The 110,921-nt window shown below is 69.1% G+C and carries 107 protein-coding genes and 2 tRNA genes (2 of these 109 only partly in view); 50 read left to right on the top strand and 59 right to left on the bottom strand.

Annotated elements, in window-relative coordinates:
- The 3 genes in view from carB to carA are tightly spaced (each overlapping or abutting the next) and all read right to left on the bottom strand, a layout consistent with a single transcriptional unit that may run on beyond the window.
- Positions 1-1,742, bottom strand: the 5' portion of a protein-coding gene (gene carB, locus ABD693_RS10430) for a carbamoyl-phosphate synthase large subunit (protein WP_344696999.1). It extends 1,594 nt beyond the left edge of the window; the window shows 1,742 of its 3,336 coding nt (coding positions 1-1,742); the start codon lies at positions 1,740-1,742; its stop codon lies off the left edge, out of view.
- A complete protein-coding gene (locus ABD693_RS10425) occupies positions 1,743-2,120 on the bottom strand; it encodes a hypothetical protein (protein ID WP_344696998.1) in 378 nt (125 codons plus the stop codon).
- The gene (gene carA / locus ABD693_RS10420; RefSeq protein WP_344696997.1) at positions 2,117-3,280 is read right to left on the bottom strand and encodes a glutamine-hydrolyzing carbamoyl-phosphate synthase small subunit; all 1,164 of its coding nucleotides are present in this window, start codon (positions 3,278-3,280) and stop codon (positions 2,117-2,119) included. Before carA ends, ABD693_RS10425 begins: the two co-directional genes overlap by 4 nt.
- 110 nt (positions 3,281-3,390) lie before the next feature.
- Here carA and ABD693_RS10415 point away from each other — a divergent pair, with 110 nt between their 5' ends.
- From ABD693_RS10415 to rpoD, 4 genes are all read left to right on the top strand, one after another.
- Complete coding sequence (locus tag ABD693_RS10415; protein ID WP_344696996.1) at positions 3,391-3,849, top strand: GatB/YqeY domain-containing protein; 459 nt, start codon at positions 3,391-3,393, stop codon at positions 3,847-3,849.
- Between the two features lie 63 nt (positions 3,850-3,912).
- Complete coding sequence (locus ABD693_RS10410; protein ID WP_344696995.1) at positions 3,913-4,314, top strand: endonuclease domain-containing protein; 402 nt, start codon at positions 3,913-3,915, stop codon at positions 4,312-4,314.
- A gap of 6 nt (positions 4,315-4,320) precedes the next feature.
- Positions 4,321-6,192 (top strand): DNA primase, encoded by a 1,872-nt coding sequence (gene dnaG, locus ABD693_RS10405; RefSeq protein ID WP_344696994.1) that lies wholly within the window; start codon positions 4,321-4,323, stop codon positions 6,190-6,192.
- 12 nt (positions 6,193-6,204) lie between these two features.
- Complete coding sequence (rpoD, locus tag ABD693_RS10400) at positions 6,205-8,244, top strand: RNA polymerase sigma factor RpoD (RefSeq protein WP_344696993.1); 2,040 nt, start codon at positions 6,205-6,207, stop codon at positions 8,242-8,244.
- Positions 8,245-8,286: 42 nt separating this feature from the next.
- Here the strand turns inward: rpoD and ABD693_RS10395 are convergent, their stop codons facing one another.
- From ABD693_RS10395 to ABD693_RS10380, 4 genes are all read right to left on the bottom strand, one after another.
- Positions 8,287-8,718, bottom strand: a complete 432-nt coding sequence (locus ABD693_RS10395) for a BLUF domain-containing protein (protein ID WP_344696992.1) — start codon at positions 8,716-8,718, stop codon at positions 8,287-8,289.
- Positions 8,719-8,865: 147 nt separating this feature from the next.
- Complete coding sequence (locus ABD693_RS10390; protein WP_344696991.1) at positions 8,866-9,651, bottom strand: RES family NAD+ phosphorylase; 786 nt, start codon at positions 9,649-9,651, stop codon at positions 8,866-8,868.
- A 93-nt stretch (positions 9,652-9,744) separates the two neighbouring features.
- A complete protein-coding gene (locus ABD693_RS10385; RefSeq protein ID WP_344696990.1) occupies positions 9,745-10,158 on the bottom strand; it encodes an MbcA/ParS/Xre antitoxin family protein in 414 nt (137 codons plus the stop codon).
- A gap of 319 nt (positions 10,159-10,477) precedes the next feature.
- Positions 10,478-12,091, bottom strand: coding sequence for an alkaline phosphatase family protein (locus ABD693_RS10380; RefSeq protein WP_344696989.1), 1,614 nt, complete (start codon positions 12,089-12,091; stop codon positions 10,478-10,480).
- Positions 12,092-12,192: 101 nt separating this feature from the next.
- On the opposite strand from ABD693_RS10380, the gene ABD693_RS10375 reads away from it, so the two are divergent.
- Positions 12,193-12,993 (top strand): hypothetical protein, encoded by an 801-nt coding sequence (locus tag ABD693_RS10375; protein ID WP_344696988.1) that lies wholly within the window; start codon positions 12,193-12,195, stop codon positions 12,991-12,993.
- Here the strand turns inward: ABD693_RS10375 and gatB are convergent, their stop codons facing one another.
- From gatB to ABD693_RS10355, 4 genes are all read right to left on the bottom strand, one after another.
- Entirely contained in the window at positions 12,994-14,469 is a 1,476-nt protein-coding gene (gene gatB / locus ABD693_RS10370; RefSeq protein ID WP_344696987.1) for an Asp-tRNA(Asn)/Glu-tRNA(Gln) amidotransferase subunit GatB, read from the bottom strand.
- Positions 14,469-15,950 (bottom strand): Asp-tRNA(Asn)/Glu-tRNA(Gln) amidotransferase subunit GatA, encoded by a 1,482-nt coding sequence (gatA, locus tag ABD693_RS10365; RefSeq protein ID WP_344696986.1) that lies wholly within the window; start codon positions 15,948-15,950, stop codon positions 14,469-14,471. The genes gatB and gatA overlap by 1 nt, the downstream gene beginning before the upstream one ends.
- Positions 15,950-16,252, bottom strand: coding sequence for an Asp-tRNA(Asn)/Glu-tRNA(Gln) amidotransferase subunit GatC (gene gatC, locus ABD693_RS10360; RefSeq protein ID WP_344696985.1), 303 nt, complete (start codon positions 16,250-16,252; stop codon positions 15,950-15,952). The genes gatA and gatC overlap by 1 nt, the downstream gene beginning before the upstream one ends.
- Before the next feature lie 62 nt (positions 16,253-16,314).
- Positions 16,315-16,896, bottom strand: a complete 582-nt coding sequence (locus ABD693_RS10355; RefSeq protein WP_344696984.1) for a hypothetical protein — start codon at positions 16,894-16,896, stop codon at positions 16,315-16,317.
- A 98-nt stretch (positions 16,897-16,994) separates the two neighbouring features.
- Between ABD693_RS10355 and ABD693_RS10350 the strand changes: the two genes are divergently transcribed.
- Genes ABD693_RS10350 through ABD693_RS10335 form a run of 4 tightly spaced genes read left to right on the top strand, consistent with a single transcriptional unit; the run spans position 16,995 to position 20,054 of the window.
- The gene (locus ABD693_RS10350; protein WP_344696983.1) at positions 16,995-17,528 is read left to right on the top strand and encodes a DUF4334 domain-containing protein; all 534 of its coding nucleotides are present in this window, start codon (positions 16,995-16,997) and stop codon (positions 17,526-17,528) included.
- A 44-nt stretch (positions 17,529-17,572) separates the two neighbouring features.
- Positions 17,573-18,694, top strand: a complete 1,122-nt coding sequence (locus ABD693_RS10345) for a DUF3089 domain-containing protein (RefSeq protein WP_344696982.1) — start codon at positions 17,573-17,575, stop codon at positions 18,692-18,694.
- Positions 18,691-19,158 carry a Holliday junction resolvase RuvX gene (gene ruvX / locus ABD693_RS10340; RefSeq protein ID WP_344697616.1) on the top strand — a complete coding sequence of 156 codons (468 nt, stop codon included), beginning with the start codon at positions 18,691-18,693 and terminating at the stop codon, positions 19,156-19,158. The genes ABD693_RS10345 and ruvX overlap by 4 nt, the downstream gene beginning before the upstream one ends.
- Positions 19,159-19,175: 17 nt before the next feature.
- Positions 19,176-20,054: an aspartate carbamoyltransferase catalytic subunit gene (locus ABD693_RS10335; RefSeq protein WP_344696981.1), complete on the top strand. Its 879-nt coding sequence runs from the start codon at positions 19,176-19,178 to the stop codon at positions 20,052-20,054.
- Here ABD693_RS10335 and ABD693_RS10330 read toward each other — a convergent pair.
- From ABD693_RS10330 to ABD693_RS10320, 3 genes are read right to left on the bottom strand one after another with little or no spacing between them, the layout of a single operon-like run.
- Positions 20,051-21,385 (bottom strand): SPOR domain-containing protein, encoded by a 1,335-nt coding sequence (locus ABD693_RS10330; RefSeq protein WP_344696980.1) that lies wholly within the window; start codon positions 21,383-21,385, stop codon positions 20,051-20,053. The two genes, ABD693_RS10335 and ABD693_RS10330, sit on opposite strands and share 4 nt — an antisense overlap.
- A gap of 5 nt (positions 21,386-21,390) precedes the next feature.
- Positions 21,391-22,125, bottom strand: a complete 735-nt coding sequence (locus ABD693_RS10325; RefSeq protein WP_344696979.1) for a hypothetical protein — start codon at positions 22,123-22,125, stop codon at positions 21,391-21,393.
- Positions 22,126-22,139: 14 nt separating this feature from the next.
- Positions 22,140-22,859, bottom strand: coding sequence for an AAA family ATPase (locus ABD693_RS10320; protein WP_344696978.1), 720 nt, complete (start codon positions 22,857-22,859; stop codon positions 22,140-22,142).
- Between the two features lie 122 nt (positions 22,860-22,981).
- Here ABD693_RS10320 and ABD693_RS10315 point away from each other — a divergent pair, with 122 nt between their 5' ends.
- Positions 22,982-23,872: an SPOR domain-containing protein gene (locus tag ABD693_RS10315; RefSeq protein WP_344696977.1), complete on the top strand. Its 891-nt coding sequence runs from the start codon at positions 22,982-22,984 to the stop codon at positions 23,870-23,872.
- Here ABD693_RS10315 and serB read toward each other — a convergent pair.
- Positions 23,799-24,734: a phosphoserine phosphatase SerB gene (gene serB, locus ABD693_RS10310; RefSeq protein ID WP_344696976.1), complete on the bottom strand. Its 936-nt coding sequence runs from the start codon at positions 24,732-24,734 to the stop codon at positions 23,799-23,801. The two genes, ABD693_RS10315 and serB, sit on opposite strands and share 74 nt — an antisense overlap.
- Between serB and miaA the strand changes: the two genes are divergently transcribed.
- Positions 24,727-25,647, top strand: coding sequence for a tRNA (adenosine(37)-N6)-dimethylallyltransferase MiaA (miaA, locus tag ABD693_RS10305; RefSeq protein ID WP_344696975.1), 921 nt, complete (start codon positions 24,727-24,729; stop codon positions 25,645-25,647). The genes serB and miaA overlap by 8 nt on opposite strands.
- Complete coding sequence (gene ilvC / locus ABD693_RS10300) at positions 25,641-26,618, top strand: ketol-acid reductoisomerase (protein ID WP_344696974.1); 978 nt, start codon at positions 25,641-25,643, stop codon at positions 26,616-26,618. Before miaA ends, ilvC begins: the two co-directional genes overlap by 7 nt.
- Here ilvC and ABD693_RS10295 read toward each other — a convergent pair.
- The 14 genes from ABD693_RS10295 to ABD693_RS10230 all read right to left on the bottom strand — a co-directional run bounded on the left by ABD693_RS10295 (position 26,596) and on the right by ABD693_RS10230 (position 42,060).
- Complete coding sequence (locus ABD693_RS10295; protein WP_344696973.1) at positions 26,596-26,778, bottom strand: hypothetical protein; 183 nt, start codon at positions 26,776-26,778, stop codon at positions 26,596-26,598. The genes ilvC and ABD693_RS10295 overlap by 23 nt on opposite strands.
- 112 nt (positions 26,779-26,890) lie before the next feature.
- On the bottom strand, positions 26,891-27,454 hold the full coding sequence (locus ABD693_RS10290; RefSeq protein WP_344696972.1) for an outer membrane protein: 564 nt from the start codon (positions 27,452-27,454) through the stop codon (positions 26,891-26,893).
- A gap of 318 nt (positions 27,455-27,772) precedes the next feature.
- Positions 27,773-28,555, bottom strand: a complete 783-nt coding sequence (gene purC / locus ABD693_RS10285) for a phosphoribosylaminoimidazolesuccinocarboxamide synthase (RefSeq protein WP_344696971.1) — start codon at positions 28,553-28,555, stop codon at positions 27,773-27,775.
- A gap of 75 nt (positions 28,556-28,630) precedes the next feature.
- Positions 28,631-28,972, bottom strand: a complete 342-nt coding sequence (locus ABD693_RS10280) for a DUF4349 domain-containing protein (protein WP_486387608.1) — start codon at positions 28,970-28,972, stop codon at positions 28,631-28,633.
- Between the two features lie 40 nt (positions 28,973-29,012).
- Positions 29,013-29,795, bottom strand: coding sequence for a thioesterase family protein (locus ABD693_RS10275; RefSeq protein WP_344696969.1), 783 nt, complete (start codon positions 29,793-29,795; stop codon positions 29,013-29,015).
- Entirely contained in the window at positions 29,792-32,026 is a 2,235-nt protein-coding gene (gene parC, locus ABD693_RS10270) for a DNA topoisomerase IV subunit A (protein ID WP_344696968.1), read from the bottom strand. The genes ABD693_RS10275 and parC overlap by 4 nt, the downstream gene beginning before the upstream one ends.
- Positions 32,027-32,066: 40 nt before the next feature.
- A complete protein-coding gene (locus tag ABD693_RS10265; RefSeq protein WP_344696967.1) occupies positions 32,067-33,935 on the bottom strand; it encodes an asparagine synthase-related protein in 1,869 nt (622 codons plus the stop codon).
- A gap of 269 nt (positions 33,936-34,204) precedes the next feature.
- A complete protein-coding gene (gene thiD / locus ABD693_RS10260; RefSeq protein WP_344696966.1) occupies positions 34,205-35,386 on the bottom strand; it encodes a bifunctional hydroxymethylpyrimidine kinase/phosphomethylpyrimidine kinase in 1,182 nt (393 codons plus the stop codon).
- A gap of 28 nt (positions 35,387-35,414) precedes the next feature.
- A complete protein-coding gene (locus ABD693_RS10255) occupies positions 35,415-35,618 on the bottom strand; it encodes a DUF1272 domain-containing protein (RefSeq protein WP_344696965.1) in 204 nt (67 codons plus the stop codon).
- Positions 35,618-36,958: a phosphoglucosamine mutase gene (gene glmM / locus ABD693_RS10250; RefSeq protein WP_344696964.1), complete on the bottom strand. Its 1,341-nt coding sequence runs from the start codon at positions 36,956-36,958 to the stop codon at positions 35,618-35,620. Before glmM ends, ABD693_RS10255 begins: the two co-directional genes overlap by 1 nt.
- Positions 36,959-36,976: 18 nt before the next feature.
- On the bottom strand, positions 36,977-37,642 hold the full coding sequence (locus ABD693_RS10245) for an NnrU family protein (RefSeq protein WP_344696963.1): 666 nt from the start codon (positions 37,640-37,642) through the stop codon (positions 36,977-36,979).
- Complete coding sequence (locus ABD693_RS10240) at positions 37,639-39,021, bottom strand: amidohydrolase family protein (RefSeq protein WP_344696962.1); 1,383 nt, start codon at positions 39,019-39,021, stop codon at positions 37,639-37,641. The genes ABD693_RS10245 and ABD693_RS10240 overlap by 4 nt, the downstream gene beginning before the upstream one ends.
- Positions 39,018-40,412, bottom strand: coding sequence for an amidohydrolase (locus ABD693_RS10235; protein WP_344696961.1), 1,395 nt, complete (start codon positions 40,410-40,412; stop codon positions 39,018-39,020). Before ABD693_RS10235 ends, ABD693_RS10240 begins: the two co-directional genes overlap by 4 nt.
- A 4-nt stretch (positions 40,413-40,416) precedes the next feature.
- Positions 40,417-42,060 carry a peptide MFS transporter gene (locus tag ABD693_RS10230; RefSeq protein WP_344696960.1) on the bottom strand — a complete coding sequence of 548 codons (1,644 nt, stop codon included), beginning with the start codon at positions 42,058-42,060 and terminating at the stop codon, positions 40,417-40,419.
- A 121-nt stretch (positions 42,061-42,181) separates the two neighbouring features.
- Between ABD693_RS10230 and ABD693_RS10225 the strand changes: the two genes are divergently transcribed.
- Together ABD693_RS10225 and ABD693_RS10220 are read left to right on the top strand one after the other, a co-directional pair.
- Complete coding sequence (locus tag ABD693_RS10225; protein ID WP_344696959.1) at positions 42,182-42,763, top strand: nitroreductase family protein; 582 nt, start codon at positions 42,182-42,184, stop codon at positions 42,761-42,763.
- 47 nt (positions 42,764-42,810) lie between these two features.
- Positions 42,811-43,164, top strand: coding sequence for a GntR family transcriptional regulator (locus ABD693_RS10220; RefSeq protein WP_344696958.1), 354 nt, complete (start codon positions 42,811-42,813; stop codon positions 43,162-43,164).
- On the opposite strand, the gene ABD693_RS10215 is transcribed toward ABD693_RS10220, so the two are convergent.
- On the bottom strand, positions 43,161-44,837 hold the full coding sequence (locus ABD693_RS10215; RefSeq protein ID WP_344696957.1) for an acyl-CoA dehydrogenase family protein: 1,677 nt from the start codon (positions 44,835-44,837) through the stop codon (positions 43,161-43,163). The genes ABD693_RS10220 and ABD693_RS10215 overlap by 4 nt on opposite strands.
- 50 nt (positions 44,838-44,887) lie before the next feature.
- On the opposite strand from ABD693_RS10215, the gene ABD693_RS10210 reads away from it, so the two are divergent.
- A complete protein-coding gene (locus ABD693_RS10210) occupies positions 44,888-45,808 on the top strand; it encodes an L-threonylcarbamoyladenylate synthase (RefSeq protein ID WP_344696956.1) in 921 nt (306 codons plus the stop codon).
- A gap of 3 nt (positions 45,809-45,811) precedes the next feature.
- Here the strand turns inward: ABD693_RS10210 and ABD693_RS10205 are convergent, their stop codons facing one another.
- On the bottom strand, positions 45,812-47,497 hold the full coding sequence (locus ABD693_RS10205; protein WP_344696955.1) for a putative bifunctional diguanylate cyclase/phosphodiesterase: 1,686 nt from the start codon (positions 47,495-47,497) through the stop codon (positions 45,812-45,814).
- 198 nt (positions 47,498-47,695) lie between these two features.
- Here ABD693_RS10205 and ABD693_RS10200 point away from each other — a divergent pair, with 198 nt between their 5' ends.
- Positions 47,696-48,511: a class I SAM-dependent methyltransferase gene (locus tag ABD693_RS10200; RefSeq protein ID WP_344696954.1), complete on the top strand. Its 816-nt coding sequence runs from the start codon at positions 47,696-47,698 to the stop codon at positions 48,509-48,511.
- Here ABD693_RS10200 and ABD693_RS10195 read toward each other — a convergent pair.
- Complete coding sequence (locus tag ABD693_RS10195) at positions 48,498-50,186, bottom strand: bifunctional metallophosphatase/5'-nucleotidase (RefSeq protein ID WP_344696953.1); 1,689 nt, start codon at positions 50,184-50,186, stop codon at positions 48,498-48,500. The genes ABD693_RS10200 and ABD693_RS10195 overlap by 14 nt on opposite strands.
- On the bottom strand, positions 50,146-50,880 hold the full coding sequence (locus ABD693_RS10190) for a queuosine precursor transporter (RefSeq protein ID WP_344696952.1): 735 nt from the start codon (positions 50,878-50,880) through the stop codon (positions 50,146-50,148). The genes ABD693_RS10195 and ABD693_RS10190 overlap by 41 nt, the downstream gene beginning before the upstream one ends.
- A 96-nt stretch (positions 50,881-50,976) precedes the next feature.
- Here ABD693_RS10190 and ABD693_RS10185 point away from each other — a divergent pair, with 96 nt between their 5' ends.
- Complete coding sequence (locus tag ABD693_RS10185) at positions 50,977-51,420, top strand: cytidine deaminase (RefSeq protein WP_344696951.1); 444 nt, start codon at positions 50,977-50,979, stop codon at positions 51,418-51,420.
- Here the strand turns inward: ABD693_RS10185 and ABD693_RS10180 are convergent.
- Entirely contained in the window at positions 51,417-51,881 is a 465-nt protein-coding gene (locus ABD693_RS10180; RefSeq protein ID WP_344696950.1) for an arginine repressor, read from the bottom strand. The two genes, ABD693_RS10185 and ABD693_RS10180, sit on opposite strands and share 4 nt — an antisense overlap.
- Before the next feature lie 57 nt (positions 51,882-51,938).
- Here ABD693_RS10180 and argC point away from each other — a divergent pair, with 57 nt between their 5' ends.
- The 5 genes from argC to ABD693_RS10155 are packed head-to-tail and all read left to right on the top strand — an operon-like array spanning position 51,939 to position 57,090.
- Entirely contained in the window at positions 51,939-52,955 is a 1,017-nt protein-coding gene (argC, locus tag ABD693_RS10175) for an N-acetyl-gamma-glutamyl-phosphate reductase (RefSeq protein WP_344696949.1), read from the top strand.
- A complete protein-coding gene (argJ, locus tag ABD693_RS10170) occupies positions 52,952-54,115 on the top strand; it encodes a bifunctional glutamate N-acetyltransferase/amino-acid acetyltransferase ArgJ (RefSeq protein ID WP_344696948.1) in 1,164 nt (387 codons plus the stop codon). The genes argC and argJ overlap by 4 nt, the downstream gene beginning before the upstream one ends.
- Positions 54,112-55,005, top strand: a complete 894-nt coding sequence (argB, locus tag ABD693_RS10165) for an acetylglutamate kinase (RefSeq protein ID WP_344696947.1) — start codon at positions 54,112-54,114, stop codon at positions 55,003-55,005. The genes argJ and argB overlap by 4 nt, the downstream gene beginning before the upstream one ends.
- The gene (argF, locus tag ABD693_RS10160; RefSeq protein ID WP_344696946.1) at positions 55,002-55,862 is read left to right on the top strand and encodes an ornithine carbamoyltransferase; all 861 of its coding nucleotides are present in this window, start codon (positions 55,002-55,004) and stop codon (positions 55,860-55,862) included. The genes argB and argF overlap by 4 nt, the downstream gene beginning before the upstream one ends.
- Positions 55,863-55,869: 7 nt before the next feature.
- Positions 55,870-57,090 carry an argininosuccinate synthase gene (locus ABD693_RS10155; RefSeq protein WP_344696945.1) on the top strand — a complete coding sequence of 407 codons (1,221 nt, stop codon included), beginning with the start codon at positions 55,870-55,872 and terminating at the stop codon, positions 57,088-57,090.
- Between the two features lie 128 nt (positions 57,091-57,218).
- On the opposite strand, the gene argH is transcribed toward ABD693_RS10155, so the two are convergent.
- Together argH and ABD693_RS10145 are read right to left on the bottom strand one after the other, a co-directional pair.
- Complete coding sequence (gene argH / locus ABD693_RS10150) at positions 57,219-58,598, bottom strand: argininosuccinate lyase (RefSeq protein WP_344697615.1); 1,380 nt, start codon at positions 58,596-58,598, stop codon at positions 57,219-57,221.
- A 65-nt stretch (positions 58,599-58,663) separates the two neighbouring features.
- Positions 58,664-63,004 (bottom strand): PAS domain S-box protein, encoded by a 4,341-nt coding sequence (locus ABD693_RS10145; protein WP_344696944.1) that lies wholly within the window; start codon positions 63,002-63,004, stop codon positions 58,664-58,666.
- 158 nt (positions 63,005-63,162) lie between these two features.
- Between ABD693_RS10145 and ABD693_RS10140 the strand changes: the two genes are divergently transcribed.
- Entirely contained in the window at positions 63,163-64,116 is a 954-nt protein-coding gene (locus ABD693_RS10140) for an NAD(P)H-dependent flavin oxidoreductase (protein WP_344696943.1), read from the top strand.
- Here ABD693_RS10140 and ABD693_RS10135 read toward each other — a convergent pair.
- The 4 genes from ABD693_RS10135 to ABD693_RS10120 all read right to left on the bottom strand — a co-directional run bounded on the left by ABD693_RS10135 (position 64,113) and on the right by ABD693_RS10120 (position 66,485).
- On the bottom strand, positions 64,113-64,544 hold the full coding sequence (locus ABD693_RS10135) for an acyl-CoA thioesterase (RefSeq protein ID WP_344696942.1): 432 nt from the start codon (positions 64,542-64,544) through the stop codon (positions 64,113-64,115). The two genes, ABD693_RS10140 and ABD693_RS10135, sit on opposite strands and share 4 nt — an antisense overlap.
- Positions 64,541-65,680 carry an iron-containing alcohol dehydrogenase gene (locus tag ABD693_RS10130; RefSeq protein WP_344696941.1) on the bottom strand — a complete coding sequence of 380 codons (1,140 nt, stop codon included), beginning with the start codon at positions 65,678-65,680 and terminating at the stop codon, positions 64,541-64,543. Before ABD693_RS10130 ends, ABD693_RS10135 begins: the two co-directional genes overlap by 4 nt.
- An 18-nt stretch (positions 65,681-65,698) precedes the next feature.
- Positions 65,699-66,190 (bottom strand): DUF1465 family protein, encoded by a 492-nt coding sequence (locus tag ABD693_RS10125; protein WP_344696940.1) that lies wholly within the window; start codon positions 66,188-66,190, stop codon positions 65,699-65,701.
- Positions 66,191-66,287: 97 nt separating this feature from the next.
- A complete protein-coding gene (locus tag ABD693_RS10120) occupies positions 66,288-66,485 on the bottom strand; it encodes a YdcH family protein (RefSeq protein WP_344696939.1) in 198 nt (65 codons plus the stop codon).
- Positions 66,486-66,651: 166 nt separating this feature from the next.
- Between ABD693_RS10120 and ABD693_RS10115 the strand changes: the two genes are divergently transcribed.
- Positions 66,652-66,816 (top strand): DUF465 domain-containing protein, encoded by a 165-nt coding sequence (locus tag ABD693_RS10115; protein ID WP_344696938.1) that lies wholly within the window; start codon positions 66,652-66,654, stop codon positions 66,814-66,816.
- Positions 66,817-66,865: 49 nt separating this feature from the next.
- On the opposite strand, the gene dksA is transcribed toward ABD693_RS10115, so the two are convergent.
- The gene (gene dksA / locus ABD693_RS10110; RefSeq protein ID WP_344696937.1) at positions 66,866-67,327 is read right to left on the bottom strand and encodes an RNA polymerase-binding protein DksA; all 462 of its coding nucleotides are present in this window, start codon (positions 67,325-67,327) and stop codon (positions 66,866-66,868) included.
- A gap of 290 nt (positions 67,328-67,617) precedes the next feature.
- Here dksA and surE point away from each other — a divergent pair, with 290 nt between their 5' ends.
- Genes surE through ABD693_RS10095 form a run of 3 tightly spaced genes read left to right on the top strand, consistent with a single transcriptional unit; the run spans position 67,618 to position 70,381 of the window.
- Entirely contained in the window at positions 67,618-68,388 is a 771-nt protein-coding gene (surE, locus tag ABD693_RS10105; RefSeq protein ID WP_344696936.1) for a 5'/3'-nucleotidase SurE, read from the top strand.
- A complete protein-coding gene (locus tag ABD693_RS10100; RefSeq protein ID WP_344696935.1) occupies positions 68,385-68,720 on the top strand; it encodes a hypothetical protein in 336 nt (111 codons plus the stop codon). The genes surE and ABD693_RS10100 overlap by 4 nt, the downstream gene beginning before the upstream one ends.
- The gene (locus ABD693_RS10095) at positions 68,717-70,381 is read left to right on the top strand and encodes an ABC transporter ATP-binding protein (protein WP_344696934.1); all 1,665 of its coding nucleotides are present in this window, start codon (positions 68,717-68,719) and stop codon (positions 70,379-70,381) included. The genes ABD693_RS10100 and ABD693_RS10095 overlap by 4 nt, the downstream gene beginning before the upstream one ends.
- On the opposite strand, the gene asnB is transcribed toward ABD693_RS10095, so the two are convergent.
- Entirely contained in the window at positions 70,378-72,345 is a 1,968-nt protein-coding gene (asnB, locus tag ABD693_RS10090) for an asparagine synthase (glutamine-hydrolyzing) (protein ID WP_344696933.1), read from the bottom strand. The two genes, ABD693_RS10095 and asnB, sit on opposite strands and share 4 nt — an antisense overlap.
- Before the next feature lie 108 nt (positions 72,346-72,453).
- Here asnB and ABD693_RS10085 point away from each other — a divergent pair, with 108 nt between their 5' ends.
- The 6 genes from ABD693_RS10085 (at position 72,454) to ABD693_RS10060 (ending at position 78,256) form a co-directional block, all read left to right on the top strand.
- Positions 72,454-73,770 carry a UDP-glucose dehydrogenase family protein gene (locus ABD693_RS10085; protein ID WP_344696932.1) on the top strand — a complete coding sequence of 439 codons (1,317 nt, stop codon included), beginning with the start codon at positions 72,454-72,456 and terminating at the stop codon, positions 73,768-73,770.
- Positions 73,771-73,850: 80 nt separating this feature from the next.
- Positions 73,851-74,285 carry a sugar 3,4-ketoisomerase gene (locus tag ABD693_RS10080; RefSeq protein ID WP_344696931.1) on the top strand — a complete coding sequence of 145 codons (435 nt, stop codon included), beginning with the start codon at positions 73,851-73,853 and terminating at the stop codon, positions 74,283-74,285.
- Positions 74,282-75,388 (top strand): DegT/DnrJ/EryC1/StrS family aminotransferase, encoded by a 1,107-nt coding sequence (locus ABD693_RS10075; protein ID WP_344696930.1) that lies wholly within the window; start codon positions 74,282-74,284, stop codon positions 75,386-75,388. Before ABD693_RS10080 ends, ABD693_RS10075 begins: the two co-directional genes overlap by 4 nt.
- Complete coding sequence (locus tag ABD693_RS10070; RefSeq protein WP_344696929.1) at positions 75,385-75,855, top strand: N-acetyltransferase; 471 nt, start codon at positions 75,385-75,387, stop codon at positions 75,853-75,855. Before ABD693_RS10075 ends, ABD693_RS10070 begins: the two co-directional genes overlap by 4 nt.
- Before the next feature lie 14 nt (positions 75,856-75,869).
- Positions 75,870-77,318, top strand: coding sequence for an oligosaccharide flippase family protein (locus ABD693_RS10065; protein ID WP_344696928.1), 1,449 nt, complete (start codon positions 75,870-75,872; stop codon positions 77,316-77,318).
- Positions 77,315-78,256: a glycosyltransferase gene (locus ABD693_RS10060; RefSeq protein ID WP_344696927.1), complete on the top strand. Its 942-nt coding sequence runs from the start codon at positions 77,315-77,317 to the stop codon at positions 78,254-78,256. Before ABD693_RS10065 ends, ABD693_RS10060 begins: the two co-directional genes overlap by 4 nt.
- Here ABD693_RS10060 and ABD693_RS10055 read toward each other — a convergent pair.
- Positions 78,245-79,258 (bottom strand): acyltransferase family protein, encoded by a 1,014-nt coding sequence (locus tag ABD693_RS10055; RefSeq protein WP_344696926.1) that lies wholly within the window; start codon positions 79,256-79,258, stop codon positions 78,245-78,247. The two genes, ABD693_RS10060 and ABD693_RS10055, sit on opposite strands and share 12 nt — an antisense overlap.
- 184 nt (positions 79,259-79,442) lie before the next feature.
- On the opposite strand from ABD693_RS10055, the gene ABD693_RS10050 reads away from it, so the two are divergent.
- Together ABD693_RS10050 and ABD693_RS10045 are read left to right on the top strand one after the other, a co-directional pair.
- Positions 79,443-80,561 (top strand): glycosyltransferase, encoded by a 1,119-nt coding sequence (locus ABD693_RS10050; RefSeq protein WP_344696925.1) that lies wholly within the window; start codon positions 79,443-79,445, stop codon positions 80,559-80,561.
- Entirely contained in the window at positions 80,558-81,577 is a 1,020-nt protein-coding gene (locus tag ABD693_RS10045) for a glycosyltransferase family 2 protein (RefSeq protein ID WP_344696924.1), read from the top strand. The genes ABD693_RS10050 and ABD693_RS10045 overlap by 4 nt, the downstream gene beginning before the upstream one ends.
- A 2-nt stretch (positions 81,578-81,579) precedes the next feature.
- Here the strand turns inward: ABD693_RS10045 and ABD693_RS10040 are convergent, their stop codons facing one another.
- Positions 81,580-82,500, bottom strand: coding sequence for a UDP-glucuronic acid decarboxylase family protein (locus ABD693_RS10040; RefSeq protein ID WP_425567295.1), 921 nt, complete (start codon positions 82,498-82,500; stop codon positions 81,580-81,582).
- A 124-nt stretch (positions 82,501-82,624) separates the two neighbouring features.
- On the opposite strand from ABD693_RS10040, the gene ABD693_RS10035 reads away from it, so the two are divergent.
- Entirely contained in the window at positions 82,625-83,878 is a 1,254-nt protein-coding gene (locus tag ABD693_RS10035) for a glycosyltransferase (RefSeq protein ID WP_344696922.1), read from the top strand.
- Here the strand turns inward: ABD693_RS10035 and ABD693_RS10030 are convergent.
- The 5 genes from ABD693_RS10030 to rfbA are packed head-to-tail and all read right to left on the bottom strand — an operon-like array spanning position 83,821 to position 88,258.
- A complete protein-coding gene (locus ABD693_RS10030; RefSeq protein WP_344696921.1) occupies positions 83,821-84,897 on the bottom strand; it encodes a glycosyltransferase family 4 protein in 1,077 nt (358 codons plus the stop codon). The genes ABD693_RS10035 and ABD693_RS10030 overlap by 58 nt on opposite strands.
- The gene (gene rfbD / locus ABD693_RS10025; protein WP_344696920.1) at positions 84,897-85,787 is read right to left on the bottom strand and encodes a dTDP-4-dehydrorhamnose reductase; all 891 of its coding nucleotides are present in this window, start codon (positions 85,785-85,787) and stop codon (positions 84,897-84,899) included. Before rfbD ends, ABD693_RS10030 begins: the two co-directional genes overlap by 1 nt.
- The gene (rfbB, locus tag ABD693_RS10020) at positions 85,784-86,839 is read right to left on the bottom strand and encodes a dTDP-glucose 4,6-dehydratase (RefSeq protein WP_344696919.1); all 1,056 of its coding nucleotides are present in this window, start codon (positions 86,837-86,839) and stop codon (positions 85,784-85,786) included. Before rfbB ends, rfbD begins: the two co-directional genes overlap by 4 nt.
- Positions 86,836-87,387, bottom strand: a complete 552-nt coding sequence (gene rfbC / locus ABD693_RS10015) for a dTDP-4-dehydrorhamnose 3,5-epimerase (protein ID WP_344696918.1) — start codon at positions 87,385-87,387, stop codon at positions 86,836-86,838. The genes rfbB and rfbC overlap by 4 nt, the downstream gene beginning before the upstream one ends.
- A complete protein-coding gene (gene rfbA, locus ABD693_RS10010) occupies positions 87,380-88,258 on the bottom strand; it encodes a glucose-1-phosphate thymidylyltransferase RfbA (RefSeq protein WP_344696917.1) in 879 nt (292 codons plus the stop codon). The genes rfbC and rfbA overlap by 8 nt, the downstream gene beginning before the upstream one ends.
- 142 nt (positions 88,259-88,400) lie before the next feature.
- Here rfbA and ABD693_RS10005 point away from each other — a divergent pair, with 142 nt between their 5' ends.
- On the top strand, positions 88,401-89,450 hold the full coding sequence (locus ABD693_RS10005; protein ID WP_344696916.1) for an EpsG family protein: 1,050 nt from the start codon (positions 88,401-88,403) through the stop codon (positions 89,448-89,450).
- A gap of 7 nt (positions 89,451-89,457) precedes the next feature.
- Here the strand turns inward: ABD693_RS10005 and ABD693_RS10000 are convergent, their stop codons facing one another.
- Positions 89,458-90,375, bottom strand: a complete 918-nt coding sequence (locus ABD693_RS10000) for a threonine ammonia-lyase (protein ID WP_344696915.1) — start codon at positions 90,373-90,375, stop codon at positions 89,458-89,460.
- A 218-nt stretch (positions 90,376-90,593) separates the two neighbouring features.
- Here ABD693_RS10000 and ABD693_RS09995 point away from each other — a divergent pair, with 218 nt between their 5' ends.
- The 4 genes from ABD693_RS09995 to ABD693_RS09980 all read left to right on the top strand — a co-directional run bounded on the left by ABD693_RS09995 (position 90,594) and on the right by ABD693_RS09980 (position 94,014).
- Positions 90,594-91,847 carry a type III PLP-dependent enzyme gene (locus ABD693_RS09995; RefSeq protein WP_425567274.1) on the top strand — a complete coding sequence of 418 codons (1,254 nt, stop codon included), beginning with the start codon at positions 90,594-90,596 and terminating at the stop codon, positions 91,845-91,847.
- 165 nt (positions 91,848-92,012) lie between these two features.
- A complete protein-coding gene (locus tag ABD693_RS09990) occupies positions 92,013-93,074 on the top strand; it encodes a 1,9-bis(guanidino)-5-aza-nonane synthase (RefSeq protein WP_344696914.1) in 1,062 nt (353 codons plus the stop codon).
- A gap of 63 nt (positions 93,075-93,137) precedes the next feature.
- On the top strand, positions 93,138-93,566 hold the full coding sequence (locus ABD693_RS09985) for an MAPEG family protein (RefSeq protein ID WP_344696913.1): 429 nt from the start codon (positions 93,138-93,140) through the stop codon (positions 93,564-93,566).
- Positions 93,567-93,579: 13 nt separating this feature from the next.
- The gene (locus tag ABD693_RS09980; RefSeq protein WP_344696912.1) at positions 93,580-94,014 is read left to right on the top strand and encodes an MAPEG family protein; all 435 of its coding nucleotides are present in this window, start codon (positions 93,580-93,582) and stop codon (positions 94,012-94,014) included.
- Here ABD693_RS09980 and ABD693_RS09975 read toward each other — a convergent pair.
- The 6 genes from ABD693_RS09975 to ABD693_RS09950 form a co-directional block, all read right to left on the bottom strand.
- Positions 93,917-95,380 carry a hypothetical protein gene (locus tag ABD693_RS09975; RefSeq protein ID WP_344696911.1) on the bottom strand — a complete coding sequence of 488 codons (1,464 nt, stop codon included), beginning with the start codon at positions 95,378-95,380 and terminating at the stop codon, positions 93,917-93,919. The genes ABD693_RS09980 and ABD693_RS09975 overlap by 98 nt on opposite strands.
- A gap of 98 nt (positions 95,381-95,478) precedes the next feature.
- Positions 95,479-96,651, bottom strand: coding sequence for a class I SAM-dependent RNA methyltransferase (locus ABD693_RS09970; RefSeq protein WP_344696910.1), 1,173 nt, complete (start codon positions 96,649-96,651; stop codon positions 95,479-95,481).
- Entirely contained in the window at positions 96,648-97,997 is a 1,350-nt protein-coding gene (locus ABD693_RS09965; protein WP_344696909.1) for an NAD(P)H-hydrate dehydratase, read from the bottom strand. The genes ABD693_RS09970 and ABD693_RS09965 overlap by 4 nt, the downstream gene beginning before the upstream one ends.
- Positions 97,967-98,779, bottom strand: a complete 813-nt coding sequence (locus ABD693_RS09960) for a 4-(cytidine 5'-diphospho)-2-C-methyl-D-erythritol kinase (RefSeq protein ID WP_344696908.1) — start codon at positions 98,777-98,779, stop codon at positions 97,967-97,969. The genes ABD693_RS09965 and ABD693_RS09960 overlap by 31 nt, the downstream gene beginning before the upstream one ends.
- Positions 98,776-100,434: a tetratricopeptide repeat protein gene (locus tag ABD693_RS09955; protein ID WP_344696907.1), complete on the bottom strand. Its 1,659-nt coding sequence runs from the start codon at positions 100,432-100,434 to the stop codon at positions 98,776-98,778. The genes ABD693_RS09960 and ABD693_RS09955 overlap by 4 nt, the downstream gene beginning before the upstream one ends.
- Positions 100,409-102,061, bottom strand: a complete 1,653-nt coding sequence (locus ABD693_RS09950; protein ID WP_344696906.1) for an electron transfer flavoprotein-ubiquinone oxidoreductase — start codon at positions 102,059-102,061, stop codon at positions 100,409-100,411. Before ABD693_RS09950 ends, ABD693_RS09955 begins: the two co-directional genes overlap by 26 nt.
- A gap of 89 nt (positions 102,062-102,150) precedes the next feature.
- On the opposite strand from ABD693_RS09950, the gene ABD693_RS09945 reads away from it, so the two are divergent.
- Both ABD693_RS09945 and ABD693_RS09940 read left to right on the top strand, forming a co-directional pair.
- Positions 102,151-102,906 (top strand): uracil-DNA glycosylase family protein, encoded by a 756-nt coding sequence (locus ABD693_RS09945; protein ID WP_344696905.1) that lies wholly within the window; start codon positions 102,151-102,153, stop codon positions 102,904-102,906.
- The gene (locus ABD693_RS09940; protein ID WP_344696904.1) at positions 102,903-104,597 is read left to right on the top strand and encodes a lytic transglycosylase domain-containing protein; all 1,695 of its coding nucleotides are present in this window, start codon (positions 102,903-102,905) and stop codon (positions 104,595-104,597) included. The genes ABD693_RS09945 and ABD693_RS09940 overlap by 4 nt, the downstream gene beginning before the upstream one ends.
- Before the next feature lie 2 nt (positions 104,598-104,599).
- On the opposite strand, the gene ABD693_RS09935 is transcribed toward ABD693_RS09940, so the two are convergent.
- The gene (locus tag ABD693_RS09935; RefSeq protein ID WP_344696903.1) at positions 104,600-104,749 is read right to left on the bottom strand and encodes a hypothetical protein; all 150 of its coding nucleotides are present in this window, start codon (positions 104,747-104,749) and stop codon (positions 104,600-104,602) included.
- A gap of 99 nt (positions 104,750-104,848) precedes the next feature.
- Here ABD693_RS09935 and ABD693_RS09930 point away from each other — a divergent pair, with 99 nt between their 5' ends.
- The 4 genes from ABD693_RS09930 to ABD693_RS09915 are packed head-to-tail and all read left to right on the top strand — an operon-like array spanning position 104,849 to position 107,914.
- Positions 104,849-105,919 (top strand): PA0069 family radical SAM protein, encoded by a 1,071-nt coding sequence (locus tag ABD693_RS09930; protein WP_344696902.1) that lies wholly within the window; start codon positions 104,849-104,851, stop codon positions 105,917-105,919.
- A gap of 53 nt (positions 105,920-105,972) precedes the next feature.
- Positions 105,973-107,376 carry a M28 family peptidase gene (locus ABD693_RS09925; protein WP_344696901.1) on the top strand — a complete coding sequence of 468 codons (1,404 nt, stop codon included), beginning with the start codon at positions 105,973-105,975 and terminating at the stop codon, positions 107,374-107,376.
- Entirely contained in the window at positions 107,373-107,594 is a 222-nt protein-coding gene (locus ABD693_RS09920; protein WP_344696900.1) for a hypothetical protein, read from the top strand. The genes ABD693_RS09925 and ABD693_RS09920 overlap by 4 nt, the downstream gene beginning before the upstream one ends.
- Complete coding sequence (locus tag ABD693_RS09915) at positions 107,591-107,914, top strand: hypothetical protein (RefSeq protein WP_344696899.1); 324 nt, start codon at positions 107,591-107,593, stop codon at positions 107,912-107,914. Before ABD693_RS09920 ends, ABD693_RS09915 begins: the two co-directional genes overlap by 4 nt.
- Before the next feature lie 16 nt (positions 107,915-107,930).
- Here the strand turns inward: ABD693_RS09915 and ABD693_RS09910 are convergent.
- Positions 107,931-108,005, bottom strand: a tRNA-Ile gene (locus ABD693_RS09910).
- A 123-nt stretch (positions 108,006-108,128) separates the two neighbouring features.
- On the opposite strand from ABD693_RS09910, the gene ABD693_RS09905 reads away from it, so the two are divergent.
- Both ABD693_RS09905 and ABD693_RS09900 read left to right on the top strand, forming a co-directional pair.
- Complete coding sequence (locus ABD693_RS09905; RefSeq protein ID WP_344696898.1) at positions 108,129-108,683, top strand: PilZ domain-containing protein; 555 nt, start codon at positions 108,129-108,131, stop codon at positions 108,681-108,683.
- Between the two features lie 41 nt (positions 108,684-108,724).
- Positions 108,725-108,801: transfer RNA gene (locus tag ABD693_RS09900), tRNA-Pro, on the top strand.
- 4 nt (positions 108,802-108,805) lie between these two features.
- On the opposite strand, the gene ABD693_RS09895 is transcribed toward ABD693_RS09900, so the two are convergent.
- Positions 108,806-110,191 (bottom strand): histidine kinase dimerization/phospho-acceptor domain-containing protein, encoded by a 1,386-nt coding sequence (locus tag ABD693_RS09895; protein ID WP_344696897.1) that lies wholly within the window; start codon positions 110,189-110,191, stop codon positions 108,806-108,808.
- A gap of 222 nt (positions 110,192-110,413) precedes the next feature.
- Here ABD693_RS09895 and ABD693_RS09890 point away from each other — a divergent pair, with 222 nt between their 5' ends.
- Positions 110,414-110,921, top strand: the start of a protein-coding gene (locus tag ABD693_RS09890; protein ID WP_344696896.1) for a vWA domain-containing protein. 668 nt of this gene lie beyond the right edge of the window; 508 of the gene's 1,176 nt are visible here — the first part of the coding sequence; the start codon lies at positions 110,414-110,416; its stop codon lies off the right edge, out of view.

Here is a 110,921-nt window from a genome sequence, read left to right as displayed (position 1 = left end):
CCGAACAGGGGCGCCTCGTAGGTCGAATAGAGATAGGGCGTCGAGGCATCGAACTCGGCCGCGCAACTGTCGATCCGCTTGTAGACCGGGCGCACGCCGAGCTTCAGCCGGTGGCTGCGAACCTCGTCCTCGGTCACCCCGCCGGTCATCGCGCGCATCGCCTCGTGGACGATCCCACCACCGCGCGCCTGCATCTCGCTCATGCCGCGGTGCATGCCGGTCGAGCGCAGCGACAATTGCGCCAGCCGCGAGTCGGAGAAGCCCATCGCCTTCAGCCGCCGCATGCCGGCGGCGTCGTTGGGCAGGCCATAAGCGCGGACCTGGCCCTCGGCGCGGACGATCTCGGCCAGCCGCTCGAGGAACCAGGGATCGAAGCCGGCAATGGCATTGATCCGCTCGACGCTGAGCCCATGGCGCAGCGCCTCGGCCGCGACCAGCAGCCGGTCGGGGGTCGCCACCGCCAGCGCGGCCTCGATCTCCTCGGGCGCCGCATTCTCGAGGTGCCGCACGCGGTCCAGCCCGCACAGCCCGATCTCGAGACCGCGCAGCGCCTTCTGCAGGCTTTCGCCGAAGCTGCGGCCGATCGCCATCACCTCGCCGACCGACTTCATCGCGGTCGACAGCTCGACCTTCGATCCGGCGAACTTCTCGAAGGTGAAGCGCGGGATCTTGGTCACCACGTAATCGATCGTCGGCTCGAAGCTCGCCGGGGTCGCACCGCCGGTGATGTCGTTGGCGATCTCGTCCAATGTGTAGCCGACCGCGAGCTTGGCCGCGACCTTGGCGATCGGGAAGCCGGTCGCCTTCGACGCCAGCGCCGACGAACGCGACACGCGCGGATTCATCTCGATCACGACCATCCGCCCGGTCTTGGGATCGACTGCGAACTGGACGTTCGAACCGCCTGTTTCGACACCGATTTCGCGCAGCACGGCGATGCTCGCCGAGCGCATCCGCTGATATTCCTTGTCGGTCAGCGTCAGCGCCGGCGCGACGGTGATCGAGTCGCCCGTATGCACGCCCATCGGGTCGACATTCTCGATCGAGCAGATGATGATGGCGTTGTCGGCGCGGTCGCGCACGACTTCCATCTCATATTCCTTCCACCCGACCAGGCTCTCGTCGATCAGCACCTCGGTCGTCGGCGAGGCCTCGAGCCCCGACTTCACGATCTCGAGATATTCCTCGCGGTTGTAGGCGATGCCGCCGCCGGTGCCGCCCAGCGTAAAGCTCGGCCGGATCACCACCGGCAAGCCGATCGTGTCGAGCACGCCGAGCGCCTCCTCGACCGAGTGGATCACCGCGCTCTTGGGGCTTTCGAGCCCGATCGCGTCCATCGCGTCGCGGAATTGCTGCCGGTCCTCGGCCTTCTCGATCGCCGCCGCATTGGCCCCGATCAGCTCGACCCCCAGCCGGTCGAGCGTCCCGTCCTTGTAGAGCGACAGCGCGGTGTTGAGCGCGGTCTGCCCGCCCATCGTCGGCAGCAAAGCGTCAGGCTTCTCCGCCTCGATGATCCGCGCGACCACTTCGGGCGTGATCGGCTCGATATAGGTCGCGTCGGCGAGCTCGGGATCGGTCATGATCGTCGCCGGGTTCGAATTGACGACGATGACGCGGTAGCCCTCGGCCTTCAGCGCCTTGACCGCCTGGCTGCCCGAATAATCGAACTCCGCGGCCTGCCCGATGACGATGGGGCCGGCGCCGATGATGAGGATGGAGGAGATGTCGGTGCGGCGGGGCATTTAGGCTGTTCTCACTTCCAAAGGTTCTTCGGTGAGGATCGTTGCTTGGCATTTGGGGCAGCGGTTCGGGATCCGGTTCAACATGCCCACTGTGTCCGGCTCTCCAGTCCAGCTATCCCCATGTTCGATGGAGCCTGAACCGCGATACCTCCGAAGCAGATTGTAGTTGCATCGCCAGCAGCCAAGACCGGCCGCCGGGATGATGAACGGCGCCGCGACAATCATGCCCGCCACCATGATGGCCGGCCTCTGCAAGAAAAGAGCAGCGAGAAATGCCCCGACGAGCAGGACCTGCAAGGCGAGCATGAGTCTGCTGCCGAGGAAACGCGCGGCGTAACGGTAACGCCAATGGTCAGGCCCAGTGAGCTTGAAGCTCACCGCATCATCCCCACGAACCGCTGGAACAGATAGAAACTATCCTGCGGCCCCGGGCTCGCCTCGGGGTGATATTGCACGCTGAACGCCGGCCGGTCCTGAAGCTCGATCCCGCAATTGGACCCGTCGAACAGCGACACATGCGTCTCGCGCACGTTGTCGGGCATCCCCTCGCGCTCGACTGCGAAACCGTGGTTCATGGATGTGATCTCGACCGCGCCGTCGGCGAGGCGCTTGACCGGGTGGTTGGCCCCGCGATGGCCTTGGAACATCTTGCTCGTCCGGCCGCCGACCGCGAGCGCGAGGAGCTGGTGGCCGAGGCAGATACCGAACAGCGGCCGCTTCGTTTCAAGCATCTGGCGGATGACGGGGATCGCATACTCCCCCGTCGCCGCCGGATCGCCCGGCCCGTTCGACAGGAAGAAGCCGTCGGGCTCGTGCGCCATGACGTCTTCGAAGCTCGCGGTCGCCGGCAGGATCGTCACCCGCGCACCCGCCTCGACGAGATTGCGGAAGATGTTGCGCTTGGCGCCGTAATCGATCGCGACGACGTGGGGGCGGTCCGCTTCCGCGCCCTTGTCGGCATAGCCGAGCGCGATCTCCCACTTGCCGCCCGACCAGGTGCTGAGCTGCTCGCAACTCACGTCCTTCGCGAGGTCCATCCCCTCGAGCCCCGGCCATTCCGCCGCCATCTTCACCAGCGCCGGAATATCGAACTTGCCCTCGGCGTCATGCGCGATGACCACCGTCGGCGGCCCCTCGCGCCGAACCAGCTTCGTCAGCGCCCGCGTGTCGACGCCCGACAGCCCGATCCGCCCGTGCTTCGCCATCCAGGCCGGAAAGTCGACCGTCGCCCGGAAGTTGCTCGGTCCGGTCACCGCCTCGCGCACGATCGCGCCCACCGCATGGGGATCGTCGGCCTCGACGTCCTCGTCGTTGGCGCCGACGTTGCCGATGTGCGGGAAGGTGAAGCAGACCACCTGCCGCGCGAAGGAGGGATCGGTCATCACCTCCTGATAGCCGGTCATGGCGGTGTGGAAGCACAGCTCGGCGACCTCGGCCCCTTCAGCGCCGAACCCCCTGCCCCAGATCACGCGGCCGTCGGCAAAGACGAGGGCGCCGGTGGCTCCGGCGGGCGCAGCATCGGGCGCAGGATTGGCCATCGGGCGGAGGGCTCCTCTTCGGGTCGGGACAACGATGTCGCTAAGCCGCCGCCGCTAGGGAAAAGCGTCCCGCTGGTCAACCGGCGCGCGAGCATTTAACGAGCGCCCCCATGATCCGCGACACCATCAAGACCGCCCTCGTCACCGCCATGAAAAGCGGCGACAAGCAGAGCACCGCCACCATCCGCCTGATCCAGAGCGCGATCAAGAACAAGGACATCGAACTGCGCACCGCCGCGGCGACAACCGACGACGACGCGGTCGTCACCGAGGTCCTCCAGAAGATGATCAAGCAGCGCCGCGAATCGGTGACCATGTACCGCCAGGGCAACCGCGAGGAGCTCGCCGCCCAGGAGGAAAGCGAGATCGCCGTCATCGAACGCTTCCTCCCCGCGCAGCTGTCGGACGAGGAGGCGCAGGCCAAGGTCAGGGAAATCGTCGCCGAACTGGGCGCCACGAGCATGAAGGACATGGGCCGCGTCATGGCCGCGGTGAAGGAACGGCTCGGCACCAGCATCGAACCGGCGCGCGCGAGCGGGCTGGTGAAGGGGGCGTTGAGCGGGGCCTAGCGCACGCTCACGCCTTCACCCCTCCCGCTTGCGGGAGGGGCCGGGGGTGGGCATTCTGACATGATGGCTGAGCGCACCGAACGCCCCACTCGCCGCGCTCGATACCTCCGCAACAACGCGACGGATGCCGAACGTCTCTTGTGGCGTCATCTCAGTCGCAGGCAGCTCGGCGGCCACAAGTTTTCGAGGCAAATGCCGGTAGGACCTTTCATTACTGACTTCCTTTGCCGCGAGCGTGGACTTGTCATCGAGCTCGATGGCGGACAGCATGCGGAGAGCGTTTCCGATACCATGCGGACCGAATTTCTTCGTTCCGAAGGCCTCACAGTCATGCGCTTCTGGAACCATGACGTGCTCGGCAACATGGATGGGGTACTGTCCGTGATCCTCGCCAAGCTCGACGGCCTGCCCTCCTGGTCCCGTCGCGCCCACCCCCAGCCCCTCCCGCAAGCGGGAGGGGAGTGAGGAGCCATGCTGACCCCCGCCTTCCTCGACGAGCTCCGCGCCCGCACGACGCTCAGCAGCGTCATCGCGCCGCATGTGAAGCTCACCCGCGCCGGGCGCGAGTGGAAGGCGTGCTGCCCGTTCCACAACGAGAAGACGCCGAGCTTCACCGTCAACGACGAAAAGCATTTCTACCATTGCTTCGGGTGCGGGGCGCATGGCGACGCGATCCGCTTCCTGACCGAGAACCGCGGCCTGCCCTTCATGGACGCGGTCAAGGAACTCGCCCAGGCCGCGAGCCTCGAAGTGCCCGCCGCCGACCCGCGCTCGCAGGAACGCGCCAAGCGCCAGGCAACGCTCCACGACGTCATGGCCGATGCCGCCGCCTGGTTCACCGAGCAGTTCGAGGGCCTCGATGGCGCCGAGGCCCGCGCCTACTGCCAGAAACGCGGAATCGGCGCGGGCGCGGTGAAGCGCTTCGGGATCGGCTTCGCCCCCGACCGCCGCAACGGCCTCAGGAAGGCGCTGGAACGCCATGGCGACGACAAGCTGGTCGAATGCGGCCTCCTGATCCGCGTCGAGGACGAGCCGAAGAAGGAGCCTTACGACCGCTTCCGGGGCCGCCTCATGATCCCGATCCGCGACCAGCGCGGGCGCGTGATCGGTTTCGGCGGGCGGATCCTTGGGACCGGCGAGCCCAAATATCTCAACTCCCCCGAGACCGTGCTCTTCGACAAGGGCTCCTCGCTCTATCACATCGACCGCGCCTCGCCCGCGTCGCGCCAGGCCCGCCGACTGATCGTGGTCGAGGGTTATATGGACGTGATCGGCCTCGACCGCGCCGGTATCGCCGAAGTGGTCGCCCCCAACGGCACCGCGCTGACCGAGCGCCAGCTCGAGCTGCTGTGGCGGATGGACCCCTCGCCCATCCTCTGCTTCGACGGCGACAAGGCCGGGGCCAAGGCCGCGATCCGCGCCGCGACGCGCGCCTTGCCCCTGCTCGGTCCCGAGCGCACCCTCTCCTTCGTCACCCTGCCCGAGGGCCAGGACCCCGACGACCTCGTCAACGCCGGCGGCCGCGATGCGGTGGAGGCGCTGCTTGGCCGGCCCGAGCCGCTCGTCGACCGCCTGTGGCGCCATGAGGTGGAAGCCTCGCCGCTGACCACCCCGGAGCAGCGCGCGGGGCTCAAGCAGCGGCTGGTCGACCATGCCGCCGCGATCGCCGATCGCTCGCTGTCACAGCTCTACCGCGAGGAGTGGATGGACCGCTTCTACGCGCTCAATCGCCGCGATCGCGGGACCGCCCCCGCCCCCACGCCGGGCCGCCCGTCCTCGCCAGGCCAGCGCCGCGGCGCGTGGGTCAGGGGCAAGGGCTTCGTGCCCCCCGAGCCCCCGCCCGGGGCCGAAGCGCGCGCGATCGGCGCCTCGGGGATCGACCCCTTCACCGCCCGCGCGCTCGCGGCGGGCCTCGCGGTCCATCCCGACCTCATCCTCGAGGAAGCCGAGCTCCTTGCCGCCCTCCCCTTCGCCGATCCCGCGGCCGAGGCGCTGAAGCAACGCCTCCTCTCCGCCGCGCTCCACGCCCCCGCCCTTGATTCGCGTGCACTCGCTCCCATCTTGGCGGACGAACGGACCGCGAAGCTCCTCGAAGAGATGCAGCGCGGTTCGGGCGTGGTCTTCTCCTTCAACCGCTCCGAGACCGATCCGGCGAAAGGCCGGGCCGATCTCAAGGCCGTGATCGAACTTCTCGCGGAAAAGCGGGAAATTTCGGCCGCCCTCGGACATGCCCGGCAACGCGCGATCGAGGGCGACGAACATGCGCCGGCGGACATGCTCCGGCTGGAGCGTGCGATCACCGAAGCGAACAGAAGACTGGCAGATTTCAGTATTATTGAATAAGCGCGAGCGCACATGGCCAAAGTAGAACCTCAGGACACCGACGATCAGGACGGCGGCGACGCCCCCCTCATCGATCTCAACGACGCTTCGGTGAAGAAGCTGATCGCGCGCGCCAAGAAGCGCGGGACGATCACCATCGACGAACTGAACGAGGCGCTGCCGCAGGACCAGATGTCCTCCGAGCAGATCGAGGACGTCATGTCGGCGCTGAACGACATGGGCGTGCAGATCGTCGAGAAGGAAGAAGGCTCGGACGACGAGGAATCGGACGAGGCCGAGGCGTCGAGCGACGACGAGGTCGATCCGCTCGACGACGGTGGCCCGCGCCCCGCCGCCGCGGTCAAGAAGGAGACGGTCGATCGCACCGACGATCCCGTCCGCATGTACCTGCGCGAGATGGGCGCGGTGGAGCTTCTCAGCCGCGAGGGCGAGATCGCCATCGCCAAGCGCATCGAGGCCGGCCGCGACACGATGATCTGGGGGCTGTGCGAAAGCCCGATCACCTTCAACGCCATCATCGAATGGTCGACCGCGCTGAACGAAGGCCGGATGCAGCTGCGCGAGATCCTCGATCTCGAGGCGATGCTGTCCAAGGGCCCCAGCGCCGAGCAGCTGAACGCCGCCGAGAATGACGAGGACGGCGACGGCGAAGTCACCGCCGCGGCCGCCGGCCCGACGCTCAAGGAAGAGGACGAGCCCGAATCGGCCCCTGCCGACGGCGACGACGAGGACGAGCTGCGCGAGAACCGCGCGCCCAAGCCCGCCGAAGAGGAAGAGGAGGACAACACCCTCAGCCTCGCGCAGATGGAGGAAACCCTCAAGCCGCAGGCGCTCGAACGGTTCGCCGCCATCACCGACCATTACAAGAAGTTCGCCAAGCTCCAGGACGCGCGCCTCGCCTGCATGGCCGCCGGCACGCCCTTCTCCCCCGCCAAGGAGAAGGAATATCAGAAGCTTCGCGAGCAGCTCACGGCCGAGGTCGAGAGCATGCAGTTCCACAATGCCAAGATCGAGTATCTGGTCGAGCAGCTCTACAGCTACAACCGGCGCCTGACCGCGCTGGGCGGCCAGATGCTGCGTCTTGCCGAGCGCCACCGCGTGCCGCGCAAGGCCTTCCTCGACAGCTACATGGGCCATGAGCTCGACGACAGCTGGCTCGACCGCGCGAGCACCATCGACAAGAAGTTCGCCGCCTTCGCCGCGGCCGAGCGCGACAGCGTCGACCGCATCCGCACCGAGATCGGCGAGATCGCCCAGGGCACCGGCATGGCGCTCAGCGAGTTCCGCCGGATCGTCAACCAGGTCCAGAAGGCCGAGCGCGAAGCGCGCATCGCCAAGAAGGAAATGGTCGAGGCGAACCTGCGCCTCGTCATTTCGATCGCGAAGAAATACACCAACCGCGGGCTGCAGTTCCTGGACCTCATCCAGGAAGGCAACATCGGGCTCATGAAGGCGGTCGACAAGTTCGAGTATCGCCGCGGCTACAAGTTCTCGACCTACGCCACCTGGTGGATCCGGCAGGCCATCACCCGCTCGATCGCCGACCAGGCGCGGACCATCCGAATCCCGGTCCACATGATCGAGACGATCAACAAGCTCGTCCGCACCAGCCGCCAGTTCCTCCACGAAACGGGCCGCGAGCCGACCCCGGAAGAGCTGGCCGAGCGCCTCTCGATGCCGCTCGAGAAGGTCCGCAAGGTGATGAAGATCGCCAAGGAGCCGATCAGCCTCGAGACCCCGATCGGCGACGAGGAAGACAGCCACCTCGGCGACTTCATCGAGGACAAGAACGCCGTCATCCCGGTCGACGCCGCGATCCAGGCCAACCTCAAGGAAACCGTCACCCGGGTCCTGGCGAGCCTCACCCCGCGCGAAGAACGCGTCCTGCGCATGCGCTTCGGCATCGGCATGAACACCGACCACACCCTCGAGGAAGTCGGCCAGCAGTTCAGCGTGACCCGCGAACGCATCCGCCAGATCGAAGCCAAGGCGCTGAGGAAGCTCAAGCACCCGAGCCGGTCACGGAAGATGCGCTCGTTCCTCGATCAATAAGGCGCGACTGATCCCGGCCGGGCGATGGTCCGGCCGGCCGCCTTATTCGACCAGCGAGAGGCTTGGCCCCGGCTTCGGTCGCCCTGGCCCCGGCCGCTGCAACCGCGCGAAAGCCGCGCGCAGCCCCCGCGGTCCCGCCGCTTCGAGCGCGCCGGCGGCGATCTCCTCGGGCGACCAGAACAACGAGCGCGGCTCGTCGTCGAGCATCGCCCAGTCGGGGAACATCCGCTCCTCGACCTCCTCGGTCAGCAGCAGACGGACGTCGTTGTGGCGATCGTCCTCGGCGATCCTGGCATAAAGCGCATCGATCGCCGCCGCCGGCCCCTCGATCAGTTGCAGGTACAGGTCATGCCGGCAAATCAGCGCACCGGTGATGTCGTCCCGCGGATTGTTGCGCCGCGCACTCATCAGGATTCCCGCCAGCATCGCCTTGTCGAACCCGAAGGGCTGCGAGCGATAGATCAGCTGCTTCATCGTCGTCCCACCCTCGTCCGCCGCGCCGAGCATGCAGGCTAACCCAAGCGCGCGGGCGGGCATAGGGGAAGCTCGAGCACCCGAGCCGCGCACGGAAGAGGCGGCGCTTGCTGGACCCGTGATCAGGCAAGCTTCTCGAGGATCATTTCAGTCTTGGCTTGCTTCCCGGTCTTTCGCGCCTGGGCGGTCGCAGGGACCTTGATCGATTTCGAGGTCTCGCCCCCACCGGCTGATTGCGACCCCCCAAACCTCCCGCGTCCCCGCGTCGCGCACATAGTCCACCCGCGCCCCGTCCCAGTGATAGTCGAGGTGCCGCGCTTGCACGGGCAACCCGCACAGGTCGGGCCAGAACAGCGCGAGGCACTCGCCGCCGTGCGCGCGGACGCTTGGCCACAGCAGTGCCTCCACCCCCGCCGCGCGGCGTTCCGCGCCATGGGCCTGGCTCGCGGCATAATCGTCGGGATCCAGCAAGTCCGCCCGCGCCTTCCCCACCACCTCGGCGCGCACCGTGACCGGCACCACCAGTTCGCGGAACTGGCTGGTCCAGCCGGCGGGCTCGCGGGTGCGCGCCATGAAGCGCTCGAAATGGTGGATGGTCTCGGCGAGCGCGGTCTCGAAGCTGTCGGCGAGATAGAGGAGGCCGAAGCTCCCGTCGCTCCACCGGCTCGGGCGATCGGTCGAGACATGGGTGAAGGGCGCCATGACGAGGCTCGCCCCCGGCCCCGCGACCCGCCGCTCGGGAGGTATCAAATCGAGCGCGCCGACGCTGGCCGCCAGCCGCGGATTGGTCTTGGCCTCGGCGGCGAGCAGCAGCGGCCAGTCGGCGGGGTCGGCGAGGTCCTCGAACAGGTCGATCGGCGGGAACAGGCTCCGGATGATCCGCCGCGCCGCCGGCCACTCGACCAGGCGGGTGCGGGGGGCGGCCCTAGCCATAAGACGTCACCCCGGACTTGATCCGGGGTCCACCTGCCTTGCCGGCGAAGACGGTGGATCCCGGCTCAAGGCCGGGACGACGGGAGCGAGCCCTCACCACCCGCCCCGCTCCGCGTCGAGATAGCGCCGCACGCGCATCAAGTCGGTGAGCTCGCCCCCGAGCATCACGCCGAGCGCGCTTGTCCCCCCGAACGCCGCGTTCGCCGCCTTGACCCAGGCATAGCCGCGCTGGGGATCGGTGAAGAGGATCCGCAGCGCCTTGTGGATTCCGAGCAGGTTCGAGAGCCGCGCCTTGGTGTCGCGCCCGAGCCGCGGCGGGCCGTCGGCCTTCCACCGGCGATAGGTGCGCACCGGCGTGTCGAGCAGCAGCGCGGCCTGTTCGTCGGTCACGCCCCAGTGGCCGAAGAGGGTCCGGACCGCCCGGAACGCCGCCTGCCCCTCCGCCTCGCTGATCGGTCCGGCGGCGGGCGGGGGATCGTTCGATTGGGGAACGAGCGATAGTGCCATGTGGACTTATGTAGGCCTCCAACTGCCAAATGGCAAGGTCAGGAGTTTGCCGCCGCTCGTTTGAGCTGAGCGAAGTCGAAGCACGCATGGCGCGACCCCTTCGACTTCGCTGACGGCGAATAACCGAATGGCGTCGCTTGCCAAGTAGGATTCGCCATGCTCAACTAACCGTAAAGGTTAGTACGGGCGCGTGATCATCAAGCAACGGAGGAACGAAAACACCCGCCGACCATCATGAAGCCGACAACATCGCCCGCGACCGCATCGCCCGAAAACGACTCGCCGACCCCAGGACCTTCGAGACCTTGTTCAGCTTCGCCTAGCGGCAGCGGGCGGCCTCGGTCCGGCAGATGCCGTCGACGCTGCCCTTCTCGATCGGCAGCCCGACCCAGCTTGCCAGCGTCGGCAGGATGTCGACCGTGTCGGCGGCGGTGCGCGGCGCGGCGGGCCTGGTGCCGGGGCGCCAGAAGATGATCGGCACGCGGCGGTCGTAGTCCCAGGGCGAACCGTGGCCCGCGACATAGCCGGTGCTGGGCTTCGGGATCGGCACCACGTGGCGCTTGAGGACGATCAGCAGATCGCCCGAGCGCGCCGGATCGAAGCTCGCGCGGAGGCGCTGGGGGACGGTCCACTTCGACGGGTCGCCGCTCGGCAGTGGCAACGCGCCGATCTCGCGAGCGGTGTAGGCCGCCTCGACCTGCGGGTGGGCGCGGGCGATGGCGAGCGCGCCGGTCTCGACCGTGCGTCGGTCGGCGGGCGACAGGCTCTTGTCGATCCACACGTCGCCGACCGAGCCGCCGAGCAGCACCGGCGCGGTGCGTCCGATCCGGCCGGCAAGCTGCTTGCCGATCGTCTCGACCGAGAAATTGGGGTCGAGCCGGGCGGCGTCGGCCATGCCCCCGGCGCGCAGGCGTTCGACGAGGTCGAGCCCGCCATGATCGGCGCTCAGGACCACGGCATAGTCGACCCGGCTCGCGTCGAGGGCGGCGAGGAAGCCCGCCAGCTCGCGGTCGAGGGCAAGCATCTGGAGGCACATCTCCTGCCCGCCCCAGCCGTAGCTGTGGCCGACATAGTCGGTGCCCGACAGGCTGAGGCTGAGGACGTCGGTGGCGGGGCCCTTGCCGAGCCCCATCTCGCCGACGAGGCCGAGCCCGATCGCCAGCGTCGCGCCGTCGATCTCGGGGCTGGCGCGGAAATTGCGGTTGTCGCCCGCGCCGCGCGCCAGCGTGCCGTTGCCGACGGTCAGTGTCGGGGTGACCTGGTAGGGGGTTGCGCGGGCCTGGCAGAGCGCGGGCGGCTCGAGCCCCGCGCGGGGCTGGGCGAAGGCGGCGGCGAAGGCCGGGCGGACGGCGGCGATGGTCCGCGGCACGGCGGCGGTCTTGAGGTCGGTGACCCAGTTCTTGCCGTCCCAGTACCAGCGCTGGTCGGCATTGTGCCCGCCCATCATGATCGCCGCGCGGTCCTTGCCGGCGACCGCGACGTTGCGGCTCTGGGGACTGAACGCCTTCAGCCGCTCGCCGAAGGTCGTGACCCGCAGGTGAAGCGGGCTCACGGTATAGGCCGACGAGGTCGATCCGGGCACGCGCTCGTCCTCGGCGCAATAGACCGTCTTGTCGGCCCGCGGCGCATTCTGGTCGGTCCAGTCGTTGGCGACGATCCCGGTGACGGCGGGATGGCGGCCGGTGAGCAGGGTCGAGTGGCCGGGGCAGGTCTCGGTCGCGGCGTGGCTCTGATAGCCGTTGGCGAAGGTGACGCCCCCGTCGGCGAGCCGCTTCAGCCCGCCGGTGAAGTGCGGCCGATAGGCCTCGAACAGGTCGCTCGAGAACTGGTCGATCGAGATGGCGACGATGAGCTTCGGCGGCTTGGCCGGCCCCTGCGCGGCGGCAGGAACGGCGACGAGGGAAGCGGCGGCGGCGAGGAGGAGGCTACGCATGGCCACCGGTCTAGCCGGATCGGCGGCGCAATCCAGTGTGCTCTTGCGGCTCGGCTCGCGCCCGCTCTAGGTTCGGCGGCATCGAGGTCAGGGGGTGCGTCATGATGATCGTCGGGTTGTTGCTGGCCGCGCAGGCGGCCACGCCGGTGCTGGCCGAGCCGAAGCTGCTCGAGGTCGAGTCCCGCTTCGCGGTGGTCGAGCCGCACGAAGGCGGCACCCGGACGATCCTCACCGGCGAGATGATCCTCGAGATCCCGATGCGCTGGCGGCAGGGCGCGACGCTTGCCGGTCCTGTCTCGCGGCAGTTCGGGAAACGAAGCTTCGCGGTCGCCGCAGGTGACGTGCTGGCGCGGACCCAGGTCACCTATCCGCAGCCCGGGTTCGAGCAGGCCATGACCTTCTGCCTGCCGCGCGCGACCTATGTCGGCAATCCTTTGTCCCGCGCGGTCTGGCGCAGCACCACCGACGGTCAGTTCTGCGTCATCGATCGCGACAACGACGGGTCGGTCGATCACTCGATGCTGCTCAACACCGGCGAACCAGCCGAGCGCCAGCCGCAGCCGCTGGCGGCCATTCGCTACACGCTCGAAGCCGGCCCCAAGGTCGGCCCGGGCGACCGCTTCAAGGTGCATTATAACGGCGGCGCCAATTTCCAGCTGTCGATGGAGCAAGGCGGCACCGAGCAGCCCTTCGCCTTCTTCCGCTACGAGGACGCGCGCGGGCGGCACGGCTTTGCCAGCACCATCAAGGGTCACAAGCAGCCCGACGGCACCTTCCTGGTCGAGCTGCCGGGGCGAAGCTTCGTCCTCAGCGAGGTCGACAAGGCCGCCCGGACGGCGCGGATCAGCTGGCAGCCCGTGACGGAGACAAGCGTGATCCCCGTCCCCGACGAGGTGCTGTAATCAGCCGAGCTTTGCCTTCAGCCGCTCGTTGACGACACCCGGGTTGGCCTTGCCGGCCATCGCCTTCATCGTCTGGCCGACGAAGAAGCCAAACAGCTGGACCTTGCCGTCCTTATACTGGGCGACCTTGTCGGCATTGGCGGCGAGGATCTTGTCGATCTCGGCGTCGATCGCGCCCGTGTCGCTGTTCTGCTTGAGACCCTCGCGCTCGACGATGGCCCCCGCGCCGTCACCGGTCTCGAGCATCTTCTCGAACACGGTCTTGGCGATGGTGCCGCTGATCGTGCCGTCGGCGACGAGGCCGAGAAGCTCGGCGGCCTGGGCGGGCGAGACGGGACAGTCGGCGATGTCCTTGCCGAGGCGATTGAGCGCGCCGAACAGCTCGGCATTCACCCAATTGGACGCCTGCTTGGGCTCCGCGCCCTGTTCGAGCAGCGCATCGAACCAGCGTGCGATTTCAACTTCGGCCGTCAGCACGCTCGCATTGTAGGCGGTGATCCCCGCCGCCTCGTAGCGCTGGCGCTTGGCATCCGGCAGTTCGGGCAGGCTGTCGCGGCACGCGTCGATGAAGGCGTCGTCGAGCTCGAGCGGGAGCAGGTCGGGATCGGGGAAGTAGCGATAGTCGTGCGCATCTTCCTTCGAGCGGAGCGAGCGGGTCTCGCCCTTGTCGGGATCGTAGAGGCGGGTTTCCTGGACGATCGCCCCGCCTTCCTCGAGCACCTCGATCTGGCGGCGGGCCTCGAGTTCGATCACTGCCTGCACGAAGCGGACGCTGTTCACGTTCTTCGTCTCGGTGCGGGTGCCGAACGGCTCGCCGGGCTTGCGGACCGAAACGTTGACGTCGGCGCGCATGGAGCCTTCCTCCATGTTGCCGTCGCACGAACCGACGTAGCGGAGGATGGCGCGCAGCTTGCGCAGATAGGCGCCAGCCTCGGCCGGCGAGCGCAGGTCGGGCTTGGAGACGATCTCCATCAGGGCGACGCCCGAGCGGTTCAAGTCGACATAGCTCATCGTCGGGTGCTGGTCGTGCATCAGCTTGCCGGCGTCCTGCTCGACGTGGATCCGCTCGACGCCGATGGTGCGCGCGCTGGCCGGGTCCTTCTCGTCGGTGAGGACAGTGATCGACCCCTCACCCACCAGCGGATGATAGAGCTGGCTGATCTGGTAGCCCTGCGGAAGGTCGGCGTAGAAATAGTTCTTGCGGTCGAAGCGCGACCATTTGTTGATCGTGGCATCAATCGCGAGCCCGGTACGGACCGCCTGGCGGATGCACTCCTTGTTCGGGATCGGGAGCATGCCGGGCATGGCCGCGTCGACGAGGCTGACCTGCGTGTTGGGCTCGGCGCCGAAAGCGGTCGCAGCGCCGCTGAACAGCTTCGCGTTGGAGGTCACCTGCGCGTGGACCTCGAGGCCGACCACGACCTCCCACTCGCCGGTTTCGCCCTTGATGCGATAGGGTGCGTTTGCGTCGGCCATTACCACCACTTCTCCGGACGGGCGCTGAAGCCCGCGCGTTCTTCGATTGCGAGGCCGGCGTTGAGGACGCCCTGCTCGTCCATTTCGCGGCCGATGAGATGCAGGCCGAGCGGCAGGCCCTGGCTGTCGAGGCCGCCGGGCACACTCATCGCCGGAAGGCCGGCGAGGCTGGCGGGAACGGCGAAGACGTCGTTCAGGTACATGGCGAGCGGATCGCTGGTCTTTTCCTTGAGACCGAAGGCCGCGCTCGGCGCGGTCGGGGTCAGGATCAGGTCGCACTTCTCGAAAGCTTCGGCGAAGTCGCGCTTGATCAGTGCGCGGACGCGCTGCGCCTTGGTGAAATAGGCGTCGTAGAAGCCGGCCGAGAGCACGTAGGTGCCGATCATGATGCGGCGCTTGACCTCGGCGCCGAAGCCGGCGGCGCGGGTCGCGGCATACATGGCGTCGAGATTGCCGCCCTCGGGCGCTTCGCGCAGGCCGTAGCGGACGCCGTCATAGCGGGCGAGGTTCGAGGACGCTTCGGCCGGCGCGATGATGTAATAGGTCGGCAGCGCGTATTTGGTGTGGGGAAGCGAAATCTCGACGATCGTCGCGCCCGCGTCCTTGAGCCAGGCGATGCCCTGGTCCCAAAGCGCGTTGATCTCGTCGGGGACGCCGTCGATCCGGTATTCCTTGGGGATGCCGATCCGCTTGCCCTTCAAATCGCTCGACAGTCCCTGCTCCCACGCGGGCACGGGGGCGTCGAGCGAGGTTGCGTCCTTGGGATCGAAGCCGCTCATCGATTCCAGGAGGATCGCGCAGTCGCGCACGGTGCGGCTCATCGGGCCGGCCTGGTCGAGCGACGAGGCGAAGCTGACGATGCCCCAGCGGCTGCAGCGGCCGTAGGTCGGCTTGATGCCGGTGATGCCGGTGAAGGCCGCGGGCTGGCGGATCGAGCCGCCGGTGTCGGTGCCGGTGACGCCGGGCGCGAGGCCCGCCGCGACCGCCGCCGCCGACCCGCCCGAGCTTCCGCCCGGGGTCAGCGCGGCATTGCCGCCATCGTTGCGCTTCCATGGGGAAATGACGGGGCCGTAGGCGCTGGTCTCGTTCGACGAGCCCATGGCGAATTCGTCCATGTTGAGCTTGCCGAGCATGCCGGCACCGTCGGCCCGAAGCTTGGCCGAGACCGTGCTTTCGTAGGGCGGCTTGAAGCCCTTGAGGATGTTCGAGCCCGAGGTCGTGTCGACGCCCTCGGTCGCGAACAGGTCCTTGATGCCGAGGGGCAAGCCCGAGAGCGGCTTCAGGTCGCCCGACTGGCGCGCAGCGTCGGCCTTGTCGGCGCAGGCGAGCGCATCCTCGGGGGTCTCGACCGTATAGGCGTTGAGCGCCTTCGACGCGGCCACCGCGGCGTTGAAGCTTGTCGCGATCTCGCGCGCGGAAAAGTCGCCGGCGCGGAAGCCGTCGCGGAGCTGCGTCAGCGTGAGGCTGGTGAGGTCGGCCACTATTCAATCACCTTGGGAACGGCGAAGAAGCCGTGCTGCGCGTCGGGGGCGTTGGCGAGCACCTTGTCGCGGACATTGCCGCCGGTGAGCGGATCGGCGTCGATGACGTCGTCGCGCAAGCGCAGTTTCTGGTCGATCACGGTGGCGAGGGGCTCGACCCCGCTGGTGTCGACCTCGCCCAGCTGGTCGACCCAGCCGAGGATGTTGTTGAGTTCGGGCACCAGCGCCTCGACTTCGGCGTCGCTCATGGCGAGGCGCGCAAGCTTGGCGACGTGCCGCACGGTGGCAGTATCGACGGACATGGCGCGGCGTTAGCGAGGGGGAGCCGAGGCTTCAACTCCCCCACGCTGACGCGGGCCGTGCCTTACTTGGGGCGACGGTCCTTGCGATTTTCGCGGCGGAGGTCGCGGCGGTCCTCGCGCTGGTCGCGGCGATAGTCCTGGCGGTCGTCGCGGCGGTCGGCGCGATACTGCTCGCGGGTCACCTGACCGCCCTGATAGGCCGCGCGGTCGTCGCGGCGCTCGACGCGATAGTCGCGGCGGTCGTCACGGCGCTCGGTCCGGTAGTTGCGATAGTTTTCGCGGACCGCCGGGTTCTGCGCGCGGATCGCGCGCTGCTGCTCCCAATAGCGACGCTGGGCGTCGTTGATCGGGTAGCGACGACGCTGGCGATCGTAGACGTAGGCGCCCTGGCCCGGATAATAGTAATTGTCGTACCAGCCGCCGTAGGGCGCAGCGTAACCGCCGTAAGGGCTGTAGCCGCCATAGCTGCCGTAGTTGCCGTAGCCACCGTAATAGGGGTCACCGTAGCCATAGCCGTAGCCGCTATTGTAGCCCGTGCCGACGCCGACCGAGACGCCGCTGTAAGGATCAATCCCGGCGCAGCCGCCGAGGGTCACGGCGCCAACGGCCGCCAGGGCAAGATTTCGTAACTGGAACAGGGACATGGATACGCTCCGATTGATCGCCCCCGATGGTACCACCTGACGCCCGCGCGCTTGAACGGCAGGTGAATTGCCCGGCGCCGGCTGATAGGGTGAGGGCCATGGATCCCGCCGCCCGCCTCGCCGCGCTGCTGCCCGCCTGCGATCGAGCCGAGGCCCTCGATCTTTACGACTCGCTGCCGGCGGTCAATCCGGCGGCGATGCTCGGTCAGTGGAAGGGCGAGGAGCTGGCGACGGGGCATGCCTATGACGGGCTGCTCGGCCCCTCGGGCTGGTGGGGCAAGGCCTTCCGCTCGGTCGACGACGTCGATCCCCTGGTGTTCGAGCGTGGCGGACGGCGTTTCGCGGGCAACCCGGGGCTGATGCCGCTTGGGCTGGTCGAGCGGATGCCGGGTCTCGCCAAGTCCGCCCCGAGCGCCGCGCTGTTCCGCTTGCTCTCGCCCTTGCTCAAGACGCGGAAACCGCGGGCACGGCTGCGGCCCGTCACCTATCGCGGGGTGACCTCGGCAGCGATGATCTACGACCAGCTGCCGATCGTCGACTGCTTCCGGCGCGTCGATGCCGACACCCTGCTCGGTGCGATGGACATTCGCGGGTTCGCCGATCCCTATTTCTTCGTGCTTCGGCGGGCCTGAAGCCTGCCTTGCGGGGGCGCGGCCCCTCCCCTAGGTCCGCGCCCATGTGCGCACGCCGGTTCCTGATGGTGATCTTCGTCCTGACGCTGCTGGTGGTCGCCGGCGCGTTCGCGGTGTTCCAATATGGCAGCGAGGTGCTGGTCAAGCAGGCGCTGCCGAGCGTGCCGTTCGAGGCACCCAAGAACGACACGGGCCCCGACTATGTCCGCGTGGAGAACTGGCTCAACCTACCCGACACGGTGCCGCCGGGACCGGCCGACTGGTCGCCCCAGGGCGCGACCCCCGACCGCCTGCTCGGGCGCGAGGCGGCGACCTTCTACATCCATCCGACGACCTATCTCGAAAAGGATCGCTGGAACGCGCCACTCGGCGACAAGGAGAGCCAGGACCGCGCGGCTCTGTTCGTGCGCAGCCAGGCGAGCGCCTTCCAGTTCAGCCGGGTCTATGCGCCCAAGTACCGGCAGGCGGCGTTCGGCGCCTTCCTCGACACCGGCAAGGATGCGCAGGGCGCGCTCAACCTCGCCTATCAGGACGTCGGCAAGGCGTTCGACCGCTTCCTCGTCCAGGAGCCCAAGGGGCCGATCATCCTCGTCGGGCACAGCCAAGGCGCGCTGCACCTGACCCGGCTGCTACGCGAGCGGGTGGCGAAGGATCCGGCGCTCGCGAAGCGGGTGGTCGCGGCCTATGTCGTCGGCTGGCCCGTCAGCAAGGCGGCGGACGTTCCTGCCATGGGCCTGCCTGCCTGCGAGCGGCGCGGCCAGCCGGGCTGCATCCTCAGCTGGATGAGCTTCGGCGAGCCGGCCAATATCGACCCCTTCGTCCACGTCTATGACGGGACCACCGGATTCACCGGGGGCAAGCGCCAGCGCGGCGACCTCCTGTGCGTCAATCCGATCACCGGCGATCAGGCGGGCAAGGCGACGAGCTCGGCCAATGCCGGGACCCTGGTCCCGACCGACGACACGCTCGCCGACGCGACCCTCGAGAAGGGGCTGGTCGGTGCCGAGTGCCGCGGCGGGTTCCTGTCGCTGAGCTTCGCCGACGACAAGCCGCCCGCGCTCGGGCCCTATGTGCTGCCGGGCAACAATTACCACGTCTACGACATCGCCCTGTTCTGGGCCGACATCCGGCGCGACGCCGAGGAGCGGCTGGCGGCGTGGCGCTGATCACCGCCGCCGCCGCCGACTTCGCCGCGGCCTTGCCGGCGGGCGGGGTGCTCGCCGGGCTCGACGTCGGGACCAAGACCGTCGGCCTCGCCCTGTGCGACGGCGGGTGGAGCTTCGCCGGACCGGCCGAGACGATCCGCCGCACCAAGTTCACCGCCGATCTCGCCGCGCTGCGTACCTTCTGCGAGCGGCACAAGGTCGCCGGGCTGGTGGTCGGCCTGCCGCTCAACATGGACGGAAGCGACAGTCCGCGCACCCAGTCGGTCCGTGCCTTCGCGCGCAATCTCGGGCCGCTCGAGCTGCCGCTGCTGCTTTGGGACGAGCGCTGGTCGACCCAGGCGGTCGAGCGGGCGATGATCGCCGCCGACGTCAGCCGCGCGAGGCGCGCCGAGGCGGTCGACAAGCTCGCCGCCGCGCACATCCTGCAGGGCGCGCTCGACGCCCTTTGCATGTTGCCGCGGTAGCGCTAGCAGGCTGCCTCGTGCACCTGCTCTCCATCAATTCGCTCCGCGACGACCAGATCGCGGCCATCCTGTCCCGGGCCGCCGCCTTCGCCGCCGATCGCGATGCCGGACGCGGGGTGCTTGCCGGACGGTCTGTGTTCAACTGTTTCTACGAGAACAGCACCCGCACCGCGATGAGCTTCGCACAGGCGGCGGCCCGGCTGGGCGCGCAGGCGATCACGCTCTCGGTCGAGCATTCGAGCGTCAAGAAGGGCGAGACGCTGGCCGACACCGCGCGGACGTTGGGCGCGATGGGGCCTGACGCGCTGGTGCTCCGGCACCGCCAGAACGACGCGGCGGCCGAGGTCGCGGCGCTGGTCGATTGCCCGGTGATCAACGCCGGCGACGGCACCAACGAGCATCCGACCCAGGCGCTGCTCGACGCACTGACGCTGCAGCAACGGTTCGGCAGCCTTGAGGGCCTCACCATCGCGATCGTCGGCGACATCCGCCACAGCCGCGTCGCGCGATCGAACGCGCTGCTGCTGCCCCGGCTCGGCGCGACGGTCCGGGTGGCGGGTCCGCCCACGCTGCTCCCCGAGGACATGACCGCCTTGTCGATCGACGAGGCGATCAGTGGGGCCGACGCGGTGATGATGCTTCGCGTCCAGCGCGAGCGGCTCGACGAGGATCTCGGCGACGCGCCCGGCGAATATCTGCGGCACTACGGGCTGACGGCCGAGCGCCTCGCGCTGGCCAGCCCGCAGGCGGTGGTGCTTCATCCCGGGCCGATGAACCGCGGGGTCGAGATCGCCGACGAGGTCGCCGATCTTGCCGACCGCTCGCTCATTCTCCGCCAGGTCGCGAACGGAGTCGCGACCCGGATGGCGGTGCTGGAGATGCTCGTCTCGCCCTAGCGGCTGGCGAACATCACCGGCGCATCGCCCGCGGCGTTGCGGACGAAGCAGCTCGCACCCGAGGCCTTGAGCTGCATGCACACCTTGCGCGCTTCGGCGTCGCTCGCGAAGCCCTTGAGGCTGAGGCGATAGACGGTGCCGCGCGGGCCGGCGAAGCGGGCGCTGGCGGGCACGTAGGCGGCGAGCTGGTGGTGGCGCTTGCTCACCGTCGACCAGCCCATCTTGACCCCGGCCGGGGTCGCATAGGCCCCGAGCTGCAGCACCGCGTTACTGGCGTTGAAGCGCTTGGCGGCCGAGCGGCGCAGTTCGGCGACCTTCGGCAGCGCGCCCGACGGGCGGACCCGCTCGGCGCGGAGGCTGTCGACCATGTCGGCGACGTCGGGCGCGGCGGCGACGGTCTGCGTCTCGGCAGGCGCGGCAGCGGCGACCTCGACCGGCATCGGATCGGCGGCGGGAGCGGCGAAGCTCGGGGCGGGCGCCGCGGCGGCGACCTCGACCGGCTGCGGGGCAGCGGCGACGGCAACTGTTTCGGCCGGCGCGGCGACGGGCGCCGGAGCGGCCTCGACCGAAGCGGTCTGGACGGACTGGCCGCCACGGTCGAGCGCGAGCTTGACCGGGAGGCCCGGATCGCCCGCGACCGGGGCGACGCCGATCAGCAACGCAACCTGCGCGGCCGACTGGCCGGGCTGCGCGACCTTGGCCCATTCGGCCATGCGGGCCTCAAGCTGGTCGCCGGGCACGTCCTGCGCCGCGATGCTGCGTGCACGGACCCAGTCGCCGCTCATCGCCAGCGCGAGGGCAAGGTTCTGGCGGACTCGGGCGTCGGCACCGGGCTGGCGGGCGGCGCTGTCGAGCATCTCGACCGCGGCGCCCGGGCGCCCGGCCAGCGCCATGGCGAGGCCGGCATCGGCGGGGTCGATCATCTGGCTGTAGGTATCGATGGTGGCGAGGGCGGCATCGCCCTTGCCCTGCGCGGCCTGGGTCAGCGCGAGCTTCAAGGGAACGCCGGCCTGGTTCGGGACCATGGCGAGCGCGTCGGCATAAGCCGCCTCGGCCGAGCGGAAGCGGCCGGCGGCGAGATAGGCGTTGCCGAGCAGCGCGCGGAAGCCCGCGTCGTCGGGCGTATTGGCGACCGCGCGCTCGGCGTAGCCGACCGCCGAGGCGACGTCGCCGCCTTCGAGCGCGGCCTGCGCACGCAGCGCCATGCCGATGTTCGCATTGTCGGCCTTGCCGCCGAAGGAGGTGCGCTTGCCCCCCATCGCGCATCCGGTGACAGTCAGGGCCAGCGCAATGCTGGTGGCGGCCAGAAGAGCGGTGTTGGGCTTGCGCATGGTGATCATCCCCTGCTGGCTTGGCGTTCGGGTGCCTGGCTGGCCATGGCATCGAGTTCGGGCATGCTCGCGAGCAGTTCGTCCAGCGCGCGGGTCACGAGCATCTGGGCCGAAGTGCCGGTGACGGCGCAGGCGAGGCGAAGCTTGAGATGCCGCTCCTGGTCGAGGCGCAGCGTGAAGGCCGCCTTGGCGCGGCCGTCGGTCGAGCGACGGGTGCGCGGCTCGGGCGCCGGACGAATGACCGGAGCGGGCGCGACCGCGACCACCGGCGCCGGCGCGACCTTGGCCGCCGGCTTCTTCATGGTCACCGACACCACCGGCTCGGCGGCGACCGGAACGGTCTCTTCCGCAGCCTCGGGTCCGGCCATCTCGGCCGCGCCGAGGACCGCGCTGAGCGGCGGCACGTCGGCCGGCACCGGCTCGGCGGTCTCGTCGAGTTCGTCCTCGACCGGATCGTGGGTCAGGCGGCTGGCGATTTCCTCGTGCACCGCATGGACCGGGCTGATCGGCGACAGGCCGGTGACCGGGTTCGGGCGATGCGCGAGGATGTCCTCGCCCTCACCGACCGGCGCGAGCACCGGGCGCGGAGGCTCGAAGCCCATGTCGTTCCAGCCCAGGTCCTCGAGGTTGCTGCCCATCTGGCCGAAGCCTTGCGGGCGCATGGCAGGACGGGCGGCACCCTTGCGGGCGAGCAGGCCGCTCGACAGGGAGGCGAAAGGCCTCGGTTCGCTCTTCATCATGGGTCGGGCTCCCTTTAGCCGACCACGCGGCGGCCGAAGCCACCGACGGGACGCGGACTGGCCGCACCGATGCCCGGCTGCACGCCCGGCGCAGCAAAGACGGTACGGCGGAAATTCTTCTCGAGGCGGTCGGAGATATATTCCCACAGCTCGGTGACTTCGGCGGCCGACTTGCCCTTGGGATCGACTTCCATGACCGTGCGGCCATCGATCATCGAGGCCGCGAAATCGGTGCGGTGATGGAGCGTGACCGGGGCGACGGTGCCGTGCTGCGACAGCGCCACCGCGGCTTCGTAGGTGATCTTGGCCTTGGGCGTCGCGGCGTTGACGACGAAGATCAGCGGCTTGCCGGCGCGTTCGCACAGGTCGACCGTGGCGCCGACGGCGCGAAGGTCGTGCGGGCTCGGACGGGTCGGGATGACGATCAGCTCGGCCACCGCGATGACGCTCTGGATCGCCATGGTGATGGCCGGCGGGGTGTCGATGACGGCGAGGCGGAAGCCCTGCTGGCGAAGGACCTCGAGATCGCTCGCGAGGCGCGCCACGGTGGTCTGGGCGAAGGCCGGCATCTCGGTCTCGCGCTCGTTCCACCAGTCGGCAAGGGAGCCTTGCGGATCGATGTCGATCAGGCAGACCGGGCCGGCGCCCGCCAATTGTGCCTGCACCGCCAGATGGCCGGAGAGCGTGGTCTTGCCGGACCCTCCCTTCTGCGATGCCAAAGCCAGAACGCGCATTCCGATCCCCTCGGGTAAGGTGCAATTTTGCTACTTCCGAGTGGAATGCCGCCGCCGGCCTAAAATCAGGTTAACGGGGCCGCGACGCTGTTCTAGACGATGCGCCAGTCAGGGAGGGGTCCATGCGTCATTTTGTCCTCGGGTTGTCGCTATTGGCGGCGAGCGCGCCGTTGCCCGCGCAGAGCGTCAGGGCCGGGATCGACGCCTGGACGATGGGCAAGCCCGAGCAGGCGGTCGCGATCTGGAAACCGCTCGCGGCCAAGGGCAGCGCCGACGCCGCCTTCAACCTCGGCCAGGCCTACAAGCTCGGCAAGGGCGTGCCCGCCGATCTCGCCGAAGCGCAGCGCTGGTACGAGCAGGCGGCGCGAGCGGGTCATGCGGAGGCGCAAACCAGCCTCGGACTGCTTCTTTTCCAGAACGGCAACCGCGTGGCCGCGCTGCGCTGGCTCAAGGGTGCGGCGGACGCGGGCGAGCCGCGCGCGATGCTGGTCTACGGCACTGCGCTCTTCAACGGCGACGGCGTGCCCGAGGACCGGGTGCGGGCCTATGCCCTCGTCAGCCGCGCGGCGGCGCAGGGCCTCGCCCCCGCCAAGGCAACATTGAGCGAGATGGACCAGCTCATCCCGCTCGAGGAGCGCCAGAAGGGCGTGGTCATGGCGCAGCAGCTGGCCACGGGTAGCGGCCCGAAGGCAGCGACCAAGCCCGGTGCCAAGGCGGCTCCGGTCAAGGTCGCCTCAACCGCCAAGCCGGTCGTCGTCGCTCCGCCGAGCGTCACGACGCCGGCCAGCGGCGGCGGGGCGTTCCGGGTCCAGCTCGGCGCGTTTCGCGACAGTGCGTCGGCGCAGAAGCTGTTCGCCAGCCTCAGGCCGCGGCTCGGCGGCGCGGGCATGACGCTGGTGCCTTCGGGCACGATGACCCGGCTTCAGGTCGGCCCCTACCCTACGCGTGCCGCGGCAAGCTCGGCCTGTGCGGCGCTCCGGCCCCAGCCGTGCTTTCCGGTGCCGGCCCGCTGACCCATTCCGCCTTGGGAATGCCCTGCGCCCAGAGGAGCGCGGTCAGATCGTTGTGCCGCAGCCGGGCGTCGGCCATCGCCTCGAGCTTGGGCTTGCCGCGATAGCTGACGCCGAGCCCTGCCTCCTCGATCATCGGCCCGTCATTGGCCCCGTCGCCGACCGCCAGCACCGCACCCGGCGATATGCCTTTCTCGTCGCGTCGCGCGATCAGCGCCTGGCGCTTGGCCGACGAATCGACAATCGCACCCGTGACCCGGCCCGTCAGATGGCCGTGGATGCTTTCGAGATAATTGGCGCGGACTTCCTCGAAGCCGAGTTCGGCGGCGAGCGGATCGGCGAAATCATGGAAACCGCCGGTTACCAGCAAGGTGGCCGCGCCGCGGGCGCGCATCGTCTGGACGAGCGTCCTGGCCCCCTCGTTATGCGTGACGCGCTCGGTCCGGCAGCGCTCGATGGCACCGACTCCGAGGCCGTTCAGTTCGGCGACGCGGGCATGGAGCGCCTCGGCAAAATCCATCTCGCCCTGCATCGCGCGTTCGGTCACCGCAGAGATTTCGGCTTTCTTGCCGGCGAAATCGGCGAGCTCGTCGATGCATTCCTGCCCGATCATGGTCGAATCCATGTCGGCCACGAACAGCCTCTTCTCGCGGTCCTCGACCTTCTGGACGATGACGTCGACGCCCGGCAGCGCGGCTTCGAGCCGGTCGCGAAGGTCGCGCCAGTCCTCGATCGGACCGAGCAGGAGGTCGGCGGCATCGCCTTCGTCGATCCAGCGCGCCTCGCCCCCGCCCGCGACGTCGATGGCACGCGCGAGGTCGTCGTCTCCAAGCCGTCCTGCTGCTATCAGCGTCGCAATGAACAAGGGCGTTCCTCCTCTGTGCGTCATCGCAGGGCCAACCGCGAGCGGCAAGTCGGCCCTGGCCGTCTCGCTCGCTCAACGCACGAACGGCGTGATCGTCAACGCCGACAGCGCCCAGGTCTACGCCGACCTTCGCGTGCTGAGCGCCCGGCCGAGCGAGGCGGAGATGGGCGGGGTCGAGCACCGATTGTTCGGGCATCGCGACGGGGCGGAGGCATGCAGCGCGGCGGACTGGGCGGCCGAGGCGAAGGCGGTCGTCGCCGAGGTGCACGGCCGCGGGCAGCTGCCGATCCTCGTCGGGGGCACGGGGCTTTATCTGCGGACCTTGCTCGACGGGATCGCCGAAGTGCCGCCGGTCGATCCCGCGATCCGCGACGAGGTGCGCGGGCAAGGCGTTGCTGACAACCACCGGCGCCTTGGACAGGTCGATCCCGAGGCGGCGGAGCGGCTTCATGCCAACGACACCACCCGGATCGCGCGCGCGCTCGAAGTGATGCTGTCGACGGGTCGGCCGCTCAAGGCGTGGCAATCGTCCACGACCGGCGGCATTCGCGACAGGGTCGGCCTGTTCGGCGGGCTGACCTTGGGCGAGCCGCAGGGTCTCGGAGCGGCAATCGACCGGCGCTTCATGCGGATGATCGACGATGGCGCCATCGCGGAAGTGGAACGGCTGCTGGCGCGCGACCTGTCCCCCGCCCTCCCCGTGATGCGCGCGATCGGGGTTCCCGAGATCGCCGGCTACGTGCGCGGCGCCGCGACACTCGACGAGGCCATCGCCGCCGGGCAGCGCGCGACCCGCCAATATGCCAAGCGGCAACGCACCTGGTTTCGCAACCAGCGGCTCGGGATCGATCCCTTGCCTGACGACGACGCCTTGGGAAGGCTGCTCGACATGGCTAAGGAGCCGGCATGCTGACCGACGCCGAGCTTGACCCCACCCCGATCACGGCCAAGACGGTCGCCATCATCGGCTTCGGCAACCAGGGCCGCGCGCAGGCGCTCAATCTTCACGACAGCGGGATCGCGGTGACGGTCGGCCTCCGCCCGGGGAGCGCGCGGGCCGAGGACGCGAGTGCGCACGGCCTGCGCGTGGCGTCGCCGGCGGACGCGGCCGAGGGCGCCGACCTCGTCTTTCTCCTCGCCCCCGACGAGCATCTGCCGGGAATCTATCGCGCGATCGAAGGCTCGCTTCGGCCCGGCGCCGCGCTGGGCTTCGCGCACGGCCTGACGATCCACTACGGGCTGATCGAGCCCCGCGCCGACCTCGACGTCATCATGGTCGCGCCCAAGGGGCCCGGCGCGGCGCTGCGGCGGCTCTATACCGAAGGCAAGGGCATGGTCGCGCTCGCCGCGGTGGCGCAGGACGCGACCGGCGCGGCCTGGCCGCTGGCGCTGGCCTATGCCGCGGCGCTTGGCTCGGGCCGCGCCGGCGCCGGCGTGCTCCGCTCGACCTTCGAACAGGAGACCGTGTCCGACCTCTTCAATGAAAGCGCAGTCGTGTGGGGCGCTGTCCCCGCGATCCTCGAGGCGGGGTTCGAGACCCTCGTCGCCGCCGGGATCGATCCGCGCCTCGCCTATCTTGAATGCGTGACCGAGTTGAAACTCCTCGCCGACCTCGTCGCCGAGCGCGGGATCGCGGGCATGCGCGAAGCGATCAGCAACACCGCCGAATTTGGCGCGGCGAGCGGCGGGCACCGGGTCGTCGACGAGGCGGTCAAGGCGCGGATGGCCGCGATGCTCGGCGAACTGCGCTCGGACGCCTTCGCGCGGGCACTGCAGCAAGAGGCGGCGAGCGACTATCCGGCGCTGCGCGAGGCGCGGCGGGGCGCGCGAGCGTCGGCGCTGGAGGCCGCGCGGCTATCGCTCAAGGGCGAACCGGACCGCTAGGCTCGGCGCTCGCCTCGCGCTCGCCGACACTCGCCCGCTCGACATAGACGCGCTGGAGCCGGCGATGAATGTCGGCGACGAGCGGATTGCTCGCCTGCTCGGCACGGGTCTGTTCCTCGACCGCGCGCCGCGCGAAGTAGATGCGGTTGTCCTCGTGCATCTCGCCCTCCCGATTGAGCCGACTCGAACGCTATCACAATGGCGGAAAATCGACAAAAAAAGGGGCGCCCGGACACGCCGGACGCCCCTTCCGATCGGATGAACCGTTTCTCTCAGAAACGGGTACCGACGTTCAGCGCGAGCTGGTGGCGCTCGACGCCCTGCTCGTAGTTGCTGTAGCGATACTCGCCGCCGACATAGGCCTTGCCGGTCAGCGCGAACTGCGCGCCGCCGCCGATGCGGTAGCCGTCGAGGTCCTCCGAAGCGCTAACGATGCCGTTGGTCGCCGTGACGCGGGCATTGGTGTAGCCGCCCTTCAGGTAGACGTTGCTGCCGTCGGCGCCGAGCGGGAAGCTGACGCGGCCGCCGGCATAGAGGTCACGGCCGGCCTTGAGGGTGCCTTCGGCCTGGCGGTCACGGACGGTCGAGTCGGACGCTTCGAGGTCGACACCGAGCGAGGCCTTGTTACCGAGCGCGAAGTCATAGCCGGCGCCGATGCCGTAGAGGACGCCCTCGTCCTTGTACTTGTCGACGAAATTGGCGTCGCCGACGTTGGCGCGCACCGCGTCGTAGCCGACAAGCGCCTCGACGCGCGGGCCCTGCACCGGCGCGGCGGCGGCGGGCGCCGCAACGATGGCCGTGGTGGCAAGGGCGGTCAGCGCAAGAAACTTCTTCACAGATATTCTCCTGATTATCATTGGAACGGGTCTGTCACGACCTGCTCAAGGCGGCATGTGGACAGGCCGCTCGCCAATGTGAAGGGCCAACGCGCACAAAAGTTTCGAATTTGTCGACGAACTGATGCCGTGCCTTACTTTCGCCTTTCTGCGCTGAACATCGGTTCAGGTATACGTATGCTTGCTGAACAGGCGTTCAGGCACGGCGTGATTACCATTCATCAATCAGCAAGAATTCCATTGCGGCGACCGGGCGACGCAAACGGGCACGGCGGCGAAATCGCCGCGCGCAACCTGCCGATATTCAGTGATTGGAGGCTACTTGCCCCGCTTCTTCCGGTGGCTCTCGAGGTCGAGCACGCTGTTCTCCCCCTCCTGCCCTTCGAGGAGGCCAAGCCGGCGGGCGACTTCCTGATAGGCCTCGGCCTCGCCGCCGAGGTTCTGGCGGAAGCGGTCCTTGTCGAGCTTCTCGCCCGAGCGCATGTCCCACAGGCGGCAGCCGTCGGGGCTGATCTCGTCGGCGAGAATGATGCGGCTGAAGTCATTCTCCCAGACGCGGCCGAACTCGAGCTTGAAGTCCACCAGCCGGATTCCGATTGCCGCGAACAGCCCGGCCATGAAGTCGTTCACGCGGATCGCCATGTCGGCGATGTCGTTCATTTCTTCCTGCGTGGCCCAGCCGAAGCAGGCGATATGCTCGTCCGCGACCATTGGATCGCCGAGCGCATCGTCCTTGAGATAATATTCGATGATCGTGCGCGGGAGTTGCGTCCCTTCCTCGATCCCGAGGCGCTTGGAGATCGAACCCGCCGCGACGTTGCGGACGACCACCTCGATGGGGACGATCTCGCACTGCCGGATCAGCTGCTCGCGCATGTTGAGGCGGCGGATGAAGTGAGTCGGCACGCCGATGGTCGCGAGCGCGGTGAAGATATGCTCGCTGATCCGGTTGTTGATGACGCCCTTGCCGTTGATCGTGCCGCGCTTCTGCGCGTTGAAGGCGGTCGCGTCGTCCTTGAAATACTGGATAAGCGTTCCCGGCTCAGGGCCCTCATAGAGGATCTTGGCCTTGCCTTCGTAGATCTGGCGGCGGCGAGCCATAAAGCGGTGCTTCCGTTTCTAGGGATGATTTGGCACCCGCCATAGAGAGCCGCCGCCAGCGAAGCAACGAAGCGGTCAGTCCGGATCGACCTGCCGGGCGTAAGAAACGTCGCTCCGGGCGTTCAGCCAGGCGCCGATCCGGAACCGCCGCCACAGCCAGATGACAAGGCCGGCCATCAGTGCCCAGGGAAGAAGCGCCGCGCCGGCGATGATCAGGAAGGCCGCCGCCCGTTCGAAGTTCAGCCCGGCGGTCGCGAAGGCCCGGGCGATCGGCTTCTCCTCGTCGGTGCTGGGCGCGATCACTCCGGAGCCATAGCTGAAGGACATGGGCGTGGTCGCGTGGCTATTCTCGGCCTCCTTCTTCTGTTCACCGAGCGCACGGATCTGGGCGCGAAGCTCCGCCGCTTCGCTGAGCAGGCGATCGCGAACGACATCGCTGAGACCGCCTCGGCCGAACTCAAACGAAGATGGCTACGGTCTGGCGCCCGGCGAGGATCCGCTCCCCTGCTTCGTTCCACAACGTCATCGACTGCCGCGAGTAACCGTCGGCGGTGCTTTCCGACGTGGCGCCCGCAAGATACCAGGCGCCCGCATCGGTCGGCAGCCGATCGAGGTCGAAGCTCCAGCTCAGCGAGCTGATCACGCCGAACTCGGGAAACACCGGCATGGCGGCGGGCGGGAGGACGTCGGCGAGCGCGATGAGCGAGACGAGCGGGTCGGCGCCATCGGCTTCGCGCATGCGCGCCCACATCAGAAATTCGGGTGGACCGCCCTGGAAAGGCAGCCCGCCGCTGACGTGGCGGATGTCGTAATTGGCGGCGAAGGTCGGCCCCTGCCCGCTTCCGAGCACGGCAGGAAAACTGTCCGGCGCGTCGGCGCCCGGCGCCTCGATCCGCTCGTGCGCGACCTTGCTCGTGCGCGGCGCGCCACAGAAGAAGGTCAGGCGTGCGGCCAGGCCCTGCTCGCCATGGACGTCGACGCCGACGGTGGTCGCCGACCGGCCCTGCCGAAGAATTTCGGGTCGCAGGGTCAGCCGGCCCGCGGCGGGCCCGATGAAGGCGGCATGGACCGAGCGCAGCGGCGGCAGGTCGGGCAGCGCGCGCGTGGCCGCCGCCCAGGCGAGCGCAGCGGTCATCCCGCCGTAGAGCGTGCGCCCCTGGCTCCAGCTCGGCGGTGCGTCGAGCGTGAGCGGGTCGCCGGTCATGGAACCGACGACCTCGGCGAGGCTGGGTGCGGTCACTCGCCCTGGAACCGGTTCGAGCGCGGGAAGCCGAGCGGCGCCATTCGGCCGCTTGCCCCGCGGATCGCGCGCCACGGGGTGAGGTCGGTCTCGCTGCGGGTGCGGCCGGTCTCCCCGCCCATGCTCCAGCTCAGTCCCTCGGCGGCCTTGAGCACGGTGACATCGGCCAAGCCGCCATCACGGTAGCGCTGGAGCTGGACCCCGGCGCCGCGGCCCATCTCGGGCAATTCGGTGAGGTTGAAGACGAGCAGCTTGCGATTGTCGCCGACCACGGCGACGGCGTCGGCCTCGGCCGGGATCGGGCGCAGGACCTGCAGCTTCGAACCCTCGCGAAGATTCATCAGCTGCTTGCCCTTGCGGGTCTCGGCCAGCACCGCTTCGCCGCTGGTGACGAAGCCGCGCCCGTCGCTCGACGCGGCAAGAAGTCGGTGCGACGGCTTGACCACCAGCATCGCCGCGATCTCGACCTCGGCGTTAAGATCGATCGACAGGCGGATCGGCTCGCCGAAGCCGCGGCCGCCGGGCAGCTTGTCGCCGCCGAGCGTGTAGACCCGTCCATTCTCGCCCGCGATCAGGATCTTGTCGGTCGTTTGCGCGTGAAGCGGCTTGCCCCACAGTTCGTCGCCCTCGCGGAATTTCAGCGTGTCGAACTCGGCCGGCGCGAGATGCCCCTTCATCGCCCGGATCCATCCACGCGCCGAGAGGATGACGGTGATCGGCTCCTTCTCGATCATCGCCGACCAGTCGATCTCGGCGCGCGCCGCCAGCGGCTTCTCCTCGATCGTGGTGCGGCGCGCGTCGCCGAACTTCGCCTTGACGCTCTCCAGATCCTTCTTGAGCCGGTTGCGCTGCTTGCGTGGGCTGTCGATCAGCGCGAGCAGGTCCTCGCGCTCCTTCGACAGCGCGGTCCGCTCCTTGGCGATCTCCATCTCCTCGAGCTTGCGCAAAGAGCGCAGGCGCATGTTGAGGATCGCCTCGGCCTGCCGGTCGGTGAGGCTGAACTCGGCCATCATCACCGCCTTGGGCTCATCCTCGGTGCGGATGATCTCGATGACGCGGTCGAGGTTCAGATACGCGACGAGGAAGCCGTCGAGCAGCTCGAGCCGGTCCTCGATCTTGCCGACGCGGGTGCGCGAGCGGTTGAGCAGCACCTCGATCTGGAACTCGAGCCAGGCCGCGAGGCAGGACTTCAGCCCCATGACCCCCGGCGTGCGGTGCTGGTCGAGGACGTTGAGGTTCAGCGGAAAGCGGATCTCGAGATCGGTCAGCTTGAACAGGCTCTCGAGCAGCAGCGCCGGATCGACCGTCCGGCTGCGCGGCTCGAGCACGATGCGCAGGTCCTCGGCGCTCTCGTCGCGGACATCGGCGAGGATCGGCAGCTTCTTGTTGCCGATGAGTTCGGCGATCTGCTCGATCAGCTTGGCCTTGGGCACGCCGTAAGGGATTTCGGTGACGACGAGGTTCCAGCCGCCGCCCTTCTCCTTTTCCTGCTCGGCCCGCGCGCGAAGCCGGAAGCTGCCACGGCCGCTTTCATAGGCCGCCAGGATCGTCTCGCGCGCATCGACCAGCAGGCCCCCGGTGGGAAAATCGGGCCCGGCGACGAAGTCCATCAGGTCGCGGGTCTCGGCGGCCGGGTTGTCGATCAGATGCGCGGCCGCGTCGATCAGTTCGGTGACGTTGTGCGGCGGGATGCTGGTCGCCATGCCGACCGCAATGCCGCTCGCGCCGTTGGCCAGAAGGTTGGGGAACAGGCCCGGGAAGACCTCGGGCTCCTCCTCCTCGCCATTGTAGGTCGGGCGGAACGCGACCGTGCCCTCGTCGAGCCCGGCCATGAGCTGGGTCGCAACTGGGGTGAGCTTGGCCTCGGTGTAGCGGTAGGCCGCGGCATTATCGCCGTCGATGTTGCCGAAGTTCCCCTGCCCGTCGACCAGCGGGTAACGCAGCGCGAAGGACTGGGCGAGCCGAACCATCGCGTCATAGACCGACTGGTCGCCGTGCGGGTGATATTTGCCGATCACGTCGCCGACGACGCGTGCGGACTTCTTGTAGGCGCCGGCAGGATCGAGCCGCAGCAGCCGCATCGCCCAGAGCAGGCGCCGATGGACCGGCTTCAGCCCGTCACGGACATCGGGCAGCGAGCGGGCGGTGATCGTCGACAGGGCATAGACGAGGTAGCGCTCGGACAGAGCGGCATCGAACGGGACCTCAATCTCGGTTTCGCTAGGCTGCATGGGGGTGACGATTACGCGGTCTCGCGGCTTGCACCAAGGTCTAGAAATGATCCTTCACGAAGAGGCCGAACGCGAGGGCCTCGAGAAGACTTCCGGAATATAAGAGCTGCTCGGCGGGAGTAGTGGGCACAGAGACCCATCGCTGAAGCAATTGCTGCGCATAGGGTAGGTCGATAAGCTCGCGAGCGAGATTGCTAGTCTCAATCTCCTCGAGCGTCTCCAGCAAATCGTTAGGCCTGAATTGCTCCATCCAGTCTGCGCTTTGCAGCCCCCGCCGCCGCTCGTCATGCCATTCGGGCGGAAAGAGGGGACCGAAACATCGATCGAACAAGGGGCGACCGCCCTTCTCCGACACAAGATCGATAGCGGGCATCCCCAAGAACAACTTAGCCACCCGCAGATCCGCCGTGGGATCCCGAACGGACAGACCGTAATGCGCAGCGAGGGTCCGTTCCTCTAGGTCCACCACCTCAAGAGCCTGAGCACGCTCTTCGTGATAGAAACGTTGATCGTATCGGCCTTTTTCGGCGCGAATTGCCGCAACTCGTTCCTGAAAGTCTTGTCTGAAGAGATTACGACCTGGCGAGAAACGGTCCGGGCGCCGGGCAAGCTTCCTCAAGCCACGACGAACTCTGGCCGGAAACAGGACCGGAAATGACTGGTTCGCTACGGTCTTCCAATCAACATCCGGTAATAGCGCCAGTTTCTGCGCGAGCGGCCACCACCTTCCCAGGCCTTCTTCCCGTCTGACATCACCCAAGGCGTTGACGCCGCCCGCACTGACCGTGAGGTTTCCAATACTCCCAGTCAGGAGAATTGAGGCGCCCGTCGCGCTCGCTGCACGTCCAATCCCATCCCACCAAAAGACATTACGGACATTGAGGACCGAGCGCGCCGAAGTCGCATGGAACCGTCGAACCGTTTCCATGAACGAAGAGGAATCGTCTACCGTTCGGACGACATGATGCCGTGCGCCGCACCATCGTGCGACCGTTCCGGCCAATTCACTCTCGTCCTGGAGAAAATGCGGCAGACCACTGTCGAAAAACCCGCGGCTCGGAGCAGCGGTGAATGCGACGAGGTGTGGCTCGTGCCTTGCGGCCATCGTGGTAATCAAGCCACTGTCACGACCGGCGCTTAATTGCGTCGCCGCCAAGCCTCTCGACCGGCGCAAGGCTGCAGTGACTGCCTTTTCGACGATCTCGAAGACGCGCTCCGGCGACGGGGCGCGCTGCACTTGAGTGTCGGGATGCCAAATTCGAGTCCGCGATATGGCGGCTCCGTCCATGGAAAACGTAATAGCCTCGCCGGGGCCAAGTCGTCGAATGCCTTTGAACATGGTTGCGTCGAGGGAGGCCTCCGCCATGGCAAACGTTGCTGCTGAATATTCGACGTCGAGGATGGCCGGCATTCCCGCGCGATGCAGGGCTTGCGGGATGCTGGCACACATGAACACACCTTCGTGTGTCCCGTAGAACATGGGTAGCGATCCGAGAGGGCTTCGGGCCAAGGTCAGGCGCCGTCTCTCTGTCTCCCAGGCGCACAGAGTCCAGTCCCCGGGAACGACTTCGCCAATTGACGGACCCAGTCTCGTCCAAGCAAGAGCGAGCAAGCCGGCATCGCTCATGGGAACGTCTCGGCCTAGGCCAAGCCGCTCAATCAGTTCATCGCGGTCGCCAAGGCGACCTTCAGATATTACGATCCACCGGCCATCAGCCGATCGGAAAGGCTGCTGATCGTATCGATCCTCCGGAAGCGCGGCCAAAAGTCGCTTCCCGAACGAGGCCGTTTCGACCGACGCGGCAAAACAAGCATCCGGCCCTAAAGACGTTTGCGCGTCGAGCAGCGCTTTGAGAAGTTGCTTACTCCGAGGTGTCGAGCCGCCAATGGCAGCGGCAAGCCCGCTCATTTAAGAGCTGCGGCCCGGCCGCCAGCACTCAGGAGCGGCGGCTGCCCGGATTGCCGTCCTTGTTGCCAGGATTTGCGCCATTCTCGGCACCGCCGGCAACCATGCGCTTCAGTTCGGGCTTGTTCCAGGTCTTCTTCATCGTGAGCCGCCTTTTCATGCAACTGCGGCCACCGAGCAGCGGCCATTGGTAAGTTGCCGTTATCAGCCCAAAATGGATGTATGCAAGTGCCTATACTGACACGAAGGGCGGAAATCCGCATCAGTTCGGGTCAGTTCGGTTGTATCCGCCACGGTGGAAATCGTCTCGCTTCGCCCGCTCGATAGAGAAACACGATGTTACCGGCCGGATCGCGCAGCCGTGCCTCGCGCCACAGCCACGGCTGGTCGCGGGGGCCGTGCTCGAACACCATCCCGCTCCGCGCGAGCGCTTCGACCCGGGAATCGAGATCGTCGCACTCGAAGTAGACGGCACTGGTCGGCGCGATCTCCTCGTCGGGATCGATCTGGACCGAGAAGGTGACCCCGCCCCAGGCCTCGAAGCGCGCGTAGCCGTTGACCGGGCTGTCGACGATCTGGTGGAGCCCGAGCTTGCGATAGAAGGCGACCTGCGCGGCATAGTCCTTGCCGGTGACGGTGACCTGGTTGAGCCGCGGCGCGCCGCCGACGTCGAGGCGGACCCGGCCGTGACCCATCGGTCCCGCCCCCTCGCCCAGCCCCGGCGCCTCGAGCAGGGCAAGCCGGACGAACTGGCGCGCGGCAGCGACGGCATCGGGCAGGCGCTTGCCCTCGGCGAGGCCGACCGCGATCGCGCTCGCCAGCGTGCAACCGGTGCCGTGGCTGTGCGGGGTTTCGATCCGCGTGCCCTGCCAGCTGGTGAGATTGTCTTCCTCGATCAGGGCGTCGGCGACCGCCTCGCCCTCGTCGTGCCCGCCCTTGACCAGCACCGCGCAGCGATGGGCAGAGACGAGGCCAAGCGCACCCTCGACCGGGTCTTCCTTGCCGGTCAGCCGGACGAGTTCGGGAAGGTTCGGCGTGGTGACGGTGGCGAGGTCCATCAGTTCGCCGAACGCCTCGATGGTCGCATCGTCGGCGAGCGCGGCGCCGCTCGAGGCGATCATGACCGGATCGAACACCAGCGGGATCTTGCGTTCCAGCCGCGAGAGGCGATCGGCGACGACCCGCGCGGTGAAGGCCGAGCCGATCATCCCGATCTTGATCGCGTCGGCGCCGAAATCGGACAGCACGCTGTCGATCTGCGCGAGCACGATCTCGGCTGGAACCGGATGGACCGCTTCGACCCCGAGGCTGTTCTGCGCGGTCACCGCGGTGATCGCCGTCAGCGCATGGCCGCCGAGCATGGTCACGGTCTTAATGTCGGCCTGGATGCCGGCACCGCCCCCGCTGTCCGAGCCGGCGATGATCAGGATCTTCGGGATGCGATGCTCGGTCATGGTCATGGCCTCGATGCGGCATCCCGCCTTAAGATTTCGCCACCTTGAGCTGGGCGGCCTTCGATCGCGTGGGCCGGTCGAGGAGTTCGCCGCCACAATTGGGACAACGCTCGTCGAGTGCTTCGGCGCACGGGCTGCAAAAGGTGCATTCGAACGAGCAGATGAAGGCGCCCGGCAATTGCGCAGGGAGCGGTTCGTGACAGCGCTCACACGCCTGCTTCATCTCGAGCATCAGGCGGCCGCCTTCTCGACCGCGGCGCAGATCTCCGCAACGACGTCCTCGACCTCGGCGCGGTCGTCTCCCTCGGCCATCACGCGGATCAGCGGTTCGGTGCCCGATTTGCGAATGACCAGCCGCCCGCGTCCGTCGAGACGGCGCTCGGCATCGGCGATGACCTGCTTGACCGCGGCGTCCTCGAGCGGCGCGCCGGCGGCGAAACGGACGTTGCGCAGCAGCTGGGGCACCGGATCGAACTGGTGGAGGAGCTCGCTCGCCCGGCGCCCCTGCCCGACCATTGCCGCGAGGATCTGGAGACCCGCGACAAGACCGTCGCCAGTAGTCGCGTGATCGGTGAGGATGATGTGGCCCGACTGCTCGCCGCCGACATTGCAGCCCTTCTCGCGCATCGCCTCGAGGACATAGCGGTCGCCGACCTTGGTGCGGTGGAGGGCAAGGCCAGCCTGGCCAAGATGCCGTTCGAGTCCGAGATTGCTCATCACGGTCGCGACCACGCCGTCGCCACGAAGGGTCCCCATCCGCTGCTGGTCGAGGGCGATCAGCGCCATCAGCTGGTCGCCGTCGATCACCTTGCCATGCTCGTCGACGACGATCAGCCGGTCGGCGTCGCCGTCGAGGGCGAGCCCGATGTCGGCCCCGCTCGCCACCACGGTTTCCTGGAGGATCTGCGGGTGGGTCGAGCCGCAGCGGTCGTTGATGTTGGTGCCGTTGGGCTGGACCCCGAGCTGGATGACTTCGGCGCCCAATTCCCACAATGCGTCGGGTGCGACGTGATAGGCCGCACCGTTCGCGCAATCGACGACGATCTTGAGGCCGTCGAGCCGCAACTTCTCGGGGAAGGTCGACTTGGCGAAATGGACGTAGCGGCCGCGCGCGTCGTCGATGCGCTTGGCCCGCCCGATCTTGCCCGCCTCAACCAGCTCGACCTTGCCTTCGAGCGCTTCCTCGATCGCCAACTCGTCGGCGTCGGACAGCTTGAAGCCGTCGGGGCCGAACAGCTTGATACCATTGTCGTAGAAGGGATTGTGGCTGGCCGAGATCATCACACCGAGGTCGGCGCGCATCGAGCGGGTCAGCATCGCAACCGCAGGGGTCGGCATCGGCCCAAGGAGCACCACGTCCATCCCGACGCTGGTGAAGCCGGCGACGAGCGCGCTTTCCATCATGTAGCCCGACAGGCGCGTGTCCTTGCCGATGACGACGCGGTGGCGGTGGTCGCCGCGAAGAAAGTGGGCGCCGGCGGCCTGCCCGACGCGAAGCGCGACGTCGGCGGTCATGGGAGCCTTGTTGGTGAGACCGCGGATACCGTCGGTGCCGAAGAATTTGCGAGCCATGACGCTCGCCCTAGCGCGTCAGGCGAGCCATCGCCACAGGCCGACGGGAATGGCGTGCGCCCAGGTCGCGCCGAGCCACAGGATGACTCCGCCGACGAGCGCGGTCGTGCCCGGATAGGCGAAGCCGCGGCCGAAAGGCACGAAGCTCGTCGCGCGCTCATACGCCGCCCACCGCTCGCCCAGTAGCTGTTCCTTCTTCGCGTCCTGCGCCCTGGCTCCAAACAGCGCGAGGATGGCGACCGGCACGGCGAGCGCGATGGCGCTCGGCACCGGGTTCACGAGGAGGTGGACCCCGGCCCAGATCGCGAAGCTCCACATCATCGGGTGGCGGGTCCAGCGGAAGATTCCGGCAGGCGGCCCGATCGCCGCGTCGGGGCGCGACAACGTCTCGACCGCCGGATTGCGGACGAAGGATCCGACGAGGAGGATTGCGGCCAGGAGCATCAGCACCGCCGCGACGTCCCAGCCCCACGACGGAACGGCCCAGAGCGGCGCCTGTCGCCCGCTCGCATGGCGGAAATAGACCGACAGGAGGAAGGTCGCGAAGGCAACCGCCGAATAGAGACCGAGGAAGCCCTTGGGCCCGAGGCGTCCGACCAGCGGTGCCCGAAGCGGGTGGGACAGCAGGAAATGCGTCGCGACGAACAGCGCCGCGAACAGCGCAGTCAGTCCCGTGTCGTTCACCGCCGGTAGGCCTCAGGCAGCGCGCCGCGCTCGAGCGAGCGATAGCGGTCGCGAAGCCGCGTCTGGCGGGTGACGAGCGGCTGCTCGACCCCGTCGATCATCACGACTTGCGCCGCGCTCTGGTTGTCGAGCGGGTCGCCGTCCCAGATGACGACGTCGGCCCGCTTGCCCGCCGCGAGGGTCCCGACGTCGGTGATGCCAAGCGCTTCGGCCGGACCGGAAGTGATCGCCTTAAGCGCCTCGCCCCAGCTCAGCCCCGTGGCGCCGGGCAGCTTTCCGATGCCGACGAGATTGCCGGCATACCAGCGGGCGCGGAACGCCATGCGGGTGTCGTCGTCATTGATCGTGCCGATGGCGACCTTGACGCCCGCCGCGCGCATCCGCCCGACATTGCTCTGGGTCGCCGCGATCGTCTCGAACTGCGCGGGAAGATCGCTCAGCGCCGAGGCGATGACCGGGATGCCCGAAGCGGCGAGATCGCGCGCGACGGTCCAGCCCTCGTCGGCGCCGACGATGACGAGACGCAGCGCGGGGAATTCGCGCTTGAGGGCGATGACCTGCCGGAGGTCGGCCGCACGCTCGGCATGGACAAGCAGGATCTGCCGCCCGCGGACTACCGGCACGAGTGCCAGCGCGTCGAAGCGGGTGAGGAGCACGTCCTGGTTGCGGCGCGCGTCGTAGGAGCGGCTCTCGTTCGGGTTCGAGACGACCGGATCGCTTTGCGCATCGGTCCCGCTCCGGCCCGCGCGGTCGCGCGCCGGGCTTGCACCGCCCGCCACCTGCTGCGCTTCGCGCAGCGCGTTGCGGAGGAGGACGTGGGCGGCGCTGCGGCTGCCACCGGCCTGCGCCGCGCCCTGCTCGCCCAATTCGACGAACTGGAACAGTCGCGCCCGGGTGACCGGCTGCGAATCGGCGCCGGTGTCGATCAGCGCGCCCTGCCCGGCGAAGATGCTCTTGCCCGCCGAGGGCGCGACGACGGCGCGGGTGATGCCCCCTGCCCGGTTGACCGCGACCGGCGCGGCCTCGGGATTGATCGCGGTGGCGACGTCGAGCGCGGCGCTGAACGGCCCTTCGGAACTGGTGTCGTTGGCCTGGTCGACCGCATCGACATCGGCGAGCCCGAGGCGCGAGAAGCCCGCGACGATGCCCGGCGTCACCCATTTACCGGTGGCGTCGATGACTCGGGTGCCGGCGGGCAGCTTCATCCGGATGTCGCCGGCGGCGACGATTCGGCCGTCGGTGATGACGACCTGCCCGTTGGGGATCGGCGCCGAGCCATCGCCGAGCGCGACAGTGCCGCCCGAGATGACCACGGTGTCGGCAAAGGCGGGCGCGGCCAGCACGAGGGCCAGCGCGGTGAAGGCAGCAGCGCGGATCACTTCACATCCCCTTCGCCGGTCTGGCCGAGCTCGAAATCGCTGACCGGCCGCAGCCTTGGATTATTGGCATCGTACATGAGCGCGCCGTCGATCCAGACCCGCTCGGGCCGCGTGTAGGTGCTGAAGGGATTGCCGTTCCACAGCACGACGTCGGCATTCTTGCCGGCCTTCAGACTGCCGATACGGTCGGCCATGCCGATCGCCTTGGCCGGGTTGATGCCGAGCCAGGTCCAGGCATGCTCCTCGGTGATCGGAATACCGGCGCGCTTGCCGGCGGCCATCGCCTTGGCGGCTTCCTGATTCAACCGCTGGATGCCGTTGGGGTCGTCCGAGTGGACGATGGCACAGGCCCCGGCGCGATCGACGAAGGCGATGTTCTCGGGGATGGCGTCATAGGCTTCCATCTTGAAGCCGTACCAGTCGGCCCACATCGCCGAGCAGATGCCGTTGGCGCGCAGGAGATCGGCAATCTTGTAGCTTTCGACCGCATGGTGGAACGCGCTGATCTGATAGCCGGCCTCCTTGGAGAGGTCGATCATCTGCGCCATTTCGTCGGCGCGATAGCAATGGTTCTGGACGAGGATCTTGCCCTCGAGCACGCCCTTGAGCGTGTCCATGGCGAGGTCCTGCTCGGGCGCCTCCCCGCCGTTCTTCTCATACTCGTCCCACTTGCGCTTGTAGGCCTTGGCATTGATCCAGGTCTGGCGGGTGACGGCGATGTTGCCCATCCGGGTCGAGGGGCCGCCCTTTTCGCCATAGACTCGCTTGGGATTCTCGCCGCAGGCCATCTTGAGGCCGTAGGGCGCGCCCGGGAACTTCATGCCCTGGACGGTGCGCGCGGGGACGTTCTTGAGGATGACCGACCGGCCGCCGAAGAGATTGGCCGAACCGGGCAGGATCTGGAGCGTGGTGATCCCGCCATTGGCGAGCGCGCGGCTGAAGCCGGGGTCTTGCGGCCAGACGCTGTGCTCAGCCCAGACTTCGGGGCGGGCGGGCGCAGTCGCCTCGTTGCCGTCGTCATGCGCGGCGACGCCGGGCGAGGGATAGTCGCCGAGGTGGCTGTGAATGTCGATCACGCCCGGCGTCACATATTTGCCGGTGCCGTCGATGGTCTGGGTCCCGGCCGGAGCGGCGACGGTCTGGCCGACCGCCTGGATCTTGCCGTCGGCGAACCAGATCTGGCCATTGTCGATCCGGCCGCCCTCGCCGTCGAGGATGGTCACCCCCGTGATGACGACGGGCGCACCGCCGTATCGCTGGTAGGTCGAGGGGAACGGGTTTTCGGGAATCCCGATTCGCTCGCCCTCGTCCTTGTCGCTGGTGCCGGTGGTGGCGCATCCCGCCACCACCAACGCTCCGAACACCGCCGCTGTCAGCCCCCGCCCCCGCATCGGCTCAGTCCTTCCGCTTGTCCGAAGGGATGTCCTCGCCCTGCGGGAACATGCCGGGACCCTGGTTCTCGGCCAGTTCGGCACGGCCGGCGAGTTCGTCGTCGCGGCCGAGCGTGTCGAGGTGCATCCAGCGCTTCACGATCGGGCTCAGCAGCAGCACGACGACACCGGCGCCGATCGCGATCCAGCCGAACATCCCGTAGATGTGGAGGAGGCCTTCCTTGCTGAGATCGCCGCCTTCGCCGCCGGTCGCTTCGCCGATCTTGCCCGCGACGAAGTTGCCGACCGCGGTCATGTAGAACCACGCGCCCATGATGAGGCTGGCGAGGAACTTGGGCGCGAGCCGGTTCATCGCGCTCAGGCCCACCGGCGACAGGCAGAGTTCGGCGGTGGTGGCGAAGAAGTAGTAAGCGAAGACGAGGAAGACCGGGGTCATCACCGCCACGCCGAACGCCTGCGCGCCGAACACGAGGACGAGGTTGGCAAGGCCCATCTGCGCCAGCGCGAGGCCGAACTTGGCCGGCGCCGACGGCTCGGCGTTACGCTTGCCGAGCGCGACCCAGAGCGCCGCGAAGACCGGCGCCATGATCATGATGAAGATGGGGTTGATTGACTGGAACAGCGAGGCCGGGACCCCGCCGCGATCGACGAACTTGTCGGTGAACAGGCTCATCGAGCCGCCCGCCTGCTCGAACAGGCCCCAGAAGAGCGGGTTCAGGCTGATCAGGAACAGGATGGCGAACATGCGCTCGCGCGGTTCCTTGGGAAGCTTGAAGCTTTCGTAGAGGACGTAGCCGAGAAGCGCGACGCCCGAGAGCGCGAGCAGGCCCTGGATGACGTCCTGATACTGGACCAGCGCCCAGATCACGGCGACCGAGGCGATGCCGATGCCGTAAAGCGTCATTTCCTTACTCTTGCTGAGCGGCGCCGGGGCTTCGCCCGCCCCGTTGAGCGCCTTCTTGCCGAGCACGAAGACGACGAGGCCCGCGAGCATGCCGATGCCGGCCAGACCGAAGCCATAACCCCAGCCGATCGTCTCGCCGAGATAGCCGACGAGGATCGTGCCGAGCGCGGCGCCGACGTTAATGCCCATGTAGAAGACGGTGTAGGCACCGTCGCGGCGGACGTCGGTCAACTTGTAGAGCTGCCCGACCATCACCGAGATGTTCGCCTTGAGGAAGCCCGAGCCGACGATGATGAAGGCGAGCGCGAGCCAGAAGACGTTGATTGTCGGGTCGCTCTGCCCACCGACGCCTTCGACCGCCATCAGGCTGTGTCCGACCGCGAGCAGCAGGCCGCCGTACAGCACCGCCTTGCGCTGACCGAGGTAACGGTCGGCGAGATAGCCGCCGAGCACCGGCGTGATGTACACGAGGCTGGTGTAGGCGCCGTAGATCAGCGAGGCCTTGCTGTCGGTGAACAGCCAGTGCTTGGTCAGGTAGAAGATCAGCAGCGCGCGCATGCCGTAGTAGGAGAAGCGCTCCCACATTTCGGCGAAGAACAGCATGTAGAGGCCCTTGGGGTGACCTGCGAACTCCGGCTCCTTCTGGACCGCGACCTTGCCACCGACGGCAAGGAAGACGACGAGGAGAAAGACGGCAATGGCGGCGATCCAGTCGCCTTCCTGCCACAGACCCATTGGCTTCATGCGCTACTCATCCCGTTCTGCACCGGCCCTGGCCGGCAAAAGTGGCGGCACCTTAAGGGATAAGTCCCCGCTGCCAAGCGCATTGTGACGGGCGGGGCTGAACCCTATGTGGCCGTGGCCCATGTTCAACGACCTCACCTCGCTCCGCTCCTATCTCGCCACCCGCCGCTCGGGACGGCCGCGCGAGATGGTCGGGCCGGGCCCGACCGAGGCGGAGATCGAGGCGATGATCGGCCTGGCGCTTCGCACGCCGGACCATGGCAAGCTTGCGCCCTGGCGCTTCGTCATCGTTGGTGACGACCAGCGCGATGCGCTTGCCGACCTGCTGCTGCGCGCGCTGTCCGATAACGACCCCGGCGCGACCGAAGCACATCGGGCGAAGGCCCGCGATTTCGCCCACAACGGCGCGGCGCTGGTGGTGATGCTCTCGGCGCCGGTCGCGAATCACAAGATTCCGGTGTTCGAACAAGAGATGTCGGCCGGCGCGGCGGCGATGAACCTCCTTCATGCAATCCACAGCTTCGGCTACGTCGGAAGCTGGATCACCGGCTGGGCGGCGTTCGACCCGACCGTCCGCGCCGCCTTCGCGCAAGCGCCGGACGAGCGCGTGGTCGGCTTCTTCTTCATCGGCAAGCCCGGTCGCGAGCTCGAGGAACGGCCGCGGCCCGACCCTCGTGCGGTCATCCGGCATTGGCAGCCCTGACCCGAGCGCCACTTGCACTTTTTCGCGCCGCACCGTATTACCACAGCATGACGCTCCGTGGTCGCTCCGAAGGCAAGCCGGTCTATGTCCGGCTCCGTGACATCATCGCCGACGCGATCGTGTCGGGCCGATATCGCGACGGCGACCCCCTCCCCTCGGTCCGTGCCTTCGCCGCCGATCAGGGCGCCAATCCGCTGACCGTCGCCAAGGCCTATCAGGGCTTCCAGGACGAAGGCCTGATCGTGGTCCGCCGCGGGGTCGGCATGTTCGTCGCCGAGGGCGCGCGCGACCGCCTGTCGACCAGCGAGCGCGACCTCTTCATCCGTGAGGAATGGCCCGCCGTCCGCGCCAAGATGGAGCGGCTCGGGATCGACCCGGCGGAACTGCTCGAACGCAGCTAGGCGAGCGCCTCGGCGGGCACCGCGTATAGCAGCTCGGCCCCCGCTTCCGCTCCCGCCGCAAGCCCGAGGGCCTCGGGCACCACAACCGACAGGAAATAGCCCGCCGCGGCGCGCTTGACCTGCGCGAACGGCGTGTCGCCGACCGCCGCCTTGGCTTGCCGCTCGAGCAGCCAGCCCGCGGTCAGCACCGCGCTCATGGTGAGGAACGGATAGCTCCCTGCGAGGCGGTCGTCGGTGTCGGCGGCGCGCAGGGTCGTCGCGACCAGCTCGACCGCGTCGACCAGGGCCGACAGGGTCGGTGCCTCGACCTCGGCGCGGATGTCGGCGATCAGGCTGTCGAAGGCGAGACCGCCGTCGAGCCCGAGCTTGCGCCCGACCAGGTCGGCGGCCTGGATGCCGTTGGTGCCCTCGTAGATTGGCGCGATCCGCGCGTCGCGCAGGTGCTGGGCGGCGCCCGTTTCCTCGACGAAGCCCATACCGCCATGGACCTGGATCCCGAGGCTCGCGACCTCGCAGCCGACGTCCGTGCCCCAAGCCTTGACCAGCGGGGTCAGCACGTCGCCGCGCATCGCCGCCTCCTTGTCGCCGCGATGGCCGCGGTCGATCTGGCCGAAGGCATAATAAGCGAGCGCGCGGGCGCCCATGGTGAGGCTCCGCATCCGCAGCAGCATCCGGCGGACGTCGGGATGCTGCTCGATCGCCACGGCCTCGCGCGACGAACCGCCTGCGCGCGCCGACTGCACCCGGCCGAGCGCATAGGCGACCGCCCGCTGGGTCGCGGCCTCGGCGATTCCGACGCCCTGCAGGCCGACGTTGAGGCGCGCGTTATTCATCATCGTGAACATGGCCCGCATGCCGCCATGCTCGGGCCCGATCAGCCAGCCGGTTGCCCCGCCCTCGTCGCCGAAAGCCATGGTGCAGGTCGGGCTCGCATGGATCCCGAGCTTGTGCTCGATCGAGGCGCAGCGAAGATCGTTGCGGCGGCCGTCGGGCAGAATCTTGGGCACCAGGAACAGCGAGATGCCGCGAGTCCCCGCCGGCGCGTCGGGCGTCCGGGCGAGCACCAGGTGGATGATGTTCTCGGCAAGGTCATGCTCGCCATAGGTGATGTAGATCTTGGAGCCAGTGATCGCCCAGCTCCCGTCGCCATTCGGGACCGCTCTGGTCCGCAGCGCCCCGACGTCCGAACCGGCCTGCGGCTCGGTCAGGTTCATCGTCGCGGGCCATTCGCCGCTGACGATCCGCGGCAGATAGTCGCGCTTCTGTTCATCCGAGCCGTGCGCCGAAATCGCCTCGATCGCGCCCATGGTCAGCATCGGGCACAGCGCGAAGGCGAGGTTGGCGGCGTTCAGGTCCTCCATCACCGCCGCGCCGAGCGCCAGCGGCAGGCCCTGCCCACCCGCTTCCTCGGGCGCGCTGATCGTGCCCCAGCCGCCCTCGACGAAATCGCGATAGGCCGCGTGAAAGCCCTGCGGCATGGCAACGCCGTCGGGCGACCATTTCGCGCCGACCGTGTCGCCGATGCGGTTCAGGGGCTCGACCTCGCCCTCGGCATATTGCGCGGCGCCTTCAAGTACGGCGGCAACGATGTCGGCATCGTTGGTGAGCTCGGCGATCCGGACCACATGCTCGAGGACGAAATGCTGTTCTTCGACCGGGCAGCGCAGCGCCATGTGACGTCATTCCCTTGTGACTGGTTCGGCTTTGCCATAGCGGCGGCATCATGTCGGGCAAGAGGACCGAAGTACGGCCGTTCGGGCCCGAGGCGATCGCGGCCGCGGCGGCGTTCATTCGCGCCGGGCATCCGGTCGCGGTGCCGACCGAGACCGTCTACGGCCTCGCCGCCGACGCGACCAATGCCGAGGCCGTGGCGGGCATCTATGCCGCCAAGGGGCGGCCGAGCTTCAATCCGCTGATCGTCCATGTCCCCGACCTTGCGGCGGCACGGCGGCTGGGCGAATTCGACGCGGCGGCTTTGGCGCTGGCGAAGCAATATTGGCCGGGGCCGCTGACACTCGTCGTCCCGCTCGCCGCCGACAGCCCGATCGCCAGCCTCGTCACGGCGGGCTTGTCGAGCATCGCATTGCGCGTGCCCGCCCATCCGGCGATGCGCGCCTTGCTCGAGGCGAGTGGCCGTCCGCTGGCCGCGCCGAGCGCCAACGCCAGCGGCCGGATCAGCCCTACGCGCGCCGCGCATGTGCTTGCCTCGCTCGATGGCCGGATCCCGCTGGTGATCGACGGCGGGCCGACCGCGCACGGGCTCGAGAGCACCATCATCGCCGCGACCGACGGCTCGCTGCGGCTGCTGCGCCCCGGACCGATCGTAATCGATGCGAGCAAGGAGACCCGCGGGATCGAGGCGCCGGGCATGCTCGAAAGCCATTATGCGCCCGGCAAGCCCGTCCGGCTCGATGCCGGTTCGGCGCGCGCGGGCGAATGGCTGATCGGCTTCGGATCGGTCGCGGGCGACGACAGCCTCAGCGCGTCGGGCGACCTCGTCGAAGCGGCGGCACGATTGTTCGATTGCCTTCACCGCGCCGATTCGGCCGCGGCGCCCCGGATCGCCGTCGCCCACGTCCCGGACGAGGGGCTGGGCCTCGCCATCAACGACCGGCTTCGCCGCGCCGCAGCGCCGCGCGACTGAGACTTATCCGCGGACGCGGGTCAGGATCGGCTTGAGCGAGGGGCGCTGGCGGCTGCGCCAGTAATCGATCGCATCCTCGGCCGCCAACGGCCGGGCGAAGAAATAGCCCTGGCCCGACGAGCAACCGAGCGCGGCCAGCGTGGTCGCCAGTTCGCGGCTCTCGATGCCTTCGGCAGTGGTCGCCATGCCGAGCGCGTCGGCAAGGCTCAGCACCGCCCGCACGATCGCCACGCTGTCGGGATCGATCATCATGCCGGTCACAAAGCTGCGGTCGATCTTGAGGACGTCGATCGGCAATCGCTGCAGGTAGGCGAGACTCGAATAGCCGGTGCCGAAATCGTCCATCGCCACCGTAGTGTCGAGCGCCTTCAGCGCGTCGAACACGCGGGTCGCGCGGCGCGGATCCTGCACGATCGCGCTTTCGGTCAGTTCGAGCGTGAGCCGCTCGCCCGAAAGCCCGCTCGACCGCAACGCGCCGGCAACCATCGCGGCAATGTCGTCGCGCGCCACCTGGATCGCCGACAGATTGACTCCGACGTAGAGCGGCAGCGTCTCGCCTTCCCGGGCGTCCCAGCCGGCGAGCGTGGTCGCCGCGCGGTCCATGGCCCAGCGGCCAAGAGTCAGGATCAGTCCGCTTTCCTCGGCGACCGGAATGAATTCGGTCGGGCTGATCTCGCCCCGATCCTCGTGGTGCCAGCGGGCCAGCGCTTCAAAGCCCGTGACCTCGCCGGTCTTGAGGTCGACCAGCGGCTGGTAGAAGAGGTCGAGCAGGTCACGATCAAGCGCACGGCGAAGCTCGGTTTCGATCGAGAAGCGGCGCCGCGCGAGGCTCGCTTCCTTGGGCTCATAGACTTCGGGACGGCCGCTTGCCTTGGCCTGCTTGACCGCGAACTGGGCGTTGCGGAACAGCTCCTCGGCGTCCTGGTCGGGTTGCATCAGTGCGACGCCAATCGCGCATTCGACCTTGATCTCGAGTTCGCTCAGGCGGAACGGCGCCTGCATCACTTCCTGAATTCGCGACGCGGCCTTGAGCGCATCGGCCACCCCGCCGCGGCGCAGCGCGACCACGATCCCGAATTCGTTGCCGCCGGTCCGCGCAAGCGCGTCGCCGGCCCGCAGCGCCGAGATCAGGCGCCGGGCAAAGGTGATCAAGAGTTCGTCGCCCGCGAGGCTGCCCATGCTCTCGTTGATCCGGCTGAAGCGGAGCATGTCGACGACGAGAACGGCGTGGCCGTTGAACGACGGGTCGGTCTTGCGACCGGCGGCCTCGACCATCTCGGTGAAGGCCAGGCGATTCGGCAGGCCGGTGAGGCTGTCGCGCAGCATTTCGGCGCGGAGCGTCCGCTCGGCCTGCACCTCTGCGGTGCGGTCGACCACGGACAGCAGCGCGCGCCGGCATTCGCCATGCGTCGGCAATGGCGCGAGCTTCAGGCGATAGAAACGCGCGGCGACCCCCGCCCCGTCGCGAAAATCGAGGTCAGCCCTGAGCCCGTCGTCCGCGAACCAGTCATCGAGGAACGTCGCGATTATGCCATCGCCGCTCAGGCACATCTTCGTCAGGCCGTTCATCGTCGAGGCGCTCGAGACGGCGACGGCTTCGGCGAAACGCTGGTTGTGCGCCGTGATCCGCATGCCGCCCGCTTCCAGTTCGAGGATCGCGGCGGCGATCGGCAGGGCATCGAGCAGCACCGTCCCATCCGCCCACAAGGGCAGTGGTTCGGACGTAGCGCTTCGCCTGGAAGCACGCTGGGACGAAGCCGGCATGCCGCGTCTATGCGCCCGAGGCGTTAAACTAACGTTTCCTTCGGCTGATCTTTCGTCACGGTTGCCGGGGGCGGTGCGATGGTCGATCAGGGTTGCGAACATAAATTGCGCAGAGGAGTGAAGATGCGACGATTGGGGATGGGTATCATGGCGGCGGCGATGTGCGTCGGGCTGACCGCGGCGTCGCAGCCGTCGAGCCTTTCAAACGCGGACCGGCAGGCACTGGCCAAGGCCGTAGCCTCGCCCGCGCGCAGCGATACCAACCGGGCCCGCGACCGCTATCGCAATCCCGCCGCCACCCTCGCCTTCTTCGGCGTGCGCCCCAGGGACACCGTGGTCGAGCTCGTCCCCGGCGGCGGCTGGTACAGCGAGATCATCGCGCCCTACGTCATCAACGGCGGCGGGACCTATTATGCCGCGGCGGCGGATCGCGGCCTCAATGGCTTTCGTGCCCTCTCGGCGAAGCAGCCGGCGCCCTTCGCCAAGGCTCGCCTCGCCAACTTCCCGGTTCGTACGGCCAGTGACGTCAAAGTGCCGGATGGCAGCGCCGACGTCGTGCTGACGTTTCGCAACGTCCACAATTGGGCGATGGGCGAGCAACCCTATGCGAGTGAAGCCTTCCGCCAGATCTACGCCATGCTGAAGCCGGGCGGAGTTCTCGGCATCGAGGAACATCGCCTGCCCGAGAGCGCCGACAGCGCGCGCGAGAAGAGCAGCGGTTATCTCAAGGTCTCGACCGTCCGCCGCCTCGCCGAGCAGGCGGGTTTTCGCTACGCCGGATCGAGCGAGGTCAACGCCAACAAGCGCGACACCGCCGACCATCCCGAGGGCGTCTGGACCCTGCCCCCGACCCTCCGGCTCGGCGACAAGGACAAGGCCAAATATCTCGCCATCGGCGAGAGCGACCGGATGACGCTGAAGTTCGTCAAACCCCGCTGACGCGGCCAACCCTCGGCGCGACCGGGTTGGTCGCAAGCCAGGCTTCGAGCGCGTCGAGGTCGAGCCCTGCGTCGAATGCGTCCTTGCCCTCGGCGAGCACGGAAAAACCGTCGCCGCCGCTGGCGAGGAAGTTGTTGACGTTGATGCGGTAGGTCGCGGCCGGATCGATCGGCTTGCCGTTCAGACTCATGTCGACGATCCGCTGCCCGTCGGGACGCGACAGGTCATAGCGGAAGGTGAACCCCGCCGAGGGCACCAGCAGCGATCCCACTCGCGCCTTGCCGTTCTCGACCTTGAACTGCTGCTCGAGCAGGCGCTTGAGCTGTTCGCCCGTCAGGCTCTTGACGACGAGATTGTTGCCGAACGGCTGGAGCGCGAAGATCTGGCCGTAGGTCACCGTTCCGTCGGCGCGCGGAATGAGGTCGGTGCGCACCCCGCTCGCGTTGATGAAGGCGATCTGCGCCCCGCCGCGATTCGGCGCACGGGTCGCGGCGAGCTGTGCATCGGAGATAAGTTCGGCGGCCGAACTTTCGTGATCGTCGGGATCCTTCATCGCCGCGCCGACCAGCTTGCCGACCACCCGTTCGGACGCAGGCCGCGCGGCCTCGACATAGCGCGCGACCAGCGCCTGGACGGCGGGATCGGCGACGGCGAGCACGGGAACGTTCTCGGCCTTGCTTGCGACCAGTTGGGCGTTCGAGCCCGGGCTGAAAGTCAGCCGGATGTCGGTCACCAGATAGCCGTTCTTGCCCGCGCTGGTCAGGAGCCGCTTCGCCCCGCCGGCCTCGACCGTGCAGGTGTAGGCGTTATGGGTGTGTCCGCTGACCACGACCGAGATCGCCGGATCGAGCTTGCCGAGCAGCGGCACGATCTCGCCCGACAGGCCGTCGCAGCCGAGCGTATCGTAGATCGGCGGCACGCGCCCGCCCTGGTGAATGAGGAGCACGATGGCGTTGACGCCCTCGGCCTTGAGTTTGGGCACCATCGCATTGGCGGTCGCGGCCTCGTCGGCGAAGGTCAGGCCCTTGACCCCCGCGGGCGTCACCAGCGTGGCCGTGTCCTTCAGCGTCATGCCGATGAAGCCGAGCTTGACCGGGCCGACCTGCTTGATCGCGGTCGCCGGGAACAGCGTCGTCCCCTGCTCGGTCAGGACGTTGGCCGCAAGGTAGCGGAAGCTTGCGGGCGCATGCGGTTCGAGGCGGCAGGGAATGCGCGTGGTGAACTTGTCGCAGCCACCGTTCTGGATTCGCAGCAGCTCGCCCGCGCCCTTGTCGAATTCGTGATTGCCGACCGAGGCGAGCTCGAGGCCCGCGAGGCCGAGCGCCCTGATGGTCGGCTCGTCGAGGAAATAGGCCGAGACCAGCGGGCTCGCACCGATCAGGTCGCCGGCCGCCACGGTGACGCTCTGGTGCCCCGCCCGGAGGCGCTGGAGCGTCGCGGTCAGCTGCGCCGCGCCCCCGGCCCGGAACTTGGTCGTGGTCCCGTCGGCATTGCGCAGCGGCACCGGGTCCTTGGGCGTCTCGAGATTGCCGTGGAAATCGTTGAGGCCGAGGATCTGCACCTCGACCGGGGCTGCCGGCGCGACCGGCTCGACCAGCGGCGCGCGCTGCGCCGTGCAGGCCGAGAGAAGCGCGCTACACGCGAGCAGCGAAAGGCGTGAAATCGGTACGCTCATCGAAGACATCCATTCCTTCGCGGCGCTTGAGCGCCTTGACGATCTGCGTGGTCACCGGAAGCAGCAATACTTCCCAGCCGACCTTGAGCGCCCATTGGGTCAGCAGCACCTTGAGCACAAGCTCGTTCGTCCAGCCGGCGGCACCCAGGAAGGCGAGCGGATAGAAGATCAGGCTGTCCACACCCTGACCGGCGACCGTGCTTCCGACGAAGCGCGTCCACATGTGGCGCCCCTGTGTCCACACCTTCATCCGCGCGAGCACGATCGAATTGACGAACTCGCCCGCCCAGAAGGCCGCGATCGAGGCCATGACGATCCGCGGGACCTGGCCGAAGACCTGCTCATAGGCCGCCTGGCCCTCCCACGTCGGCGCCGGCGGGAGCGCGACCACGACGAAGCTCATGAAGGCCATGAACAGGAGCGCCGTGGTGCCGACCCAGATGCAGCGCCGGGCGTGGGCATAGCCATAGACCTCCGTCAGCATGTCGCCGATGACGTAGGACAAGGGAAAGAAGAGGATTCCCGCGCCGAACGGCCATTCGCCGACCAGCGGCAGGTGGATGGTCGCCACCTTGCCCGCGCCGAGGATGTTCGAAAGCAGCAGGATGGTGACGAATGCCGCCATCACCAAGTCGTAATAGCGCAGCGATCGCCCGTGCAGCTTGCCCGCGTCGACCTTTTCGATGTCACCCATGGCTTGTCCCACCTATCCCGGGCCCGATGAAGATTATGCGGCTCGGGCGGTCAAGCCCGGGGTGACGAAGGGCGGGGTTCCGACTAGGCAGCGGCCATGACCGACGAGCAACTCATCGCCGCCGCCCGCGCCGCCGCCCTCAAGGCCTATGCCCCTTATTCGGGCTTCTCGGTCGGCTGCGCGATCCTCGGGGAGGACGGCACGCTCGTGACCGGCGCCAACATGGAGAACGCCTGCTACCGCCTCGGCATCTGCGCCGAGCAGAGCGCGCTCACCACCGCGCAGCATGCGTTCGGGCTCAAGAACATCGCCCGGATCGCGGTCGCCGGCGGTGACGGCTCGGGCGAGGCGCTGTCGGGCGAACAGGCGGTGAGCCCCTGCGGCGGCTGCCGCCAGGCGCTGCTCGAAGCCTCGCAGCTCGCCGGCCGCGACTTCACCATCCTGTGTGCGAGCGGTGACGGCTCGAGGATCGAACGGCACCGCCTTTCGGACCTCATCCCCCACGGCTTCGGGCCGGCCAATCTGTCGGACGCGGGCTAGGCCCGCAGCCAGCTCGTCCATTCGGCGGCCAGGGCGACCGCTTCCTCGTTGCTGGCGGTCGCGACGAACAGGGTGTCGTCCCCGCACAGCGTTCCGGCGACGCCCGGGAAGTCGGCCGAATCGAGCGCGACCCCGACGAGATGGGCCGAGCCCGGCGGCGTCTTGAGGACGACGAGGCTCGCCGCCGGCTCTGCCGAGCGCACCCATTCGGCAAACAGGCTCCGCAACCGCATGACATCGGGCCGGGCGGCGGTCAGGGTCTCGGGCAAGGCGTAACGGGTCTCGCTCCCGCGGCGCAGCTTCACCGCACCCAATTGGTCGAGGTCGCGGCTGACGGTCGCCTGCGTGACCTCGTGCCCGAGCGCACGGAGCGCGTCCACCAGCTCGTCCTGGCGGGTCAGCGTATGTCGTCGGAGGAGGTCGGCGAGCGCGGCGATACGCTTCGTGCGGCTGTCATTCATGGCTTCTATATGCACGAACTTGCATAAACATGCAAACGAGCGCATAGCCCGCCTCCCATGATTCGAACCGCCATCCTCGGCGCCTCCGGCTACGTCGGCGGCGAATTGCTCCGACTCCTCGCGCGGCATCCCGACTTGCGTCCGACGCGGCTGTTCGGGGACAGCAAGGCCGGTCAGCGGCTCGGCGCAGTGCACCCGCAGTTGAGCGGCGCGATGGCCGAAGTCGCGGTCGAGCGCTTCTCGGACGATGCACTTGACGGCATCGACCTCGTGTTCGCCGCCCTCCCCCACGGCGAAAGCCAGAAGATCGCGGGCGCGATCCTCGAGCGCGGCCTCAAGCTGGTCGATCTCGGCGCCGACTTCCGGCTGCGCGACCCGGCGGATTATGCACGCTGGTACGGCGAGCCGCACGCCGCGCCCGCCCTGATCGAGCGCTTCGCCTACGGCATCCCCGAGCTTCACCGCGACGCCATCCGGTCGGCGCAGGCCGTCGCGGCCGCCGGCTGCTACCCGACCGCGACCATCCTTGCGGTGAAGCCGCTGGTCGACGCGGGCCTGATCGACCCCGACAGCCTGATCGTCGATGCGGCGAGCGGGGTCAGCGGCGCGGGACGCGCGGTCAAGGAAGGGACCGCCTTCAACACGGTCGACGGCAGCTTCGCCGCTTACGGCCTGCTCAACCATCGCCACACCGCCGAGATGGAGCAGGAGCTTGGCGCGACCGTCCTCTTCACGCCGCACCTCGCGCCCATGACCCGCGGAATCCTCGCCACCTGCTACGCCGCCGCCGCCAAGCCGATGGACCCCGACGCCCCGCTCGCCGCGCTACGCCAGGCCTATGCCGGCGAGCCGTTCGTCCGGGTCAGCGACGACCCGCCCTCCACCAAGTGGGTGTCGGGCAGCAACGGCGCGGTCGTCACCGCCCGCTACGACGCGCGTACGGGCCGGGTCGTGATGCTCGGTGCGATCGACAATCTCGGCAAGGGCGCCGCCGGACAGATGATCCAGTGCGCCAATCTGATGTTCGGTCTCGACGAGACCGCCGGCCTCGCGGCCGAAGGAGTGTACCCATGAGCGTTACCGCCCCCGAGGGCTTCATCGCGTCCGGCCTTCATGCCGGGATCAAGCGGGTGAAGCCCGACATGGCCCTGCTTGCGACCGAGGATCATCGCCCGGTCACATGCGCCGCAGTCTTCACCCAGAACAAGTTCAAGGCCCCGCCGGTCCAGCTCGACCAGGCGGTGCTCGCCGCCAATGGTGGCAGGGCGAGCGCGGTGGTCGTCAACAGCGGCAATGCCAATGCCGGGACGGGTCAGGCCGGCTATCGCGACGCGCAGGCGATGCAGATCGCGGCCGCGAACGCGCTCAACGCCAGCACCGACCATGTCCTCGTCTGCTCGACCGGGATCATCGGGACGCCACTGCCGATGGACGTCATCCTCCCGGCCGTGCCGAAGCTCGCCAGCGCGCTGTCGGTCGAGGGCGGCGCCGACGCCGCGCGCGGCATCCTCACCACCGACCATGTCGCCAAGGAAGTCGTGGTTCGCGGTGACGGCTGGACGATCGGCGGGATGGCCAAGGGCTGCGGGATGATCGCGCCCAACATGGCGACGATGCTTGCCTTCCTCACCACCGATGCCGACGTGCCGCGCGAGACGCTCCAGGCGATGCTCGCGGCCGCGACGAACACCACCTTCAATACCTTGAACGTCGATGGCGCGACTTCGACCAACGACACCGCCATGCTCTTCGCCAGCGGCCGCAAGGGCGCGCCGGGCGACCTCGACGGCTTCGGCCGAGCGGTCGAGGAAGCGTGCCGCCAGCTCACCCTCAAGATGGCGCATGACGCCGAGGGCATGACCCGCCTTGCCCACCTCCACGTGACCGGCGCGGCGAGCGATGCCGAGGCGCGGATCGCGGCGAAGAACATCGCCGAGAACAATCTCGTCAAATGCAGCTGGTACGGCGCCGATCCCTACTGGGGCCGCCTGCTCGCCGCCGCCGGCTCGGCGGGGGTCGCGATGGACGTCGAGAAGAGCGCGGTGCTCTATGGCGGGATCAAGGTCGCCGAGGGCGGGATCGGGATCGCGCACGACGCCCAGGCATTGACCGAGCACATGCTCGGCACCGAGTTCCAGATCGAAGTGCAGCTTGGCTGCGGCAGCGGCGAAGCGCGGATGATCGGGATCGATCTCGGGCCCGGCTACATCAAGGAAAACAGCGTCACCTCATGAACGACATGCTCGCCAAGACCATGCTGACGCCGACCAGCACCGCCGAAATCCTCGTCGACGCCCTCCCCTACATCCAGCTGTTCGCCGGCAAGGCGGTGGTGGTGAAGCTGGGCGGTGCGGCAATCGATCCCGAGAGCGACCGGGCGCTGGCGCAGGACGTGCTGCTGCTCCGCTCGGTCGGCGTTCGCTGCGTGGTGGTTCACGGCGGCGGTCCGCAGGTCGACGCCATGCTGCGCCGGGTTGGCAAGCAGCCCGAGTTCAAGGACGGCCTCCGGGTCACCGATGGCGAGACGCTCGAGATCGTCCGCATGGTGCTGGTCGGCAAGATCAATCGCGACCTCGTCGCGACCATCAACAAGTCGGCCGGCGACGAGCCGGTCGCGGTGGGCGTCTCGGGCGAGGATGCCGGCCTGCTCCGGGTCGACCAGCGCGATCCCGCTTTGGGCTTTGTCGGTGACGTGACCGAGGTCCGCGCCGAGCTTCTCCTGCGCCTGCTCGATGACGGGATGGTGCCCGTCGTCTCGACCATCGGCGCAGACGAGTCGGGCCAGCCGTTCAACGTCAATGCGGACGAGGCGGCCAAGGCGATTGCCGTCGCCATGGGCGCCGAGAAGATCGTCTATCTCACGGCGGCGCCCGGCCTGCTCGCCGATCCCAAGGACGAAACCAGCCTGATTCCTCGCCTCACGTCGGCGGAACTTCGCCGGCGGATCGAGGACGACAGCGTCGGCGGGGGCATGATCCCCAAGCTCACCGCCTGCGCCGACGCCGTCGACAATGGAGTGCCCTTCGCCCACATCATCGACGGGCGCGTACCCCATGCGTTGCTGATCGAATTGCTGACCAAGCATGGCATCGGAACGATGATCAAGCGGGAGGCGAACTGGTGACCCATCTCCTCAGCCTCGCCGACCTGTCGCCGGGCGACCTCGACGCCATCCTCGCGCTTGCCGAGGACGCCCCCGCCCCCGTCCTCGCGGGCAAGGGCGCGGCGCTCTATTTCGAGAAGCCGAGTGCCCGGACCCGCAACTCGATGGAGCTCGCGGTCCATCAGCTTGGCGGCCACCCCGTCTACCTGACGCCGGGCGAGCTCGGGATCGGCACGCGCGAGAGCGTCGAGGACATCGCCCGGACCCTCGCCTGCTTCCACGGCGTGATCTGCGCGCGGGTGTTTGATCATGGCCTGCTCGAGGCGCTTGCCGCCGCGAGCCCGGTGCCGGTGGTCAACATGCTGTCGGGCAGCGATCATCCGCTGCAGGCGCTCGCCGACCTCCTCACCATCCGTCAGCTCTGCGGAGGGATCGAGGGCGTCAAGGTCGCCTACGTCGGCGACGGCGACAACAATGTCGCGCGCAGCCTCGCGCAGGGCTGCGCGATGCTCGGCGCCGCGCTGACCATCGTCGCGCCGGAGGGTTATCAGTTGAGCGACGCCCCCGCCGGGGTCGCCCAGACCGCCGACCTCGCCGCGGTCGAGGGTGCCGACATCGTCTACACCGACGTCTGGGTGTCGATGGGCCAGGACAGCGAGGCCGAGCGCCGCAACGCCGACCTTCACGCCTACCAGGTCAACGACGCGCTGATGGCGCGGGCACCGCAAGCCCATTTCCTCCACTGCCTGCCCGCACGGCGCGGCGAGGAAGTCACCGCCAGCGTCATCGACGGACCGCGCTCGGCGGTCTGGCGGCAGGCGGAAAACCGGATGCACAGTGCGCGCGGCGCGCTGATGTGGCTCCTCCAGAAGGACTGAACAACCCATGGCCAAGCTCAAGGTCGTGCTCGCTTATTCGGGCGGGCTCGACACCTCGATCATCCTCAAGTGGCTCCAGACGGAATATGATGCGGAGGTCGTCACCTTCACCGCCGACCTCGGCCAGGGCGAGGAAGTCGAGCCGGCGCGCGCCAAGGCGCAGATGCTCGGCATCCGACCTGAGAACATCTTCATCGACGACCTTCGCGAGGAGTTCGTCCGCGACTTCGTCTTCCCGATGTTCCGCGCCAACACGCTCTACGAGGGGCAGTATCTGCTCGGCACCTCGATCGCGCGGCCGCTGATCGCCAAGCGCCAGATCGAGATCGCGAGGGCGGTCGGCGCCGATGCCGTCTGTCACGGCGCGACCGGCAAGGGCAACGACCAAGTCCGCTTCGAGCTCGGCTATTATGCGCTCGAGCCCGACATCCGGGTCATCGCCCCGTGGCGCGAGTGGCAGTTCGCCAGCCGCGAGCAGCTGATCGACTTCGCCGAGAAGAACCAGATCCCGATCGCGAAGGACAAGCGCGGGGAAAGCCCCTTCTCGATCGACGCCAACCTGCTGCATTCGTCGAGCGAGGGGAAGGTGCTCGAGGATCCGGCGCAAGAGGCCCCGGAATATGTCCACCAGCGGACGATCAGCCCCGAGGACGCGCCCGACACGCCGACAATCATCACCATCGACTTCGAGAAGGGCGATCCGGTCGCGATCGACGGCGTGGCGATGAGCCCGGCGACGCTGCTGACCAAGCTCAACGAGCTCGGGCGCGACAATGGCATCGGCCGATTGGACCTCGTCGAGAACCGCTTCGTCGGCATGAAGAGCCGCGGGGTCTACGAGACGCCGGGCGGGACCATCCTGCTCGCCGCGCACCGGGGCATCGAGAGCATCACGCTCGACGGCGGCGCGATGCACCTCAAGGATTCGATCATGCCGCGCTATGCGAGCCTGATCTACAATGGCTTCTGGTTCGCGCCCGAGCGCGAGATGCTCCAGGCGCTGATCGACAAGAGCCAGGAGATGGTCACGGGGCGGGTCACGATGAAGCTCTACAAGGGCAACGCCACGGTGATCGGCCGCGAGAGCGACTATTCGCTCTACGACGAGGACCTCGTCACCTTCGAGGAAGGCTCGGGCAGCTACGACCAGCGTGACGCCGCGGGCTTCATCAAGCTCAACGCCCTGCGGCTGCGGATCGCGGCGCAGCGGGCGAAGAAGGTCGGCTGAGCGGCACGCCCAAGCTGAACAAGGTCTCGAAGGTCCAGGGGTCCGCGAGTCGATTTTCGCGGTCCTTGAGCCAGCGTTGAGAAAGAGCCGGGCGCAGCGCGTCCGGCTCCAGACAAGCAGGCCAAATCCTACTTATCAAGGGGCTGAAGCAGCTCCTTCCAGCGCGCGACCTGCGCGCGGACCTGGTCGGGCGCGGTGCCGCCATAGCTGGTGCGGCTGGCGACCGAGGCCTCGACCGTGAGGACGTCGTAGACGCGGCGGTCGATGCGCGGGTCGATGGCCTGCAGGGTCTCGAGCGGCAGGTCGGCGAGGTCGCAGCCGGCGTCCTCGGCGGCCTTCACCGAGCGGCCGGTGATGTGGTGGGCTTCGCGGAAGGGCACGTTGGCCTCGCGCACCAGCCAGTCGGCAAGATCGGTCGCGGTCGAGAAGCCCGAGGCGGCAGCGGCGCGCATCTTCTCGGGCACGAAGGACGCGCTCTCGACCGTGCCGGCGAGCGCGGCAAGGCTCAGCATCAGCAGGTCGTGCGCCTCGAACGTCGGCGCCTTGTCGTCCTGCATGTCCTTTGAATAAGCGAGCGGCAGGCCCTTCATGGTGATCATCAGGCCGGTGAAAAGGCCGACGATCCGGCCCGAATGGCCGCGCACCAGCTCGGCCGCATCGGGGTTGCGCTTCTGCGGCATGATCGAGCTGCCGGTCGACCATTGGTCCGAAAGCTTCACGAAGCCGAAGGGCGGCGAGGCCCAGAGGATCAGCTCCTCGGCGAGGCGCGAGAGGTGCAGCGCGCATTGCGCCGCGGCGCCCAGATAATCGAGTGCGAAGTCGCGGTCCGAGACGCTGTCGAGGCTGTTGGCGGTCGGCTGCGCGAAGCCGAGCGCGTCGGCGGTCGCGGCGCGGTCGGTGGCGAAGCCGGTGCCCGCCAGCGCCGCCGCGCCGAGCGGGGATTCGTCGGCGCGCTCGTCGGCGTCGTGAAGCCGCGACACGTCGCGCTGGAGCATCTCGGCATAGGCAAGGAGATGGTGGCCGAGCGTCACCGGCTGGGCGACCTGGAGATGGGTGAAGCCGGGCATGATCGTTCCGGTATGTTCCTCGGCGCGCGCGACCAGCACCTGCTGCAGCGCGACGATGGCCGACGCGGCCTCACGGCAGGCGCCACGGGTCCACAGCTTGAAGTCGGTCGCCACCTGGTCGTTGCGCGAGCGGGCGGTGTGGAGACGGCCGGCGGCGGGGCCGATCAGTTCGGCGAGCCGCGCCTCGACCAGCATGTGGATGTCCTCGAGATCGGGCCGATCGGGCACGCCATTGGCCTCGAATTCGGCTTCGATGGAGTCGAGGCCCGAAAGGATGGCGGCGGCGTCGTCGGCGTCGATGATCCCGCAATCGCGCAGCATGGCAGCGTGGGCCTTCGAGCCCGCGAGATCCTCGCGCCACAGGCGGCGGTCGACCGGCAGGCTGTTGTTGATCGCCTGCATGATGGCGCTCGGCCCCGCGGCGAAGCGGCCGCCCCACATCTGATTGCTGCTCATGACAGCGCGCATAAAGGCGTGGGCGGCCTACGTCACGTGCGGCCTGCCGGTCAGTCGGGCTGGACCTTTTCGAGCGCGGTCGCGAGCTCGGCCTGGCGGAACGGCTTGCTGAGGTGCGGGAAGGCCGGCGACAGGCTTTCGAGATCGGCATAGCCCGAGACGATCAGCACCGGCAGGTCCTCGCGGCGCTGGCGGAGCTGGACGGCGAGGTCGGTGCCGCTGATGCCGGGCATCAGCTGGTCGGTGACGAGGAGGTCGAAGCGCTCGCCCTTCTCGATGAGGGCGAGGGCAGCCTCGCCGCTGTCGGCCTCGATCACGCGGTAGCCGAGGTCGCCGAGCATGCCCGAGGTCGAGGCGCGGACCAGTTCGTCGTCGTCGACCAGGAGCGCGGTGCCGGCGCCCTGCACCTCGGCGTCGGGAGCGTCGGCGACGCCCGCCGCGATTCCCCCGCTCGCCATCGGCAGCCACAGTTCGATGGTGGTGCCCATGCCCGGCACCGAGCGGATGTCGAGCGCGCCGCCGAGCTGGGCGGCGAGGCCGTGGACCATCGAGAGGCCGAGGCCCGTGCCCTTGCCGATGCCCTTGGTCGAGAAGAAGGGCTCGATCGCGCGGCGGCGGGTCTCCTCGTCCATCCCGACGCCGGTGTCGCTGACGCTGAGGACGACATGGCGCTCGCCGGTGAGGCCGAGCTTCGCCCCCTCCCCGCCGCCGCTCGCGCGGGTGGCGATGGTGAGCGTGCCGCCGTCGGGCATGGCGTCGCGCGCGTTCACGCTCAGGTTGAGGAGCGCCATTTCGAGCTGGTTTGAATCGGCGAGCGCGGGCGGGAGGTCGGCGGGGACCTCGGTGCGCACCCGGACGCGGGGGCCCGAGGTCGAATCGATCAGCTCGCTCATCTCGGTGACGATCCGGCCGATGTCGATCGCCTGCGTCTGGAGCGGCTGGCGGCGGGCGAAGGCGAGCAGGCGCTGGACGAGCACGCGCGCTTTCTCGGCCGACGTCAGCGCACCGTCGACGAGACGGCCAGTGCGCTCGTCGAGGATCTGCTTGCGCTGGAGGAGGTCGAGGCTGCCGATGATGGGGGTGAGGAGGTTGTTGAAGTCGTGCGCGACGCCGCCGGTCAGCTGGCCCATCGCCTCGAGCTTCTGGCTCTGGCGGAGCGCCTCCTGCGCCGCCTCGCGCTCGGTGATGACCTTCTCGACTTCGCGCTCGAGGCCCTCGGTCAGCTGCTTCTCGCGGTCGATGTCGATCGAGGCGACCACGCCGCCGGCAATCTCGCCCGCTGGACCGCGGACCGACGCGGCGACGTAGCGCAGCCAGCGCAGCGACCCGTCGCCGCGCCGGACCCGGCATTCGAGTTCGGGCCGTTCCTCGCCGGCAAGCGCGCGGGCGAGCGGATATTCGTGGCTTTCGACCCGGCGGCCGTCGGCGTGGAAGGCGACATAGTCCTCGCCATAGGTTTGCTCGTTGGCGCTCGGGACGAGGTCGTGGCCGAGGAACTCGATGATCTGGTCATTGCCCCCCGTCAGTTGCCCGCTCGCGTCCGAGAACATGAGCCCGACCGGGACCGCTTCGAGGATGGCTCGAAGCTGCGCTTCATTTTCGAGCAGCGCCCGCTCGGCGGCCTTGCGGTCGTCGATGTCGGTGCAGGTGCCCATCCAGCGCCGGACCTCGCCCGCCGAATCGAGGATCGGCAGCGCGCGGCCGAGCACCCAGCGATAGTCGCCGCTGTGGTGGCGAAGGCGATATTCGATCTCGTAGGGCTCGGCGGTGGCGAGCGACTGGCGCCAGCGCGCCCACGCCTGCTCCTGGTCGTCGGGATGGAACATGCCGTTCCATTCCTCGCCGTCGGTCGTGCCCGCGGGCATGCCGGTGAATTCGTACCAGCGCTCGTTGTAGAAATCGTGGTAGCCGTCGGGGCGCGTCGACCAGACCATCTGGGGGATGGCGTTCAGGCGGAGGCGCAATTCCTGCTCGCTCCGGCGAAGCGCGTCCTCGGCTTCCTTGCGCTGGGTGACGTCGATGGCGGTGCCGACGACCTGCAGGCAACGGCCGTCGTCGGAGAAGATGCCCCTGCCCTTGGCCGCGACCCAGCGGACGACCCCGTCATTCTTGCCGATGGTGCGATATTCGACGTCGTAAAGCGCCTGTCGCGCGGGATCGGCGGCGGCGAGATAGGCGGCGACCGTATGCTCGCGGTCCTCGGGATGAAGGCCGTCATAGAAGTCGGCGAGCGTGACCGGAACGTCGGGCGAGACGCCGAACATCATCCGGACGTGGGGCGACCAGGTGAGCGTGTCGTTGACCACGTCGACATCCCAGAAGCCGACCTCGGCATGGTCGTTGGCGACCCGCACGCGCTGCTCGCTGGTGCGCAGCGCGTCCTCGCGCTGGCGGCGCTCGGTGATGTCCTCGATGATCGAGATGAAATAGCGGACGCTGCGGTCGGAATTGCGCTCGGTCGAGACCGTGAGGTTGATCCAGACCGGCTTGCCCTCGGCATCGAGGTAGCGCTTCTCGAGCCGGTAGCTGTCGATCTCGCCGGCGAGCGCGCGCTCGACCTGCGCCAGGTCGGCGGCGAGGTCGTCGGGATGGGTGAGGTCGCGCCAGCCGCCCTGCAGGATCGCCTCGCGCGAGCGGCCGACGATCTCGCACAGCCGATCGTTGACCTCGAGAAAGGCGCCGTCGGGGGCAACCCGGGCGATGCCGACGGCGGCCGAGTTGAAGATGGTCCGGTAGCGTTCCTCGGCCTCGGCGCGGAGGCGCTCGGCGGACGCGATCTCCTCGATCGAGCCGGCGGCGCCGGTGACCTTGCCGTCGGCGTCGCGGATCGGAAGCCAGTTCTCGCGCCAGGTGCGGACGACGCCGGGGGCGGAAGCGGTTTCTCCGCTGACCTCGAAGCCGCGAACTTCCTCGCCGGCGAGCGCGCGTTTGATGGCCTGGCCGAGCGCGCCGCTGAGGTCGGGGACGACTTCGCCCAGCGTCTTGCCGATATGGTCGGCGGCGGGGATGCCGTTCATTTCGGCCAGCCGCTGGTTGACGCGGACATAGCGAAGTTGGTGGTCGACGACGGCGAGGCCGATGGGCGCGGTGCTGTAGGTAACCGCGATCTCGTCGGCGGTGAGGCGCTGCTGTTCCTCGGCGCGGGCGCGCTCGACCGCTTCCCAGGTCCGCTCGGCGGTGAGGGTCGCGAGCGCGACTTCCTCGGCGGTCCACCGGCGCTGCTCAAGCATGTGGACGGTGAGCATGCCAACGAGCTTGCCTTCGCGCAGGAGCGGAATGTCGATCAGCGCGACAAGCGGCAAATCGCTGACCGCCGGATCCGCCGCCGCCGAGACGAGCGCGGGATCCGCCCGGAAGTCGGACGTGACGACCGGTTCACCGCGCGCGTGGAGCGCTGCGATCGGTGCGGGCACATGATGGGTTCCCGCGATCGAGGCCACGCCATCTCCGAGATATTCCGCCTCGATCCGCAGGGTGGCGGGGTCGAGCGCGACCACGTCGGCGTAGAGAACACGGTCCGCGCCAAGTTCGCGGCTCAGCGTTTCGGCCGCGACGCGCTTGGCATCGAGCGCGGCGTCGGTCGCGCGAAGGGCGGCGTCGAGGCGCAGGAGATAGGCGTTGCGGCGCTGGTCCGCCGCTTCGGCCGAGACGTCACGGGTTGCGCCATAGACACGCTGAAGGCGCCCGTCGGGATCGTAGACGAAGCCGCAATGGCCGCGCCAATGGCGCCCGTCGCTGCCGCGAAAGTCGATGGTGAGCTGCTGGCGCCGGTGGGCGACGGCCTCCTCGACCGCGGCGACCAGTCGGTGCTTCTCGGCCTCGTCGACGAAAAAGGTCCCCCCGTTGGGCCCGGTCGGAAGCTCCTCGGCGGGGACGTCGAGCACCTCGGCGGCATTCTCGCCCCAGCTGGTGGTGCGCGTGACCCGATCCGATTCCCACACGAACATGTCGGCGAGCTGCGCGGCCTTGGCGAGCCGCTCGGCCGAGCGCTGGGCGCGCTCCTCGGCCTCGACCTGGACGGAAATGTCGGTGCTGGTCCCGAACCAGCATCGGACGGTGCCGTCGGGATCGAAGCTCGGCTCGGCCCGGGCGAGAAAGCGGCGGTAGATGCCGTCCTTGCCGCGGATCCGGTAGACCGCTTCGTAGGGGCGCGCGGCCGCGACGGCGGACTCCCACTCGGCGATGACCCGTGCCGAATCCTCGGGATGGATGAATTCGAGCCAACCGCGCGCCTGCAGCGCCTCGTTGCTGACCCCGGTGAACTCGGTGCAGCGCCGGTTGAACCAGGCGGAGCGACCGTCCCCGCCCGCCATCCACACGAGGTGCGCGATGTGGTCGGCCAGTTGCTGCCACAGCGACGGATCGAGCGTCGCGAAGCTGGTGGTCGTCACGGCATCCATTAAGCCTGCAGCGGGGCGCATAAGCCCCTACCTTTCACCCTGGGTATAACGCGTTGGCGGAACGATAGGCAATTGACGAAAGGTCGGCTTTGCCTGTCGCGGGCCGCGCTGCTAGCCCTTTTGCCGAAACCATCTTTTTTGGGGGATTCATGCCGCTTCCTGCCGTTTTCGACACGCTTCAACTGCCGGTGGTCGGCGCGCCCCTGTTCATTGTGTCCAATCCGGCGCTGGTCATCGCGCAGTGCAAGGCCGGCGTGGTCGGCAGCTTTCCGGCGCTGAACGCCCGCCCGCAGAGCCAGCTCGACGAGTGGCTCCATGAAATCACCGAAGCGCTGGCCGAGCACGATCGCGCCAATCCCGACCGTCCGGCGGTGCCTTATGCGGTCAACCAGATCGTCCACCGCTCGAACACCCGCTTCGAGGAAGATGTCGCGACCTGCGCCAAGTGGAAGGTGCCGATCGTCATCACCTCGCTCGGCGCGCGCGAGGAGCTCAATCACGCGGTCCACGGCTGGGGCGGGATCACGCTCCACGACGTGATCGACGACCGCTATGCGCGCAAGGCGGTTGAAAAGGGCGCCGACGGGCTGATCGCGGTCGCCGCGGGCGCGGGCGGGCATGCCGGGCGCTGGTCGCCGTTCGCGCTGATCCAGGAGATCCGCGCCTGGTTCGACGGGCCGCTCGCTTTGTCGGGCTCGATCGCGACCGGCGACGCGATCCTCGCCGCGCAGGCGATGGGCGCCGACCTCGCCTATATCGGCTCGCCGTTCATCGCGACCGACGAGGCACGCGCGGAAGAGGCCTACAAGCAGGGGATCGTCGAGGGCTCGGCCAAGGACATCGTCTATTCGAACCTCTTCACCGGGGTTCACGGCAATTACCTGCGCGGGTCGATCGAGAAGGCTGGGCTCGATCCCGACAAGCTGCCCGAAAGCAGCCCCGAGGCGATGAGCTTCGGCGGGGCGAATGCAGCCAAGGCGTGGAAGGATATCTGGGGCTCGGGCCAAGGGATCGGTGCGATCCACGAGGTCCAGCCGGCCGGTGCCCTGGTCGAGCGCTGGAAGCAGGAATATGCCGCGGCGAAGGCGCGGATCGGGGTTTAGGCGAGCGTTTCGAACACCGCGCGCCAGGCGTCGGGCCACGGCACGGGGCGGCGCTCGGCGCGGCTGACCGCGACGTGGGTGAAATGGCCTGCCGCCGCGGCTTCGTCGGCGCCCGGCGCGAAGGCGGCGATCCGGTAGCGGACGCTCGAGCGGCCGAGGTCGGCGACCGCGAGGCCGATCTCCACCTCGCCCGGATATTCGAGCGGCGCGAAATAGTCGCAGCCCGTGCTCACCACGAGCGCGATGGGATCGCCGGCCATCACGTCGAGCAGGCCCTTGCCGACGAGGAAGCTGTTCACCGCGCTGTCGAACCACTGGTAATAGATGGCGTTGTTGACGTGGCCGTAGACGTCATTGTCCGACCAGCGCAGGCTGAGGCGGTGCCAGTAGCCGAATTCGGCGCGGGCGGGCGGGGTCGGCCGGCTCACCAGGCGAGCTCGTAGAGACGGCGGGCGTCGTCCTCACCGATGGCCACGGGATTGTTCACGAGCAGGCGCTGCTGCTTCATCGCCTCGCGCGCGAGCATCGGCGCCTCGGCGCGGTCGATGCCGTGGTCGCGCAGCCGCGGCTGGAGGCCGGTGGCGAGGATCAGCCCTTCCATGATCTCGATCAGCCGGGCCGAGGCGCCCTGCGTGCCAAGGCGGGCGCAGTCGGGATCGAGGATCGCGGCGAGTTCGGCATAAGGTTCGCGCGCGGCCGCCATGTTGAAGGCAAGGACGTGCGGCAGCATCAGCGCATTGGTGAGTCCGTGGGGCAGGTGGTGGATGCCGCCCAAGGGATAAGCGAGCGCGTGGACCCCGGCGACGGGGGCATTGGCGAAGGCGAGTCCGGCAAGGTGCGCGCCGAGCAGCATCGCCTCGCGTGCGGCGAGGTTGCCGGGCTCCTCGCACGCGGTGACGAGATTGGCGCCGAGGAGGCGGAGCGCCTCACGCGCAGCCATGTCGCTGACCGGGTTCTTCGCTCTGGCCGAAGTGAAGGCCTCGATCGCGTGGACCATGGCGTCGATGCCGGTGGCGGCGGTGAGCGCGCGCGGCTTGCCGACGGTGAGGCCGGCGTCGAGCACGGCGATGTCGGGGATGAGCGCCGGGCTGTTGACGCCGCGCTTCTCGTCGCCCTCGACCGTGATGACCGCGACCGGGGTGGCTTCGGACCCCGTACCCGCGGTGGTCGGGACCAGCGCCAAAGGCAGGCGGCGGCCCGTGGCGAGGCCGACCCCCCAGATGCTGTCGAGATCGTCGCCCGAGCCAAGGAGATAGGCGGCGAGCTTGGCCACATCCATCGGGCTTCCGCCACCGAAGCCGATCACGACGGCGACACCGGCCGCCCTTCCCGCCTCGACCGCGGCGAGCAGGGTGCGGCGGCTGGGATCGGCCTCGACCGCGTCGAACACCGTCGCGCGCTCGCCCAGCACGCCGAGCAGCGGATCGAGCAGGCCCGAGCCGCGCACGAACGTATCGGTCACGACGAGGATCGGTCCGGCAGGCAGATGATCGCCGAGTTCGGCGGTGCGGCCGTTGCCGATCAGCAGGCGCGGGCCGGGGTGGAGGATTTGTCCGTGGGTCACGCGCCCCGGACTAGCCGGTCAGCGCGGCGCGTTCCAGATGAGGTCGCGCTCGAGCCGGCCCATCAACGCGCGCGCCGGGCTGGCGGGCGGTTCTTCGACCAGCTGGTCCTCGTCGAGGCGGCGAACGCGTTCGTAGAGGTCGGTGCTCGACGCGATAAGCGCGCGGGCGCCGCCCGGCAATTGCTCGACCACCGCGGGATCGCTCGCGCCCGCATGGCCGAGACGCCGCTCGGGCCGGCGGCCGGCCGTGGCGGTCAGCTCGCCGGTCTCGACCGCGCGCTGGGTCAGGAGCCAGGCGATGATGTGCATGAGGCGCGTGGTGACCTTGAGCGATTCGCAGGCGAAACCGACGCGGACGAAGGGATCGAGCCCGTCGCGCTCGGCCCGCCCGGCCACGTCGAAATAGGTCCGCGCCTCGTCGGCGAGCAGCATCGCCTCGGTGTAGAGGCTCTCGACCAGTCGCGGCGTGATCCGGCTGCCGGTGGCTCCAAGGGGCGTGACGTCGTTCATGCGGCTTCCGTGATAACGCTTGTGCTTCGCATCGGGAACGCCCGCCCGCTTCGGTCCGTCGCTTTGCGTCCCGCTGCGGGACGTTCGCCCCTGCCCGTCACGCGATGATGTCGGGGGTCGAACGGTCGAGGAGGAGCTGGATTTCGTCCTTGAGCCGAAGCTTGCGCTTCTTCATCCGCGCCACCGCCAGCATGTCGGCCTCGCCCGTCGCCAGGATCGCGCGGATCTCGGCGTCGAGGATGCGATGCTCGGCGCGAAGCGCTTCGAGGCGGGCGGTGGGCTGATCGTCGTTCATGGCCTCGGCAATCGGATGACGGCGCGGTTGTTACCGGATGATCGCGGGCCGGTCACGGCAAGTCGCGGGGTTGGTGCGGCAAATGGCGCAAAATGGACGGGACAAACACGCGCTTTCGTGGTTTCTTCTCACGGCTGTCACACCAATCGAAAGGGAATGACACACGATGGAAAAGGCACACGTCGAGGCACTCGCATCAAAACATGCCGCGGTTCAGTCGCAGATCGATGCGGAAGAGCGGCGACCCAACCCCGACGACATCCTTCTCCACAAGCTCAAGAAGGAAAAGCTACGCCTCAAGGATGAGATGCTCGGCCTGACCGTGCACTGATCCGACGGGCCCGCCGAACGCCCCCTTCAGCAGGGGGCGTGAGGCGGGCTCAATCGTCGCGACTCACCTTTTCGACCCGCTCGTGGCGCTCCTGCGCTTCGAGGGTCATGGTCGCGATCGGACGGGCTTCGAGGCGGCCGATCCCGATCGGCTCACCGGTCACTTCGCAATAGCCATATTCGCCCGCGTAGAGGCGGCGGATGGCGGCGTCGATCTTGGCGATGAGCTTGCGCTGCCGGTCGCGGGTGCGAAGCTCGATCCCCCAATCGGTCTCGCTCGAGGCGCGGTCGGCAATGTCGGGTTCGCGCAGCGTGTCGACCTGGAGCTGGGCCATGGTTGCCCGGCTTTCCTCGACGATCGAGTCCTTCCAGGCCTTGAGCTTGGCGAGGAAATAGGCCCGCTGCATCGGGCTCATGAATTCTTCCTGGTCGGACGGGCGGTAGCCGTCGGGAAGGGTGATCCGATCAAACGGTTCCGGTGTCTCGTAAATGTCGCTCAACGCGGTAGCCATCATCCCCTCCCCTGACGGATCGGAAACGACGAGCCTCGTCCAGCATGGCGCGCCGGTACCAACCCAAAGCACACCCGCCACCGGTCGACCCGGCGAATCCCGGGACAATCGGGGCGAACACTAGGCCTTTCCGATACATAGCCTCGGAAGCGGCCGATAAACCCCTGCGGCGCCTCTACTTAGGTCGGCTCTCCTGAACAAGCGGTGAAATTCGGCTTTCAGGTCTCATGTTGCCAAAATGGCGCAGCCGCGGTTGCGTGCGCCCCGGCCCCACCGCATAGCGCTCGGCCATGCGCATCCTCCTCACCAATGACGACGGGGTCCATGCCCCGGGGCTGAAGCTTCTCGAGGAGGTCGCGCGGCAGTTCACCGACGACCTGTGGATCGTGGGGCCTGCCGAGGAACAGTCGGGCACCGGCCATTCGCTGACGCTGACCCGGCCGGTGCGGCTGCGCAAGCTCGGCGAGAAACGATTCGCGGTGGCGGGGACGCCGACCGATTCGGTGCTCATGGCGCTGTTCCACCTGATGCCCGACCAGCGGCCCGACGTGATCCTGTCGGGGATCAATCGCGGCGCCAACCTTGCCGAGGACGTCACTTATTCGGGCACGGTCAGCGCGGCGATGGAAGGGGCGCTCGCGGGCGTTCGCGCGATCGCCTTGAGCCAGGTCTATGCCAAGGAAGGCATGGGCGACACGGTGCCCTTCGCGGCGGCCGAGGCCTGGGCGCCGCGGGTGCTCAAGGAACTGCTCGACACCGAGATGCCCGCGGGCACGCTCACCAACGTCAATTTCCCCGCGCTCGCGCCCGGCGACGTCAAGGGCGTGCGCGTCGTGCGCCAGGGAATCCGCGATTACGGCCGGACCCGGATCGTCCAGCGCACCGACCCGCGCGGCTACAATTATTACTGGTTCGGGCTCGGGCCGTCGGTCGAGACGCCGGGGCACATGACCGACCTCGAGGCAGTGGCCGACGGCTATGTGTCGGTGACCCCGCTCCACCTCGACCTCACGCACGATCCCTCGCTGGCGACGCTGTCGGAGCGCTTCGCGGCGCGATGACGCCGGAACTGCGGGACTGGTATGCGTTCAAGGAGCTGGTGGCGCATGCCACCGGCTGGCCGATGGACACGCTCCACGTGCTGCTGGGCGTCATCCTGCAGCTGGTCTTCGCGGGCCTGATGCGCCGGTCGGTGGCGGACATCCGCCCGTGGGCGCTGGTGCTGCTGCTCGAGACCGCGAACGAGGTCTACGACCTGTGGTTCGAGCGCTGGCCCGACCTTGCGATGCAGCTCGGCGAGGGCGCGCGCGACATGCTGGGGACGATGATCCTGCCGACCCTCCTCCTGTGGCTCGCGCGGCGGCACCCGGCGCTGCTGGCCGGACGGCGATGAGCGGCGACAATCCGCTTCGGCTGCTGACCGGGGCGCTGGGGCGCGAGGGGCGCCGACGGCTGGTCCTGCTCGGCATGCTGACCCTGGTCGGCGGGGTGGCCGAGTTCGCCAGCCTCGCCGCGCTGGCGGCCTTGTTCCGCGACTGGCTCGGGGGCACGGCGGCGGACCTGCCGCGGACGCGGCTGGCGCTGTTCGCCGGCGCGGTGCTGGTCGCCGCCGCGGTGCGCCTGCTGCTCCTCGCCGCCAACCAGCGCCTCGCGTTCGAGACCGGTCACCGGCTGCTCGTCGCGGTCCAGCGCCGGGTGCTCGCGCGCGACTGGCAGGCGCATGCCGAGGCACGGAGCAGCGGCCCGCTCGCGGCGATGGAACTGGTCGAGCAGTGGCTGTTCTCGGGCCTGATGCCGGTGCTTCAGGGGGCAAGCGCTGCCGTTCTGGGGGCAGGCATCCTGATCGGGCTGTTGTGGGTCGATCCGATTGCGGCGCTGGCGGCGGGCGCGCTCCTCGGCGGCCTGTTCGTGCTGACGACGCTCCTCGTCCGTCCCGCGCTGCACCGCGGAAGCGACACGCTCGGCCATGACTATGAGGCGCGGGTCGCGGCGGTGCAGGACCATGTCGGCGCGCTCCGCGAACTGATCCTCGCCGGCGCGCGCGGGGTCGCGGCCGAGCGCTTCCGGGCGATCGACCGGCAGCTGGCCGACAACCGCACGCGCCTCGCGATCCTGAACGGCGTTCCGCGGATCCTGGTCGAGAGCCTCGGGCTGGTCGCGCTGGCGCTGGTCGCGGCCTGGGTCGCGGGACGGCCGGGCGGGCTCGCGGCCGCGCTTCCGACGCTCGGCGCGCTGGCGCTCGGCGCGCAGCGCCTCCTCCCCCAGCTCCAGGCGGTGAGCGCGGCGGTCAACAGCTGGCGCGCCACGCGCGGCGTGCAACAGCGGCTGGCGGCAATGCTCGCGGGACCCGACCTCGACGGCACGGCGCGCCCGACGCCCCTGCCCTTCACCGACGACATCGCGCTCGAGGACGTGTCCTTCGCCTATCAGGGCCGGGCGCAACCGGTGCTCGAGGGCGTGTCCCTCACCATCCGCAAGGGCGAAAGGGTGGCGCTGGTCGGGCGGAGCGGCAGCGGCAAGAGCACGCTTGCCGACCTCGTCATGGGGCTGCTCGCGCCCGATCGCGGTCGGCTCCTGGTCGATGGCGTTGCGCTCGGCGGCGGGAATATCGAGGCGTGGCAGCGCAACGTGGCGCATGTGCCGCAGGCGCCGTTCCTCGCCGACGACAGCATCGCGCGCAACATCGCCTTCATGGACGACGCGCCCGACTATGTCCGGATCGTGCAGGCCGCGCGGCAGGTGGGCTTGCACGAACTGATCAGCGGATTGCCGCGTGGCTACGAGACGCGGGTGGGCGAGCGCGGGCAATTGCTGTCGGGCGGGCAAAGGCAGCGGCTGGCGCTGGCCCGCGCGCTCTATGCGCCGGCGCCGCTGCTGGTGCTCGACGAGGCGACCAGCGCGCTCGATCCGCAGTCCGAAGCGCATGTGCTGGCGGCGCTCGACGCGCTGCAGGCGGCGGGGACGACCCTGCTCCTCATCGCCCATCGGCCGGCGATCCTCGCGGGCTGTGACCGGCTGGTTCGCCTCGAGGGCGGGCGCGCGGTCGAGGGCTAGGCGGCCGCGCCCACCGCCGCGGTCTGCGCCTCGCGCCACGCCTCGAACATCAGGATCGCCCACAATGCCGGGGTGCTGTCGCGGTGCCCCGACTGGTGCGCCGCATAGCGTTTACGTACGGCATCGACGTCGAACAGCCCCTCTCGGCGGAGGCGGTCTTCGGACAGGAGGTCGTCGGCCCAGCCCTTGAGCGGCCCGCGCAGCCATTCGCCGACCGGAATGCCGAAGCCCGCCTTGGGGCGGTCGGTGAGCGCGCGCGGGACGTGGCGGTCGAGGATCCGGCGGATCGGCAGCTTGCCGCGCCCGTCGGCGATCTTCATGCCCACCGGCACGCGCGCCGCGACTTCGGCGACGCGGTGGTCGAGGAACGGCACGCGGGTCTCGAGGCTGACCGCCATCGAGGCGCGGTCGACCTTGGCGAGGATGTCGTCGGGCAGGTAGCCGAGCGCGTCGCTCAGCATCATTAGTTCGGCCGGGCTCGCGCCCGCGACCGACAGGGCGGCCGGCGCGGGCTTGGTGGCGCCGAGCACCGGGCACGGCTCGAACGCCCATTCGTCGATGAAGCTGGCATAGACGTCGAGCGGCGAGCGCGCGCTGGTCGCGACCTTGAGCCCCTTGGCGATCCGCGCCGCGCCCGCACCCTTGCCGCCGCTGCGGACGAGGAGCTCGAACCAGCGCTGGGGAAGGTTGGCGAGCGGCTGGCCGAGCGCGCGGAGGCCCGGCGGAAGCGCGCTCAGCTTGTCCCACATGGCGGGCCCGATGACGTGGCGGTTGTAGCCGCCGAACAATTCGTCGCCGCCGTCGCCGGTCAGCGCCACGGTGACGTCGGAGCGGGCGAAGCGGCTGACGAGGAAGGTCGGGATCTGCGAGCTGTCGGCGAAGGGCTCGTCGTACATGGTCGGCAGGCTCGGCAGCACGGCCAGCGCCTCGTCCGCGCTGACGTACATTTCGTGATGTTCGGTGCCGAGATGCGCCGCAACCGCCCTGGCGTGGGGCGCCTCGTCATAGCCTTCTTCGGTGAAGCCGATCGAATAGGTCTTTACCCGCGCGCCCGAGACCTGCTGGTAGAGCGCGACCACGGTGGAGCTGTCGAACCCGCCCGAGAGGAAGGCGCCGACCGGAACGTCGGCGACCGCCTGGTCGGCGATGGCGGTGCGGAGCGATTGCTCGACCGCGTCGAGCGCCTCGGTCTCGTCGGTGAAGCGGTCGGCGATGCCGGCGCCGACAACCTGCGGGTAGGACCAGTAAGCGTGGAGCGAGAGCCCCTCCCCGCGCGTCCCCACCGCCGGCGGCCGGGTCAGCGGCGCGGGCGAGCCCTCGATCCGCAGGATCGTCGCGGGCGGCAATTTGAAGATGCCGCGATAGATGGAGAGCGGCGCGGGCACGTTGGTCCGCGATGCAAAGGCGGCGAGCGCCTCGCGGTCGATCTCGGCGGCAAAGCCCGGAACGCCGGTGATGGCCTTGAGTTCGGACGCGAACACGAGGTCGCGGCCGACCCAGCCGTAGTAGAGCGGCTTCTCGCCGAAGCGGTCGCGGACGAGGAACAGCCGGCGCTCGGCCCGGTCCCACAAGGCCAGCGCGAACATGCCGACGGCCTTGGCGATGGTCGCCTCGAGACCCCAGTGGGCGATGCCCTCGAGCAGCGTCTCGGTGTCGCTGTGCCCGCGCCAGCCGCCCTCGGGGGCTGCGCCCACGGCTTCGAGCTCGGCCCGGATCTGGCGGTGGTTGTAGATCTCGCCGTTGAAGCAGATGACGAAGCGGCCGCTGGCCGAGGCCATGGGCTGCGCGCCGTGCGGGCTGAGGTCGACGATCGCTAGCCGCCGGTGCGACAGGCCGATCCCGGCCCCGGCGTCGCTCCACACGGCGCCGGCATCGGGCCCGCGGTGGTGGAGGCGATCCCCCATCCGGCGAAGCAGCGGCTCGTTGCCGGCGCCGGGCCCGTAAATCCCTGCAATTCCACACATGGCGCTGCCTCTAGCGAGCGGGCCCTGCCGTGGGAAGCACGGCTAGTCAGTCGCGTCCGCGCTGGTTAAAGCCCCGGCTCTTCTGACGCCGAATGGAATGATATTGGTATGCGCATCTGCATGATCGGGACGGGCTATGTGGGCCTCGTTTCCGGAGCCTGCTTCGCCGACTTCGGCCATGACGTGACCTGCGTCGACAAGGACGCGGGCAAGGTCGAGGCGCTGCTCGCCGGGCGGATGCCGATCTGGGAGCCGGGGCTCGAGGCGCTGGTCACGCACAACAGCAGCCGCGGACGCCTGAAGTTCACCACCGATCTGCTCGAGGGGATCAAGGATGCCGAAGCGGTGTTCATCGCGGTCGGCACCCCGGCGCGTCGCGGCGACGGCCATGCCGACCTCACCTACGTTTATGCCGCCGCCAAGGAGATCGCGGGCGCGCTGACGAAGCCGGCAGTGGTGGTGACCAAGTCGACCGTTCCGGTCGGCACCGGCGACGAGATTGCGCGAATCCTCAAGGAAAATGGTGCGCCCGAAGGCACCAGCGTCGCCTCGAACCCCGAGTTCCTGCGCGAAGGCGCGGCGATCCGCGACTTCAAGATCCCCGACCGGATCGTGGTCGGCGCCGAGGACGAGCATGCCCGCGAGGTGCTGCGCGAGGTCTATCGGCCGCTGTTCCTCAACAAGGCGCCGATCCTGTTCACCGGCCGGCGCACCGCCGAGCTCATCAAATATGCCGCCAACGCCTTCCTCGCGACCAAGATCAGCTTCATCAACGAGATCGCGGACCTGTGCGAGGCGGTCGGCGCCGACGTCCAGGAAGTGAGCCGCGGGATCGGCCTCGACGGACGAATCGGGCCGAAATTCCTGCACGCGGGCCCGGGCTATGGCGGGAGCTGCTTCCCCAAGGACACGCTGGCGCTGCTCCAGACCGCCGAGCTGGTCGACGTCCCGATGCAGATCGTCTCGGCGGTGGTGTCGGTCAACGACGCGCGCAAGCTGGCGATGGCCGACCGCGTGGCCGAGGAACTGGGCGGCGAGGTCGCGGGCAAGCGCATCGGCGTGCTCGGCCTCACCTTCAAGCCCAACACCGACGACATGCGCGACGCGCCGAGCCTGTCGCTGATCAAGCGCCTGCTCGAGATGGGCGCCGAAGTGGTCGCCTTCGACCCGGTCGGGCGCGAGCAGGCCGAGCCGTTGCTGCCCGGCATCACCTTCGCCGAAGACGCCTATCGGGTCGCCGACGGGGCCGACGCGCTGGTGCTGGTGACCGAATGGGACGAGTTCCGCGGGCTCGATCTCAAGCGGCTCGCGGGGGCGATGCGCGGGCGGCACCTCGTCGACCTGCGCAACGTCTACGAGGAAGAGGAAGCGGCGCGCGCCGGCCTTACCTACCGCGGGATCGGCCGGGGCGAGGCAAGCCGCTGATTTGCCGCGCTCCCGCGCGTCGGGGGCGCACCCGCAACAAGCGATTGCCAAATGACGCGCCCGGTCTATCTGTCGCGCCCATGTCCCCTGACCCTGTCGAGATTTTCCCGGGCTGCCGGCTGGTGCGCTTTCCGCTGCGCGGCGACGCGCGCGGAAGCCTCGTCGCGCTCGAAGCCACGCGCGAGGTGCCGTTCGAGATCCGGCGGGTCTATACCATCTATGGCACGGCGCCCGGGGTGGCGCGCGGCTTCCACGCGCATCATGCGCTGCACCAGCTGGCGGTCGCTGTCGCAGGCTCGTGCAGCATCGTCCTCGACGACGGGAAGACGCGCACCAGCGTCCGGTTGGAGAGCCCCGAGCAGGGGCTGACGCTGCCGCCGATGGTGTGGCACGAGATGGAGGACTTTTCCCCTGATTGCGTGCTGATGGTGCTGGCCGAGGACCATTATGACGAAGCGGACTATATCCGCGATTATGGTGAGTTCCGGCGGCTCGCCGGCGCGGGCGCCGAATGAGCGTCCCCTTCCTCGACCTCGGCACCGCCACGGCCGAGCTGCGCGGCGAGATCGACGCGGCGGTCACGCGCGCGGTGGGATCAGGCTGGTATGTCGGTGGGCCGGAATGCGCCGCGTTCGAGGAGGCTTTCGCCGCTCATTGCGGAGCCGCGCATGCGGTCGGCCTCGCCAACGGCCTCGATGCGCTGCACCTGGCGCTGCGCGCGATGGAGGTCGGCGAGGGTGACGAAGTGATCGTCGCGAGCAACGGCTACATCGCGACGCTTCTAGCGGTGAGCATGGCGGGCGCGGTTCCCGTGCTGGTCGAACCCGATCCCGCGACGCACAATCTCGATCCCGCGCGGGTCGAGGCGGCGATCACGCCGCGCACCAAGGTCATCCTCCCGACCCACCTCTACGGCCAGCCCGCCGACCTCGATCCGTTGCTCGCGATTGCGCGCAAGCACGGGCTTCGGCTGCTCGAGGATGCCGCGCAGGCGCATGGCGCGGCCTATAAAGGGCGCCGGGTGGGCGGGCATGGCGACGTCGTCGCGTGGAGCTTCTATCCGAGCAAGAACCTCGGCGCGCTGGGCGACGCCGGCGCGGTCACCACGAACGACCCTGCCCTCGCCGAGCGCATCCGGACGCTCGGCAACTACGGGTCGCACAAGCGCTATGTGAACGAGGTGCGCGGCGTGAACAGCCGGCTCGACCCGATCCAGGCGGCGGTGCTGGGGGTCAAGCTCGCGCATCTCGAGGAATGGAATGCGCGGCGGGCGCGGACCGCGGCGCGCTATTGCGAGGGGCTGGCGGGCTGCGACCTCGTCTTGCCGCACGTCCCCGACTGGGCCGATCCCGCCTGGCACCTGTTCGTGGTCCGATCGGCCAATCGCGACGCGCTCCAGGCCGCGCTGGCCGACAAGGGCGTGCAGACGATCATCCATTATCCGATCCCGCCGCACCTCCAGGGCGCCTATGCCGACCTGGGGATCGCGCGCGGCCGCCTGCCGATCGCCGAACAGCTCGCCGACGAAGTGCTGAGCCTGCCGATCGGCCCGCATTTGTCCGACTCCGACGTCGACACGGTGATCGCGGCGGTCCGCGACGCGGCGGGCGGGCGATGATCGATCCCGCCGCCTCGATCCACCCCCGCGCCGAGGTCCACGAGGGCGCCGCGATCGGTCCGGGCACGCAGGTCTGGCAGTTCGCGGTGGTGCTGGCCGGCGCGCGGATCGGTGCCGACTGCAACTTGAACGCCCATACGCTGGTCGAGGGCGGCGCGGTCATCGGCGACCGCGTGACGCTCAAGTGCGGGGTCTATGTGTGGGACGGAGTGACGCTCGAGGACGATGTCTTCTGCGGCCCCAACGCGACCTTCACCAACGATCTTCGGCCGCGCTCGAAACAGCGCCCCGAGGCGTTCCTCGGCACGCGGGTCGGGCGCGGCGCCTCGATCGGCGCGGGCGCGGTGATCCTTCCCGGGCTGACGATCGGCGAGGGCGCGCTGATCGGCGCGGGCGCGGTCGTGACCCGTGACGTGCCCGCAGGCGAGACCTGGGTGGGGAACCCCGCCCGCCGCATCGCCGGCTGAGCGGAGCCGCGCCAGTGTCCACCTCGCATCGCCGGATCCTCTCGGCCATCTCGCTGCTTGGCGGGTCGAGCGCGATCGGGGTCGGGCTGTCGATCCTGCGGACCAAGATGGTCGCGCTGGTGCTCGGCCCGGCGGGGATCGGGCTGATCGGGCTGATGCAGTCGCTGGTCGCGGCGGCGAGCGCGCTCGGCGGCCTCGGTATCGCCAATGCCGCGCCGCGCCAGGCCGCCGCCGAACTCGCCGAACGGGGCGAGGACGGGCTCGCCGAAGTCCGCCACGGGCTCGTCCGCGCGACGCTGCTTGCCGCCCTTGTCGCGGGGGTCGGCCTCTTCCTCCTGCGCGCGCCGGTCGCCCGGCTGATCGTCGGCGATCCCGCGGTCGCGCCGGTGGTGGGCGCGATGGGGCTGGCGGTCGCGCTGACGATCGCGGGCGGCTCGATCACCGCTTATCTGGCGGGCATCGGCAAGGTCGGTTCGGTGGCGCTGGTCAACCTTGCCTCGGCCGTGCTGACCACGATCGCCGCCGCGGTGCTGGTGCTGACGATGGGCGAAGACGGCATCGTCCCCTATCTCCTCTCGATCCCGCTCGGCGTGCTCCTCGCGGGGCTGTGGGTCGCGCGGCCGCGGGGGCGGAAGGCGCCGAGTGCGGCAAGCCAGGCGGGGTGGACGCAGGCGCGGCGGCTGATCGCGCTCGGCACCCCGCTGATGGTCGGCACCTTCGTCGCGCTGGGCTCGCATCTCGCGCTTCGGACCATTCTCCAGCATCGGCTCGGGATCGAGGAACTGGGCGTGTTCCAGGCCGCCTTCACGCTCTCGACCACCTATGTCGGCTTCATGTTTCAGGCGATCGCGAGCGACTTCTACCCGCGGCTGAGCGGGGTCATCACCGACCCCGAGCGCGCGGGTGCGCTGATCGACGAGCAGACCGAGACGACCTTGCTCCTCGCCGGGCCGCTGATTATCGGGCTGATCGGCTTCGCCCCGCTCGTCCTCCACATCCTCTATGCCGAGCGCTTCGCCGGCGGGGCGACGACGCTCCAGTGGCAGGTGCTGGCCGACATCCTCCGGATCGCCTCGTGGCCGCTCGGCTATGCGCTGCTAGCGAGCGCGCGCAACCGGCTCTACCTCGGCTTCGAGATCCTCGCCGCGGCGGCGCTGGCGGGAAGCGCCTTCCTGCTCGTGTCCTCGATGGGGATCGTCGCGGGCGGGCTCGCCTTCGTGGTGAGCAACGGCCTGTATCTCGTCGCGGTGGCCGTCACGCAGCGGGCGGGCGGCAAGCTGCCGTGGACCACGCGGACGATGGCCCTCTTCTTTGCACTGCTGGGGCTCGCCGGGCTGGTCCTCGCGCTCGCCCGGGTGAGCGCGATGGCGGGCTATGTCGCGGGGCTCGGCATCGCCGCGCTGTGGGGCCTCGGCGCGCTGCGCCGGCTGCGCGGGCTGCTGGCCCGGAAGCAGGCGGCATGAGCGCCGAGGTCAGCCTGCTCATCATCACCTATCAGGCCGAGGCGACGGTCGCAGCGGCGCTGCACGCGGCGCTGGCGCAGGAGGGTCCGCCGCTCGACATCGTGGTGAGCGACGACGCGTCGCGCGACGAGACCTTCGCCATCGCCGCGGCCATTGCCGACACCTATCGCGGCCCGCATCGGGTCCGCTGCTTCCGCAACCCGACGAACCTCGGCCTGATCGGCAACGTCCTCGCCGGCGCCGCGCGGTGCGAGGGCGGGCTGATCCTGCTCGCGGCGGGCGACGACCGGTCGCATCCCGAGCGCGCGCGGCGGCTGGCCGAGGCGTGGCAGGCGGCGGGCAGTCCCGACGCGGCGGTGGTCTACAGCGACGTGCGGCCGATCGGCGAGGACGGCGCGCCCGTCGCGGGGTGGAACGAACAGGTCGCTCGGCCGCCGTGGACGCTCGAGCGGCTCGCCCGGGGCGGGACCGGGCCGCTCGGCGCGAGCTGCGCGATCACGCCGCGCCTACTTGCCGCGCCCGAGCCGATCGACACGAGCATCCGCCACGAGGACCGCGTCTTCCCGTTCCGCGCGCTGCTGCTTGGCGGGCAGATGCTGTTCGTCGATGCCAAGCTCGTCGATTACCAAGTGACCGGCGGGGTTTCGCGCCAGGCGGCGGCGACCCCGCTCGAGGAATTGACCACGCTCACCAGCCGCTTCCACCGCGCGACCCTGCCCGATGCGCGGGCCCGGCTGCGCGATGCCGAGCTGGCCGGGGCCTCGCCCGCGATCCTGCGCCGCTGCCGGCAGACGCTGCGCGAACAGGAGGCGCTGCTCGCGCTCAGCAGCGGGGAGCCGGCCGGGCGGACCCTTGCCCGTGCGGTCGCCGCAGGGGCCCGCCCCCTCCCCCTCCTCGCCTATCTCGCGCGGCTGGCGAAGGCGAAGCTAGCTCGGTAGCGCCGCCCGATCGATCGGCGCGCCGGGCACCTCGCGCCGCGCCGACCATGCCTTCCAGCGCTGGAGCAGCCAGCGGTTGACGGGACGCTCGAAGGCGAGATGCAGCGCCACCGACAGGACGACCGCCAGCGCGACGGTGGCCAGCGACTTGCCGAGGTAGAGCGCGATCGGCCAGTGGATCATGTAGAGCATGAAGCTCGCGTCGCCGAGCAGGACCAGCGCGCGCTGCTCGAGGAGGCGGCTGAGGAGGCCCGTGCTGCGCGAGAAGACCAGCACCAGCGCGGCCGAGGCCGGGACGAAGAACAGCGCGAACTGGAAGCTCGCCGGGAGGAAGGGCAGCGCGACGATGGACGCGGCTGCTAGCCCGATGGCGGCGCATTCATGGCCGGTGCGGAACGGCTTCTTCACCACCACCGTCGCCAGCCAGATGCCGATGGCGAACTCGATCACGCGCGTCAGCGGCAGGATGTAGAAGAGCCAGCGGGTCGGCACCATGTCGAACTTCCAGACGCGCACCACGGCGTCGAAGCCGAGCGACGGGAAGGTCAGCGCCCAGGCCAACGCAAGGAGGCAGAGCGCGGCCAGCCAGAAGAGCAAGGTGCGTCCCCTGATCCCGAGGAGAAGTGGAAACAGGGCGTAGAAGGCGGCCTCGGTCGAGATCGACCAGGCGGGCGCGTTGACCGTGTAATAGAATCCTTGGAACGGGATCCAGCTCTGGAGCAGCACGATGCTCGGGAGGGTGTCGAGGATCGGCCATCCGACCGGAAGCGTGGCGAGGAAGGTCAGCAGGTGCGTCGGGTAGATGCGGGCAAAGCGGCGAAACCAGAAATCGCGGCGCTGGACCGGCGTCTCGACGCGGCCGGCATAATTGAGCCCGAGCACGAAACCCGACAGGACGAAGAAGAAGCCGACCCCCGCATAGCCCGCTTCGAAGCCGAAATAATGGTGAATGAGCACCATCATCGCGGCGAAGAACCGAAGGGAGGTCAGCGGATAGATCATCGTTAGTTCCTGCGCGTGGGACCCCGGTCCGCGTTCCGGTTCGTCACGCTGCCCCGCCCTGAGCTTGCATGATGCTTAGAATGCGGTGGCGGCAGGTTCAATGTTGCTGGCGCCGGCGTTTGCCCTGCCCGGACCGCCCCGTTCCGCCTTGCAATATCGGCATTTATCTTCACACAGCGCGGCCATGTCCCAGCCTGGCGAGCGCGTGCGCCTCGCGATCCTTCTTCCCAATCTCGGTGCCGGCGGCGCGGAGCGCGTCTGCCTCCACCTTGCACGCGAGCTCGTTGCGCTCGGCCATGCAGTCGATTTCGTGCTGCTCGAGGAGGCGGGCGAATTGCTGGGCGAGGTGCCCGCGGGGGCCCGCGTCGTGGCGCTTGGCCGGACGGTGAAGACCGCTGCGCCCGCGCTCGCGGCCTATCTGAGGCGCGAGCGGCCGGCGGCGCTTTACGCGCACATGTTCCCGCTGACCTGGATGGCGGTGGTCGCGCGCATGCTGCCGGGCACACGGGTGCCGCTGGTGCTGGTCGAGCATATCGATTTCGACGCGGGCTTTCGCGCCCATCCGCGGTCGCGCGCGCTGATGCGGCGGCTGGGACGCTGGATCTATCCGCGGGCCGACCGGCGCGTGTGCGTCTCGGCGGGCGCGGCGGACAGCCTCGCGGCGCTGGCCCGGATCGACCGCCAGTCGATCGACGTCGTCTACAACCCCGTCTCGCTGCCCGCCGCACCGAACGCGCCGACCGCCAGCAACCTTGCCGACTGGTGGGCGTCGGCGCCGGTCCGGCTGCTCGCGGTCGGACGGCTCATCGCCCAGAAGGATTACGACACGATGCTCGCGGCGGTGGCCGCGCTGCCGGAAACGATGGGCGCGAAGCTGCTGATCCTCGGCGACGGGCCCGACCGGGCGCGGCTCGAGGGCGCGATCGCCGCCATGGGCCTCGGCGACAGGGTGCGGCTCGGCGGCTTCCAGCCCGACCGCGAGGCTTATTATGCGCGGGCGAGCGTCTATGTCATGTCATCACGCTGGGAGGGGCTGCCGACGGTGCTGATCGAGGCGCTGATCGCGGGCCTGCCGGTGGTCAGCACCGATTGCCCGAGCGGGCCAAGCGAGATCCTCGACGGCGGGCGCGTCGGCACGCTGGTCCCGATGGGCGATTCCAAAGCGCTGGCGAAAGCGATCGTGGCGGCGGCGGCGGCCGAGCCCGACCGCGAGATGCTGCGCGCACGCGGCCGCGACTTCGATCCGCCGGCCGCGGCGAAGCGCTATCTCGCGCTTATCGGAATGGGCTCGGACGAGCGATGAAGCTGAGCGTCGTCATCCTCGTCTACAATCTCGAGCGCTACGTCGGGGCGGCGATCGGCTCGGTGCTGGCGCAGACCCGCGCCGCGGACGAGATCATCGTGATCGACGACGCCTCGACTGACGGCTCGGCGGCGGTCGTCGCGGGGTATGGCGAGCGGGTCCGCTACGAGCGGTTGCCGCAGAACGTGGGTGCGCTCGCGGCCGCGCTAACGGGCGTTCGGATGGCGACCGGCGACGTCGTCTGCATGCTCGACGGCGATGATGTCTGGGCCGCAAACAAGCTTGCGGTGGTCGAGCGCGAATTCACCGCCGACCCCACGCTCGTCCTCCTGTCGCACGATCACGTCCGCGTCGATACGGAGGGCAAGCCCACCGGCGAGCGTGACGAGACCCACCGCAACATCGCGCGGATCCTCGCGCAGCATGACGGGCGCGAAGCGCGGAGCGCGGCGTTTCGCGACACGATCCTCGCGCAGAAGGGCTATTGGCTGGGGAGCGCCTACGCCTTCCGCCGCGACGCGTTCGACGCCGACCTTTTCGCTCGCCAGCTCGCCGAATTGCCGTCCGAGATGGTGCGTGCGGCCTATCTCGACCTGACGCTCGCGCCATTCCTCGTCCTGACGGCGCCCGAGGGTCATGTCGGCTATGCCGGGGACACGCATTTCCTCTACCGGATCCACCATGGCGGGTCGCTCGCGGGCGATGGCAAGGTCGAGGGGGCGATCCGGTCGGTGGCCAAGGGACGCGCGATCAACCGGCTCATCCTGCACCTGCTCGAGCGCAACGGGGCGAGCGACGCCTATCGCGAGCGGCGCCGCCTGCTCATCGCCGAATATGATTTCCTCGAATCGCTCTATCGCCGACGGGCGGGGACGGCGCTCCGGCACTGGACGAGGCTCGCGGCGAAGCGGTGGGACCGCCATGCGCTGGCACGCGAAACCGTGCGGATGGCGGCGGTGCTGCTGCTCGGCCCTGCCCGCTTCCTGCGAATGAAGCACCGCCGAACGTTCGACTGACGTCAGGCGAGCGCCTTGAAATAGGCGATGGTGCGCTCGAGGCCCTGCTCGAGCGCGATCCGCGGTTCCCAGCCGAGCGTCTCTCGCGCGAACGAAATGTCGGGCTGGCGCTGCCTTGGGTCGTCTTCGGGGAGCGGGCGGCGGACGATCTGCGAGCGGCTTCCGGTCAGGCGGATGGTGAGTTCGGCCAGCTCGAGGATGGTGAATTCGGACGGGTTGCCGAGGTTGATCGGCCCGGTCACTTCGGGAGGCGCGTCCATGAAGGCGAGGAAGCCCTCGATCAGATCGTCGACGAAGCAGAAGCTGCGGGTCTGCGAGCCATCGCCATAGATGGTGATCGGTTCGCCGCGCAGCGCCTGCATGATGAAGTTCGAGACGACGCGCCCGTCGGCGGGATGCATGCGCGGCCCGTAGGTGTTGAAGATGCGCGCGACCTTGATCGGCAGGTCGTGCTGGCGCTGGTAGTCGAAGAACAGGGTCTCGGCGCAGCGCTTGCCCTCGTCGTAGCAGCTGCGCGGGCCGATCGAATTGACGTTGCCCCAATAGCTTTCCGGCTGCGGATGGACGTGGGGGTCGCCGTAGACCTCGCTGGTCGAGGCCTGGAAGATCGGCGCGCCGAGCCGGGTGGCCAGCGTCAGCATGTTGATCGCGCCGAGCACGCTGGTCTTGGTCGTCTGGACCGGGTCGTGCTGGTAGTGGATCGGCGAGGCCGGACAGGCGAGGTTCCAGATCTCGTCCACCTCGACCGACAGCGGCCAGGTGACGTCGTGGCGGAGGAATTCGAAGCGCGGGTTGGTCGCCGCCGCCGCGAGATTGTCCTTGGCGCCGGTGAACAGGTTGTCGACGCAGAGCACTTCGTGCCCCCGCTCCAGCAGCCGGTCGACGAGGTGGGAGCCGAGAAAGCCGGCGCCGCCGGTGACCATGACTCGCTTGCGGGAAAAATAGAGACGGGGCACGGCGGCTTTCGGGACGGGATCGGAAGGCCGTCGCCTAGCCCGAGCGGTTCGGGGCTGTCCAGCAAGCGCCGCAGCGGATAGGCGCCGGCGCATGGCGCGCATCCTCTACCTTTCCTACGACGGGCTTACCGATCCGCTCGGGCCGAGCCAGGTCCTCGCCTATCTCAAGGGACTGGCGGCGCTCGGCCACCAGATCAGCCTGATCACTTTCGAGAAGCCCGAACGTCCGGCCACCGACCGGCTGGCGATGACGAGCGAGTGCGCCGCGGCCGGGATCGACTGGCATCCCCTCGCCTACACCAAGCGACCGCCCGTCCTGTCGACGCTCAAAGACCTCACCGCGATGCATCGGACCGCGGACCGCCTGGTGCGCGAGCGCGGGTATGACATCGTCCATTGCCGGAGCGCCATTCCGGCATTGGTGGGGGCGCGATTGAAGCGGCGGCGCGGGCTACGCTTCATCTTCGACATGCGCGGCTTCTGGGCCGATGAGCGGGTCGAGGGCGGGCTGTGGGACCTGGGCAAACCGCTCTACCGGGCGATGTTCGGCTGGTTCAAGAAGCAGGAATCGCGGCTGCTGCGCACGGCGGACGTGGTGGTGGTGCTGACCGAGGCGGCGCGCGACATCCTGCGCGGCAACGGATCGGTTCCGGCGACGGTGCCGATCGCGGTCATTCCCTGCTGCGCCGACCTGGGGGCCTTTCCGCCGATCACCGACCAGGCCCGCGCCGACGCCCGTGCAGGGCTGGGCATCGCGGGCGAGGCGACGGTGCCCGCCTATCTCGGCTCGATCGGCACCTGGTACATGCTGGGCGAGATGCTCGACTGCTTCGCGGTGCTGCGGACGCGCGATCCCGACGCGGTGATGCTGTTCGTGACTCGCGACGACCCCGCCCCGATCCTTGCCGCAGCAGCCGCGCGCGGCATCCCGGCCGAGGCGCTGCGGATCCGGCCGGCGAGCCGGGCGGAGGTGCCGCAGCTTCTCGCCGCGGCCGATTTCGGCCTGTTCTTCATCCGCCCGACCTATTCCAAACAGGCGAGCAGCCCGGTCAAGCTTGGCGAACTGTTCGCTATGAACCTGCCGGTGCTCGCCAACGGCGGGGTCGGCGACATGGACCGGATCCTCGCGCAAAGCGGCGCGGGCGTCGCCGTGGAGCGGTTCGATCCCGCGGCTTATGGCGCAGCGCTCGATGCGCTCGCGGCGCTGCGTCCCGATCCCGCCCGGTGGCGCGCGACCCTCGTCAAATGGTTCGACCTCGACCGCGGGATCGCGGCCTATGACGGCATCTACCGGGCGCTGGCGCCCGCGACCGAGCGGAACAGCGACACCAGCCGCGGCGCCTGAGAGGCGAGCGAATAACGCTGGGTCGCATCCACGCGCCCGGCCTGGCCGAAGCGCGTGCGAAGCCCGGCATCGGCGATCAGCCGGCGCAGGCCCGCTTCCCATTCGGCCTCGGTCGAGGCGAGCAGGCCGTTCGCCTCGTCGCGGACGATGGTGGCGTTGACCCCGATCGGGGAGGCCATGATCGGCAGCCCGCAGGCCATGTACTGGATGAGCTTGAACCCGCTCTTGCCGCGCTCGAACGCCTGGTCGACGAGCGGCATGATCCCGATCGAGAAACGCTGGACCTCGGCGATCTCGGTCGCCTCGCTCCATTCGACGAGGTCGAGGCCGGGAAAGCTGTCGGGCTCGGCCCCCGCCCCCGCCCCGATCGCGCGCAGCCGGACTCCGGTCTCGCGGTGCAGCCGTTCGAGCAACGGGAGCAAGGGCCGGACATTGGCCCAGGTGCTCGGCGAGCCGATCCAGCCGATCACGGGCGGCTCCTCGGGCGGCGCGGCGGCCGGGACCCAGCGGTCGGTGTCGACCACCGTCGGGACCACCAGCACGTTGTCGCACCACTGGCCGACATGGTCGCGCAGATAGGCGTTGCCGCAGGTCACCGCCGAAGCGCGCTTCAGAAGCCGTCCGAACTTGTCGGAAAGAAGCTGGCGGACCAGCGGCTTGCGATGCGTTTCATAGGCGAGGTGAAAGGCATCGTCCCAGTCGTAGATGACCGGTACCGCGCGCGGCATCAGAGCGAGTTCGATCGACGCGGGGACGAGCGGGAGGAGCTCGCCGTAGACCCACAGGAGGTCGGGCTTCCGGTCGGCAAGGAGCTGCGCCACGCGGCGGGCGTAGCTCTTCGGCAGGCTCGCCTTGGCCGCGCCCTGCCCGTCGACCAGCCGCTTCATGTGGCCGTGGCCGAGCAAGGGATGCCATTCGACCTCGATCCCCGCCGCGTGCAGCGCGGGCAGGAACTGGAGCAGCCGGTAGCGCGTGCTGGCGGCGTCGGCGTCGTAGCGGGTGAAGGCGAGGACGCGCATCAGGCGTCGGCCACCAGTCGCGCCACGACATTGGCGATGCCGCCGCGCCAATCGGGCAGACGCAGGCCGAAGGTGCGGTCGAGCTTAGCGGTGTCGAGGACCGACCAGGCGGGACGCTGCGCGGGGGTGGGATAGTCGGCGGTGGTGATCGGGCGGATGGTGGCGGTCGGAGCATCGTAACGGGCGGCTTCGTCCATCGCGGCCTGCGCCACCTCGGCCCAGCTCGCCTCCCCGCGCCCGGCGGCATGATAGGTTTCGCCCCACCCTGCCGCATCCCCCGACAGGCGGCGGACGGCGAGCGCGAGGATGACGTCGGCAAGATCGAGCGCGCTGGTGGGCGAGCCGCGCTGGTCGCCGACCACGCCGATCTCTTCGCGGGTCGCGGCGAGGCGCAGCATGGTCTTCACGAAATTGGCGCCGAAGGGCGAGTGGACCCAGGCGGTGCGCAGGATGAGGTGGTCGAGCTGCGCGGTGCGGACGCGGGCCTCGCCCTCGGCCTTGGTCCGGCCATAGACGCCGAGCGGCGCGATGGGCGCGTCCTCGGGGATCGGGTGCGTGCCGGTGCCGCCGAAGACGTAATCGGTCGAGAGGTGGATGAGCGGCGCGCCGACGGCGGCCGCGGCCTCGGCGATTTCGCCCGCGGCTTCGGCATTGATTCGGTGAGCAAGGCCAGGTTCGTCCTCGGCGCGGTCGACCGCGGTGTAAGCGGCGGCGCTTATCACGAGCGTCGGACGAAGCGCCGCGATCGCCGCAGCGGCCGAGCCCGGCACCGCGAGATCGACGTCCGGCCGCGCGGCGAAATGGAGGTCGAGGCCGGGGTGGCTCGCGGCGCGCTCGGCGAGGCTCCGCGCGACCTGCCCGTCACGCCCCGTGACGAGGACGCGGCTCATGCCTTGCCGAGCCGCTCGCCCGCATAGGCCGACCGCAGCGGGCCCCACCACCATTGGTTGTCGAGATACCAGTCGACGGTCCGCGCAAGGCCGGTCTCGAAATCGACCGAGGGCGACCAGCCGAGTTCGCGCCCGATCTTGCTCGTGTCGATCGCATAGCGCCGGTCGTGGCCGGGTCGATCGGTGACGAAGGTGATGAGGTCGCGGCGGCTTCCGCCGTTGACGCGCGGACGGCGGGCGTCGAGCGCGTCGCAGATCGCCTCGACCACCTGCAGATTGGTCCGCTCGGCGCGGCCGCCGACATTGTAGCTTTCGCCCACGGTGCCGCGGCGCAGGATCGTCTCCAGGGCGGCGGCATGGTCCTCGACGAACAACCAGTCGCGGACATTCTCGCCCTTGCCGTAGACCGGCAGCGGCTTTTCCTCGAGCGCGTTCAAGATGACGAGCGGGATCAGCTTTTCGGGGAAGTGATAGGGCCCGTAATTATTCGAACAGTTCGAGAGGACGACCGAGAGCCCGTAGGTATGGCCCCAGGCACGGACGAGGTGGTCCGAGGCGGCCTTGCTCGCGCTGTAGGGCGAGGAAGGCTGATAGGGCGTTTCCTCGGTGAACAGGCTGTCGTCGAACGGCAGGTCGCCGAACACCTCGTCGGTCGAGATGTGGTGGAAGCGGAACGCCGTTTTGGCCTCGCCCTCGAGGCTGCGCCAATAGTCGAGCGCTGCTTGGAGCAGACGGTAGGTGCCAAGCACGTTGGTCTCGATGAAGACGCCGGGGCCGTCGATCGAGCGGTCGACATGGCTTTCGGCGGCGAGGTGCATGAGGCCCGTCACCTGCTCCTCGCGCAGCAGCCGGCCGACGAGCGCCTGGTCGGCGATGTCGCCCTCGACGAAGCGGTGGAGCGGATTGCCCTCGACTTCGCGGAGCGACGAGCGGCTGCCCGAATAAGTCAGCTTGTCGAGGGTAACGACGCGGGTCCCGCCCGCGACCAGCCGGCGGACCACGGCGCTGCCGATGAAACCGGCGCCGCCGGTGACGAGCACGGTGGGGGTCATGCGAAGATCTCCGCCTGCGCGAGCAGCGGAGCCGCGACGTCCTTGGCCGAACGCGACCATTCGGACGGCGCAAGTGGCCAGTCGATCCCGATCGCGGGATCGTCAGCGGCGATCGCCCGGTCATGCGCGGCGCTGTAGGGGGCGCTCACCTTGTACTGGACTTCGGTGTCGTCCTCGACGGCGATGAAGCCATGGGCGAAACCGGCGGGAACGAACAGCTGGTTCCAGCGGGCGGCGGAGAGCTCGATCCCGGTCCAGCGGCCGAAAGTCGGGCTCGAGCGGCGGATGTCGACCGCCACGTCGAAGATCGCGCCGCGTCCGACCCGGACGAGCTTGGCCTGCGCAATGGGCTCGACCTGGTAGTGGAGCCCGCGAAGCACGCCCTTCGCCGAGCGGCTGAAATTGTCCTGGACGAAGGCGGTGTCGATTCCGGCCTCTGCGAAGGCGGCGGCGTTCCAGGTCTCGGAGAATATGCCCCGGTCGTCGCCGAAACGCGGGGTGACGATCTCGAGCACGCCGGGGAGCGCGGTGGGAATGACGTCAACCATGGGCGAGCTCGCGGGCGCGGCGGCGCAGGTAATTGGCATAATCGTTCTTGCCGAGGCGGTCGGCACGGGCGAGCACCTGGTCGGCGGTGAGCCAGCCCTGCTCGAGCCCGATCTCCTCGGGGCAGCAGATCTTGAGCCCCTGCCGCCGCTCGACCGTGCGGACGAAGCTTCCCGCGTCGTGCAGGCTCTCGTGGGTACCCGTGTCGAGCCAGGCAAAGCCTCGGCCCATCATCTTCACGGCACATTCCCCGCGCTCGAGATAGGCCTTGTTGACGTCGGTGATCTCGAGTTCGCCGCGCGGCGAGGGCGTGAGGTTGGCGGCGATGTCGACCACCTGATTGTCGTAGAAATAGAGCCCGGTGACCGCCCAGTTGGACTGGGGCTCGGCGGGCTTCTCCTCGATCGAGCGGGCCTTCCCCTCGCCGTCGAACGACACCACCCCGTAGCGCTCGGGATCCTCGACCCAGTAAGCGAAGAGCGTCGCGCCGGTGGCGGGACGCGCGGCGGCCGCAACGAGGTCGGACAGGCCCGCGCCGTAGAAGATGTTGTCGCCGAGGATCAGTGCGACGTCGTCCTCGCCGATGAACTCGCGGCCGATGATGAAGGCTTCGGCGAGGCCATTGGGCGCGTCCTGCACCGCATAACTCAGCGTAATGCCGAAATCGCTGCCGTCGCCGAGGAGGTCGCGGAAACGCGGCAGGTCCTGCGGGGTCGAGATGACGAGGATCTCGCGGATGCCCGCCAGCATGAGCACGCCGAGCGGATAGAAGATCATCGGCTTGTCGTAGACGGTCAGCAATTGCTTCGACACCGCCAGAGTCGCCGGAAACAGCCGACTGCCGCTCCCGCCGGCGAGAATGATACCTTTCATGCGTCGAAATGCCCTTGGTCAGAAATGTTCGCGGCCATGGAGGCCTCCCGCTCGGCCGGAGCCATAGGCGACAGCCCCGGGGTGTAAAGTCCCGATACGCCCGGGACTTGCCTTTGGCGGCCAAGCGTCCAAAGGGCGCGCCATGATCCCCTATTGGTCGATGTGGACCATCCTCCTCCTCGCGATGCTGGCGACCCCGCCGCGGACGCCGGTCCCGGGTTTCCCGGTGGGCCCCGGCTTCGTGGCGATGATCGTCGCCATCTGCCTGATGATCGGGCTGCGCTTCGAGGTCGGCGGGGACTGGCTCAACTATATCGAGATCTTCGACTGGATCCAGTCGCGGCCGCTGGCGGATGCCGGGGGCCGGAGCGATCCCGGCTACACCCTCTTCAACGTCATCGCGATCTGGCTCGGCGCCGACATCTGGCTGGTCAACCTCCTCTCGGCGATCCCCTTCGCGGTCGGCCTGTTCGCGCTCTCCCGCCGCCAGCCCGAGCACTGGCTCGCGCTGCTGGTCGCCTTTCCTTATCTCGTCGTGGTGGTCGCGATGGGCTACACCCGACAGGCCTCGGCGATCGGCTTCGTGATGATCGGGCTCGCCAGCTACACGCGGACGGGGTCGATCTTCCGCTATCTCTTCTGGGTCGCGCTGGCCGCGGCCTTCCACAAGACCGCGATGCTGACCGTGGCCCTTGTGTTCATGACCAGCGACCAGCGCCGGATCGTCAATCTCGCGATCCTCGTCATCGCCGCGATCGGCCTCTATTTCGCCGCGCTCGGCGACTCGACCGACCGGCTCCTGACCAATTATGTCGGTGCGCGCTATCAGTCGGGCGGCGCCGCGATCCGAGTCTCGATGTGCGTGGTGCCGGGGCTGTTGTTCCTGTTCCTGCGCAAGCGGTTCGGCTTCCATCCGCTCGAAGAGAAGCTGTGGCGCAACTTCAGCATCGCGGCGATCCTCGCGGCGGTCGCGCTGGCGACCACGCCGTCGTCGACCGCGGTCGACCGGATCGCGCTTTATCTGCTGCCGATGCAGATGGTGATCCTGCCGCGGCTGGCGGGCTATGTCCTCGAGACGGGGACGGGCCGCGCGCTCGTCGCCAGCTATTCGGCGGCGGTGCTGTTCGTGTGGCTCAACTTCGGTACCTTCTCGCGGGCCTGGATCCCCTACCGCTTCTGGTTCCTCGCCTGAGAGAGCATCAGGCCGCGATCAGCGCGGCATGGACGGCGGGATCGATGTTGCCGCCGGTGAGCATGACGACGGTCCCCGGACCCGCCGCAACCTTGCCCGCGAGGAGCGCGGCGAGCGCCGCCGCGCCGCCCGGCTCGAGGCGAAGGCCAAGGTCGTGCCAGGCGAAGCGCATCGCAGCGATCACCTCGGCGTCGCTCACCGCGAGGCCCGTGGCACCGCGGGCGCGGAGGACCCCGAAGGTCAGCGGCGACACGAGCGGGGTCTGGAGCGCGTCGCACAGGGTCGGCGGAGCATCGGCGGCCACGGGCACGATGGTCCCGCCCGCGAGGCTCAACGTCATGTCGTCCCACCCCGCCGGCTCGACCGGCACGATCTCCGCCCCGGGCAAGGCCAAGGCGAGCCCCGCGGCAAGTCCCCCGCCGCCGCAGCAGACGACGACCCGCCGGACGGGCTCGGGACATTGCCCGGCGATCTCGAGCCCCGCCGTCCCCTGCCCCGCGATGATGTGGCGATCGTCGAAGCTCGGCACGACCACCGCGCCCCGCTGACCGGCGATGTCGCGGGCGATGGCGACGCGGTCCTCGTGCGCGCGGTCGTAGACGACGATTTCCGCGCCCTCCGCGCGCGTGCCCTCGATCTTGGGTGCCGGCGCGTCGGAGGGCATGACGATCAGCGCTGGGATGCCGAGCCGCCGGGCCGCGATCGCGACACCCTTGGCATGGTTGCCGCTCGAGAAAGCGACCACCCCCGCCGCCCGGTCGGCCGCGCCGAGCAGCGCCAGCCGGTTGCTCGCGCCGCGCAGTTTGAACGAGCCGCCGGTCTGCAACGATTCGCATTTCAGCCACACCGTGTCGCCGCCGATCCTCAGTTCGCGCAGCGGGGTCCGCTCGACCAGCCCGGCGATCCTTTCCGATGCTTCGAGCACGTCATCGCGGGTCGGAAAATTCTCTTTATCTTGCATAGACTTGGCTCAAGCGTTCGGAGACTGCGCCGAAGCGAAATTTCGCCTCGTTTCCGCGACCACAAAAAGGTTGCGTTAAGGGGGTGCCGTTCATATATCGCGCCTCCGCTGCCCCATGGGACTTCCAACCGCAAGGCAGCTTTCGTCAACTGTCGCCGAAAGGCACTTGGAGGTCCCTTGCATTGGCTGAGCACCCCTTCGCGCTGGGGCTAGCGCCCCGTTCCGATCGCACCGAATCCTTTGTCGCTTCCGGTGCGTCCGAAATTGCCCGTCTGAAGCCGGTCCAGCCGGTCACCTTGCTGCGTCCCCACGCCGCCAAGGCCGCTGCCCGATTCTTCGTCGAGAAGTTTCCCGGTCGTTCGCTCTATGCGGTGAAGGCGAATCCTTCGCCTGACCTGCTGCATGTCCTGTGGGACGGCGGCGTCACCCATTATGACGTCGCGTCGATCGGCGAAGTGCGGCTGGTGCGCGAAACGCTGCCGGAGGCGACCTTGTGCTTCATGCACCCGGTCAAGGCCGAGGAGGCGATTGCCGAGGCCTATCACGTCCACGGCGTGCGCACCTTCAGCCTCGACAGCATGGAAGAGCTCGACAAGATCGTCGCCGCCACCGCGACCGACGGCGACGCCGCGAGCGACCTCAACCTGCTCGTCCGCCTGCGCGTGTCGAGCGAGCATGCCAAGCTCAGCCTCGCCTCCAAATTCGGCGCTGCGCCCGACGAGCTCAAGTCGCTGCTCATGGCCGCCCGCCAGGCGTCCGACGCGCTCGGCCTGTGCTTCCACGTCGGTAGCCAGGCGATGACCCCGGCGGCCTATGCGGAGGCGATGGTCCGCGTGCGCGACGCCATCATCGAAGCGGCGGTCACGGTCGACATCGTCGATGTCGGCGGCGGCTTCCCGTCGTGGTATCCGGGGATGGAACCGCCTGCGCTCGAGACCTATTTCGCGGTCATCCACGAAGCGTTCGAGAAGCTGCCGATCAGCTACTCGGCCGAATTGTGGTGCGAGCCCGGCCGTGCGCTGTGTGCCGAATATGCCAGCGTCCTCGTCCGCGTCGAGAAGCGCCGCGGCGACGAGCTCTACATCAACGACGGCGCCTACGGGACGCTGTTCGATGCCGCGCACATCGGCTGGCGCTTCCCGGTGCGGCTGGTCCGCGACGAGGAAAGCGACACCCGTCCGCACGGCTTCAGCTTCTATGGCCCGACCTGTGACGACCTCGACCACATGGTCGGCCCGTTCGAGCTGCCCGCCGACATCGGCCCCGGGGACTATGTCGAGATCGGCATGCTCGGCGCCTATGGCTCGGCGATGCGGACCGGGTTCAACGGTTTCGGCTCGGCCAGCGGCTGGGCGGTCACCGTGACCGACGCACCGATGGCCTCGCTCTACGGCGAAGCCGCCGAGCCCGCGCGTTCGAACGTGGTCAAGCTGTAACCGTTCTGGGCTAACCGCCCGACGCAACCTTTCCGTCATGCCGGACTTGATCCGGCATCCACTTTCTTCTTGCTCGCTCGAAGAACAGGTGGACCCCGGGTCAAGCCCGGGGTGACGGGCCGTTAACGACGAGCATCTTGTCCAGAACAGGATGAAAGACACACCATGAACACCGAATCGACCATCAACGACACCCGCAAGGCCGAGCTTCTCTCGAGCACCGTCGAGCACATCGACATCACCAAGTTCGACGCCCGTCCGATCGTCGAGGCGATGGGCAAGATGAGCTTCACCAGCCGCGACCTCGCCCGCGCCACCGACATCTACAACCAGATGCTGAGCGATCCCGACTGCTCGGTGATCCTGGTGATCGCGGGCTCGACCTCGGCCGGCGGCTGCATGGACCTCTATGCCGAGCTCGTCCGCTCGAACATGGTCGACGCGATCGTCGCCACCGGCGCCAGCATCGTCGACATGGATTTCTTCGAGGCGCTCGGTCACAAGCATTATCAGGCGCTTGAGATCCCCGACGACGACACGCTGCGCTCGCTCTACATCGACCGCATCTACGACACCTACATCGACGAGGAGCAGCTCCAGGACTGCGACTTCACGATCGGGAAGATCGCCGACAGCCTCGAGCCGCGCCCGTACTCGAGCCGCGAGTTCATCAAGGAGATGGGCAAGTGGCTGATCGACAACGGCAAGAAGGAGAACAGCCTGGTCAAGCTCGCCTACGAGCATGATGTGCCGATCTTCTGCCCGGCGTTCACCGACAGCTCGGCGGGCTTCGGTCTCGTCAAGCACCAGGTCGACGCGATGAAGGCCGGCCGTCGCTACATGACGATGGATTCGATCGCCGACTTCCGCGAACTGACCGACATCAAGATCAAGGCGGGCACCACCGGCCTCCTGATGATCGGCGGCGGCGTGCCGAAGAACTTCACGCAGGACACCGTCGTCTGCGCCGAGATCCTTGGCCACGAGGATGTCGAGGTGCACAAGTATGCCGTGCAGATCACCGTCGCCGACGTGCGCGACGGCGCCTGCTCGTCCTCGACCCTCCAGGAAGCCGCGAGCTGGGGCAAGGTCTCGACCGCGCTCGAGCAGATGGTGTTCGCCGAGGCGACCTCGGTGCTGCCGCTGCTGGCGTCCGACGCCTACCACCGCGGCCACTGGAAGACCCGCGCCAAGCGCGCCTTCGCGAAGCTGTTCGCCGACGCCTGAGCATTGCGCTGACGCGACAATGAGCTACCCTCCTCCCGGACAGCTCCGGGGGGAGGGTTTTTCATGTCTGATCATCCGCTGGGCCAGCCGGTCGCCGTGCTTGCGGCCTGGACCTTCGTGATCTTCTTCTGGATGTACGCGACCCGCATTCCCGCGATGATGCGGGCGGGCATCGACCTCAAGAATTTGCGCGGCGGAACCGGCGCCAGTCTCGACCAGAAGCTTCCGCCCGAGGTCCAGTGGAAGGCGCATAATTACAACCACCTGCTCGAGCAGCCGACCTTGTTCTACGCGGTCGCGCTGCTGCTGATGGTGACCGGCGGCGAAGGCCCGCTCGCGGTCGAGCTCGCCTGGGGCTACGCGGGCTTACGGATGGTCCACAGCCTGGTGCAGACGACCGTCAACATCACCCGCATCCGCTTCCTGCTGTTCTTCGCCGCCAGCCTGTGCCTGCTCGGGCTGGTGGTCATCGCCCTGACCCACGTCTTCTAAGGAACGCCGCCCGATGATCTCCACCGCCCTCCTCGGCCCCGTGGTCGCCCTTGTCGCCTGGTCGATCGTGATCCTCTTCGTCCTCGGCTTCATCCGCTTCGGCGCGATCAAGCGGGCGGGGATCAAGGTCGACCCGAGCCGCGGCGGGCGCGGACAGGATCTCGAAGGCGTGCTCGATCCCAAGGCCAATTGGCCGGCACACAATTATGCGCACCTGATGGAGCAGCCGACCCTGTTCTACGCGATCGTTTTGACGCTCGCGATCATGGGGTTCGACCATCATTTCAACGTGCTGCTGGCCTGGGCCTATGTCGCGATCCGGATCGTCCACAGCATCGTCCAGCTGACGGTCAACGACCTGCGGATCCGCTTCCCGCTGTTCGTGCTGAGCACGCTCTGCCTGGCGGCGCTGACGCTCCACGCGGGGATCGCGCTGCTTCACGGCTGAGGAGGGTCATCCCCTCCGCGCGGCCGGCGAAGCAATAGTCGGCAAGCGCGGCCGCAACTTCGGGATAACGCGCGATCCAGCGCAGCCCCGGCGCGTCGGCGATGACGAGATCGGGCTTGCCGCGCTGGATGTCGGCGACGAACAGCGCGCGGTCTTCGTCGATGATCTGCTGCAGCCGGGCCTTGCGGGCCGGGTCCGTCGCCTGGTCGATGAGTTCGCTCGCGGTGCCCGTCGCCCACAGGGAGCCACGCGTACCGACCCAGCGTCCGCTTACCTGGCGGGTCAGCGGGTGGCCGATGGAAAGGTTGGTGGCGGCGACCATGAGGCGGGGCTCGCCCGGTCCGACCTGGCGGACGAGCGCGGTCAGTGCGGGATAGCCCGTCACCTGCGTCGCGAGAAAGGCGAGCCAGCCGGCGGCTGCGAGCAGGAGGATCGGGCCGGTCCCCCGAGCGCGAAGCAAGGGCCAGGCGCAGGCGATCACCGCCAGCATCGCGATCGGCAGCTGGTGGTTGAGGAAGCCCTTGCCCTGCACGAGCAACGCGATCCCGAAACCGGCCGCCGCGAGGAGCAGGACGATGACCGCACTCGTGTCGCCTTGCTTGCGCGCGCGCATCATCGCTGCGGCAGCGATCACCAGCGTCGTCACCACATAAGGGTCGGCGACCAGCGCGAGGATCGGGGAGCGGACCGCGAGATATCCGTCGCGCAGCAGCGGCAGCGCTTCGATCAGGTAGAGCGGCTGCCACAGCCAGACGCTTGCGCCATAGGCGATCACCACCAGCGCGGCGGCAAGGCTCTCAGGCGCGACCAGCGGGCGCCACGCGCGCATCGTCCACGCGGTCCAGAGGAGCGGCAGGCCTGCGGCGGCGGCGAAGGGAGGTTTGATCGCGACCGCGACGCCCGCCCCCACCCCGGCAGCGACCGCGAGCCAGGCGCGTACCGGGCGTCGCTCGGCCCGCGCAAGACACAGCGCCAGCCACGGCAGCAGGAAGATCACCGCGAACTGCTCGCGCTGCGCGAAGGCGGCGCCGGGCATGACCAGGAGCACGGCCGCGACAACCGGCATCAGCCGCGCCGCGTCTCGGCGGTCGGGCTTCGCGATGCCGGCGGCGAGCCCCATCGACAGCCCTGCCGTCACGAATACCGAGCCGGCGACCACCGCCTCTGCCCGGATCCCGAGCGCGTTCGCGAGCGCGACCTGGGGGAGATAGAGCCAGACCGAGGCCGGCGGATTGACCTCGAAGATGTCGCGGTAAAGCGTCGCCCCGCCGAGGAGGCGGTCGGCGACGATCATCAGCCACGAGACGTCGGTGTTGAGCCCGAGCCGGACCTGCTGGCCGATCGCGAACAGCACGACGAGCGCCATCAGCGCCGCGCACCGAAGGCGTTCGCTTGTCTCAACCCCGTCGACTTGCCCGGTTCGCTGCAGCATCGCGCCCGCTTGTAGCGGCGAGACTTTACCGATCACCTAAGGAAGGAAGCGGCCAGTTCGACGTGGGTCGACCAGCGGAATTGGCCGACCGGGCGGACCCAGGCGAGGCGATAGCCGCCCGCGACGAGCAACGCGGCATCGCGCGCGAAGGTCGCGGGATTGCAGCTCACATAAGCGACGCGCGGTACCGCCGAGCGCGCGATCTGTGCGACCTGCGCCTCGGCGCCCGAGCGCGGGGGATCGAGGACGATGGCGTCGAGGCCAGCCAGTTCCTCGGCGGTCAGCGGGCGGCGGTAGAGGTCGCGATGTTCGGCGGCGATGCCGGGTGCGGCGCGTTTCATCGCGAGCACCGCCTCGCGGCTCGCCTCGGCCGCGCGGACCTTGCCGGGGAGCGCCAGCGCGAAGGTCCCGATGCCGGCGAACAGGTCGGCGCTGGTCTTCGGATCGCCGACTGCTTCCCGCACCGCTTCGACCAGGGCCGCCTCGCCATCCTCGGTGGCCTGAAGGAAGGCGCCGATCGGCAGCGGCACGGGACGGCCCGACAGCGTCACGGTCGCCGGCTGAGGCTCCCAGCGCGTCTCGGGGCCGAGGCCCTCGTCGAGGCTCAATCGCGCGAGCCCATGCTCTCCGGCGAAATCGATCAGGCCCTGCGCGGCCTCGAACCCCTCGGCCTTGATGCCCTTCAGCAGCACATCGGCGCCGCGGTCGGCGAGCGTCAGCTGGACCTCGCCGGTGCGCTTGGCGGGAAGGAGCGTACCGAGGAGGCTGCGCAGCGGCGCGAGCAACGCGAACAGCTCGGGCCGAAGGATGTGGCACTCGGCAAGGTCGATGATCCGGTTCGACTTCTCGGCATTGAAGCCGAGCACCACCCGCCCCCCGGCCTTCAAGGCGCGCAAGGTCGCGCGGCGGCGGGTGCGCGGGGGCGAGAGGTGCGGTGCGCGGACTTCCGTGGCCAGCCCCTGCTGCGCCAGCGCGACGGTCACGCGGGAGACGAGGTATTCCGCATAGGCCGCGTCATCGACATGCTGGAGCTGGCAGCCGCCGCATTCGGGGAAATGGCGGCAGGGCGGCGCCTGGCGGTGCGGGCCCGCGGTGAGGGTCCCGTCCTCGGCCACGAGGTCGCCGGGCGCGGCAAAGGCGACGTGGCGGCCGCCCGCCGTCACCCCTTCGCCCCGCGCGGCGATCCGGACGATCGGCTCGCTCACAGATGCGCCAACAGGTCGTCCGCAGTCATCGTCGGCCCTGCCCGCTCGGCCGCCCGGCCGTGGAGCCAGACGCCGGCGCAGGCCGCCTCGAACGCCGGCATGCCGCGGGCGCGAAGCGCGGCGATGATCCCGGCGAGGACATCCCCCGTCCCCGCAGTCGCAAGCCAGGCGGGCGCCGGCGGGGCGAAGCCGAGGCGGCCATCCGGCGCCGCGACCAAGGTATCCGCGCCCTTGAAGACGATCACCGCGCCCGAGGCCTCGGCGGCGGCGAGCGCTTGCTCGGCCTTGGTCCCCGGCAGTTCACCGAACAGGGCTGAGAACTCGCCGGCATGCGGGGTGAGGATCGCGTCCTGCCCCTTGAGGCGGGCAGGCTCGCCGACATGCCGGATCGCGTCGGCGTCGATGACCTTGGGCGCGTGGCTGGTGAGGGCAAGGGTCAGCAATTGCGGCAGATCGCCCATCCCCGGCCCGACGAGGAGGCAGCCGATCCGCGGGTCGGACAGCTTGGCGTCGCCGGTCTGGACCACGGCGAGCGGGAGCGCCGCAATCGGCTTCGAGGTCGAGACGCGGACATAGCCTGCCCCGCTCCGCGCCGCCGCGCCCGCGGACAAGGCGATCGCGCCGGGCATGGTCCCGGCCAGCGCATGGACGAGCCCGCGGCTATATTTGTGGGCGTCAGCGGCGATGGCGGGAAGCACGGGCGCGCCGATCTCGTGCCACTGGCTGTCCGCCGCGATGCCGATGTCGGCGAGGACCAGCCGGCCCATTCGCGCCATCGCCGGCATCAGCCGGTGCGCGGGCTTCAGCGCCCCGAAGGCAAGGGTGAGGTCGGCGGCGGGCACGTCGGAGAGGAGCGCACCGCTGTCGGCCTCGACTCCGCTCGGCAGGTCGGCCGCGACCAGCAGGCTCGCCGAAGCCGCCAGCGCTTTGAAGCGGCTCGCCAACGAAGCTTCGAGCCCCCGCTTGAGTCCAGTGCCGAACAGGCAGTCGATCAGCAGCGGCGCGGGTTCGGCGGTGGCCAGAGCCTCGACCCGACCCGTCCATTGCTCGCGCGCGGCCCTGGCAAGGTCGGTGGCGGGTTCGGCGAGGGTGGCGACGCGCACATCGAGGCCCAGCTTCGCGAGATGCCGCGCCGCGACATAGCCGTCGCCGCCATTATTGCCCGGCCCGCACAGGACCAGCGCGGGCATCGGGCCGGCAAAGCGAAGGGCGGCCTCGGCGAGGCTCTGGCCGGCGCGCTCCATCAGCAGGTCGAGCCCGACCGGCGCCGCCGCTTCGGCGCGCCGCATCGCGGCGGCGGTGAGGATCGGCCGGCTCACCGGACGAAGCTCGCCATCTGCCACCATTCCTCCGGGCAGTCCGCGGAAGCGAAATCGCGCGCTTCCTCGCTTTCGAACAAGGCGAAGCAGGTTGCGCCCGAGCCCGACATGCGGGCGAGGCTGACGCCGTCCTGTTCTTCCAGCCAGTCCAGCACCTCGCCGATGGCGGGGACCAACGCCCGCGCGGGCGGCTCGAGATCGTTGCGCCCCTCGCGCCAGTCGCCGAGCGGGCCGCGGTCGACCCCGTCCCAGCCGGCGAAGACGTCGCGGGTGGCAAGCGGCAGCATCGGATTGACCAGCAGCACCGGCGTGTCTGCCACGCCCGCGTCGACCAGCACGAGCGAGTCGCCCGCGCCGGTGCCGCGCGCGGTCATGCTGAGGAGGCAGGCCGGCACGTCGCTGCCGAGTTCGGGCGCGATTTCCTGCGCCGCCGCGGGATCGATGCCCCACAGCCGGGTCAGCAGCCTGAGCGCGGCGCCCGCATCGGCCGATCCGCCGCCGATGCCGCTCGCCACGGGCAGGTTCTTCTCGAGGGTCAGGGCCACGCCCTTGCCGACCCGCGCATGGGCGGCAAGCGCACTGGCCGCGCGGTGGACGAGGTTGTCGGGCCCGTCGTCGAGCATCGCGGCGAAGGGGCCGGTGATCGTCAGCGACAGGTCGTCGGCGGCGAGCGCGGTCAGCTTGTCGCCGTCGGTGCAGAAGGCGAAGATCGTCTCGAGGTCGTGGCGGCCGTCACCCCGGCGTCCGCGAACGTGGAGGGCGAGATTGAGCTTGGCCGGCGCGATTTCGACCAGGGACGGACGGCTCACGGCGCGGCGGTCGCCGGGGTGAGGCCGGCCGCGATCTTGGCCTCAACCCTTGTCTTCACCTCGTCCTCGGCGGTGACGAGCGCGGCATTCCAGGCGAAGCGGGCCTCGAACTTGCGGCCCGCGGCATAAAGCGCGTCGCCGAGATGCTCGTTGATCTCGGCCTGCGCGGGATCGGCCGCGGCGGCGCGCTGCAGCGTTGAAATCGCCTGGGGCAGACGCCCGCGCTTGTACTGCGCCCAGCCAAGCGAATCGGTGATTGACGCATCCTCCGGCGCCTTGGCCGAGGCGAGCGCGATCAGCCGCTCGGCCTCGTCCAGTCGCTCCCCGCGCTCGAGCCGGGCATAGCCGAGGTAGTTGAGGACGACCGGGCTTTCGGGGGCCAGGGCATAGGCCGCTTCGAGCGCCTTCTCGGCCTCGGCCCAGCGGTCGGCCTGTTCGAGCGACGAGCCGCGCAGCAGGTGCAGCGACCAGCGCTCGGGGCCCGGGCCGCCTTGCTCGACCAAGGCCAGTGCGCGGGCATAAGCCTCGGCGGCCGCGGCGTGGCGCTTGGCATCGTCATTGACGTCGCCGAGCCTGCTCCAATCGTCGGCGGTGGCGCCGGGCTCGGTGACGAAGACCTGGGCCCGGGCGAGCGCTTCCTCGGTCCGTCCGGCGCGCGACAGGGTGCGGATTTCGGCGTCGCGCGCTTCGCTCTGGAAGGGCGAGCGGTCCCCGACCCCGCGAAGCACGGCGAGCGCGTCGTCGGGCCGCTCGGCGCCGTCGAGATAGAGGCCGGCGAGGAGGCGCAGTTCGTCGTTGGCCGGGTCAGCGTGGCGCCCGATCTGGACGATGGCGAGGGGGAGCGAGCGGCGGTCGCTGTTTCCGAGCGTCACCGCGAGGCCCGCGAGGAGTTCGGCATAGCCTTGCGCGGCGGTGGCGATCGGAAGCGCAGGTTTGCGCTCGGCGGATAGCAGCCGGCGGCCGGCGGCGAGCGTGACGTCGCGCCCGGCCAGCAGGCTGTCGGCGCCCGCGCGGTCGCCCGAGCGGAGCAGTCCGGCGGCGACGGCCATGCGGAGGCGGTCGCCCCGCCCGCCGGCGGCCCGCAGCGCATCGGCGAAGAGCGGCTGGGCCAGCACGGGCTTGCCGGCAGCGAGCAGGATCAGCGCCTTATGCTCGGGAACGAACTGAACGAGGCTCTGGTCGCGCGGGACCGCGTCGAGGATGGCGATCGCTTCCTTCCAGCGGCCGCGGTCGCTTTCGCTCCAGGCGCGGACGAAGGGCGTGATGAAGCCCAGTTCCTCGGGCCAGCCGGGTCCGATCGCCGCCGCGCCCTTGCCGGTCCGGAGCCCGTCGGCGACCAGCAGCAGCCGTGCATCGACCCCGAGGCTGGGCGCCGGCTGGCTCGCCGCGAGCCGCAGCGCGAGGCTCATGTCCCCCGCGAGGATCGCTTGGGCGAGCGCGCGCCCGGCCGAGACCCGATCCGTCGGATCGGCCGCGGCGAGGCTGGCGTAAAGCACCGCCGCGCGGCGGGCATCGCCGGCATCGGCGGCGGCACGCGCGGCGACGAAGGTGCCCGCGTTCGAACGGGCGAAATCGAGGCGCGGCGCAGCGGCGGCCGGAAGCGCCAGCAGCGCCAGCGCGAGACCGAGGCTACATGTTCGGATAGTTCGGCCCACCGCCGCCCTCCGGCGTCACCCAATTGATGTTCTGGCACGGGTCCTTGATGTCGCAGGTCTTGCAGTGGACGCAGTTCTGCGCGTTGATCTGCAGCTTGGGCGCCCCGCCCTCGACCACATATTCATAGACCCCGGCCGGGCAGTAGCGCTGCTCGGGCCCGTCATATTCGGGCAGGTTGACCCGCGTCGGGATGGTCGGGTCCTTGAGCTGCAGGTGGACCGGCTGGTCCTCCTCGTGATTGGTGTTCGAAAGGAAGACACTCGACAATTTGTCGAAGCTGATCACGCCGTCGGGGCGCGGATAGTTGATCGGCGGGGCGATATCGCGGCGCCACAGGGTCTCGTGGTCGGGATGGTGCTTCATCTCGACCGGCAGCTTCACGCCGAGGTGGCGGAGCCACATGTCGGTCCCCGCGAGGATTGTGCCGATGGTCGAGCCGAACTTGGCGACCGCCGGCTCGGCATTCTTCACCTTGCGCAGTTCCTCGCCCACCCAGCCGTTGCGGACCGAGGGTTCGTAGTCGGCGAGCACGTCGCCGCGGCGGTCGGCGAGAATCGCGGCAGCGGCTGCCTCGGCCGCGAGCATGCCCGACTTCATGGCGGTGTGCGTGCCCTTGATCCGCGGTACGTTCACGAAGCCGGCCGAGCAGCCGATCAGCGCGCCGCCGGGGAAGGCGAGCTTGGGAATGCTCTGCCACCCGCCCTCGTTGATCGCGCGCGCGCCATAGGAGACCCGGCGCCCGCCCTCGAGCAGGGGGCGGATCGCCGGATGCTGCTTGTAGCGCTGCATCTCGTCGAACGGCGACAAGTGGGGGTTCTTGTAGCTCAGGGCCACGACGAAGCCGATCGACACCTGGTTGTTGTCCTGGTGGTAGATCCAGCCCCCGCCCCACGCATCGTCGAGCGGCCAGCCCTGCGTGTGGATGACCTTGCCCGGCTCATGCTTTTCGGGATCGACGTCCCACAATTCCTTGATGCCGATACCGTAGACCTGCGGCTGGCAGTCGGCCTCGAGGTCGAACTGCTTCTTCAGTTGCTTGGTCAGGCTGCCGCGCGCGCCTTCGGCGAAGAAGGTGTAGCGCGCGTGAAGCTCCATGCCCGGCTGATAATCGCCCTTGTGGTGGCCATCGCGGGCGATCCCCATCGCGCCGGTCGCGACGCCCTTCACCGAGCCGTCGTCGTGATACAGCACTTCGGCGGCGGGGAAGCCGGGGAAGATCTCGACGCCCAGTTCCTCGGCCTTTCCGGCGAGCCAGCGGCAGAGGTTGGCGAGGCTGCCCGTGAAGGTCCCCTTGTTGTCGAGGAACGAGGGCATCATCAGGTGCGGGAGGTTGAATTTCTTCGTCTTGGTCAGCACCCAATGGTGGTTGCTGGTGACGGGCACGCGGTTGAGGAGGCACGAGCTGTCCTCGCGCCATTCGGGGAGCAGTTCGTCGAGGCTCCTGGGGTCGATCACCGCGCCCGACAGGATGTGCGCCCCGACTTCCGAGCCCTTCTCGAGGATGCAGACCGAAAGCTCGCGGCCGGCCTCGTTGGCCAGCTGCTTCAACCGGATCGCCGCGCTGAGGCCGGCCGGCCCCGCGCCCACGATCACGACATCATATTCCATCGACTCCCGGTCGCTCATGCGCAGCTCAAGTCCTTCGTATCACCTGCAATTGGGCTTGGCGCTCGACGCCCCTTCCGTCAATGGCCGCAAGGACTATGGTAGCGGCAATGACGGTCGAGGTGGAGACAGGCGGACTGACCCGCGCCGAAGCGGCAAGCCTGCTCGCCTGGTGGGTCGAGGCGGGCGTCGACGTCGCGATCCAGGAGGAAGGCCGCGACTGGCGCAAGGCCGCGCCCCGTCCGGCGCCTGTCGCAGCCGAGCCTGTCAGCACCGCCGGCGAAACGGTCGCCCGAGCGCCTTCCGCGCCCGAGCCGGTGCGCGAGCGGCCGCAGACCCTCGACGCCTTCCACGCCTGGCTCGCCTCCTCGGCCGACCTGCCGCTGTTCCGCGCCGGCGCGGCGCGCGCGCTGCCGCATGGACCTGCCGAGGCCGAGATCATGCTGCTCACCGGAATCCCGCAGCCCGACGACATCGCCGAGGGCAAGCCGATCGGCGGCGAGGCGTGGACGCTCGCGGTCCGGATGCTCGCCGCCATCGGGATCGCGCCCGACACCGCCTACGTCGCCGCGCTGACCTGTTTCTCGGCCGGCGGCACGCGCTTCACGCCGGCCGAGACCGAGGCGTGCCGCGACAACATCCTGGCGCAGATCGGGCTCGCCCGCCCGAAACGGCTGCTGCTCCTCGGCGACGCGCCCGCCAAGCTGCTGCTCGGCCAGTCGGTCGCGCTGGCCCGGGGGCGGCTCCACCAGATCGGCGGGGTGCCCGCCGTCGCCACCTACGCACCGCACCACCTGCTCAAGCGCAGCGAGGACAAGAAGCTCGCCTGGGCCGACCTCCTGCTCCTCATGGGAAATGACCGTTGATCGCCCTAGTAATCGCGTCCCTTCTTGCCCCCGCCCAGCCGACCAAACCGCCCGAGGATCCGCTCGCCCCAATCACCGAGCCGCACGAGGAGGATACCACCCCCACCCCGCCGCCGACCGCGGTCGTGACGGTGCCCAAGGACTGGCCGGGCGTGTTCGCCGCGATCCGCAGCAGCCAGTGGGCCGCCGCGCAGGCAGGCATCGCCGCGCTTGCCCCCTCGCCGCTCACCCCGCTCGCCAAGGCGCAGCTCTACACCGCCAAGGGGTCGCCCCCGGTCACCGCCGAACAGGTCACGGCCTTGCTCGCGCAGGCGCCCGAACTGCCGCAGGCCGAGCAGTTGCAGCGGCTCGCGGTCGCCAAGGGCGCGCTCCAGACCCCCGCGGTCCCGCGCCGCGCCGCGCTCGTGCCGATCGGCGCGACTCCGCGCCGGGGACGGACGAGCCCGGTCGTGGGTGACGCGGTCGCGGACCAGCTCCGCGTCGCGCTGGAGCCGCTGGTGAAGGTCGACGATGCCGCCGGCGCCGAAGCGCTGCTCAACGCCCAGTCAGCGCTCCTCACGCCCGAAGCGCGGGCCGAGCTCGGCCAGCGCGTGGCCTGGATCTATTATGTCCGCGGCGACGACATGAACGCCCGCCGGGTCGCCGACTTCGCGCGCCAGGGCACGTCGGGTCCCTGGGGCGTCCAGGCCGAGTGGGTGGATGGCCTCGCCAGCTGGCGCCAGAACGACTGCGAGGGCGCCGCCCGCGCCTTCCGCGAGGTCGGCCAGCGGTCGGGCGAAGCGAGCCTGTCGGCCGCCGGCTATTACTGGTCGGCCCGCGCGGAAATGGCCTGCCGCCGCCCCGCCGCCGTCCAGGCCCTGCTCAAGGCCGCCGCACGCAGCCAAGAGACGTTCTACGGCCTCCTCGCCCGCAAGACGCTGGCGATGGACACGACGCTCGACCCGCTCGACCTCGCGCCCGCTGCACGGATCGCCGCGCTCCCGAACATCGTCCGTGCCGAAGCACTGGTGAAGCTGGGCGAGCGCGACATGGCGGGCGAGCTCCTGCGCCACCAAGCGCGGATCGGGGCGCCCGCCGACCAGCCCGCGCTCGCCGCCGAGGCGCGCAAGCTCGAGCTCGCCGCGACACAGCATTTCCTCGCCCATTTCGGCCAGCCCGGCGCGCGCGTGCCCGCCGCCGCCCGCTATCCCGCGCCAAGCTGGGCGCCGCGCGAAGGCTGGACGATCGACCCCGCGCTGGCGCTCGCCCATTCCCTGCAGGAATCCTCCTTCCGCGCCGAAGCGGTCAGCCAGGCCGGCGCGGTCGGGCTGATGCAGGTCCTGCCGACCACCCGCGACCTCATCAGCCGGAGCCGGGGCCTGCCGACGGGCAACCTCAAGGACGTCGGCGTCAACTTGAGCTTTGGCCAGGCCTGGATCCAGTGGATGCGCAGCCATCCCGCGACCGGTGGCCAGCTGCCCAAGGTCATCGCCAGCTACAATGCCGGGCCGCTTCCGGTCGGCCGCTGGCAAGTCAACGACCGCGGCGATCCGCTGCTGTGGATCGAAAGCATGCCTTATTGGGAAACGCGTTATTACGTGCCCGCGGTGATGCGGAACCTGTGGGTCTATCAGGGCTTTGCGGGAACCCCGACCACGACCCTGACCGAGCTCGCCCAGCACCGCTGGCCGACCTTCCCGGTCAGGCGCTAGGCCTAGTTGCGGAAGAGAAAGCCCGGCCAGCGCATCAGGCCGGGCCGCCGCAGCCGCCGCTGGTCCTCTTCGAACGCCCGCTGCTGCTCTTCCGCCAGGCTCGGCCGAAGCGGAACGGGCTGCTGGTCGCGGGAAAGCCGGTCCTTATCCATGACTTGAATTATAGAGGGCGCGCGTGACGCCCTGCCCTCACTTATGTTTCAGGCAAAAGTCGTTCTTGTTCTGTTCTGCATGCGGAGTAGAATGGCGTCATGCCGGTCGAGTCGATCCAAGGTCGCGGCGCCACCCGCAACGCCACGCCCACGCGTTTTCGCCTGCCCGAGCGGCTGGTCGAGGGCGACTGGCTGGATGAGGTCGAGGCGCTCGACGGCGTGCCGCGGCGGCGCACGGTGGTGACGGTCGAACGGCCCAAGTCGATCCTTACCCGCAACACCTCGCCCGACATCGGCTTCGACCGCTCGGTCAATCCCTATCGCGGGTGCGAGCATGGCTGCATCTATTGCTTCGCGCGGCCCACGCACGCCTATCACGACCTGTCCCCCGGCGTGGATTTCGAGAGCCGGCTGTTCGTGAAGCCCGATGCCGCCAAGCTGCTGCACGCGGCCTTGTCGCGGCCCGGCTACGACTGCGCGCCGATCGCGCTCGGGACCAACACCGACCCCTATCAGCCGATCGAGGGCAAGTGGCGGGTGACCCGCTCGATCCTCGAACTGCTGACCGAGACCGACCACCCCTTCACCATCACCACCAAGTCCGACCGCGTGCTGCGCGACCTCGACCTCATCGCGCCGGCGGCGCACAAGGGGCTTGCCGCGGTGGCCGTGTCGGTCACCTCGCTCGACCCCAAGGTCAGCGGCACGCTCGAGCCCCGCGCCCCGGCCGGTGCCAAGCGGATCGAGGCGATCCGACGGCTGAACGAGGCGGGCGTCCCGACCCTGCTGGCGCTCGCCCCCGTCGTGCCGCAGATCACCGATCACGAGATGGAAAGGATCGTCGCCGCCGGAGCGGCCGCGGGAGCACGGGCGGGCTTCTACCTCCCGGTCCGACTGCCGCACGAGGTGGCGCCGCTGTTCCGCGCCTGGCTCGACGACCATTATCCCGACCGCGCGGCCAAGGTGATGGCGACGATCCAGTCCCTGCGCGGGGGCAAGGATAACGACCCCAATTTCTTCACCCGGATGCAGGGCCAGGGGCCGTGGGCCGAGCTCCTGCGAACCCGCTTCGAGAAAGCGTGCCGCAAGTCGGGGCTCGGAAGCGGCCGGCTCAAGCTTCGCCGCGACCTCTTCCGCCCGCCCGAGGGTCGGCAGATGCGTCTTCTGTAGCTTTTCGATGAACGGCGCTTGGCCCTCCTCCTCGGCCTGACTACACCACCCCCATGCGTATCCTGATCCCGGCCCTGCTCGCCGCCGCCGCCCTTCCCGCCATCGCCCAGACCCCGCCCGCCCCGCCGCCGCCCGTCACCGTCCCGGCCGACGTCGCGAAGCTGCGCGACGCGGCGCTGCAGGACGATTATGCCTGGGACATCACCGAAGGGCTGACTACCGAGGTCGGGCAGCGCCAGGCGGGCACCGAGGCCGAGGCCCGTGCCCGCGCCTGGGCGGTCGCGCGGCTTACCGCCATGGGCTTCGCGAATGTGCGCATCCAGCCCTTCACCATGCCGGTCTGGATCCGCGGCGCCGAAAGCGCCGAGATCCTTGCGCCCTTCCCGCAGAAGATGGTCGTCGCCGCGCTCGGCAACAGCGCCTCGACCGGCCCGGCGGGGATCACCGGTGAGGTGGTTGGCTTCGACAGCCTCGACGCGCTCCGCGCCGCCCCCGACAGCGCCGTGCGCGGCAAGATCGTCTTCATCGACCACAAGATGGCGCCGACCCAGGACGGGTCGGGCTACGGCCAGTTCGGTGCCCCGCGCCGCCAGGGTCCGACGATCGCCAGCCAGAAGGGCGCGGTCGGGATCGTGGTCCGCTCGATCGGCACCGACCACCACCGCAATCCGCACACCGGCACGCAGAGTTTCGCCAATGGCGCGACGCCGATCCCCGCCGGTGCGCTTTCGGTCCCCGACGCCGAGCAGATGGTCCGGATCCTCAAGCGCGGCCAGCCGATCCGGATGCACCTGACCCTCGTCAGCCGGACGCTCGCCGACCAGCAGTCGGGCAACGTCATCGCCGAGGTGCCGGGCCGCGATCCGAGCCTCGCGCCGGTCCTCGTCGGCGGCCATCTCGACAGCTGGGACCTCGCCACCGGCGCGATCGACGATGCGAGCGGGGTCGCCATCGCCGCCGCCGCCGCCAAGCGAATCATGGACGCCGGCCAGCCGCTGCGCACCATCCGCATCGTCTGGTTCGGCGCCGAAGAGCCCGGCCTGTTCGGCGGCGCCGCCTACCAGAAATCGCTCGGCACCCAGCCGCACTGGGCGATGCTCGAAAGCGACTTCGGCGCCGACCGCATCTGGCGCGTGACCAGCAAGCTCGGGACCGAGCGCCGCACCGAGGCGCGGACCATCGCGGCTGCGCTCGCGCCGCTCGGGATCGTCGCCGGCTCCTATGAGGAAGCCGAAGGCTCGGACATCGGACCGATGCTCGCCGCGGGGCAGCCGGGCGTCGGCCTCAGCCAGGACGGCACCCGCTACTTCGATTACCACCACACCCCCGACGACACGCTCGACAAGGTCGACAAGGAGCAGCTGCGCCAGAACGTCGCCGCCTGGACCGCGACGGTCGCCGTGCTCGCCGGTCCGATCAGCCCGCGTCCCGCGCCCAAGGCCGGCCGGCGCCGGTGAGCCGGGCGTTGGTGCCGCTGGGCCTGGCGCTGGCGCTCGCCGCCTGCTCGCAGGACAATGGCAATGACGTCGCGCCCTTGCCCGAGCCGACCGCGGCTGGCGCCAACAACCTGATGGCCGAGGCCGAGCGCGCGGCGGCGAATGCGGCGAAGCGTGCGGAGCCGAACAGCGGGTCCGCACGTTCGGCGGGCGAAACCAACAACGAGGTCACCCCATGAATCGCGCTCTTCTCCTTGCCGTTCTCCCGCTCGGTCTCGCCGCCTGCAACGTCGAGCGCGACGCCGGCAACGACACCACCTCGGTCAGCGTCAACGAAGCCAAGGTCGACCGCACGCTCGACAAGGCCGGCGATGCGATCAAGGGCGTCGCCAACGACGTCAAGGACGCTGCGCGCGACGCCAAGCCGGGTCTCGAAAAGGCCGCCAACGACGCGGGCGACACGCTCAAGCAGGCCGGCGACAAGATCGAGAATGGCGCCGATCGCGCGGCCACCGACGTGCGCCGCGAAACCAACGAAGCGACCGCCAATCGCCAGTAGGTCGTGACGGCGGGGTTGGTGGGCCCGGAGGGATTCGAACCCCCAACCTGGCCGTTATGAGCGGCTGGCTCTACCATTGAGCTACAGGCCCCGCCCCGCCTCCTAGTGAGTGCGGGGCCGCTGGCCAAGCATCGCTGGCACGCGCCAGTGTATTTGCTCCGATATGGTGCGATCGCTTAGCGCGGCGATAGACAAAGCCTAGCATGGGGGAGCGATGTCCCCTTCCGTCCCCGCCACCGACGATCGGCCGACCGCGGAGCAGCGCCGCGCGGCGCGGTCCAGCATGTTCATCACCTGCACCCTCACTCTGAAGGGCGAGCAGGCGCAGGTGCGGGTCCGCAACATGTCGCCCGACGGCGCGCTGGTCGAAACGCCCCTCGCCCCGCCGGCGGGAAGCCTCGTCCGGCTGGTCCGCGGAACGCTCGTCGTCGAGGGCAAGGTCGCCTGGGCGACCGAGCGGCATGTCGGGCTGCGCTTCTCCTCGCCGGTCACCGTCCCGCTGTGGATGGGCCGCTTGCAGGAACAGGCCGCGCTCGCGCCCCGGCCGCTTGGCAACGACCTCAGCATGACCATCGCCCTCCTCGAAACGCTCGGCGACGAACTCACTGCCTCGCCGGCGACCGTGGCCGAGCATCCGGTCGCCCTCCAGAAGCTCGACATCGCGGTTCAGCTGCTGCGCGCGCTCCAGCTGCAGGAGGGCACCGAGGGGCGGCTTGGCCAGCTCGAGACCCTGCGCGCGGCGAGCGCCGAGGCGATGCGCTGGCGCTAATGCTTGCCCCTCCGGCCCGCCTGACCTAGGGGCGGGTCCGTCGGGGAGTGGCGCAGCCTGGTAGCGCGTCTGCTTTGGGAGCAGAGGGTCGCAGGTTCGAATCCTGTCTCCCCGACCAGCGGCTAGCCCGCGAGCGGCAGCAGCAGCACCAGTCGCTCGGGCCCGATATCGAGCCGGCCCCCGATCATTCCCGCCAGTCCCTGCACCAGCCGGAGCGCGAAGCGCATGCCGGTCTGCCCGCGGTCGTCGAGGAGCCGGCGCTCGCTCAGACCCGCCAGCGCGCGCGGCCGGTCGATGGCGATCGCGATCTGGCCCCCGAGGCGATCGATGACGAGGCCGAGGCGCTCGCTCGACAGGGTCGAATCGAGAAGCGCGCCGGCGAACTGGCGGAGCAGGCGCTCGGCGAGCAAAGGCTGCAGCGCGAGCTGGCCGACCCCCGAGCGGTCCTGGACCAGAAGCTGGATATTGCGGTCGGCGGCTTCCTCGCGGAGGGTGGCGACGACCGCGCGGAGCTGGTCGATCCCGGTTCGCGCTTCGCCCGAAACGCGCCCCGAACGAAGCCGGGCGGCAAGGTCGAGATTGTCGACCGCATCGGCGAGGCGGCGGGCCTGGCGGACGATCTCGGTCGCGCGCTCGCGATAGGCGCGGTGCGCAGGGCCGAGATATTGGCCCTCGATGATCTCGCCGAAGCCGATGATGGCGTTCAATGGCGTGCGCAGCTCGTGCATCAGCTCGCGCAGGTCGTCGTCCTCGGGCAGCGGCGATGCCGGCAGCGCAGCGGGCTCGGCGCCCTCGCGGCGGGCGATCCCGCGATAGCCCGCGAAGCGACCGGTGTCGGCGAAGAAGGCGGGGGTTCCGGTCCAGCGCCATTCGCCCATCAGCGCGCCGTCGTCGGCGAGGACCAAGGGCTCGTCGGCGAACGGCAGGCGCGCGGCGAAGCGGTCGGCGAACGGCTCGGTCAGGCTGCGGCCGATGAGCGCGGCGCGCGGGGCGCCCTCGACCCAGTCGATCTCTCCGGTCGGGCCGCATTCCCAGCGGAACAGGCCGGCGGGCGGCGGCGCGGGGGGCGTAGCGACGGGAGCGGGAGCCGCAGCGAGAGCGGGAGCGATGGCATTGGCAGGTTCGGGCTGCAGCTCGGCAGCATCGGGGGCCACGGCTTCCATCGGCTGGCGCGAGGCGAGGAGTGGCAGGACGTCAGGCGCAGCGACGGCACGGACCGCGCTCCAGCCCGCGGCGTCGAGCTCGGCGGCCATGACCAGCGCGGCCGAAGCGGTGGCGCCGCGCGCCGCGAACAGCGCGACGAGCTCGGTCGGAACGGCGGGCCCGGCGATCGCGCGTGCGGTGGCGGCGAGCGTGTCGGCGGGAATGTCCTCCATCAGCGCCGCGATCCGCTCGAGCGCCAGGTCGCGCATGCGGCTCGCCCCCTCGCCGGCGCGGGCGACCAGCTCGACCAGCTGGCGCCACTGCACCGCCCGGCCGCGCGGGTCGGCGGCAGGCTGGTCAAGCACGGTCGCAAGGCGATCGTCGAAACGGATGGCTCAGTTCTTTCGCGCGCGGAGGGACATGGGGAATTCAATGAGGAGCGGTTAACCGCAAGGGAAGAGCGGCTTGATTAAGCATCCCATAACGGCACATCGCGAAATGCGCTCCGCCCTCGTGTCCCCACTGTGCCTTTCTGCGACACTTTGAGGCTGCTTTCGCCCGGCCGGCGGTTGGGCTAGTCCGCAGCGATGTTCATTTCCTTCGTCGAGGCGCTGCGCAAGGGCGGCATCCCCGCCAGCCTCAAGGAACATCTCCTGCTGCTCGAGGCGCTCGACGCCGAGGTAATCGAGCGCACGCCGGAGCAATTCTACTATCTCGCCCGCTCGGTGTTCGTCCATGACGAGACCAAGCTCGACCGCTTCGACCGGGTGTTCGGTGAGGTCTTCAAGGGACTGATCGCGCCTGAAGACGAGAATCCGGCGCTGCCTGAAGAGTGGCTGCGGCTGGTCGCGGAGAAGTATCTGACGCCCGAGGAAATGGCGCAGATCAAGTCCTTGGGCTCGTGGGACGAGATCATGGAAACGCTGAAGAAGCGGCTCGAGGAGCAGGAAGGACGGCACCAGGGCGGGTCGAAGTGGATCGGCACCGGCGGCACCTCCCCCTTCGGCCATGGTGGCTATAATCCCGAGGGCGTCCGGATCGGCGGGCCGGGCAAGCATGGCCGCGCGATCAAGGTGTGGGAAAAGCGCGAATTCC

This window comes from Sphingomonas rosea (assembly GCF_039538065.1).
GTDB lineage: Bacteria > Pseudomonadota > Alphaproteobacteria > Sphingomonadales > Sphingomonadaceae > Sphingomicrobium > Sphingomicrobium rosea.
This window is presented reverse-complemented; position numbering and strand designations above follow the sequence as displayed.

Coding starts and splice junctions, on each gene's coding strand:
- carA (WP_344696997.1), bottom strand. CDS start 3,280: ATGGCCAATCCTGCGCCCGATGCTGCGCCCGCCGGAGCCACCGGCGCC.
- ABD693_RS10415 (WP_344696996.1), top strand. CDS start 3,391: ATGATCCGCGACACCATCAAGACCGCCCTCGTCACCGCCATGAAAAGC.
- ABD693_RS10410 (WP_344696995.1), top strand. CDS start 3,913: ATGGCTGAGCGCACCGAACGCCCCACTCGCCGCGCTCGATACCTCCGC.
- dnaG (WP_344696994.1), top strand. CDS start 4,321: ATGCTGACCCCCGCCTTCCTCGACGAGCTCCGCGCCCGCACGACGCTC.
- rpoD (WP_344696993.1), top strand. CDS start 6,205: ATGGCCAAAGTAGAACCTCAGGACACCGACGATCAGGACGGCGGCGAC.
- ABD693_RS10395 (WP_344696992.1), bottom strand. CDS start 8,718: ATGAAGCAGCTGATCTATCGCTCGCAGCCCTTCGGGTTCGACAAGGCG.
- ABD693_RS10390 (WP_344696991.1), bottom strand. CDS start 9,651: ATGGCTAGGGCCGCCCCCCGCACCCGCCTGGTCGAGTGGCCGGCGGCG.
- ABD693_RS10385 (WP_344696990.1), bottom strand. CDS start 10,158: ATGGCACTATCGCTCGTTCCCCAATCGAACGATCCCCCGCCCGCCGCC.
- ABD693_RS10380 (WP_344696989.1), bottom strand. CDS start 12,091: ATGCGTAGCCTCCTCCTCGCCGCCGCCGCTTCCCTCGTCGCCGTTCCT.
- ABD693_RS10375 (WP_344696988.1), top strand. CDS start 12,193: ATGATGATCGTCGGGTTGTTGCTGGCCGCGCAGGCGGCCACGCCGGTG.
- gatB (WP_344696987.1), bottom strand. CDS start 14,469: ATGGCCGACGCAAACGCACCCTATCGCATCAAGGGCGAAACCGGCGAG.
- gatC (WP_344696985.1), bottom strand. CDS start 16,252: ATGTCCGTCGATACTGCCACCGTGCGGCACGTCGCCAAGCTTGCGCGC.
- ABD693_RS10355 (WP_344696984.1), bottom strand. CDS start 16,896: ATGTCCCTGTTCCAGTTACGAAATCTTGCCCTGGCGGCCGTTGGCGCC.
- ABD693_RS10350 (WP_344696983.1), top strand. CDS start 16,995: ATGGATCCCGCCGCCCGCCTCGCCGCGCTGCTGCCCGCCTGCGATCGA.
- ABD693_RS10345 (WP_344696982.1), top strand. CDS start 17,573: ATGTGCGCACGCCGGTTCCTGATGGTGATCTTCGTCCTGACGCTGCTG.
- ABD693_RS10330 (WP_344696980.1), bottom strand. CDS start 21,385: ATGCGCAAGCCCAACACCGCTCTTCTGGCCGCCACCAGCATTGCGCTG.
- ABD693_RS10325 (WP_344696979.1), bottom strand. CDS start 22,125: ATGATGAAGAGCGAACCGAGGCCTTTCGCCTCCCTGTCGAGCGGCCTG.
- ABD693_RS10320 (WP_344696978.1), bottom strand. CDS start 22,859: ATGCGCGTTCTGGCTTTGGCATCGCAGAAGGGAGGGTCCGGCAAGACC.
- ABD693_RS10315 (WP_344696977.1), top strand. CDS start 22,982: ATGCGTCATTTTGTCCTCGGGTTGTCGCTATTGGCGGCGAGCGCGCCG.
- miaA (WP_344696975.1), top strand. CDS start 24,727: ATGAACAAGGGCGTTCCTCCTCTGTGCGTCATCGCAGGGCCAACCGCG.
- ilvC (WP_344696974.1), top strand. CDS start 25,641: ATGCTGACCGACGCCGAGCTTGACCCCACCCCGATCACGGCCAAGACG.
- ABD693_RS10295 (WP_344696973.1), bottom strand. CDS start 26,778: ATGCACGAGGACAACCGCATCTACTTCGCGCGGCGCGCGGTCGAGGAA.
- purC (WP_344696971.1), bottom strand. CDS start 28,555: ATGGCTCGCCGCCGCCAGATCTACGAAGGCAAGGCCAAGATCCTCTAT.
- parC (WP_344696968.1), bottom strand. CDS start 32,026: ATGCAGCCTAGCGAAACCGAGATTGAGGTCCCGTTCGATGCCGCTCTG.
- ABD693_RS10265 (WP_344696967.1), bottom strand. CDS start 33,935: ATGAGCGGGCTTGCCGCTGCCATTGGCGGCTCGACACCTCGGAGTAAG.
- thiD (WP_344696966.1), bottom strand. CDS start 35,386: ATGACCGAGCATCGCATCCCGAAGATCCTGATCATCGCCGGCTCGGAC.
- ABD693_RS10255 (WP_344696965.1), bottom strand. CDS start 35,618: ATGCTCGAGATGAAGCAGGCGTGTGAGCGCTGTCACGAACCGCTCCCT.
- glmM (WP_344696964.1), bottom strand. CDS start 36,958: ATGGCTCGCAAATTCTTCGGCACCGACGGTATCCGCGGTCTCACCAAC.
- ABD693_RS10235 (WP_344696961.1), bottom strand. CDS start 40,412: ATGCGGGGGCGGGGGCTGACAGCGGCGGTGTTCGGAGCGTTGGTGGTG.
- ABD693_RS10230 (WP_344696960.1), bottom strand. CDS start 42,060: ATGAAGCCAATGGGTCTGTGGCAGGAAGGCGACTGGATCGCCGCCATT.
- ABD693_RS10225 (WP_344696959.1), top strand. CDS start 42,182: ATGTTCAACGACCTCACCTCGCTCCGCTCCTATCTCGCCACCCGCCGC.
- ABD693_RS10220 (WP_344696958.1), top strand. CDS start 42,811: ATGACGCTCCGTGGTCGCTCCGAAGGCAAGCCGGTCTATGTCCGGCTC.
- ABD693_RS10215 (WP_344696957.1), bottom strand. CDS start 44,837: ATGGCGCTGCGCTGCCCGGTCGAAGAACAGCATTTCGTCCTCGAGCAT.
- ABD693_RS10210 (WP_344696956.1), top strand. CDS start 44,888: ATGTCGGGCAAGAGGACCGAAGTACGGCCGTTCGGGCCCGAGGCGATC.
- ABD693_RS10200 (WP_344696954.1), top strand. CDS start 47,696: ATGCGACGATTGGGGATGGGTATCATGGCGGCGGCGATGTGCGTCGGG.
- ABD693_RS10195 (WP_344696953.1), bottom strand. CDS start 50,186: ATGAGCGTACCGATTTCACGCCTTTCGCTGCTCGCGTGTAGCGCGCTT.
- ABD693_RS10190 (WP_344696952.1), bottom strand. CDS start 50,880: ATGGGTGACATCGAAAAGGTCGACGCGGGCAAGCTGCACGGGCGATCG.
- ABD693_RS10185 (WP_344696951.1), top strand. CDS start 50,977: ATGACCGACGAGCAACTCATCGCCGCCGCCCGCGCCGCCGCCCTCAAG.
- ABD693_RS10180 (WP_344696950.1), bottom strand. CDS start 51,881: ATGAATGACAGCCGCACGAAGCGTATCGCCGCGCTCGCCGACCTCCTC.
- argC (WP_344696949.1), top strand. CDS start 51,939: ATGATTCGAACCGCCATCCTCGGCGCCTCCGGCTACGTCGGCGGCGAA.
- argJ (WP_344696948.1), top strand. CDS start 52,952: ATGAGCGTTACCGCCCCCGAGGGCTTCATCGCGTCCGGCCTTCATGCC.
- argB (WP_344696947.1), top strand. CDS start 54,112: ATGAACGACATGCTCGCCAAGACCATGCTGACGCCGACCAGCACCGCC.
- ABD693_RS10155 (WP_344696945.1), top strand. CDS start 55,870: ATGGCCAAGCTCAAGGTCGTGCTCGCTTATTCGGGCGGGCTCGACACC.
- argH (WP_344697615.1), bottom strand. CDS start 58,598: ATGTGGGGCGGCCGCTTCGCCGCGGGGCCGAGCGCCATCATGCAGGCG.
- ABD693_RS10140 (WP_344696943.1), top strand. CDS start 63,163: ATGCCGCTTCCTGCCGTTTTCGACACGCTTCAACTGCCGGTGGTCGGC.
- ABD693_RS10125 (WP_344696940.1), bottom strand. CDS start 66,190: ATGAACGACGTCACGCCCCTTGGAGCCACCGGCAGCCGGATCACGCCG.
- ABD693_RS10120 (WP_344696939.1), bottom strand. CDS start 66,485: ATGAACGACGATCAGCCCACCGCCCGCCTCGAAGCGCTTCGCGCCGAG.
- ABD693_RS10115 (WP_344696938.1), top strand. CDS start 66,652: ATGGAAAAGGCACACGTCGAGGCACTCGCATCAAAACATGCCGCGGTT.
- dksA (WP_344696937.1), bottom strand. CDS start 67,327: ATGGCTACCGCGTTGAGCGACATTTACGAGACACCGGAACCGTTTGAT.
- surE (WP_344696936.1), top strand. CDS start 67,618: ATGCGCATCCTCCTCACCAATGACGACGGGGTCCATGCCCCGGGGCTG.
- ABD693_RS10100 (WP_344696935.1), top strand. CDS start 68,385: ATGACGCCGGAACTGCGGGACTGGTATGCGTTCAAGGAGCTGGTGGCG.
- ABD693_RS10095 (WP_344696934.1), top strand. CDS start 68,717: ATGAGCGGCGACAATCCGCTTCGGCTGCTGACCGGGGCGCTGGGGCGC.
- asnB (WP_344696933.1), bottom strand. CDS start 72,345: ATGTGTGGAATTGCAGGGATTTACGGGCCCGGCGCCGGCAACGAGCCG.
- ABD693_RS10085 (WP_344696932.1), top strand. CDS start 72,454: ATGCGCATCTGCATGATCGGGACGGGCTATGTGGGCCTCGTTTCCGGA.
- ABD693_RS10080 (WP_344696931.1), top strand. CDS start 73,851: ATGTCCCCTGACCCTGTCGAGATTTTCCCGGGCTGCCGGCTGGTGCGC.
- ABD693_RS10075 (WP_344696930.1), top strand. CDS start 74,282: ATGAGCGTCCCCTTCCTCGACCTCGGCACCGCCACGGCCGAGCTGCGC.
- ABD693_RS10070 (WP_344696929.1), top strand. CDS start 75,385: ATGATCGATCCCGCCGCCTCGATCCACCCCCGCGCCGAGGTCCACGAG.
- ABD693_RS10060 (WP_344696927.1), top strand. CDS start 77,315: ATGAGCGCCGAGGTCAGCCTGCTCATCATCACCTATCAGGCCGAGGCG.
- ABD693_RS10055 (WP_344696926.1), bottom strand. CDS start 79,258: ATGATCTATCCGCTGACCTCCCTTCGGTTCTTCGCCGCGATGATGGTG.
- ABD693_RS10050 (WP_344696925.1), top strand. CDS start 79,443: ATGTCCCAGCCTGGCGAGCGCGTGCGCCTCGCGATCCTTCTTCCCAAT.
- ABD693_RS10045 (WP_344696924.1), top strand. CDS start 80,558: ATGAAGCTGAGCGTCGTCATCCTCGTCTACAATCTCGAGCGCTACGTC.
- ABD693_RS10040 (WP_425567295.1), bottom strand. CDS start 82,500: ATGGTCACCGGCGGCGCCGGCTTTCTCGGCTCCCACCTCGTCGACCGG.
- ABD693_RS10035 (WP_344696922.1), top strand. CDS start 82,625: ATGGCGCGCATCCTCTACCTTTCCTACGACGGGCTTACCGATCCGCTC.
- ABD693_RS10030 (WP_344696921.1), bottom strand. CDS start 84,897: ATGCGCGTCCTCGCCTTCACCCGCTACGACGCCGACGCCGCCAGCACG.
- rfbD (WP_344696920.1), bottom strand. CDS start 85,787: ATGAGCCGCGTCCTCGTCACGGGGCGTGACGGGCAGGTCGCGCGGAGC.
- rfbB (WP_344696919.1), bottom strand. CDS start 86,839: ATGACCCCCACCGTGCTCGTCACCGGCGGCGCCGGTTTCATCGGCAGC.
- rfbC (WP_344696918.1), bottom strand. CDS start 87,387: ATGGTTGACGTCATTCCCACCGCGCTCCCCGGCGTGCTCGAGATCGTC.
- rfbA (WP_344696917.1), bottom strand. CDS start 88,258: ATGAAAGGTATCATTCTCGCCGGCGGGAGCGGCAGTCGGCTGTTTCCG.
- ABD693_RS10005 (WP_344696916.1), top strand. CDS start 88,401: ATGATCCCCTATTGGTCGATGTGGACCATCCTCCTCCTCGCGATGCTG.
- ABD693_RS09990 (WP_344696914.1), top strand. CDS start 92,013: ATGAACACCGAATCGACCATCAACGACACCCGCAAGGCCGAGCTTCTC.
- ABD693_RS09985 (WP_344696913.1), top strand. CDS start 93,138: ATGTCTGATCATCCGCTGGGCCAGCCGGTCGCCGTGCTTGCGGCCTGG.
- ABD693_RS09980 (WP_344696912.1), top strand. CDS start 93,580: ATGATCTCCACCGCCCTCCTCGGCCCCGTGGTCGCCCTTGTCGCCTGG.
- ABD693_RS09975 (WP_344696911.1), bottom strand. CDS start 95,380: ATGGCGCTCGTCGTGCTGTTCGCGATCGGCCAGCAGGTCCGGCTCGGG.
- ABD693_RS09965 (WP_344696909.1), bottom strand. CDS start 97,997: ATGGTGGCAGATGGCGAGCTTCGTCCGGTGAGCCGGCCGATCCTCACC.
- ABD693_RS09950 (WP_344696906.1), bottom strand. CDS start 102,061: ATGAGCGACCGGGAGTCGATGGAATATGATGTCGTGATCGTGGGCGCG.
- ABD693_RS09945 (WP_344696905.1), top strand. CDS start 102,151: ATGACGGTCGAGGTGGAGACAGGCGGACTGACCCGCGCCGAAGCGGCA.
- ABD693_RS09935 (WP_344696903.1), bottom strand. CDS start 104,749: ATGGATAAGGACCGGCTTTCCCGCGACCAGCAGCCCGTTCCGCTTCGG.
- ABD693_RS09930 (WP_344696902.1), top strand. CDS start 104,849: ATGCCGGTCGAGTCGATCCAAGGTCGCGGCGCCACCCGCAACGCCACG.
- ABD693_RS09925 (WP_344696901.1), top strand. CDS start 105,973: ATGCGTATCCTGATCCCGGCCCTGCTCGCCGCCGCCGCCCTTCCCGCC.
- ABD693_RS09915 (WP_344696899.1), top strand. CDS start 107,591: ATGAATCGCGCTCTTCTCCTTGCCGTTCTCCCGCTCGGTCTCGCCGCC.
- ABD693_RS09905 (WP_344696898.1), top strand. CDS start 108,129: ATGTCCCCTTCCGTCCCCGCCACCGACGATCGGCCGACCGCGGAGCAG.